Annotated in this window: 106 protein-coding genes, 3 tRNA genes and 2 pseudogenes (1 of these 111 only partly in view); 55 read left to right on the top strand and 56 right to left on the bottom strand. The window is 58.1% G+C overall.

From position 1 onward, the window contains the following. The 5 genes from zapE to sspB form a co-directional block, all read left to right on the top strand. Nucleotides 1–128, top strand: partial view of a cell division protein ZapE gene (zapE, locus tag EKL29_RS06055; RefSeq protein WP_120455327.1) — the 3' end only. It extends 1,000 nt beyond the left edge of the window; only the last 128 of its 1,128 coding nucleotides appear in the window; its start codon lies off the left edge, out of view; it ends in the stop codon at nt 126–128. Between the two features lie 228 nt (nt 129–356). Further along, a complete protein-coding gene (rplM, locus tag EKL29_RS06050; protein WP_033793286.1) occupies nt 357–785 on the top strand; it encodes a 50S ribosomal protein L13 in 429 nt (142 codons plus the stop codon). A 15-nt stretch (nt 786–800) separates the two neighbouring features. Beyond that, nucleotides 801–1,193, top strand: coding sequence for a 30S ribosomal protein S9 (rpsI, locus tag EKL29_RS06045; protein ID WP_031375459.1), 393 nt, complete (start codon nt 801–803; stop codon nt 1,191–1,193). Between the two features lie 327 nt (nt 1,194–1,520). Then, on the top strand, nt 1,521–2,162 hold the full coding sequence (gene sspA / locus EKL29_RS06040; protein ID WP_033749254.1) for a stringent starvation protein SspA: 642 nt from the start codon (nt 1,521–1,523) through the stop codon (nt 2,160–2,162). Nucleotides 2,163–2,165: 3 nt separating this feature from the next. After that, the gene (gene sspB, locus EKL29_RS06035; RefSeq protein ID WP_120455330.1) at nt 2,166–2,651 is read left to right on the top strand and encodes a ClpXP protease specificity-enhancing factor; all 486 of its coding nucleotides are present in this window, start codon (nt 2,166–2,168) and stop codon (nt 2,649–2,651) included. Nucleotides 2,652–2,702: 51 nt separating this feature from the next. Here sspB and EKL29_RS06030 read toward each other — a convergent pair whose 3' ends face one another. Beyond that, nucleotides 2,703–4,121: a glutamate synthase small subunit gene (locus tag EKL29_RS06030; RefSeq protein WP_120455332.1), complete on the bottom strand. Its 1,419-nt coding sequence runs from the start codon at nt 4,119–4,121 to the stop codon at nt 2,703–2,705. A 54-nt stretch (nt 4,122–4,175) separates the two neighbouring features. Next, nucleotides 4,176–8,645 (bottom strand): glutamate synthase large subunit, encoded by a 4,470-nt coding sequence (gltB, locus tag EKL29_RS06025; RefSeq protein ID WP_126689121.1) that lies wholly within the window; start codon nt 8,643–8,645, stop codon nt 4,176–4,178. A gap of 852 nt (nt 8,646–9,497) precedes the next feature. On the opposite strand from gltB, the gene arcB reads away from it, so the two are divergent. Both arcB and mtgA read left to right on the top strand, forming a co-directional pair. Further along, nucleotides 9,498–11,840, top strand: a complete 2,343-nt coding sequence (arcB, locus tag EKL29_RS06020; protein WP_120455336.1) for an aerobic respiration two-component sensor histidine kinase ArcB — start codon at nt 9,498–9,500, stop codon at nt 11,838–11,840. Between the two features lie 883 nt (nt 11,841–12,723). Then, the gene (mtgA, locus tag EKL29_RS06015) at nt 12,724–13,443 is read left to right on the top strand and encodes a monofunctional biosynthetic peptidoglycan transglycosylase (protein ID WP_126689120.1); all 720 of its coding nucleotides are present in this window, start codon (nt 12,724–12,726) and stop codon (nt 13,441–13,443) included. A 3-nt stretch (nt 13,444–13,446) separates the two neighbouring features. On the opposite strand, the gene npr is transcribed toward mtgA, so the two are convergent. The 11 genes from npr to EKL29_RS05960 form a co-directional block, all read right to left on the bottom strand. After that, nucleotides 13,447–13,719 carry a PTS phosphocarrier protein NPr gene (gene npr, locus EKL29_RS06010; protein WP_126689119.1) on the bottom strand — a complete coding sequence of 91 codons (273 nt, stop codon included), beginning with the start codon at nt 13,717–13,719 and terminating at the stop codon, nt 13,447–13,449. Further along, nucleotides 13,716–14,570, bottom strand: coding sequence for an RNase adapter RapZ (rapZ, locus tag EKL29_RS06005; protein ID WP_120455342.1), 855 nt, complete (start codon nt 14,568–14,570; stop codon nt 13,716–13,718). The genes npr and rapZ overlap by 4 nt, the downstream gene beginning before the upstream one ends. A 54-nt stretch (nt 14,571–14,624) precedes the next feature. Next, on the bottom strand, nt 14,625–15,104 hold the full coding sequence (gene ptsN / locus EKL29_RS06000) for a PTS IIA-like nitrogen regulatory protein PtsN (RefSeq protein WP_120455344.1): 480 nt from the start codon (nt 15,102–15,104) through the stop codon (nt 14,625–14,627). Between the two features lie 156 nt (nt 15,105–15,260). Further along, nucleotides 15,261–15,548 carry a ribosome hibernation promoting factor gene (gene hpf / locus EKL29_RS05995; RefSeq protein WP_120455346.1) on the bottom strand — a complete coding sequence of 96 codons (288 nt, stop codon included), beginning with the start codon at nt 15,546–15,548 and terminating at the stop codon, nt 15,261–15,263. A gap of 21 nt (nt 15,549–15,569) precedes the next feature. Beyond that, on the bottom strand, nt 15,570–17,003 hold the full coding sequence (rpoN, locus tag EKL29_RS05990) for an RNA polymerase factor sigma-54 (protein ID WP_126689118.1): 1,434 nt from the start codon (nt 17,001–17,003) through the stop codon (nt 15,570–15,572). A gap of 47 nt (nt 17,004–17,050) precedes the next feature. Further along, nucleotides 17,051–17,776 carry an LPS export ABC transporter ATP-binding protein gene (lptB, locus tag EKL29_RS05985; RefSeq protein ID WP_120455349.1) on the bottom strand — a complete coding sequence of 242 codons (726 nt, stop codon included), beginning with the start codon at nt 17,774–17,776 and terminating at the stop codon, nt 17,051–17,053. A 5-nt stretch (nt 17,777–17,781) separates the two neighbouring features. Continuing rightward, nucleotides 17,782–18,330 (bottom strand): lipopolysaccharide ABC transporter substrate-binding protein LptA, encoded by a 549-nt coding sequence (gene lptA / locus EKL29_RS05980; RefSeq protein WP_120455351.1) that lies wholly within the window; start codon nt 18,328–18,330, stop codon nt 17,782–17,784. Beyond that, nucleotides 18,299–18,877, bottom strand: a complete 579-nt coding sequence (gene lptC / locus EKL29_RS05975; protein WP_126689117.1) for an LPS export ABC transporter periplasmic protein LptC — start codon at nt 18,875–18,877, stop codon at nt 18,299–18,301. Before lptC ends, lptA begins: the two co-directional genes overlap by 32 nt. Then, a complete protein-coding gene (gene kdsC, locus EKL29_RS05970) occupies nt 18,874–19,440 on the bottom strand; it encodes a 3-deoxy-manno-octulosonate-8-phosphatase KdsC (RefSeq protein ID WP_126689116.1) in 567 nt (188 codons plus the stop codon). Before kdsC ends, lptC begins: the two co-directional genes overlap by 4 nt. Nucleotides 19,441–19,453: 13 nt before the next feature. Beyond that, nucleotides 19,454–20,440, bottom strand: a complete 987-nt coding sequence (gene kdsD, locus EKL29_RS05965) for an arabinose-5-phosphate isomerase KdsD (protein WP_120455356.1) — start codon at nt 20,438–20,440, stop codon at nt 19,454–19,456. 17 nt (nt 20,441–20,457) lie between these two features. Then, entirely contained in the window at nt 20,458–21,438 is a 981-nt protein-coding gene (locus EKL29_RS05960) for a calcium/sodium antiporter (RefSeq protein WP_120455358.1), read from the bottom strand. Between the two features lie 225 nt (nt 21,439–21,663). Between EKL29_RS05960 and mlaF the strand changes: the two genes are divergently transcribed. From mlaF to murA, 7 genes are all read left to right on the top strand, one after another. Next, on the top strand, nt 21,664–22,479 hold the full coding sequence (mlaF, locus tag EKL29_RS05955) for a phospholipid ABC transporter ATP-binding protein MlaF (protein ID WP_120455360.1): 816 nt from the start codon (nt 21,664–21,666) through the stop codon (nt 22,477–22,479). Nucleotides 22,480–22,483: 4 nt separating this feature from the next. Next, on the top strand, nt 22,484–23,266 hold the full coding sequence (gene mlaE / locus EKL29_RS05950; RefSeq protein ID WP_120455362.1) for a lipid asymmetry maintenance ABC transporter permease subunit MlaE: 783 nt from the start codon (nt 22,484–22,486) through the stop codon (nt 23,264–23,266). A 4-nt stretch (nt 23,267–23,270) separates the two neighbouring features. Further along, nucleotides 23,271–23,816: an outer membrane lipid asymmetry maintenance protein MlaD gene (gene mlaD / locus EKL29_RS05945; RefSeq protein WP_120455364.1), complete on the top strand. Its 546-nt coding sequence runs from the start codon at nt 23,271–23,273 to the stop codon at nt 23,814–23,816. 13 nt (nt 23,817–23,829) lie between these two features. Beyond that, a complete protein-coding gene (gene mlaC / locus EKL29_RS05940) occupies nt 23,830–24,462 on the top strand; it encodes a phospholipid-binding protein MlaC (RefSeq protein WP_120455366.1) in 633 nt (210 codons plus the stop codon). 2 nt (nt 24,463–24,464) lie between these two features. Beyond that, complete coding sequence (mlaB, locus tag EKL29_RS05935; protein ID WP_126689115.1) at nt 24,465–24,770, top strand: lipid asymmetry maintenance protein MlaB; 306 nt, start codon at nt 24,465–24,467, stop codon at nt 24,768–24,770. A 114-nt stretch (nt 24,771–24,884) separates the two neighbouring features. After that, complete coding sequence (gene ibaG / locus EKL29_RS05930; RefSeq protein WP_120455370.1) at nt 24,885–25,142, top strand: BolA family iron metabolism protein IbaG; 258 nt, start codon at nt 24,885–24,887, stop codon at nt 25,140–25,142. A 66-nt stretch (nt 25,143–25,208) separates the two neighbouring features. Then, nucleotides 25,209–26,468 (top strand): UDP-N-acetylglucosamine 1-carboxyvinyltransferase, encoded by a 1,260-nt coding sequence (gene murA, locus EKL29_RS05925; RefSeq protein WP_126689114.1) that lies wholly within the window; start codon nt 25,209–25,211, stop codon nt 26,466–26,468. A gap of 68 nt (nt 26,469–26,536) precedes the next feature. On the opposite strand, the gene EKL29_RS05920 is transcribed toward murA, so the two are convergent. Together EKL29_RS05920 and ispB are read right to left on the bottom strand one after the other, a co-directional pair. Next, a complete protein-coding gene (locus tag EKL29_RS05920) occupies nt 26,537–26,839 on the bottom strand; it encodes a helix-turn-helix transcriptional regulator (protein ID WP_126689113.1) in 303 nt (100 codons plus the stop codon). Nucleotides 26,840–27,089: 250 nt separating this feature from the next. Then, nucleotides 27,090–28,061, bottom strand: a complete 972-nt coding sequence (gene ispB / locus EKL29_RS05915) for an octaprenyl diphosphate synthase (RefSeq protein WP_120455376.1) — start codon at nt 28,059–28,061, stop codon at nt 27,090–27,092. 256 nt (nt 28,062–28,317) lie between these two features. Here ispB and rplU point away from each other — a divergent pair, with 256 nt between their 5' ends. From rplU to cgtA, 3 genes are all read left to right on the top strand, one after another. Then, the gene (gene rplU / locus EKL29_RS05910; protein ID WP_033749281.1) at nt 28,318–28,629 is read left to right on the top strand and encodes a 50S ribosomal protein L21; all 312 of its coding nucleotides are present in this window, start codon (nt 28,318–28,320) and stop codon (nt 28,627–28,629) included. Nucleotides 28,630–28,644: 15 nt separating this feature from the next. Continuing rightward, the gene (rpmA, locus tag EKL29_RS05905) at nt 28,645–28,902 is read left to right on the top strand and encodes a 50S ribosomal protein L27 (RefSeq protein WP_006121751.1); all 258 of its coding nucleotides are present in this window, start codon (nt 28,645–28,647) and stop codon (nt 28,900–28,902) included. A 229-nt stretch (nt 28,903–29,131) separates the two neighbouring features. Next, entirely contained in the window at nt 29,132–30,304 is a 1,173-nt protein-coding gene (cgtA, locus tag EKL29_RS05900; protein ID WP_126689112.1) for an Obg family GTPase CgtA, read from the top strand. Nucleotides 30,305–30,344: 40 nt separating this feature from the next. Here the strand turns inward: cgtA and EKL29_RS05895 are convergent, their stop codons facing one another. The 5 genes from EKL29_RS05895 to EKL29_RS05875 are packed head-to-tail and all read right to left on the bottom strand — an operon-like array spanning nt 30,345 to nt 35,197. Next, nucleotides 30,345–30,761, bottom strand: coding sequence for a hotdog fold thioesterase (locus EKL29_RS05895; RefSeq protein WP_126689111.1), 417 nt, complete (start codon nt 30,759–30,761; stop codon nt 30,345–30,347). Nucleotides 30,762–30,764: 3 nt separating this feature from the next. Next, the gene (gene dhbA, locus EKL29_RS05890; protein ID WP_126689110.1) at nt 30,765–31,523 is read right to left on the bottom strand and encodes a 2,3-dihydro-2,3-dihydroxybenzoate dehydrogenase; all 759 of its coding nucleotides are present in this window, start codon (nt 31,521–31,523) and stop codon (nt 30,765–30,767) included. Next, nucleotides 31,520–32,374, bottom strand: a complete 855-nt coding sequence (locus tag EKL29_RS05885) for an isochorismatase (RefSeq protein ID WP_126689109.1) — start codon at nt 32,372–32,374, stop codon at nt 31,520–31,522. Before EKL29_RS05885 ends, dhbA begins: the two co-directional genes overlap by 4 nt. A 17-nt stretch (nt 32,375–32,391) precedes the next feature. Next, a complete protein-coding gene (locus tag EKL29_RS05880; RefSeq protein ID WP_126689108.1) occupies nt 32,392–34,008 on the bottom strand; it encodes a (2,3-dihydroxybenzoyl)adenylate synthase in 1,617 nt (538 codons plus the stop codon). A 10-nt stretch (nt 34,009–34,018) separates the two neighbouring features. Beyond that, nucleotides 34,019–35,197, bottom strand: a complete 1,179-nt coding sequence (locus EKL29_RS05875; protein WP_126689107.1) for an isochorismate synthase — start codon at nt 35,195–35,197, stop codon at nt 34,019–34,021. 195 nt (nt 35,198–35,392) lie between these two features. Here EKL29_RS05875 and fepB point away from each other — a divergent pair, with 195 nt between their 5' ends. Continuing rightward, nucleotides 35,393–36,340: a Fe2+-enterobactin ABC transporter substrate-binding protein gene (gene fepB / locus EKL29_RS05870; RefSeq protein WP_376749700.1), complete on the top strand. Its 948-nt coding sequence runs from the start codon at nt 35,393–35,395 to the stop codon at nt 36,338–36,340. Here the strand turns inward: fepB and entS are convergent. Next, nucleotides 36,335–37,585, bottom strand: a complete 1,251-nt coding sequence (entS, locus tag EKL29_RS05865) for an enterobactin transporter EntS (RefSeq protein ID WP_126689105.1) — start codon at nt 37,583–37,585, stop codon at nt 36,335–36,337. The genes fepB and entS overlap by 6 nt on opposite strands. Nucleotides 37,586–37,728: 143 nt before the next feature. Between entS and fepD the strand changes: the two genes are divergently transcribed. The 3 genes from fepD to EKL29_RS05850 are packed head-to-tail and all read left to right on the top strand — an operon-like array spanning nt 37,729 to nt 40,516. After that, nucleotides 37,729–38,718: a Fe(3+)-siderophore ABC transporter permease gene (gene fepD / locus EKL29_RS05860; RefSeq protein WP_126689104.1), complete on the top strand. Its 990-nt coding sequence runs from the start codon at nt 37,729–37,731 to the stop codon at nt 38,716–38,718. A gap of 8 nt (nt 38,719–38,726) precedes the next feature. Then, nucleotides 38,727–39,695, top strand: a complete 969-nt coding sequence (fepG, locus tag EKL29_RS05855; protein WP_376749699.1) for an iron-enterobactin ABC transporter permease — start codon at nt 38,727–38,729, stop codon at nt 39,693–39,695. Further along, nucleotides 39,692–40,516: an ATP-binding cassette domain-containing protein gene (locus EKL29_RS05850; protein WP_126689102.1), complete on the top strand. Its 825-nt coding sequence runs from the start codon at nt 39,692–39,694 to the stop codon at nt 40,514–40,516. The genes fepG and EKL29_RS05850 overlap by 4 nt, the downstream gene beginning before the upstream one ends. Before the next feature lie 135 nt (nt 40,517–40,651). On the opposite strand, the gene EKL29_RS05845 is transcribed toward EKL29_RS05850, so the two are convergent. Genes EKL29_RS05845 through fes form a run of 3 tightly spaced genes read right to left on the bottom strand, consistent with a single transcriptional unit; the run spans nt 40,652 to nt 46,035 of the window. After that, nucleotides 40,652–44,572 (bottom strand): enterobactin synthase subunit F, encoded by a 3,921-nt coding sequence (locus tag EKL29_RS05845; protein ID WP_126689101.1) that lies wholly within the window; start codon nt 44,570–44,572, stop codon nt 40,652–40,654. Continuing rightward, nucleotides 44,565–44,783, bottom strand: a complete 219-nt coding sequence (locus EKL29_RS05840; RefSeq protein ID WP_120455397.1) for an MbtH family protein — start codon at nt 44,781–44,783, stop codon at nt 44,565–44,567. Before EKL29_RS05840 ends, EKL29_RS05845 begins: the two co-directional genes overlap by 8 nt. 40 nt (nt 44,784–44,823) lie before the next feature. Then, nucleotides 44,824–46,035, bottom strand: coding sequence for an enterochelin esterase (gene fes, locus EKL29_RS05835; RefSeq protein WP_126689100.1), 1,212 nt, complete (start codon nt 46,033–46,035; stop codon nt 44,824–44,826). Between the two features lie 274 nt (nt 46,036–46,309). Between fes and EKL29_RS05830 the strand changes: the two genes are divergently transcribed. Further along, nucleotides 46,310–48,544, top strand: coding sequence for a TonB-dependent siderophore receptor (locus EKL29_RS05830; protein WP_126689099.1), 2,235 nt, complete (start codon nt 46,310–46,312; stop codon nt 48,542–48,544). On the opposite strand, the gene pmrB is transcribed toward EKL29_RS05830, so the two are convergent. Genes pmrB through dacB form a run of 3 tightly spaced genes read right to left on the bottom strand, consistent with a single transcriptional unit; the run spans nt 48,545 to nt 51,699 of the window. Further along, nucleotides 48,545–49,603, bottom strand: coding sequence for a two-component system sensor histidine kinase PmrB (pmrB, locus tag EKL29_RS05825; RefSeq protein ID WP_120455403.1), 1,059 nt, complete (start codon nt 49,601–49,603; stop codon nt 48,545–48,547). Further along, nucleotides 49,600–50,262, bottom strand: a complete 663-nt coding sequence (gene pmrA / locus EKL29_RS05820) for a two-component system response regulator PmrA (RefSeq protein ID WP_120455405.1) — start codon at nt 50,260–50,262, stop codon at nt 49,600–49,602. The genes pmrB and pmrA overlap by 4 nt, the downstream gene beginning before the upstream one ends. A 3-nt stretch (nt 50,263–50,265) precedes the next feature. Further along, nucleotides 50,266–51,699 carry a serine-type D-Ala-D-Ala carboxypeptidase gene (dacB, locus tag EKL29_RS05815; RefSeq protein ID WP_126689098.1) on the bottom strand — a complete coding sequence of 478 codons (1,434 nt, stop codon included), beginning with the start codon at nt 51,697–51,699 and terminating at the stop codon, nt 50,266–50,268. Between the two features lie 250 nt (nt 51,700–51,949). Here dacB and greA point away from each other — a divergent pair, with 250 nt between their 5' ends. Further along, a complete protein-coding gene (greA, locus tag EKL29_RS05810) occupies nt 51,950–52,426 on the top strand; it encodes a transcription elongation factor GreA (RefSeq protein WP_120455408.1) in 477 nt (158 codons plus the stop codon). Between the two features lie 121 nt (nt 52,427–52,547). On the opposite strand, the gene yhbY is transcribed toward greA, so the two are convergent. Next, on the bottom strand, nt 52,548–52,841 hold the full coding sequence (gene yhbY, locus EKL29_RS05805; protein ID WP_120455410.1) for a ribosome assembly RNA-binding protein YhbY: 294 nt from the start codon (nt 52,839–52,841) through the stop codon (nt 52,548–52,550). Nucleotides 52,842–52,967: 126 nt separating this feature from the next. On the opposite strand from yhbY, the gene rlmE reads away from it, so the two are divergent. The 17 genes from rlmE (at nt 52,968) to EKL29_RS05720 (ending at nt 70,954) form a co-directional block, all read left to right on the top strand. After that, on the top strand, nt 52,968–53,597 hold the full coding sequence (gene rlmE, locus EKL29_RS05800; RefSeq protein WP_120455888.1) for a 23S rRNA (uridine(2552)-2'-O)-methyltransferase RlmE: 630 nt from the start codon (nt 52,968–52,970) through the stop codon (nt 53,595–53,597). A gap of 112 nt (nt 53,598–53,709) precedes the next feature. Beyond that, nucleotides 53,710–55,635: an ATP-dependent zinc metalloprotease FtsH gene (gene ftsH, locus EKL29_RS05795; RefSeq protein WP_126689097.1), complete on the top strand. Its 1,926-nt coding sequence runs from the start codon at nt 53,710–53,712 to the stop codon at nt 55,633–55,635. Nucleotides 55,636–55,720: 85 nt separating this feature from the next. After that, nucleotides 55,721–56,554: a dihydropteroate synthase gene (gene folP, locus EKL29_RS05790; protein ID WP_120455412.1), complete on the top strand. Its 834-nt coding sequence runs from the start codon at nt 55,721–55,723 to the stop codon at nt 56,552–56,554. 7 nt (nt 56,555–56,561) lie between these two features. Then, the gene (glmM, locus tag EKL29_RS05785; RefSeq protein ID WP_126689096.1) at nt 56,562–57,896 is read left to right on the top strand and encodes a phosphoglucosamine mutase; all 1,335 of its coding nucleotides are present in this window, start codon (nt 56,562–56,564) and stop codon (nt 57,894–57,896) included. Nucleotides 57,897–58,112: 216 nt separating this feature from the next. After that, entirely contained in the window at nt 58,113–58,448 is a 336-nt protein-coding gene (secG, locus tag EKL29_RS05780; protein ID WP_103794032.1) for a preprotein translocase subunit SecG, read from the top strand. Between the two features lie 48 nt (nt 58,449–58,496). After that, nucleotides 58,497–58,583: transfer RNA gene (locus EKL29_RS05775), tRNA-Leu, on the top strand. Between the two features lie 59 nt (nt 58,584–58,642). After that, nucleotides 58,643–58,719 (top strand) — tRNA-Met (locus tag EKL29_RS05770). A 209-nt stretch (nt 58,720–58,928) separates the two neighbouring features. Continuing rightward, nucleotides 58,929–59,381 carry a ribosome maturation factor RimP gene (gene rimP, locus EKL29_RS05765; RefSeq protein WP_147402108.1) on the top strand — a complete coding sequence of 151 codons (453 nt, stop codon included), beginning with the start codon at nt 58,929–58,931 and terminating at the stop codon, nt 59,379–59,381. A gap of 24 nt (nt 59,382–59,405) precedes the next feature. Then, nucleotides 59,406–60,893 carry a transcription termination factor NusA gene (nusA, locus tag EKL29_RS05760; protein ID WP_081136885.1) on the top strand — a complete coding sequence of 496 codons (1,488 nt, stop codon included), beginning with the start codon at nt 59,406–59,408 and terminating at the stop codon, nt 60,891–60,893. 17 nt (nt 60,894–60,910) lie between these two features. Then, a complete protein-coding gene (gene infB, locus EKL29_RS05755; protein ID WP_120455416.1) occupies nt 60,911–63,598 on the top strand; it encodes a translation initiation factor IF-2 in 2,688 nt (895 codons plus the stop codon). 65 nt (nt 63,599–63,663) lie between these two features. After that, the gene (gene rbfA / locus EKL29_RS05750; protein WP_120455418.1) at nt 63,664–64,071 is read left to right on the top strand and encodes a 30S ribosome-binding factor RbfA; all 408 of its coding nucleotides are present in this window, start codon (nt 63,664–63,666) and stop codon (nt 64,069–64,071) included. Next, nucleotides 64,071–65,015: a tRNA pseudouridine(55) synthase TruB gene (gene truB, locus EKL29_RS05745; RefSeq protein ID WP_126689095.1), complete on the top strand. Its 945-nt coding sequence runs from the start codon at nt 64,071–64,073 to the stop codon at nt 65,013–65,015. Before rbfA ends, truB begins: the two co-directional genes overlap by 1 nt. Nucleotides 65,016–65,134: 119 nt before the next feature. Beyond that, nucleotides 65,135–65,404: a 30S ribosomal protein S15 gene (rpsO, locus tag EKL29_RS05740; protein ID WP_010615981.1), complete on the top strand. Its 270-nt coding sequence runs from the start codon at nt 65,135–65,137 to the stop codon at nt 65,402–65,404. Nucleotides 65,405–65,710: 306 nt separating this feature from the next. Next, the gene (gene pnp, locus EKL29_RS05735) at nt 65,711–67,846 is read left to right on the top strand and encodes a polyribonucleotide nucleotidyltransferase (protein ID WP_120455422.1); all 2,136 of its coding nucleotides are present in this window, start codon (nt 65,711–65,713) and stop codon (nt 67,844–67,846) included. Between the two features lie 131 nt (nt 67,847–67,977). Beyond that, a complete protein-coding gene (gene nlpI / locus EKL29_RS05730) occupies nt 67,978–68,862 on the top strand; it encodes a lipoprotein NlpI (protein WP_033749316.1) in 885 nt (294 codons plus the stop codon). Nucleotides 68,863–68,967: 105 nt separating this feature from the next. Beyond that, entirely contained in the window at nt 68,968–69,024 is a 57-nt protein-coding gene (yrbN, locus tag EKL29_RS23550) for a protein YrbN (RefSeq protein WP_100229640.1), read from the top strand. A gap of 16 nt (nt 69,025–69,040) precedes the next feature. Then, nucleotides 69,041–70,954, top strand: coding sequence for a DEAD/DEAH family ATP-dependent RNA helicase (locus EKL29_RS05720; RefSeq protein ID WP_120455424.1), 1,914 nt, complete (start codon nt 69,041–69,043; stop codon nt 70,952–70,954). 87 nt (nt 70,955–71,041) lie between these two features. On the opposite strand, the gene EKL29_RS05715 is transcribed toward EKL29_RS05720, so the two are convergent. Continuing rightward, nucleotides 71,042–71,788: an SDR family NAD(P)-dependent oxidoreductase gene (locus tag EKL29_RS05715; RefSeq protein ID WP_126689094.1), complete on the bottom strand. Its 747-nt coding sequence runs from the start codon at nt 71,786–71,788 to the stop codon at nt 71,042–71,044. Between the two features lie 180 nt (nt 71,789–71,968). Between EKL29_RS05715 and EKL29_RS05710 the strand changes: the two genes are divergently transcribed. After that, nucleotides 71,969–72,871: an AraC family transcriptional regulator gene (locus EKL29_RS05710; protein ID WP_120455427.1), complete on the top strand. Its 903-nt coding sequence runs from the start codon at nt 71,969–71,971 to the stop codon at nt 72,869–72,871. Between the two features lie 17 nt (nt 72,872–72,888). Here the strand turns inward: EKL29_RS05710 and EKL29_RS05705 are convergent, their stop codons facing one another. The 3 genes from EKL29_RS05705 to EKL29_RS05695 form a co-directional block, all read right to left on the bottom strand. Continuing rightward, on the bottom strand, nt 72,889–73,899 hold the full coding sequence (locus tag EKL29_RS05705) for a luciferase-like monooxygenase (RefSeq protein WP_126689093.1): 1,011 nt from the start codon (nt 73,897–73,899) through the stop codon (nt 72,889–72,891). Between the two features lie 116 nt (nt 73,900–74,015). Beyond that, the gene (locus EKL29_RS05700; RefSeq protein ID WP_126689092.1) at nt 74,016–74,897 is read right to left on the bottom strand and encodes a U32 family peptidase; all 882 of its coding nucleotides are present in this window, start codon (nt 74,895–74,897) and stop codon (nt 74,016–74,018) included. Between the two features lie 10 nt (nt 74,898–74,907). After that, entirely contained in the window at nt 74,908–75,903 is a 996-nt protein-coding gene (locus tag EKL29_RS05695; RefSeq protein WP_126689091.1) for a peptidase U32 family protein, read from the bottom strand. 203 nt (nt 75,904–76,106) lie between these two features. Between EKL29_RS05695 and EKL29_RS05690 the strand changes: the two genes are divergently transcribed. Together EKL29_RS05690 and EKL29_RS05685 are read left to right on the top strand one after the other, a co-directional pair. Further along, nucleotides 76,107–76,631: an SCP2 domain-containing protein gene (locus EKL29_RS05690; protein ID WP_126689090.1), complete on the top strand. Its 525-nt coding sequence runs from the start codon at nt 76,107–76,109 to the stop codon at nt 76,629–76,631. Continuing rightward, nucleotides 76,625–77,131, top strand: coding sequence for a GNAT family N-acetyltransferase (locus EKL29_RS05685; protein WP_126689089.1), 507 nt, complete (start codon nt 76,625–76,627; stop codon nt 77,129–77,131). Before EKL29_RS05690 ends, EKL29_RS05685 begins: the two co-directional genes overlap by 7 nt. On the opposite strand, the gene EKL29_RS05680 is transcribed toward EKL29_RS05685, so the two are convergent. Then, the gene (locus EKL29_RS05680) at nt 77,115–77,402 is read right to left on the bottom strand and encodes a GIY-YIG nuclease family protein (protein ID WP_120455437.1); all 288 of its coding nucleotides are present in this window, start codon (nt 77,400–77,402) and stop codon (nt 77,115–77,117) included. The two genes, EKL29_RS05685 and EKL29_RS05680, sit on opposite strands and share 17 nt — an antisense overlap. A 90-nt stretch (nt 77,403–77,492) precedes the next feature. On the opposite strand from EKL29_RS05680, the gene EKL29_RS05675 reads away from it, so the two are divergent. Further along, nucleotides 77,493–77,939, top strand: a complete 447-nt coding sequence (locus EKL29_RS05675) for a YhbP family protein (RefSeq protein ID WP_126689088.1) — start codon at nt 77,493–77,495, stop codon at nt 77,937–77,939. A gap of 18 nt (nt 77,940–77,957) precedes the next feature. Here EKL29_RS05675 and EKL29_RS05670 read toward each other — a convergent pair whose 3' ends face one another. Further along, entirely contained in the window at nt 77,958–78,479 is a 522-nt protein-coding gene (locus EKL29_RS05670) for a type 1 glutamine amidotransferase domain-containing protein (protein ID WP_120455440.1), read from the bottom strand. Nucleotides 78,480–78,621: 142 nt separating this feature from the next. Here EKL29_RS05670 and EKL29_RS05665 point away from each other — a divergent pair, with 142 nt between their 5' ends. Further along, entirely contained in the window at nt 78,622–79,248 is a 627-nt protein-coding gene (locus tag EKL29_RS05665) for an NAD(P)H-binding protein (protein WP_126689087.1), read from the top strand. On the opposite strand, the gene nrdG is transcribed toward EKL29_RS05665, so the two are convergent. From nrdG to argF, 6 genes are all read right to left on the bottom strand, one after another. Beyond that, nucleotides 79,245–79,721, bottom strand: coding sequence for an anaerobic ribonucleoside-triphosphate reductase-activating protein (gene nrdG, locus EKL29_RS05660; protein ID WP_311778979.1), 477 nt, complete (start codon nt 79,719–79,721; stop codon nt 79,245–79,247). The two genes, EKL29_RS05665 and nrdG, sit on opposite strands and share 4 nt — an antisense overlap. Beyond that, nucleotides 79,721–81,859, bottom strand: coding sequence for an anaerobic ribonucleoside-triphosphate reductase (gene nrdD, locus EKL29_RS05655; RefSeq protein WP_126689085.1), 2,139 nt, complete (start codon nt 81,857–81,859; stop codon nt 79,721–79,723). The genes nrdG and nrdD overlap by 1 nt, the downstream gene beginning before the upstream one ends. A 209-nt stretch (nt 81,860–82,068) precedes the next feature. Beyond that, nucleotides 82,069–82,455 carry a 2-iminobutanoate/2-iminopropanoate deaminase gene (ridA, locus tag EKL29_RS05650; RefSeq protein WP_120455447.1) on the bottom strand — a complete coding sequence of 129 codons (387 nt, stop codon included), beginning with the start codon at nt 82,453–82,455 and terminating at the stop codon, nt 82,069–82,071. An 82-nt stretch (nt 82,456–82,537) separates the two neighbouring features. Next, nucleotides 82,538–83,002, bottom strand: coding sequence for an aspartate carbamoyltransferase regulatory subunit (pyrI, locus tag EKL29_RS05645; RefSeq protein ID WP_120455449.1), 465 nt, complete (start codon nt 83,000–83,002; stop codon nt 82,538–82,540). 12 nt (nt 83,003–83,014) lie between these two features. Next, on the bottom strand, nt 83,015–83,950 hold the full coding sequence (pyrB, locus tag EKL29_RS05640) for an aspartate carbamoyltransferase (protein ID WP_120455450.1): 936 nt from the start codon (nt 83,948–83,950) through the stop codon (nt 83,015–83,017). A gap of 231 nt (nt 83,951–84,181) precedes the next feature. Next, the gene (gene argF / locus EKL29_RS05635) at nt 84,182–85,189 is read right to left on the bottom strand and encodes an ornithine carbamoyltransferase (RefSeq protein ID WP_126689084.1); all 1,008 of its coding nucleotides are present in this window, start codon (nt 85,187–85,189) and stop codon (nt 84,182–84,184) included. A gap of 163 nt (nt 85,190–85,352) precedes the next feature. Between argF and rraB the strand changes: the two genes are divergently transcribed. After that, nucleotides 85,353–85,781, top strand: coding sequence for a ribonuclease E inhibitor RraB (gene rraB, locus EKL29_RS05630; RefSeq protein WP_120455454.1), 429 nt, complete (start codon nt 85,353–85,355; stop codon nt 85,779–85,781). Between the two features lie 62 nt (nt 85,782–85,843). Beyond that, nucleotides 85,844–86,605, top strand: coding sequence for a tRNA isopentenyl-2-thiomethyl-A-37 hydroxylase MiaE (miaE, locus tag EKL29_RS05625; protein WP_120455456.1), 762 nt, complete (start codon nt 85,844–85,846; stop codon nt 86,603–86,605). A gap of 14 nt (nt 86,606–86,619) precedes the next feature. Here miaE and EKL29_RS05620 read toward each other — a convergent pair whose 3' ends face one another. Next, nucleotides 86,620–87,123, bottom strand: coding sequence for a GNAT family N-acetyltransferase (locus EKL29_RS05620; RefSeq protein WP_126689083.1), 504 nt, complete (start codon nt 87,121–87,123; stop codon nt 86,620–86,622). Between the two features lie 96 nt (nt 87,124–87,219). Between EKL29_RS05620 and EKL29_RS05615 the strand changes: the two genes are divergently transcribed. Next, nucleotides 87,220–88,413, top strand: coding sequence for a hypothetical protein (locus EKL29_RS05615; RefSeq protein ID WP_126689082.1), 1,194 nt, complete (start codon nt 87,220–87,222; stop codon nt 88,411–88,413). A gap of 77 nt (nt 88,414–88,490) precedes the next feature. Here the strand turns inward: EKL29_RS05615 and EKL29_RS05610 are convergent, their stop codons facing one another. The 3 genes from EKL29_RS05610 to pepA form a co-directional block, all read right to left on the bottom strand. Continuing rightward, nucleotides 88,491–91,346 carry a valine--tRNA ligase gene (locus EKL29_RS05610; RefSeq protein ID WP_126689081.1) on the bottom strand — a complete coding sequence of 952 codons (2,856 nt, stop codon included), beginning with the start codon at nt 91,344–91,346 and terminating at the stop codon, nt 88,491–88,493. A gap of 5 nt (nt 91,347–91,351) precedes the next feature. Continuing rightward, the gene (locus tag EKL29_RS05605; RefSeq protein WP_120455463.1) at nt 91,352–91,810 is read right to left on the bottom strand and encodes a DNA polymerase III subunit chi; all 459 of its coding nucleotides are present in this window, start codon (nt 91,808–91,810) and stop codon (nt 91,352–91,354) included. A 145-nt stretch (nt 91,811–91,955) separates the two neighbouring features. Beyond that, the gene (gene pepA, locus EKL29_RS05600) at nt 91,956–93,467 is read right to left on the bottom strand and encodes a leucyl aminopeptidase (RefSeq protein WP_126689080.1); all 1,512 of its coding nucleotides are present in this window, start codon (nt 93,465–93,467) and stop codon (nt 91,956–91,958) included. A 257-nt stretch (nt 93,468–93,724) separates the two neighbouring features. On the opposite strand from pepA, the gene lptF reads away from it, so the two are divergent. Next, on the top strand, nt 93,725–94,825 hold the full coding sequence (gene lptF, locus EKL29_RS05595) for an LPS export ABC transporter permease LptF (protein ID WP_120455465.1): 1,101 nt from the start codon (nt 93,725–93,727) through the stop codon (nt 94,823–94,825). Continuing rightward, nucleotides 94,825–95,901 (top strand): LPS export ABC transporter permease LptG, encoded by a 1,077-nt coding sequence (gene lptG / locus EKL29_RS05590; RefSeq protein ID WP_120455467.1) that lies wholly within the window; start codon nt 94,825–94,827, stop codon nt 95,899–95,901. Before lptF ends, lptG begins: the two co-directional genes overlap by 1 nt. A gap of 129 nt (nt 95,902–96,030) precedes the next feature. Here lptG and EKL29_RS05585 read toward each other — a convergent pair whose 3' ends face one another. From EKL29_RS05585 to EKL29_RS05575, 3 genes are all read right to left on the bottom strand, one after another. Further along, the gene (locus EKL29_RS05585) at nt 96,031–97,311 is read right to left on the bottom strand and encodes a DUF445 domain-containing protein (RefSeq protein ID WP_126689079.1); all 1,281 of its coding nucleotides are present in this window, start codon (nt 97,309–97,311) and stop codon (nt 96,031–96,033) included. Nucleotides 97,312–97,352: 41 nt separating this feature from the next. Beyond that, the gene (locus tag EKL29_RS05580) at nt 97,353–98,855 is read right to left on the bottom strand and encodes a helicase HerA-like C-terminal domain-containing protein (protein ID WP_120455471.1); all 1,503 of its coding nucleotides are present in this window, start codon (nt 98,853–98,855) and stop codon (nt 97,353–97,355) included. A gap of 139 nt (nt 98,856–98,994) precedes the next feature. Then, nucleotides 98,995–100,566, bottom strand: a complete 1,572-nt coding sequence (locus EKL29_RS05575) for an ABC transporter substrate-binding protein (RefSeq protein WP_126689078.1) — start codon at nt 100,564–100,566, stop codon at nt 98,995–98,997. Between the two features lie 583 nt (nt 100,567–101,149). Here EKL29_RS05575 and EKL29_RS05570 point away from each other — a divergent pair. The 3 genes from EKL29_RS05570 to EKL29_RS05560 are packed head-to-tail and all read left to right on the top strand — an operon-like array spanning nt 101,150 to nt 104,943. Further along, nucleotides 101,150–101,878 carry a gluconate 2-dehydrogenase subunit 3 family protein gene (locus EKL29_RS05570; protein WP_120455475.1) on the top strand — a complete coding sequence of 243 codons (729 nt, stop codon included), beginning with the start codon at nt 101,150–101,152 and terminating at the stop codon, nt 101,876–101,878. A gap of 34 nt (nt 101,879–101,912) precedes the next feature. Further along, nucleotides 101,913–103,682, top strand: coding sequence for a GMC family oxidoreductase (locus tag EKL29_RS05565; RefSeq protein WP_120455477.1), 1,770 nt, complete (start codon nt 101,913–101,915; stop codon nt 103,680–103,682). 4 nt (nt 103,683–103,686) lie between these two features. Next, nucleotides 103,687–104,943 carry a cytochrome c gene (locus EKL29_RS05560; RefSeq protein WP_120455479.1) on the top strand — a complete coding sequence of 419 codons (1,257 nt, stop codon included), beginning with the start codon at nt 103,687–103,689 and terminating at the stop codon, nt 104,941–104,943. 104 nt (nt 104,944–105,047) lie between these two features. Here EKL29_RS05560 and EKL29_RS05555 read toward each other — a convergent pair whose 3' ends face one another. From EKL29_RS05555 to EKL29_RS05535, 5 genes are all read right to left on the bottom strand, one after another. Continuing rightward, nucleotides 105,048–105,725 carry a MarC family NAAT transporter gene (locus EKL29_RS05555; RefSeq protein ID WP_120455481.1) on the bottom strand — a complete coding sequence of 226 codons (678 nt, stop codon included), beginning with the start codon at nt 105,723–105,725 and terminating at the stop codon, nt 105,048–105,050. 33 nt (nt 105,726–105,758) lie between these two features. Next, a complete protein-coding gene (locus EKL29_RS05550; protein WP_120455483.1) occupies nt 105,759–106,394 on the bottom strand; it encodes a hypothetical protein in 636 nt (211 codons plus the stop codon). A gap of 95 nt (nt 106,395–106,489) precedes the next feature. Continuing rightward, nucleotides 106,490–106,969, bottom strand: a complete 480-nt coding sequence (locus EKL29_RS05545; protein ID WP_126689077.1) for a carboxymuconolactone decarboxylase family protein — start codon at nt 106,967–106,969, stop codon at nt 106,490–106,492. Nucleotides 106,970–106,983: 14 nt separating this feature from the next. Then, nucleotides 106,984–107,589, bottom strand: coding sequence for an FMN-dependent NADH-azoreductase (locus EKL29_RS05540; RefSeq protein WP_126689076.1), 606 nt, complete (start codon nt 107,587–107,589; stop codon nt 106,984–106,986). 11 nt (nt 107,590–107,600) lie between these two features. Further along, complete coding sequence (locus tag EKL29_RS05535) at nt 107,601–108,026, bottom strand: GNAT family N-acetyltransferase (protein WP_120455489.1); 426 nt, start codon at nt 108,024–108,026, stop codon at nt 107,601–107,603. 95 nt (nt 108,027–108,121) lie between these two features. Between EKL29_RS05535 and EKL29_RS05530 the strand changes: the two genes are divergently transcribed. Beyond that, a complete protein-coding gene (locus EKL29_RS05530; RefSeq protein WP_311778977.1) occupies nt 108,122–109,522 on the top strand; it encodes a PLP-dependent aminotransferase family protein in 1,401 nt (466 codons plus the stop codon). 60 nt (nt 109,523–109,582) lie between these two features. Here the strand turns inward: EKL29_RS05530 and EKL29_RS05525 are convergent, their stop codons facing one another. The 3 genes and pseudogenes from EKL29_RS05525 to EKL29_RS05515 form a co-directional block, all read right to left on the bottom strand. Next, the gene (locus EKL29_RS05525) at nt 109,583–110,104 is read right to left on the bottom strand and encodes a DUF2501 domain-containing protein (RefSeq protein ID WP_126689074.1); all 522 of its coding nucleotides are present in this window, start codon (nt 110,102–110,104) and stop codon (nt 109,583–109,585) included. Nucleotides 110,105–110,763: 659 nt separating this feature from the next. After that, nucleotides 110,764–110,850, bottom strand: a pseudogene (locus EKL29_RS23220) (type VI secretion system tube protein Hcp); the annotation flags it as partial. Between the two features lie 252 nt (nt 110,851–111,102). Beyond that, the gene (locus EKL29_RS05515) at nt 111,103–111,804 is read right to left on the bottom strand and encodes a hypothetical protein (protein WP_126689073.1); all 702 of its coding nucleotides are present in this window, start codon (nt 111,802–111,804) and stop codon (nt 111,103–111,105) included. Nucleotides 111,805–112,395: 591 nt separating this feature from the next. Between EKL29_RS05515 and EKL29_RS05510 the strand changes: the two genes are divergently transcribed. Continuing rightward, nucleotides 112,396–112,480: transfer RNA gene (locus EKL29_RS05510), tRNA-Leu, on the top strand. A gap of 124 nt (nt 112,481–112,604) precedes the next feature. Here the strand turns inward: EKL29_RS05510 and EKL29_RS23545 are convergent. Beyond that, nucleotides 112,605–113,064 (bottom strand): annotated as a pseudogene (locus EKL29_RS23545) (site-specific integrase); the annotation flags it as partial. Nucleotides 113,065–113,263 lie beyond the last annotated feature (199 nt).

The raw sequence follows: 113,263 nt of genomic DNA, 5'->3' as shown, positions 1-113,263 counted from the left end.
TCGCGGCGGAGACCTCGCTGTACGAAATCTATCAGGGCACGCGGCTGAAATTTGAGTATCAGCGCTGCCTGTCGCGCCTGCAGGAGATGCAGAGCGAAGAGTATCTGCGGCTGCCGCATCTGCCCTGATCGCGCCCAATAAAAAGATCAAATAGAGTTCGATTTTTGTAATCGACTTCTCTATAATCTTGCGACCCCACGTTACAGCAACTGGATTTATTTCCCGAATCCGTTGTGCTCCGGTAACTCTATCCGAAGGGGTGGGCTTGCTGGTCAAAATGGTCGTGTGAGCCTCAACCGTTTACTTAAGCGTTTGGGTTTTCACCAACGTGTAACTTAATTTGGGTAAGCTTTTCGATGAAAACTTTTACAGCTAAACCAGAAACCGTACAGCGTGACTGGTATGTTGTTGACGCAACTGGCAAAACCTTGGGTCGCCTGGCGACTGAACTGGCGCGCCGTCTGCGTGGTAAGCATAAAGCGGAGTACACTCCGCACGTTGATACTGGTGATTACATCATCGTTCTGAACGCTGACAAAGTCGCCGTTACCGGCAACAAGCGTACTGACAAGATTTACTATCACCACACCGGCCACATCGGTGGTATCAAACAGGCGACCTTTGAAGAGATGATTGCTCGCCGTCCTGAGCGTGTGATTGAAATCGCGGTTAAAGGCATGCTGCCGAAGGGCCCGCTGGGCCGTGCAATGTTCCGTAAGCTGAAAGTTTACGCGGGCAACGAGCACACCCATGCGGCACAGCAACCGCAAGTTCTTGACATTTAATCGGGATTACAGGCAATGGCTGAAACTCAAAACTACGGCACTGGTCGCCGCAAAAGCTCCACCGCTCGCGTATTCATTAAGCCGGGCAGTGGCAACATCGTTATCAACCAACGTTCTCTGGAACAGTATTTCGGTCGCGAAACTGCCCGCATGGTAGTTCGTCAGCCGCTTGAGCTGCTGGACCTGGTTGGTAAATTCGATCTGTACGTCACCGTTAAAGGTGGTGGTATTTCTGGTCAGGCAGGTGCGATCCGTCACGGCATCACCCGCGCTCTGATGGAGTACGACGAATCTCTGCGTGCTGAACTGCGTAAAGCGGGCTTCGTTACCCGTGACGCACGTCAGGTTGAACGTAAGAAAGTCGGTCTGCGTAAAGCACGCCGTCGTCCGCAGTTCTCCAAGCGTTAATTGTTTGCGGCTCCGGCTGCTACGATTGGCACAAAAAACCCGCTTCGGCGGGTTTTTTATTTTCTTCTCCGGCGCGTTTGAATAGCGATAAAATCTCTGCGCTGCTCGCAAATTCCCCGCAAATCTTGAATCCTCGCCCACAAGCTGCCCAAAATCTGGTAAACTCTGTGTCACTTTGCGCCCATAAGTCGGCGTGTTATGTCGGTCAACCGTCGGGATGTCGGAGAGACAAGGCTAGCGCAGGCTGTGAGCGAACGATTGAGCAGGTGAGTCGCCGTGTGGTTGGCTATTCGCAGTAACTTTTTGTGAACAAACTTGGAGGTTTTCATGGCTGTCGCTGCCAACAAACGTTCGGTAATGACGCTGTTTTCCGGTCCTACTGACATTTTCAGTCATCAGGTACGCATCGTACTGGCTGAAAAGGGCGTTAGTGTAGAGATCGAGCAGGTCGAAATGGATAACCTGCCGCAGGATCTGATTGACCTCAACCCGTATCGCACTGTGCCGACGCTGGTAGATCGCGAACTGACGCTGTATGAATCCCGCATCATTATGGAATACCTGGACGAGCGCTTCCCGCATCCGCCGCTGATGCCGGTCTATCCGGTTGCGCGCGGCGAAAGCCGTCTGATGATGCACCGCGTCGAGCAGGACTGGTACAGCCTGATGCACACTATTGAAAAAAGCAGCGGTCAGGAAGCTGAAGCCGCGCGTAAACAGCTGCGTGAAGAGCTGCTGGCGATTGCGCCGCTGTTCGCCCGCACCCCGTTCTTTATGAGCGAAGAGTTTAGCCTGGTGGATTGCTATCTGGCGCCGCTGCTGTGGCGTCTGCCGTCTATGGGCATCGATCTTGCCGGTGCCGGTTCGAAAGAACTGAAAGGCTATATGAATCGCGTATTCGAGCGTGACTCTTTCCTCGCTTCACTGACGGAAGCGGAACGTGAAATGCGCCTGCAAGCCCGGGGCTAATCTATGGAAATGTCGCAACTCTCAGCCCGTCGTCCTTACCTGTTGCGTGCGTTTTACGACTGGCTGCTCGACAACCAGCTAACGCCGCATCTGGTGGTCGACATCAATCTGCAAGGCGTTCAGGTGCCGCTCGAGTACGCGCGTGATGGCCAGATTGTGCTGAACATTGCGCCGCGCGCGGTCGGCAATCTGGAACTCGGCAACGACGAAGTGCGTTTCAATGCGCGTTTCGGCGGCGTGCCGCGTCAGGTTTCCGTACCCATGGCCGCCATTCTGGCGATCTACGCGCGTGAAAATGGCGCGGGCACTATGTTCGAGCCGGAACCGGCCTATGAGCTGGGTGGCCAGGACGCAGAAGAGACCTCGGCCGATCCTGTGATGTCAGTGATTGATGGCGATCGTCCGGACGACGCCACCGAAGAAGATAACTCGCCGGATGACGATCCGCCGCCGCGCGGCAATCGCCCGTCGCTGCGCGTGGTGAAATAAAAGATAAAAAAAGCCGGCTGCGATAGCCGGCTTTTTTGTCGCTGTTGAATCTTACACTTCCAGATAGTCCATAATGCCTTCTGCGGCTTTACGGCCTTCGGCAATCGCTGTCACCACCAGATCTGAACCGCGCACCGCATCGCCGCCGGCGAAGATTTTAGGATTGCTGGTCTGAAAGGCGCTCTCCGCGTGTTCCGGCGCGATAATGCGTCCCTGTCCATCCAGCTCTACGCTAAAGTCGGCAAGCCATTCCATTTTGTGCGGACGGAAACCGAACGCCATAACCACTGCATCTGCGGGCAGAACATGCTCGGAGCCGGGCACGATCTCAGCGCGACGACGTCCTGCCGCATCGGGCTGGCCCATCTCGGTACGCGCCACTTTCACGCCGCTGACGCGACCGCTGGCGTTGATTTCGACGCCCAGCGGCTGCACGTTGAACTGAAACTCTACACCCTCTTCACGTGCGTTTTTCACCTCACGTTTCGAGCCCGGCATATTCGCTTCATCACGACGATAGGCGCAGGTCACGTGCGTCGCGCCCTGACGGATAGAGGTACGTACGCAGTCCATCGCGGTATCGCCGCCACCCAGCACCACGACGCGCTTGCCTTCCATATTGACGTAAGGCTGGTCGTCCTGCTGTGCAAAGCCCATGGTATGTTTGGTGTTGGCGATCAGGAACGGCAGCGCGTCATAGACGCCTGGCGCATCCTCATTCTCCAGTCCGCCGCGCATCGACTGATAGGTGCCGACGCCAAGGAAAACCGCATCATAGGCGTTCACCAGGTCGCTCATCTGTACATCGCGGCCCACTTCGGTATTCAGCTGGAACTCAATGCCCATTTCGGTAAAGAGCTTACGGCGTTTGACCATCACCTCTTTTTCCAGCTTGAACGACGGAATGCCGAAGGTCAGCAGGCCGCCGATTTCCGGATGGCGATCGTAGACCACCGCTTTCACGCCGTTACGCGTCAGCACGTCGGCGCAGGCGAGGCCCGCCGGGCCAGCGCCGATGATCGCCACCCGCTTGCCGGTCGGTTTAACGTGCGACATATCCGGCTTCCAGCCCATCTCCATCGCTTTATCGTTGATGTAGCGCTCGATATTGCCGATAGTGACTGCGCCGAACTCGTCGTTCAGGGTGCAGGAGCCTTCGCACAGACGATCCTGTGGGCAAACGCGTCCGCACACTTCCGGCAGGCTGTTGGTCTGATGCGACAGATCCGCCGCTTCCATAATGCGGCCTTCGTTCGCCAGCTTCAGCCAGTTAGGAATGTAGTTGTGAACCGGACACTTCCACTCGCAGTAAGGGTTACCGCAGGAGAGACAGCGATCGGCCTGCGCCTTCGCCTGGCTCTCGGAAAAGGGCTCATAGATTTCCACAAACTCAATTTTACGAATTTTCAGCGGCTTCTTTGGCGGGTCAACGCGCTGCAAGTCGATAAATTGATAGACGTTTTGACTCATCGTAACCTCTTACGGCTATCCCGTCCGGCGCGGCGCGCCAGACGGGGCGAACTATTACTGTGCCTGCACACGCAGCTCGGCTGCGGAACGACTGCGGTGACCCAGCAACGCTTTAACATCACTGGACTTGGGTTTAACCAGGGCGAAGCGCGACGACCAGAGCGGCCAGTTGGCAAGGATCTCCTCGCCGCGGCTGGAGCCGGTGTGTTGCACATGCTCGGTGATTAAGCCGCGCAGGTGCTCCTCGTGGATCGCCAGCTCGTCGACGTTAAGCACTTCCACCAGCTCCGGGTTGACGCGCTTGCGGAACTCGCCATCTTCATCCAGCACGTAGGCGAAGCCGCCCGTCATGCCAGCGCCAAAGTTCACGCCGGTGCGGCCCAGTACGCAGACAATGCCCCCGGTCATATATTCACAACCGTTGTCGCCGATCCCTTCAACGACCGTAATCGCGCCAGAGTTACGCACTGCGAAACGCTCGCCTGCGCGGCCTGCGGCGAACAGCTTGCCGCCCGTCGCGCCATAGAGGCAGGTATTGCCCGCAATGGTCGCTTCGTGGCTGCGGAACGCGGAGCCGACCGGCGGACGGATCGCCAGCATACCGCCAGCCATCCCTTTGCCGACGTAGTCGTTGGCGTCGCCGGTCAGCGTCAGTTCGACGCCGCCTGCGTTCCACACGCCGAAGCTCTGACCGGCGGTGCCGGAGAAGTGCGCGCGGATCGGATCCGCCGCCAGCCCCTGGTCGCCGTGGATCGCCGCGATAGCGCCAGAAAGCGTCGCGCCTACGGAGCGGTCGGTGTTGCGGATGTCGAAGAAGAAGGTCTTACTCTGTCTTGCTTCCACAAACGGCATCGCCTGGTCATGCAGCGCCTTATTCAGCTCGCCTTTGTCGAACGGCGGGTTGCTGCCTTCGGTGCAGTGCAGCGCTTTGCCCGGCATCGGCGTTGCCGTTTTCAGCAGCGACGAGAGATCCAGGTTCTGCTGCTTGGCGGTGAAGCCATCCAGCTCTTTCAGCAGATCGGTGCGGCCAATCAGGTCGGTCAGGCGTTTTACGCCCAGGCTGGCCATCAGCTCGCGGGTTTCACGCGCGATGAACTCAAAGTAGTTAGTTACCTTGAAGGGCAGGCCGTGATAGTGGTTCTTACGCAGCTTGTCATCCTGGGTCGCTACGCCGGTCGCGCAGTTGTTAAGGTGACAGATACGCAGGTATTTACAGCCCAGCGCCACCATCGGGCCGGTGCCGAAGCCGAAGCTTTCTGCGCCCAGGATCGCCGCCTTGATAATGTCGCGGCCGGTCTTCAGGCCGCCATCTACCTGCAGACGGATCTTGTGGCGCAGACCGTTGGAGACCAGCGCCTGCTGCGTCTCCACCAGGCCAAGCTCCCACGGACAGCCCGCATATTTGACCGAACTTAACGGGCTGGCACCGGTGCCGCCGTCATAGCCTGCGATAGTGATCAGGTCGGCATAGGCTTTCGCCACGCCGGTAGCGATGGTGCCGACGCCCGGTTCAGAGACCAGCTTCACCGAAATCATCGCCTTCGGGTTCACCTGCTTCAGGTCGAAAATCAGCTGCGCCAGATCTTCAATCGAGTAGATGTCGTGATGCGGCGGCGGCGAAATCAGCGTAACGCCCGGTACGGAGTAGCGCAGCTTCGCGATGTAAGGCGTTACTTTATCGCCCGGCAGCTGACCGCCCTCGCCAGGCTTGGCGCCCTGCGCCACTTTAATCTGAATCACGTCGGCATTGGCCAGATAGGCTGGCGTAACGCCGAAGCGGCCCGATGCGACCTGTTTGATGCGCGATACTTTATTGGTGCCGTAGCGCGCCGGATCTTCGCCGCCTTCGCCGGAGTTAGAGTAGCCGCCGAGCGAGTTCATCGCTTCGGCCAGCGCCTCATGCGCCTCCGGGCTGAGCGCGCCGATTGACATCGCTGCGGTATCAAAGCGTTTAAACAGCTCGCTGGCCGGCTCGACATCGTCGATATGGATCGATTCGGTGCCCGGCTGCAGCTCCAGCAGATCGCGCAGCGTCGCTACCGGACGCTCGTTCACCAGCTTCGCGTACTCCTGATAGTCGCTGTATTCGCCGCTCTGTACGGCGCGCTGCAGCGTAGCGACCACATCCGGGTTGTAGGCATGGTATTCGCCGCCGTGCACGTACTTCAGCAGGCCGCCCTGGTCCAGCGGTTTACGCTGCAGCCAGGCGCGCTTCGCCAGATTGGTCAGATCCTGCTGGAAGTCGGCGAAGTTCGCGCCGCTGATGCGGCTGACGACGCCCTGAAAGCAGAGACTCGACACATCGGCATGCAGGCCCACCGCTTCGAACAGTTTCGAGCAGCGATAGGAGGCGATAGTCGAGATGCCCATTTTGGACATGATCTTGTAGAGACCTTTGTTGATGCCGTTACGGTAGTTCAGCATCACCGCGCGATAATCTTTCTCAATGACGTTGCTGTCGACCATCTTCGCCAGCGATTCATAGGCGAGGTAAGGATAGATAGCGGTCGCGCCGAAGCCGAGCAGCACGGCGAAGTGGTGCGGATCGCGCGCGCTGGCGGTCTCGACGATGATATTGGCGTCGCAGCGCAGGTTTTTCTCAACCAGGCGCGTCTGCACCGCGCCGACGATCATCGGCGCCGGAACCGGCAGACGGTTTTCGCTGATAGCGCGATCGGAGAGCACCAGCAGCACAGTGCCGTTGCGTACCATACGCTCTGCCTCGTCGCACAGAGCATGCATCGCCTGCTCCAGCGTCTGCGTCGCCGGGTCGAAGGTGCAATCCAGCGTATCGGCGCGATAATATTCGCCTTCCATCGTGGTCAGCTGATTGAAATCGGACCACAGCAGGATAGGGGACTTAAAGCTGACGCGATGCGCCTGGCCTTCCGCCTCGCAGAATACGTTCATCTCGCGGCCGATGCTGGTAGCCAGCGACATCACATGGTTTTCACGCAGCGGATCGATTGGCGGGTTAGTCACCTGCGCGAACTGCTGGCGGAAATAGTCATAAATGATGCGCGGACGGCTGGAGAGCACGGCGAACGGCGTATCGTCGCCCATTGAGCCGACCGCTTCCTGGCCGTTCTCGCCCAGCACGCGGATAATGGTGTCGAGCTCTTCGCTGCTGTAGCCGAACTGCTTCTGGTATGTCGCCAGCAGCGGGTCGTTAAGCTCGCGGCTGCCGACCTGGTTGTCGGGCAAATCTTCGAACGGCACCAGACGCTTAACGTTTTTCTCCATCCACTCTTTATAGGGGTGGCGGCTCTTGAGATCGTTATCGGTTTCCGCCGAATGCAGAATGCGTCCGATACGGGTGTCGATCACCATCAGTTCACCAGGCCCAACGCGGCCTTTCTCCACCACTTCGTCCGGCTGGTAATCCCAGATGCCAACTTCGGAGGCGCAGGTGATCAGTTTGTCTTTGGTGATCACGTAGCGCGCTGGGCGCAGGCCGTTACGGTCAAGGTTACAGGCGGCATAGCGGCCGTCGGACATTACGATGCCTGCCGGGCCGTCCCACGGCTCCATATGCATCGAGTTAAAGTCGAAGAAGGCGCGCAGCTCCGGATCCATATCCGGGTTGTTCTGCCAGGCGGGCGGCACCAGCAGGCGCATAGCGCGCACTAAATCCATGCCGCCGTTCAGGAACAGCTCCAGCATGTTATCCATTGAGCTGGAGTCGGAGCCGGTTTCGTTAACGAACGGTCCGGCGTTCTGCAGATCGGGGATCAGCGGCGTATTGAATTTGTAGGCGCGCGCGCGCGCCCATTGCCGATTGCCAGCGATGGTGTTGATTTCGCCGTTGTGCGCCATATAGCGGAACGGCTGCGCCAGCGGCCAGCGCGGCACGGTGTTGGTGGAGAAGCGCTGATGGAACAGGCAAATCGCCGACTCCAGACGCAGATCCGCCAGATCGAGATAAAAGCGCGGCAGGTCGGCCGGCATACACAGGCCTTTATAGATATTGACCTGGTTTGAGAAGCTACAGATGTAGAACGCTTTATCGTCGCTCTGCTCAATGCGCTTTTCCGCGCGGCGGCGAGCCATATAGAGACGACGCTCCATATCGCGCGGACGCCAGCCAGCCGGCGCATTGATAAAAAGTTGCTGAATGCGCGGCATAGAAGAGAGAGCAATCTCTCCCAGCACATCCTGATTGACGGGCACGTCGCGCCAGCCGACCACAGAGAGGGTTTCACGGACCACTTCCTCTTCCACGATGCGGCGGCTCGCCTGAGCCTCTTCCTCATCGTGGCTGAGGAAAAGCATGCCCACGGCGTAATTTTTCGCCAGGCGCCAGCCTTTCTCTTCCGCCACTACACGGAAAAAGCGGTCAGGTTTTTGTAATAACAGACCACAGCCGTCGCCGGTCTTGCCGTCGGCAAGGATCGCGCCGCGGTGTTGCATACGGGCCAGTGCATGAATGGCGGTACGCACTACCTTGTGGCTAGGTTCGCCTTCTATATGGGCGATGAGGCCGAAACCACAGTTATCCTTTTCAAGGGATTTGTCATACAACATTTCAGTGAACCTCCCCAGGCTCTGTGGATTCCCTTTGGTCGGGCTACGGGCGCAGAAAGAGCTAAGCGACAGGCTGATGCGCATCGTGCGCTGCACTCCTGTGTCGCCCCATCTGTCTGGCCGTTGGCGTCGTTGTCACAAGCGTCGTGGTCTTGTTACAGGGGGAATCTCTGTTACTGCATAAATATGACGAGTTGAGCACCCGTCCAGAAAGCTTCCAGCGGATTTCCAACTTATCGGGAAAGCGGAATTACGTCAAATAGCGTTCCTGGTCGTCTTTTTATCAAGGTTAAATGAATTAACTTATTGAATTTAATTGAATTTAACCCTAAAAAACTGTCGGTTGGCCATTTAGCAGGACCGGCGGAAATGTGAACTGTCTCACTGTCATGAAGCGGTCATATCCCATTCCCGTGCTGGCTGGAAGGGCTTTAACAGCAGAATCTGCTACATAGCAGATTACCCGCACATCATGTATCTGTTTTTCTTATAACGGCATATTTGAATCAAACGCGGGGTCGCCATAAGTAAAATTAATCAGAACAGGTTCGATTATCCACGCAGTTAAAATGAATTTCTATTCAAAAGAATAAAGAGGTGCCGGGACAACGGAACGCTGTCGGCAAATAGAGAAATGAAAGACTTAGATCACAATCGCCGGTAAACAGGCGGCCCTCCAGATTATTCGGTTGGCACAATTAGTCAAGTGATTTAGCGTCTGCGCGGACATCGTCGCCGATCGTGGCGTCAGATGCACCATAACAGGGCATAACGCGCGCTTTCCTGCGCGTCGTCGCGCCAACGGTAGGGTAATTACGCTATGATGAGCCTGTTCTTTTCCAGGGAGTTCGTATGAAACAGATTCGCCTGCTGGCGCAGTATTACGTTGATTTAATGGTTAAGCTGGGACTGGTGCGTTTTTCGCTGTTGCTGGCGTCGGCGCTGGTGGTGCTGGCGATGGTCGTGCAGATGGCGGTGACCATGGTGCTGCGCGGACATGTCGAGAGCATTGACGTCGTCCGCTCGGTTTTCTTCGGGCTGCTGATTACGCCCTGGGCGGTCTACTTTCTCTCCGTGGTGGTCGATCAGCTGGAAGAGTCACGCCAGCGTCTGTCGCGGCTGGTGGATAAGCTGGAGGAGATGCGCACCCGCGATTTAGAGCTAAACCAGCAGATGAAAGAGACCATTACACAGCTCAACCAGGAAATTAGCGATCGTATTAAAGCGGAGCAGGCGCGCGAGCAGGTGATGGATAAGCTGCGCGAAGAGATGGCCCGCCGTGAACAGGCGCAGATCGAGCTGGAACAGCAATCCTCATTTCTGCGCTCTTTCCTCGATGCTTCCCCCGATCTGGTGTTCTACCGCAACATCGACAAGCAATTCTCCGGCTGTAACCGCGCTATGGAGCTGCTGACCGGAAAAAGCGAAAAACAGCTGATTGGCCTGACGCCGCGCGATATTTACGACGAGGATGCCGCTACCAAAGTGCTGGAGACGGATGAGAAGGTCTTCCGTCATAACGTCTCGCTTACCTACGAACAGTGGCTGCAATACCCTGACGGGCGCAAAGCCTGTTTTGAAATCCGCAAAGTGCCTTACTACGACCGCGTAGGCAAACGCAGCGGACTGATGGGCTTCGGCCGCGATATAACCGAGCGTAAACGCTATCAGGACGCACTGGAGAACGCCAGCCGGGAGAAAACCACCTTTATCTCTACTATCAGCCATGAGCTGCGTACGCCGCTTAACGGCATTGTCGGCCTGAGCCGTATTCTGCTTGATACCGATCTCAATCAGGAGCAGTTGAAATACCTGAAAACTATCCACGTTTCCGCTATTACGCTGGGCAATATCTTTAACGACGTCATTGAGGTGGACAAGATCGAGCGCCGCAAGGTGCAGCTGGATAACCAGCCGCTCGACTTCACCGGCTTCCTCGCGGATCTGGAGAACCTCTCTGGACTGCTGGCGCAGCCGAAGGGACTGAAGTTCGTTATGGCACCGAACCTGCCGCTGCCGCATAAGATTTGCGCGGACGGCACGCGCCTGCGTCAGATTCTGTGGAACCTCATCGGCAACGCAGTGAAGTTTACCCAGCATGGGGAGATCGTAGTGCGCGTCGCCTATGAGCAGAACGAGACGCTGCGCTTTGAGGTTGAGGACTCCGGGCAGGGGATTCCGCAGGAGGAGCAGGACAAGATCTTCGCCATGTACTATCAGGTGAAAGATCAGCACGGCGGCAAACCGGCGACCGGCACCGGCATCGGACTGGCGGTATCGCGTCGACTGGCGCAGGCGATGGGCGGTGATATCAGCGTGCGCAGCGCGCCGGGACAAGGCTCCTGCTTTACCGTGCTGATCAAAGCGCCACGCGTGGCGGAAGAGGTGGAGGATGACGACAGAGACGACAGCATGCCGCTGCCGGCGCTGCACGTCTTGCTGGTAGAAGATATCGAGCTGAACGTGATCGTGGCGCGCTCGGTGCTGGAGAAGCTTGGCTGTAGCGTTGAAGTCGCCATGACCGGCCAGGCCGCGCTGGAGATGTTCGACCCGCTGGAGTTCGATCTCGCCCTGCTGGATATCCAGCTGCCGGATATGACCGGTCTCGACGTCTCGCGCGCTATTCATCAGCGCTACCCAGGCGCCAGCCTGCCGCCGCTGGTGGCGCTGACCGCCAACGTGCTCAAGGATAAGAAAGAGTATCTGGATGCCGGCATGGACGATGTGCTCAGCAAGCCGCTATCCGTGCCGGCGCTGACCGCCATGATTAAAAAGTTCTGGGATCATCAGAGCGAAGAGAGCGAGGCTGACCGTCCCGAAAGCGATGACAAGACGCGCACGCTGCTTGATGTGCCGATGCTGGAGCAATATATCGAGCTGGTGGGCCCCAGCCTGATTACGCAGAGCCTGACGATGTTTGAACAGATGATGCCTGGCTATCTTGAGGTGCTGGATTCAAATCTGATGGCGCGCGATCAGAAAGGCATTGCGGAAGAGGGGCACAAAATCAAAGGCGCGGCGGGATCGGTCGGGTTACAGCATCTACAGCAGGTGGCTAAGCAGATCCAGAGCCCGGAACTGCCGGCATGGTGGGACAACGTAGGCGAATGGATTGAAGAGCTAAAACAGGAGTGGCGTCATGACGTTCAGGTGCTGCGTGACTGGGTAGCGGAAAGAGAAAAGCCAGGGGCTTAAAAAAAATGACCCCAGTCGAAGACCGGGGTGCGCGAATACTGCGCCAACACCAGGGAAAAAGGCGCTGTTGCTATACTTAGAGGAGTTAAAGTGCAGCAGCGTGGTATTGGTTAACGTCTGTCATCACCTTAGCAAATTCATTAATGACCAGGGAAAGATTCATTAAAATGTGTGATGTTGAGCAGCGTTTAAATACAGAAAACATTAATTTGGCAACACAGTCAAGCAAGGAATTAATTTCTGCGTTGCATTGCGCTTATTTTGACCAATTGTTCTATTTTTTGTGCGGTTTTTGTTTGCCTGAACGATCGGAACATGGTCTCAAACACGGGAAAAAGGGTCTGACCCGCCAGGGCCGCTTTTTATCAATGTAACACAATGAAATTTATGGGATAACAGGGTATTAACCTCACTTTATCCAAAACGTTTTGGAAAGCATGACCCTAAAGTTCCAGATTTGATTTAAGTCCTGTTGATTTGCAGGGTTTCAGCCGGGCAACTGAGCGCCTGAGAGGTCACCAGAAAGATCAAATTAGCAGCCTGACGGTGTATATTGTGTAACCATCATGGTCAAATGGTGAAAAGCAGAACAGCGCGCCAAAAGGCACAGTTTAGAAAGGTGAATGATTCAAAACGATCCTTATCACAAATGGTTAAGTATATGGTGTGGAAAGGGATAAGCGATAAACAAGTATGGAACCGATTCCTTTTTGATGGAAGTGCTTGATGTCATTCGATCTGTCTTAATATTTAGAGGGTAGAATGTCGCTGCTGAGATTAAAAAAAACGCATCTTATTGCGCTTCTTCAGCGATTTTGACCAAGACGGGGCTTTCATCACGCTGGTAATTGATTAATGCAGGGAACAGGTAAGAGAACATTGCATGAGCAAGAATAAAGGGAGCCGCTGGCGTCGCATTAAACGAGCCGGTATCGGCGCTGTTGTCGTTATATTGGGTATCTGGGCGGCTGGAATTGCCCTGTTTGCCTTTCTTCCCGTGCCGTTTTCAGCGGTGATGGCGGAACGGCAGATTGGCGCCTGGCTGCGCGGCGATTTTCATTACGTAGCGCATTCCGACTGGGTGGGGCACGACGAGATCTCTCCCTGGATGGGGCTGGCGGTTATCGCCTCGGAAGACCAGAAATTCCCAGAGCACTGGGGCTTTGACGTCAATGCGATTGAAACGGCGCTGGGCAGCGAAAGCGAGCGCATGCGCGGCGCTTCGACGCTGTCGCAGCAAACGGCAAAGAATCTTTTTCTCTGGGATGGACGCAGCTGGGTGCGAAAGGGGCTGGAAGCGGGATTAACGGTCGGCATTGAAACCGTCTGGACCAAACGGCGCATTCTGACGGTCTACCTTAATATTGCCGAATTTGGTCAGGGAACCTTTGGCGTAGAAGCGGCGGCGCAGCGTTATTTTCATAAACCGGCCAGCCGCCTGACGATAGCAGAAGCCGCGCTGCTGGCGGCCGTGCTGCCTAATCCCATCCGGTTTCGCGCCGATGCGCCCTCAGGCTACATACGCCAGCGTCAGCAGTGGATTATGCGCCAGATGCGCCAGCTGGGCGGTGAAGGCTTCCTGCTGCGTAATCATCTTAACTAGCGATTAGTCTTCGTCGAAGCCAGCCTCGAAAAGCTCAATAACGGCAGCCAGCGCCTGCTGTTCTTCCGGGCCGCTGGCTTCGATTTCAATATGCCCGCCTTTTGCCGAATCGAGCATCAGCAGCGCGATAACGCTGCTGGCCTCCGCCTCGGTCCCGGCCTCATTACGCAGCAGAACCTCAGCGTTAAAGCTCTGCACCAGTTCAAACAGCTTCATGGCCGGACGCGCATGCATGCCCAGCTTATTTTTAATTTCTACAGTTTGTTTGACGGTCATGATTTGCGTTTTTCCAGCGTGCGATGGCGAGACTGTACGTTTTTGCCGCGTGAGCGGAAGTAGTCCGCCAGCTGCTCAGCGATATAAACCGAACGGTGTTTACCGCCCGTACAACCGATAGCGACGGTGAGATAGCTGCGGTTGTTGGTTTCCAGCATCGGCAGCCACAGCTCGAGGTAGCTGCGCGTCTGGTAGATAAAGTTGTGCACTTCGGTATGGCGATCGAGAAACGCCGCTACGGGGCGATCGAGGCCGGTCATTGGGCGCAGCTTGGGATCCCAGTGCGGGTTAGGCAGAAAGCGCACGTCGAAAACGTAGTCGGCATCGATAGGGATGCCATGCTTGAAGCCAAATGATTCAAACACCATCGTCAGCTCGCGTTCGCGCTTGCCCAGCAGCCGCGTGCGCAGCATCTCCGCCAGCTCGTGAACCGACATCTCAGACGTATCGATAATCAAATCGGCCCGTGAGCGCAGCGGCTCCAGCAGATCGTTCTCTTCGTCGATAGCGCTTTCCAGCGACAGGTTTTTACTGGAGAGCGGATGCAGGCGGCGCGTGTCGCTGTAGCGGCGGATCAGCGTATTGCGATCGGCGTCCAGAAACAGCAGCTGCGGTGAAAAGGCGTCCGGCAGATTGTTCAGCGCATTTTCAAAAATTTCCGGCGACTCCGGCATGTTGCGCACGTCGATGCTGACGGCAGCCGAAATATTACGCTCCACCAGCGAGTTCGCCAGCTCGGGCAACAGCACCACGGGCAGGTTATCGACGCAGTAGAAACCCATATCTTCAAGCGCGCGTAGCGCCACCGATTTTCCTGAGCCTGACCGACCGCTAACGATCATCAGCACCATGACCTTCTCTCCCGTTTTAAACCGGCACGCACGCCGGTAAAAGCGCAGCGCGCGTTACTGCTCCTCTGGAGCTTCTGTAATAATGGCGTAGAGTTCTTCATCGCTTTGTGCCGCGCGCAGGCGGCGACACACGGTCTTGTCCGCCAGACGTTTCGCGACCAGAGACAGGGTGTGCAGGTGGGTTTTGCACTGGTCCGCGGGCACCAGCAGCGCAAACAGCAGATCAACCGGCTGGTTGTCCACCGCGTCGAATGCGATAGGCTGGTCAAGGCTGATAAAGACGCCTACGGCGCGCAGCGTGTCCTCTTCCAGCTTGCCGTGCGGAATAGCGATACCGTTGCCGATACCGGTACTGCCCATGCGCTCACGGGTCAGGATCGCTTCAAACAGCGTTTGATGCGGCAGATTAAGCTGCTTCGCTGCCAGTTCGCTGATAATTTCCAGCGCGCGCTTTTTACTCTGGCAGTGTACGCCGTTGCGCGTACAGTCCGGCGTCAGCACGGTGCTCAGTTCCAGTGTCAGATCGTTGTTCATTGTCGTTTCACTTGCGAGTTCACAGAGCCGCGGGCCTGCCGCGCTTAACGACCGCGCGGTATCCCGTGGCGCTTGCACAGATGGCAAAACGGGGCGGTAAATCCGCCCCATCCAGACCGCCCTGAGCGCGCGGCGCGCGCTCTGCAAGCGTGAAGGTTAGTGTTTTTTCAGTTTGTCTTTATGCCGGGTTAGCTGACGGGCGAGTTTATCGACCAGCCCGTCAAGCGCCGCATACATATCTTCCGCTTCCGCCGTGGCGTGCAGCTCGCCGCCGTTGACATGCAAGGTCGCTTCCGCAACCTGGGTGACCTTTTCCACTTTCAGAACAATATAAACCTGATTGATACGATCGAAATAGTGTTCCAGTTTGGCAAATTTGTTGCTGATGAATTCACGCAGCGCTTCGGTGATTTCAACATTTTGCCCAGTGAGGTTTAGCTGCATAGGTCTTCCTTCTCATTTCTGTCAAACCAGCTGTTTACGCTGGTTGGAGGGCGGGATAGATAAAGACTCGCGATATTTAGCGACGGTTCGGCGCGCCACCATGATGCCTTGTTCAGATAACATGGAGGTAAGCTTACTGTCACTCAAGGGTTTAGCGGGATTCTCCGCCGAGATTAATTTTTTCACCAGCGCGCGGATAGCCGTTGAGGAGGCTTCGCCGCCGCCTTCGGTATTGACGTGGCTGGAGAAAAAATATTTAAGTTCAAAGATGCCGCGCGGGCTGTGCAGATATTTCTGCGTGGTCACGCGCGAAATGGTGGACTCATGCATATCGACGGCCTGCGCGATATCCGCCAGCACCATCGGACGCATAAATTCTTCGCCCTGCTCGAAAAAAGCCTGCTGCTGCTCAACGATGCAGCGCGTTACTTTCAGCAGCGTATCGTTGCGGCTTTCCAGGCTTTTAATCAGCCATCGCGCCTCCTGCAGGTTGCTGCGGATAAACTGGCTGTCGCTGTCGTTACGCGCGGCGCCGCCCATGGCGGCGTAGTGTTGATTGATCTTCAGACGCGGCACGCTGTCGGCATTCAGTTCAACCGTCCAGCGCGTGCCGATCTTGCGTACCAGCACGTCGGGAATGACATATTCCGGCTCGCCGGTCTGTACCGACTGGCCAGGACGCGGATCCAGCGACTGGATCAGCAGCATCGCCTCTTTCAGCACATCTTCTTTGAAACGGGTTACGCGCATCAGGCTGCGGAAATCGTGGTTAGCCAGCAGATCGAGGTGGTTGCTGACAATCAGGCGCGCTTCGGCCAGCATTGGCGTGGTCGGCGCAAACTGAGAAAGCTGCACCAGCAGGCAGTCGCGCAGATCGCGCGCGCCGACGCCGACGGGATCGAAGCGCTGAATGCGCTTCAGCACCGCCTCGACTTCATCCAGCCCCAGTTCGTCATTACCCATGCTGTCGAGGATCTCGTCAAGCGAAACGGTAAGGTATCCGGTATCGTCGATAGCATCGACGATCGAGGTGGCGATAGCGCGATCGGTATCGGTGAAAGGGGTCAGATCCACCTGCCACATCAGGTAATCCTGCAGCGACTGGGTCGTTTCGCCCTGATAGATCGGCAGCTCGTCATCCTGATAGTCAGTGCCGGTGCCGGAAGGCGTGCCTGCGGTGTACATTTCGTCCCAGGTGGCGTCGAGCGGCAGATCGTCCGGCATCTCTTTCTGTTCAAGCGCCTCGCGCGTGTCCAGCACCTCATCTTCCTGATAGTCGCGGCTGTCGATCTCTTCATGCACTTCAGCCTGCTCCAGCAGCGGATTGCTCTCCAGCGCCAGCTGCAGCTCTTGCTGCAGCTCAAGCGTAGAGAGCTGCAGCAGCCGGATTGCCTGCTGCAACTGCGGAGTCATTGCCAGCTGTTGGCTGAACCTGAGTTGCAAACCTTGCTTCATATTCAGGACGGAATTTCCTAAGCAAACATCGTATTAACGACACCTTATCAGAGTCTGAACTCTTCGCCCAAATAAACCCGTTTAACCTGCTCATCTGCAAGAATTTCGTTCGGCGTGCCGTGAGCGATAAGGCGCCCCTGGCTGACGATATAAGCGCGTTCGCAAACCGCCAGGGTTTCACGCACGTTGTGGTCGGTGATCAATACGCCGAGGCCGCTGTCGCGCAGGTGCTCGATGATCTTTTTGATGTCGATAACCGAGATGGGATCGACGCCGGCAAAAGGCTCATCAAGCAGGATAAATTTAGGGTTAGCGGCCAGCGCGCGGGCAATTTCTACGCGGCGGCGTTCGCCGCCCGACAGCGCCTGACCCATGCTGTCGCGCAGATGGGCGATATGAAACTCATCCATCAGCTCGTTGGCGCGATCCTGGCGCTGCTCTTCGGTAAGATCGTCGCGGATTTGCAGTACCGCCATCAGGTTGTCATAGACGCTCAGGCGGCGGAAAATCGACGCTTCCTGCGGCAGATAGCCGATACCGCGCCGCGCGCGCGCGTGCAGCGGCAGAATGCTGATATCTTCCTGGTCGATCACGATGCGGCCAGCGTCGCGCGGCACGATGCCGACGACCATATAGAAGGTGGTGGTCTTACCCGCGCCGTTGGGGCCGAGCAGGCCGACGATCTCGCCGGATTTCACCTGCAGGCTGACATCTTCCACCACGCGACGGCCTTTATAGGCCTTCGCCAGGTTTTCTGCGATTAATGTGGCCATAGCGATCAGTTACTCTTTTTCGGGCTGTTAGCGTTCTTGTCCTGCAGCTGCGACGGCACCAGCACGGTGGTGACGCGTTTGCTCTGGCCCTGGCTGTAGGCCTGCATTTTCTGCTCTTTGACCAGATAGGTGATGCGGTCGCCTTTAATATTGCTGTCCTGCTGCTCAATGTAGGCGTTGCCGGTCAGCTCAACGAAATCTTTCGCCAGCTCATAGTGCAGTTTGGCGGCGTGGCCCTGAACCGGCTTGCCGCTGTCCTGCATCTGATAGAAGGTGGCAGGATTGCCGTAGGCATCGACGATGGTTTTGTTGCTGTCGCCGCCGGGACGCGTCACCACCACTTTATCGGCGGTGATTTTGATCGTTCCCTGGGTCACGATGACGTTGCCGGTAAAGGTCGCCACATTGCCTTGCAGGTCAAGCGCCTGGTTCTCGGAATCGATGTTGACGGGTTTGTCCGAGTCGCCGGTCACCGCCAGCGCGGGCAAACTGGCCGCCAGCAGCGCGCCGACCAGGAAAAACTTAAGGCTGTTGTTGTGCATTTTGGATTTCATAATAAGTTTTGACCTTTTCAATCAACTCGGCGTTTTTCGTCCGTAAATTTCCGCGCATCTTCATGCCGGTAGAGTTAAAACCGCGCCCGAATAAGGTCACCTGATCGTCGGACGTCACATCCTGCGAGACGAGGTTGACCTGCGCGTTGTCAGTTTTGATGCGCTGAAGCTGCGAATCCTGCGTCAGGGTATTCACCTCGACATGGCCATACAGATACAGCATACGATCTTTCGTTAATTTGGCTTTATCGGCGCGCACGGACCAGGTCGGCACCTTATTTTCGTCGTAGGTGGTCATGACCGGTTTATCGAACCAGCTCACCTCATCCGCCGAGAAATAGGTCACTTTTTCCGACACCAGTTTGTAGGCCAGCGCCCCTTGCGGGTTGTAGACCACGGTATTCGAATTCGCGCTGGTATAGGTCGGCTCCTGATCGTTGGCGGCGACCGGCGCACTATTGTCATCCTGGCTGGTCAGGTTCCAGCCGATCAGCACCAGCGCAATCAAGGCCAGAATCAGCGTTATCCAACGCCTGCTTTTATTCATACTGATTGCCCTTTGGCATCCTCAAATTTGTTCTGCGCCATTAAAATCAGGTCGCACAGTTCGCGCACTGCGCCGCGTCCGCCTGCGATGCGCGTGACGTAATGGGCGCGCGGCAGCAATACCGGATGCGCATCCGCTACCGCCACGCTCAGCCCTACGCGGGCCATCACCGGCCAGTCGATAAGGTCATCGCCGATATAGGCGACCTGTTCGTCGGAAAGCGACAGTTTATCCAGAAGTTCGCGATAGGCCAAAAGCTTATCCGACTGTCCCTGGTAAAGATGACGAATGCCTAAAGTTTTGCAGCGATCCTCCATCAGGCGCGCATTGCGCCCGGTAATAATCGCCACCTCTATATCAGAGGTTAGCAAACAGCGGATGCCGTAGCCGTCGCGCACGTTAAAGGCTTTTAGCTCTTCGCCATTATTACCCATATAGATCACGCCGTCCGACATAACGCCGTCGACGTCGCAAATCAGCAGACGGATCTGGCTGGCACGCGCCATCACCTCCGCGCTGACCGGGCCGTAGCAGGTTTCCACCAGGGAAGTATTTACCGACATTCTCGTTTCCTGTTCAGACTACGCCGGCGCGCAGCATGTCATGCATATGTACCACACCGAGCAGACGATCGTCATCGGCCACCAGCAGCGCGGTAATGTTTTTGTTTTGCATCAGGTTCAGCGCTTCTACCGCCAGCATATTGGGACGAACCCGAATGCCACCGCGCGTCATCACTTCTGAAATAGTGGCTTTCTGGAAGTCGATGCCCATATCGAAGATGCGGCGCAGGTCGCCGTCGGTAAAGATGCCTTCGATCTTCATCAGATCGTCGACAATTACCGTCAGCCCTAAATTTTTACGCGTGATCTCCAGCAGCGCGTCGCGCAGCGAGGCGTCGCGCGTAACGTGCGGGATCTCGTCGCCGCTGTGCATAATGTCGCTGACGTGCAGCAGCAGCTTGCGTCCCAGCGCGCCGCCCGGATGCGACAGCGCGAAATCTTCTGCGGTAAAGCCGCGCGCTTCCAGCAGCGCGACCGCCAGCGCATCGCCCATCACCAGCGTCGCAGTAGTGCTGCTGGTGGGAGCGAGTCCGAGCGGGCAGGCCTCCTGCGGCACTTTCACGCACAGGTGCACGTCCGCGACGCGGCCCATCGCGCTGTCGGGGCGGCTGGTAAGGCAGATAAGCTTCACATGCTGTCGCTTCAGCACCGGGATCAGCGCCAGAATCTCATTGGACTCGCCGCTGTTGGAGATGGCGAGCACGATATCGCTGCGGCCGACCATGCCGAGATCGCCGTGGCTGGCTTCGCCGGGATGCACGAAAAAAGCGGGCGTGCCGGTACTGGCGAAGGTGGCGGCCATCTTTTTGCCGATATGGCCCGATTTGCCCATGCCCATGACGACGACTTTGCCCTGACAGCGATAGATCATCTCGCAGGCGCGCGTGAAGTCGTCGTTAATATACTGGTCCAGCTGCTCCAGACCTTCACGCTCTATGCGCAGTACCGCTTTTCCCGCCGTCTGAAAGTCGAAATTCGCAATTGAAAGCTGAGTTGACATGGCAAATCGGTCCTTTGTTATCCGTCGATGAAAGCGGGCTGAATCCACAAAAGCGCGCCCCAGACGATGAAACCACAGAGTAAGAATGCACCCGCAACGCGGCCGATACGGCGGCTGCGCTGCAGGCAGAGCAGGGCGAACAGCACGCTGACTCCCAGCATCACCCAGTAATCGCGCGCAAAAGCGTGTTCATCGACGCTGCCGGGATTTATCAGCGCCGGTAAGCCCAGCACGATGGCGATATTATAAATATTGGCGCCGATTAAATTACCGATAGCGATATCATCTTCGCCTTTCAGCGCGCCTGCCAGCACGGTCGCCAGCTCCGGCAGACTGGTGCCTACCGCGATCAGCGTCCCGCCCATCACCAGTTCGCTGACGCCGAAATAATCGGCAAAGGCGGTAGCGTTATCGATGACCATGCGCGTCGCCATCGGCAAAATAATCAGCGCGACCGCCAGCCAGAGAAAGGCTACTGTATTGCCGCTCTCTTCACGCGGCAGCTCCGCAAGCTGTTCGCGCGTCAGGGTGTCGCTATTGTCGCGTTCGGCGCGGCGGGCAAAGCGGATCGCCACCAGCAAATAGACGATGGCGATAGCGATCAGGCCAAGACCGTCAAGACGGCTCAGGTAGTTGTCGAACAGCATCAGGCCGCTGAGTAGCGAAACCAGCAGCATCAGCGGCAGCTCGCGTCGTACCAGGTTGGAGTATATGTTCAGAGGGTGCAGCAGCGCCGCGCCGCCGAGTATCAGTAAAATATTGGTAATGTTGGAGCCCAGCGCCGTGCCTACGGCGAGATCCATCTGGCCATGCTGCGCTGCTGAAAAAGAGAGGATCATCTCCGGCAGCGATGTGCCGATGCTGACGACCGTCATGCCGATAATCAGAGGCGGGATACCAAAGGATCGACACAGGATCGCGGCGCTAAACACCAGGCGATCGGCACCATAAGCCAGTAAAATCAAACCGATGATCAGCAGGGCAGAGGCTACGAACATGGAAAATCCTTGGATGAAATGCGTTGCCGGCACGTCTTGTGCGGCAGGTTTCAGGTTCTGTCATCATAAACAGGCGCTGATTTTGACCGTCTGAGCGGCAAAAGTAAATTTTATGCCCGCTTTAGCCAAATGAAGGCGGTAAGTTTCTGTAAAGCTATCGTGCACTGGCGTGTTACAGGCTACCATCGTACGCTTTATAACGCCCGCTCCACAGAAGAGGTAATAATGGACCAACAGGAAACGAACCTGGTTGAGGTTCGTGGCGTCAGTTTTTCACGCGGCGATCGTCCGATTTTCGACGATATTTCGTTGACGGTGCCAAAGGGAAAAGTCACGGCCATTATGGGACCGTCGGGCATAGGTAAAACTACGCTGCTGCGTCTGATTGGCGGCCAGCTGCAGCCCGATCGGGGCGAGATCTGGTTTCGCGGCGAAAACATTCCTCGGCTGTCCCGCGCGAAACTCTATGAAACCCGTAAAAAGATGAGCATGCTGTTCCAGTCCGGCGCGCTGTTCACCGATCTGACCGTCTATGAAAACGTGGCCTGGCCGCTGCGTGAGCATACTCAGCTTCCTGCGCCGCTGCTGCACAGCACGGTGATGATGAAGCTGGAAGCGGTGGGATTACGCGGCGCGGCGCAGCTAAAGCCGGCGGAGCTCTCCGGCGGTATGGCGCGGCGTGCGGCGCTGGCCCGCGCTATCGCGCTTGAGCCAGAGCTGATTATGTTTGACGAACCGTTCGTCGGCCAGGATCCCATTACCATGGGCGTGCTGGTAAAGCTGATCGACGAACTGAACCACTCGCTGGGTCTGACCTGCATTGTGGTATCGCACGATGTGCCTGAGGTACTCAGCATCGCCGACAGGGCCTATATCGTAGCCGGGCAGAAAATCATCGCTCAGGGCAGCACGCCGGAGCTGCGGGAAAACCCCGATCCGCGCGTGCGTCAGTTTCTGGATGGGATTGCGGACGGACCTGTCCCGTTCCGGTTTGCCGCCGGAGACTATCTTGCCGATTTAACCGGCTCAGGGAGAATGTAAGCCAATGTTGTTAAAGGCGCTGGCGTCATTGGGACGTCGGGGAATCAATACCTGTTCCACCTTTGGCCGGGCAGGCTTAATGCTGTTTCACGCACTGGTGGGCAAACCTGCCTTTCGTAAACACGCGCCGCTGCTTATCAGGCAGCTTTACAGCGTCGGCGTTTTGTCGCTGCTGATCATCGTGGTTTCCGGGCTGTTTATCGGCATGGTGCTGGGGCTGCAAGGCTATCTGGTGCTGACGACCTACAGTGCGGAAACCAGTCTCGGCATGCTGGTGGCGCTGTCGCTGCTGCGCGAGCTGGGACCGGTGGTCACGGCGCTGCTGTTTGCTGGCCGCGCCGGATCGGCGCTGACGGCGGAGATTGGCCTGATGAAGGCGACCGAGCAGCTCTCCAGCATGGAAATGATGGCGGTAGATCCGCTGCGTCGCGTTGTTTCGCCGCGCTTCTGGGCGGGTTTTATCAGCATGCCGCTGCTGGCGCTGATCTTCACCGCCGTCGGTATCGCAGGCGGCGCGCTGGTAGGCGTGAGCTGGAAGGGCATCGATCCTGGCTTTTTCTGGTCGGCGATGCAAAACGCGGTCGATTTCCGCACGGACGTAATCAACTGCATTATCAAAAGCGCCGTTTTTGCCGTGACGGTCACCTGGATCGCGCTGTTTAACGGTTACGACGCGATTCCGACCTCTGAAGGGATCAGCCGCGCGACGACGCGCACCGTGGTGCACGCCTCACTGGCGGTGCTCGGTCTGGATTTTGTGCTGACAGCACTGATGTTTGGGAACTAAAGCAATGCAAAGCAAAAAAAGCGAAATTTGGGTTGGCGTGTTTATGCTTCTGGCGCTGGTGGCGATGCTGTTTCTCTGCCTGCGCGTAGCGGATCTTAAGTCGCTCGGCACGCAGCCGACCTGGCAGCTCTATGCTACCTTCGATAACATCGGCGGGCTGAAAGTGAGCTCGCCGGTCAAAATTGGCGGCGTGGTCATTGGCCGCGTTACCGACATCTCTCTTGAACCTAAAACCCTGCTGCCGCGCGTTACTATGGCGATCAGCGATGAGTACGCCAATAAGATTTCCGACACCAGCTCGCTGGCGATCCGCACGCAAGGCTTACTCGGCGAGCAGTTTTTAGCGTTGAATTTAGGTTTCGACGATCCCGAGCTGGGTTCGGCGATGCTGAAAGACGGCGATACGCTCCGCGATACCAAGTCGGCTATCGTGCTTGAAGACCTGATTGGTCAGTTCCTGTATAAGAGCGGCGGCGACAATAAAAATGGCACGAATAACAAGGATCCGCAGAGCGCCGACAGCGCGCCTGCGGCCCCGGCCCAACCCTGAGAGGTAAAAATTGATGTTTAAGCGTTTACTAATGGTTGCCATGCTGGTCATCGCGCCGCTGGCTGCGGCGAATGCAGCCGATCAAACCAACCCCTATAAGCTGATGAACGAGGCGGCGGCGAAAACCTTCACCCGCCTGAAAAACGAGCAGCCGAAAATCAAGCAGAACCCCAACTACCTGCGCGACGTGGTGCGCCAGGAGCTGCTGCCTTACGTGCAGATCAAATATGCCGGCGCGTTAGTGCTGGGCCGCTACTACCGGGAAGCGACGCCGGCGCAGCGTGAAGCCTATTTCAGCGCGTTCGGCGATTATCTGGCGCAGGCTTACGGCCAGGCGCTGGCGCTCTATCACGGCCAGACTTATCAGATCCAGCCGGAGCAGCCGCTGGGCAACGCCAATATCATCGCGATTCGCGTGACCATTATCGATCCCAACGGTCGCCCGCCGGTACGTCTGGATTTCCAGTGGCGTAAGAACAGCCAGACCGGAAACTGGCAGGCTTACGATATGGTGGCGGAAGGGGTCAGCATGATCACCACCAAACAGAACGAATGGAGCGACCTGCTGCGCACCAAAGGCATCGACGGCCTGACCGCACAGCTTAAAACCTACGCGGCGCAGCCGATTACGCTGGATAAACAGTAACGATGCATGAGTCATTACGCTGGCAGCGTGACGCCAGCACGCTGTCGCTGTACGGCGAACTGAACCGCGATACGCTGCTGGCGCTGTGGCAGCAGCGCGACACGCTGATCGACAAAGCGGAGATTATTGATGTCTCTGGACTGGCGCGCGTCGATTCAGCCGGTCTGGCTTTGCTGGTGCATCTGCGGGAAATCGCGCGCGCGCAGGGCGTCACGCCGCGTTTTAGCGGCATCAGCGATAAATTGCAGTCGCTGATTACTCTCTACAATCTTCAGCAGATTATTGTTTCTGCGGAAAAAAGCAGCTGATCGCTTTCTGCTCTGTTAAGCCCCTGTTTTTCGCAGGGGCTTTTCCATGTTTAAGAGTCCGCCGCTTTCCTCTAAGATGTTACCCTTTATCATTTTCAACTTAAGTAATGAGCAATGGAAAACAGTGAAATTCAGGCCGTGCTGATGAAAGCGCTGCCGCTGGAAGAAGTGCATGTGATGAGCAACGACGGCAGCCACTTTCAGGTGATTGCCGTAGGTGAAATGTTTGGCGAGCTGAGCCGTGTGAAGAAACAGCAGGCCGTTTACGCGCCGCTGATGGAATACATTGCCGACAACCGCATTCATGCCGTCTCCATTAAAACCTATACCCCTGCTGAATGGGCGCGTGACCGTAAACTCAACGGTTTCTGAGCCTTCACCATGGGCGCTCGCCGCTGGCGAGCTCTACCCGTCTTTAGTTAATTGAGAGCCGTGTTAATGGACAAATTTCGTGTGCAAGGCCCCACCCGTCTGAGTGGTGAAGTGACCATTTCCGGGGCGAAAAATGCCGCGCTGCCGATTCTGTTTGCTGCGTTGCTGGCTGAAGAGCCGGTCGAGATCCAGAACGTGCCGAAGCTGCGCGATATCGATACCACTATGAAGCTGCTGAGCCAGCTGGGTGCGAAGGTTGAGCGCAACGGTTCCGTCCACGTTGATGCCAGCCAGGTCGATATCTACTGCGCGCCGTATGAGCTGGTGAAAACCATGCGCGCATCTATCTGGGCGCTGGGCCCGCTGGTGGCGCGCTTTGGCCAGGGACAGGTTTCTCTGCCGGGCGGCTGCGCGATTGGCGCGCGTCCGGTCGATCTGCATATTACGGGTCTGGAGCAGCTGGGCGCGGAGATCAAGCTGGAAGAGGGCTACGTTAAAGCCTCTGTCAACGGCCGTCTGAAAGGCGCGCATATCGTGATGGATAAAGTGAGCGTCGGCGCGACGGTCACTATCATGAGCGCGGCGACGCTGGCAACCGGCGTCACCATCATTGAGAACGCGGCGCGTGAGCCGGAAATTGTCGATACCGCCAACTTCCTGATTACGCTGGGCGCGAAGATCAGCGGTGCAGGCACCGATAAGATCACCATTGAAGGCGTAGAGCGTCTGGGCGGCGGCGTCTATCGCGTGCTGCCGGATCGTATCGAAACCGGCACCTTCCTGGTGGCGGCGGCGATCTCGGGCGGTAAAGTGCTGTGCCGCAACACCCAGCCGGACACGCTGGACGCCGTACTGGCGAAGCTGCGCGATGCGGGCGCCGACATTGAAACCGGCGACGACTGGATCAGCCTGGATATGCACGGCAAACGCCCTAAAGCGGTAAACGTGCGTACCGCACCGCACCCTGGCTTCCCGACGGATATGCAGGCGCAGTTCACCCTGCTTAACCTGGTCGCGGAAGGGACGGGCGTGATCACTGAAACGATTTTCGAAAACCGCTTTATGCATATCCCTGAGCTGATCCGCATGGGCGCGCACGCAGAGATCGAGAGCAACACCGCTATCTGTCACGGCGTGGAAAAACTCTCCGGCGCGCAGGTGATGGCGACCGACCTGCGCGCATCGGCGAGCCTGGTGCTGGCGGGCTGCATTGCTGAAGGCACGACGCTGGTGGATCGCATCTACCATATCGATCGCGGCTATGAGCACATCGAAGACAAGCTGAAGGCGATGGGCGCACAGATTGAGCGCGTAAGCGGCGAGTAAGCGCGTCTTTTATCGTTACTGAAACCAGCCACGTTCGCGCGGCTGGTTTTTTTGTGGCTGAACGATCTTCAGGTGCTGGTGGGATCCTGCTTGCACTTCTCACTCCCTGCGGGGGATCGAATACGCTTTTTACGATCCAGCAGCAGGTGCGTTTTCGGATCGTAGTAGCGGCTTGGCCAGATCTCTGCGGGATGGACGTTAATCGCGTCGGCAATCAGCCATTCACCTTTTGGCCAGGGACGCGACAGGGCATTCGCCAGCGTGGATGAACTCAACCCTGCCTGGCGTGATAATGCCGCCAGCGTCGTACCGCGTCTGCGCAGCGCGGCTATCACATCGGCGGGATGCCAGTCTTTATTCCTTTTTTGCATATCGCATTCTCCTTGTTCCTTGCATGTCTGTTCCCTGTAGAGCCAGGGGGCGTTATCGGTTTCTCTTATCTGGAAATTTATAGAAATTTTATAACAGAAACGTTCCATTTCTTTCCAGTAATTTTTGGATCAGTCCCGAGAAGTGCGCACCACTACGCAAAAGTACGGCAACAGGCAGAATGTATTGCTGAAAAAGTCGAGGCAGAGAGGAAAGAAGAGAGCGGAGCTGCGCAGGCAGCTCCGGGAGATATCAGAAATCGCGCTGTACAGACATATGCGCCAGCGCTTCAAGCGCGCTGCGCCAGGGGGATTCCGGCAGCGCGCTGAGCGCCTCAATCGCTTTGTCCGCTTCCTGTTCGGCGCGCTTGCGCGTCCACTCCAGCGAGCCGCACTGCTGCATCGCGGCCAGCACCGGTTCGAGAAGATGACGGCCATTGCCCTGTTCGATCGCTTCGCGGATCATTTTCGTCTGTTCCGGCGTGCCGTTATGCATCGCATGCAGCAGCGGCAGCGTCGGCTTGCCCTCGCTCAGATCGTCGCCGGTATTTTTGCCCAGCGTGGCGCCGTCGGCGCTGTAGTCGAGCAGATCGTCGATTAACTGGAAAGCCGTGCCGAGAAAGCGACCGTAATCCTGCATCGCTTTTTCCTGCGCCGGAGTCGCTTCGGCGAGAATGGCGGATGCCTGCGACGCCGCCTCGAACAAACGCGCGGTTTTGCTGTAAATCACGCGCATATAGCTCTCTTCGGTGATGTCAGGGTCATTGACGTTCATCAGCTGCAGCACTTCGCCTTCGGCAATCACGTTCACCGCTTCGGACATCAGCGCCAGGATACGCAGCGAACCCATGCTGGTCATCATCTGGAAAGCGCGGGTGTAGATAAAATCGCCGACCAGCACGCTGGCCGCATTGCCGAACGCTGCGTTCGCGGTGGCTTTGCCGCGACGCATATCGGATTCATCCACCACGTCGTCATGCAGCAGCGTCGCGGTGTGGATAAATTCGATCAGCGCCGCGTTAGTGACGTGCAGTTCGCCCTGATAGCCCAGCGCGCGTGCTGAGAGCACGGCGATCATCGGACGGATGCGCTTACCGCCGCCGCTGATGATGTAATAGCCCAGCTGATTAATCAGCGAGACCTCGGAATTCAGCTGGTCGAGGATGGTCTGGTTGACGGCCGCCATATCCTGCGCGGTTAATTCATTAATTTGTTCTAAGTTCATTCGTCTGTTCAGCTTTGACTCGTTTCAACGGCTCATGGTACGTGCTTTAACCAGCCTGAGTTCAGGTAATCTGTTACTGATTGTACTTGAATTTTCCGGATGAGAAACGTTTGCGATCGGCCTGTGTTTTTTTTCTGCAAGAGAGTGCAAAGTGCACTTGTCTTCTGCTGGAGTTTTGCGTAGAATTCGCGCCCTATTGTGAATATTTATCGCGCCGCCTGATGAACGAAAGGCATGCGCAGAAGCGGAGTTTTATATGTACGCGGTTTTCCAAAGTGGTGGTAAACAACACCGAGTAAGCGAAGGTCAGACCGTTCGCCTGGAAAAGCTGGACATCGCAACCGGTGAAACCATTGAGTTTGACCAGGTGCTGATGATCGCAAATGGCGAAGACGTGAAAATCGGCGCGCCACTGGTTTCAGGCGGCGTGATCAAGGCTGAAATCGTTGCTCACGGTCGTGGCGAGAAAGTTAAAATCGTTAAGTTTCGTCGTCGTAAGCACTACCGTAAGCAGGCTGGCCACCGTCAGTGGTTCACTGATGTGAAAATTACTGGCATCAGCGCTTAAGAGGAGATCTGACAAATGGCACATAAAAAGGCTGGTGGCTCGACTCGTAACGGTCGTGACTCCAATGCAAAACGTCTGGGTGTAAAACGTTTCGGTGGCGAATCTGTTCTGGCAGGTAGCATCATCGTTCGTCAGCGTGGCACTAAATTCCACGCCGGTAACAACGTAGGTTGTGGTCGTGACCACACTCTGTTCGCTACCGCAGACGGCAAAGTAAAATTCGAAGTGAAAGGTCCGAACAACCGTAAATACATCAGCATCGTTGCTGAGTAAGGTTGTCGTGACGCAGACAGCGACTGTCTGAACGCACGAATAAAAGCCCCGCAGCCATTGCGGGGCTTTTTACATTCTGCGACCTGTCGTTCTGTATTGCTGTACACTTTATGTACGCCTGATGCAAATCAGTCCTGATTTATCCGCCGCCGGTCAGCGCAGACAGACCCTGGCGGACCCGTCCGCTGCTCTCTCAGGAGCGTGGACGACTGTGTGACGGAGAAATAAAATGAAGTTTGTTGATGAAGCGACAATCCTGGTGGTTGCCGGCGATGGCGGCAATGGCTGCGTCAGCTTCCGCCGTGAGAAATATATTCCTAAAGGCGGTCCGGACGGCGGCGACGGCGGCGACGGCGGCGACGTTTATCTGGTTGCCGACGAAAACCTGAATACCCTGATTGACTACCGCTTTGAAAAATCTTTCCGCGCCGAACGCGGTCAGAACGGCCAGAGCCGGGACTGTACCGGCAAGCGCGGTCAGGACATCATCGTTAAGGTGCCGGTCGGCACGCGCGTGATCGATCAGGGTACCGGCGAAACGCTGGGAGACATGACGCGCCATGAGCAAAAGCTGATGGTCGCCAAAGGCGGCTGGCACGGGCTGGGCAACACCCGCTTTAAATCTTCAGTAAACCGTACGCCGCGTCAGAAAACCATGGGTACACCGGGCGAGAAGCGCGATTTACAGCTGGAGCTGATGCTGCTGGCTGACGTCGGCATGCTGGGCCTGCCGAACGCCGGCAAATCGACCTTTATCCGCGCCGTATCGGCAGCTAAACCAAAAGTGGCAGACTATCCGTTTACCACGCTGGTGCCGAGCCTGGGCGTGGTGCGCATGGATAGCGAGCAGAGCTTTGTGGTTGCCGATATCCCGGGCCTGATTGAAGGCGCCGCCGAAGGCGCAGGCCTCGGCATCCGCTTCCTGAAGCACCTGGAGCGCTGCCGCGTGCTGCTGCACCTGATCGATATCGCGCCGATTGATGAGTCCGATCCGGTGGAAAACGCGCGTATTATTCTCGGCGAGCTGGAGAAGTACAGCGACAAGCTTTTCAACAAGCCGCGCTGGCTGGTGTTCAACAAAGTTGACCTGATCAGCGAAGAGGAAGCGCAGGCGCGCGCCAAAACGATTGCTGATGCGCTGGGCTGGGAAGGGAAGTATTACCTGATCTCTGCGGCAAGCCGCCAGGGCGTTCAGGATCTCTGCTGGGACGTGATGAGTTTCATCAACGCCAACCCGAAAGAAGCGGAAGAAGAAGAGAAGAAACCCGAGAAAGTCGAATTCATGTGGGATGATTACCACCGTGAAGCGATGGAAAGCGTGGTTGAAGAAGAAGATGAAGAGTGGGATGACGACTGGGACGAAGATGACGACGAAGGCGTCGAAATCATCTACCAGCGTTAATGCCGGAAAAAAAGGGACAGCGAAAGCTGTCCCTTTTTGTTTATCCCAGCACCGCCACCGTCAGACGCGACGAGCAGCAGAGCTGGCCGCGCGCGTTGCGGATCTCTATCTGCCACACCTGATTGCGTGAGCCGATATGCAGCGGACGGCAGACGCCGCGCACGTCGCCGCTGGAGACCGAGCGGTGGTGGCTGGCGTTCACCTCAATGCCGACCACGCTCTTTCCCTCTTCGGTGCAGAGGTAGCCGGCGATCGATCCCATCGACTCCGCCAGCACCACCGACGCGCCGCCGTGCAGCAGGCCGAAAGGCTGATGAGTGCGCGCGTCAACCGGCATCACCGCTTCCAGATAATCGTCGCCAATCGCGGTAAAGCGGATGCCGATATGTGCCACCAGTGAGTTCTCGCCGATAGCGTTCAGCGCGTCGAGATCGGTTTCGCGTTTCCAGATCGCCATCGGTCAGGCTCCCAGCGTCGCGCCGCCGTCGACCACGATATCTTGCAGCACGACATGGCTGGCGAGGTCCGAGGCGAGGAACAGCACGTTATGGGCGATCTCCTGCGGTCTGGCGATCTTACGCAGCGGGATCCCGAGCTTATATTGATCCGGGAAGCCGTCGATCATCTCCTGTTCGGCGGTCGGCGTATGCCACAGGCTGCGCTGCATCTCGGTATCGGTCGAACCGGGCGAGACGATATTGCACCGGACACCATAAGGCGCCATCTCCAGGCCCACCGTCAGGGCGAGACTGCGCAGCGCGGCTTTCGACGCGCCGTAAGCTGACATACCGATACGCGGCGCGTGCGCCGAGTTAGAGGCGATAGTGACGATCGCACCCGCCCGCTGCTGGCGAAAGCGCGGCAGCGTCTGCTGAAACATATTAAAGGCGCCGCCGACATTGACCGCCAGACAGGCCTGGAAATCTTCAAATGAAATTTCGTCGGTCGCGCCGATGCGCAGGATGCCTGCGCCGTTCACCAGCACGTCGAGCCGCGGCTGCTGCGCCAGCAGAGGCTGGCACGTCGCTTTCACCTGCTCCGGGTCCGCAACGTCCAGCCTGTGGCAGGCGAAAGGGTATTCATGGTCATGAAAGCGCAGGTCGAAGCCCTGAACCTGCGCGCCCGCCGCATGGAAAGCGAGCGCGGTGTGATAGCCGATGCCCTGGCCTGCGCCGGTTACCCAGACGATTTTCCCGCTGAAGTCGAAGTGCTGGCTCATTGCGCAGGCTCCCGCGACAGCAGCGTCCACCAGCCGTCGATGGTGGGGTTCTTCGCCAGGCTGACGAAGTCGATATCGCCGTGCACCTGACGCCAGCGCGCCGCCAGCGCCATCATGCGTACGGAATCCAGACCGTAGTCGATCAGGTTCTCGCTATCTTCCGGCACGTCATCATCCTCCAGCAGCGGCAGGATCAACGCGCGCAGATCGTCTTTGCTGAGCGGCAGCGATATCAGATCGGCGGTCATCACCACTTTGCCGCTGCGTCCGGCGGTATAGGTCAGCGCCATCATATGCTCTTCGCGGCTAAAGTCAGCCAGCGCATCCGCCACCATAAAGGGCTGAATATTACGCATAAAGGCGTCGGTGGCAGTAGTGAGACAGCCGATGTGCGCATAAACGCCGGTGATGATCAGCTGGTCGCGACCCATCTCCTGCAGGATCGACTCCAGCGGCGAGCGTACAAAGGCGCTGTAACGCCACTTGGTCAGCACCTGATCGTCCGCATCGGGCGCCAGCGCATCCACGATCTTCTGCTGATCCGGATGTTTGTTCAGGCCCGGCCCCCACATATCGTTGAGCAGCGCGCGATCTTCATCGCTCTGCTGGTTGGGCTGCGCGGTATAGAACACCGGAATGCCCTGCGCCTTGCACCAGGCGCGCAGGCGGGCGATGTTCTCCACCACCTGATTAACCAGCGGGCTGTTTTCGCCCCAGAAGTTAAGGAAATAGGCCTGCATATCATGAATAAGCAGCGCGGCGCGCTGCGGCTCCAGCGTCCATGTCACCTTGTTGGCGGGCAGTTCAGCGGCAGTGGGCAGCGGATATGAGGTCAGTTTTGGAATAGCCATAAAATCTCCGGAACAGGTCAGGCTTGTGCTTGCTGAGCGGCAAGCTGTTGGCGCAGGCGTTTCTTGTCTACTTTGCCGACGGGCGTCAGCGGCAGTTCATCCACGCAGGTAATACGGTCGGGCAATTTATAGTCGGCGACGCCCAGTTCGCGCAGGTGGCGTCGCAGCACCACCGGTTTGATCGGCTGACGGGAAACGATAAAGGCGCAGCTCTTTTCGCCCATCAGCTCGTCCTGCATCGACACCAGCGCCGCATGGATCACATCGGCATGGCGCTGCAGGAGGTTTTCAATCTCCTCTGCGGCGATCTTTTCGCCGCCGCGGTTGATCTGATCTTTTTCACGGCCCTGTACGGTGATGTAGCCCTGCGGGTTAATCTCGATCAGATCGCCCGAGCAGTAAAAACCCTCGGCGTCGAAGCTGGCCGCGTTGTGCTCCGGGCTTTTGTAATAGCCGCGAAAGGTATAGGGGCCACGCGTCATCAGTCGGCCGATAGCGCCGGTTGGCAGCGGATTGCCGTTTTCGTCTGCCACCCAGACCTCATCGTCCGGTGAAATCGGACGGCCCTGCGTGGTGAGTATGGTTTTCTCGTCGTCATCGAAGCGGGTGTAGTTCACCAGGCCTTCAGCCATGCCGAACACCTGCTGCAGCCTGCAGCCGATCTCGCTCTGAATACGCGCCGCGATGGTTTCGCTCAGCTTCGCTCCGCCGACCTGCATACGCTGCAAAGATGCCAGCGCCTTATTGCTGCCCCACTCATTGATCGCCTGCAGCCAGAGGCTGACGGCGGGCGGCACCAGGCCGGTGTCGGTCACCTGATGCTTTTCGATCAGCAGGAAGCAGTTCGTCGCGCTGGGATCTTCGGCCAGAATCACCTGGCCGCCCGCATAGAAGACGCCCAGCGAGCCGGGCGAACTCATTGCAAAGTTATGCGGCGCGGGCAGGGCGATCAGGTAACGCGTTTCGGCCGTGACTGCGCAGATCTCGTCGCTGGCGCGAATGCTGTAGTAGTAGTCATTATGAGTACGCGGGATAAGCTTTGGCGTTCCGGTGCTGCCGCCGGAGAGCTGGAAAAGAGCCACGTCGTCGGCGGCGGTCGGCGTTGGCCGGTAGTCGCCCGCCGCTTCGGCCATCAGCGCTTCCAGGGTATTTTCCGGCTGGCTGTCATTGCGCAGGATCACCTGCCGCAGCGAGGGCTGGGCGGCGCACAGCGCGTCGATAAAGCTATCGTCGGCGAACAGCGCATGGCGACGATCGGCGATCAGCAGCGCGGGTTCGATCTGCGCGGCGTAGGCCTGCAGCTCGGTGCGCTGGTGGCTGAACAGCGCATAGACCGACACGACGCCCAGCTTAAACAGGGCGAAAACGGTGACGTAGAAGTCGGCGACATTGCCGAGCTGCACCAGCGCGGTATCGCCGTTTTTCAACCCGCGGCGCTGTAGCGCGGCAGCCAGGTTGTCGCTGCGCTGCGCCAGCTGACGGTAGCTCAGCTGCAGATCGCCCTCGATAATGGCGATGGCGTCGCTGTTTTTATGACGCTCCAGGATATCGGTCATCGGCACATCCAGCCAGTAACCTTTCTCGCGGTAGCGCGCCGCCAGATCGTCTGGCCAGCGGTGGTAGGGGATCGACATGGTATTTCCTTTATTGCAGTCCAAAAGCGCGCAGCATGGTGTCGAGCTTGACACCGGTCTCGCGCCATTCTGATTCCGGTTGCGAATCCGCCACGATGCCCGCGCCAGCGAACAGGCGCACCCGCGCGCCCTGTACGGTGCCGCAGCGGATGGTCACGACCCATTCGCCGTTGCCCTGATCGTCGCACCAGCCAACGATTCCGCCGAACAGCCGACGGTCAAACGGCTCCAGCGTCTGGATCAGCTGCTGCGCGCGCTGATGCGGGAAGCCGCTCAGGGCTGGTGTCGGATGCAGCAGACAGGCGAGCGACAGCGCGTTCTCCTGTTCGTCGAGCGCTTCGCCGTCGATCTGCGTCGCCAGATGCCACAGCGTGGCGGTCGTCAGCAGAGAAGGGGTGGCGGGAACCGAGAGCAGGCGGCTGCGCGGCTGCAGCACCTCACGCATCGCATCTGTCACCAGCTTATGCTCGTGGCGATCTTTCGCCGACTGCATCAGAGCGTCGCCGGCGGCCCGGTCGCGCGCTGCGACGGCGTCGCGACGCGCAGATCCGGCGAGCGGACAGGAGCTGAAATCGCGCCCCTCTTTGCGCAGCATCAGCTCCGGGCTGGCGCCGACCAGCGAGCCGCCCTGCGGCAGCGGCAGGTGAAAGTGATAGCTGTCAGGGTTTTGCGCCACGATGCGCTGCATCAGTGCGGCGATATCCACCGGCTGTTCCGTCACGATATCCATCAGGCGCGACAGCACCACTTTATCCAGCTCGCCGCGCTGCGTGGCCGTAACGGCCTGCGCCACCATCGCGGTAAAAGCATCGTGCTCCGGCACGGCGGCGCGGCGACGCACCTGCGGCAGCGGCGCCTGAACCGCCGTCAGCGCACCTTGTAAATCGGCGCGGTCAAAGGTCTGATGCGATTCAGGAATAAACAGCGCGGCGGGCTGCGTGACGTCGAAAGGGATAGCGCCGACCAGGATCGGATGGGCAATACCCTGTTTTTTTGCCGCGGCGAAGTGGCGGCGCAACTGCTGTTGAAAATCGCCGTTTAGCGCATCGCCATCGGTCACCGGGGTGGTGACGGTGGTGTAGCAGCCTTGCGTAGCGATACTGCGCCACGGAGATGTGAAGATAAAACCCCGACACAGCGCGGAGAAATCCTGAAGCTGGGGATTTCCAAACGTCAACGTTTCAACCATAATTTTCACCTATAAATGATAAGATAATTAATAATGATTATCATTTGTATTGTGGTTCTGTAACCTACGTTGATTGGGCCGGAGTGTCAATAAATTCGCGGCGTTCAGCGCGCGATCTCAGCGTGTTTCAGAAAGGTGGCAGGGCTTTGTCTTACAGTAAAAGGTGGACTGAATCTTATGTTTAAGCGGACTTTTATGACGGTGGCCGCGCTGCTTTTCGTCACGTTGCTGGCTAACCCGGACGCGCGGGCCGACGGCGGCTGGCCGCGCACGCTGCAAAGCGCCCACGGCAGCGTGACGCTGCCAAAAGCGCCGCAGCGTATCGTCTCGACCAGCATGACGCTGACCGGCTCGCTGCTGGCGATCGACGCGCCGGTAATCGCCAGCGGCGCAACCGCTCCAGGCAGCCGTCTGGCCGACGATCAGGGTTTTTTTCGTCAGTGGGGCGACGTAGCGAAGCGTAAAAACGTTAAGCGCCTCTATATCGGCGAACCCAGCGCCGAAGCAGTGGCCGCCGAAGCGCCGGACCTGATTATCGTCAGCGCCACCGGCAACGATTCCGCCATTAAGCTGGTGGATCAGTTCTCGGCCATTGCGCCGACGCTGGTGGTGAACTATGACGACAAAAGCTGGCAGCAGCTGGTGACGCTGCTTGGCGAAGCGACCGGCCACGAAGCTGATGCGGCGGCGCGCGTTAAGGCGTTTGATGAGCAGGAGGCGGCGCTGAAGCAGAAAATCACGCTGCCGCCGCAGCCCGTTTCCGCGATGGTATTTAACGGCGATGGCCGCGCGGTGAACCTCTGGACCAGCGAATCGGCGCAGGGCAAGCTGCTGGAGCAGCTCGGCTTTACGCTCGCCGTGCCGCCCGCCAACCTGCAGCAGATGCACAGCATGGGCCAGCGCAAAGATATTATTCAGCTCTCTGGCGAAAATGTCGCCAGCGGCCTGAACGGCAATAGCTTCCTGCTGTTCGCCGCAGAAGATCAGACCGCGCAGCAGCTGATGCAAAACCCTTTCCTGGCGCAGACCGCAGCGGTGAAACAGCGGCAGGTTTATGCGCTGGGCGCGGATACTTTCCGTCTTGACTACTACAGCGCCAGCCATCTGCTGGCGCGTCTGGAGCAGCTGTTCGTTAAGTCATAACGCCTCGTCCGCCAGCGTCGACGCTGGCGGCTGATAGCGTCGTAGCCTCGCCATCAGGATCCACATCGCTAACCCCAGCAGCGCCGCGCCGAAACCGAAAAGCGCGGCGGCCTGCTGCGGCAGCAGCCATGTCCCCATCGCGCCGATCAGCGCCGCGCCGACTGCATCGCCGGTAACATTCTGCGCCGTCCAGAGGCTATTGATGCGCCCCAGCAGCGCATCAGGCGTCAGCGACTGGATCAGCGTGTATTGCACCAGGCTGTTAATGGCGCTGAAGTAGCCGAACGCCGCCAGACACGCCAGGCTGAGCGCGAACAGCGGCATCAGGCTAAACAGCCCAAGCGCGAGAAAGGCGGCGATGGCGCTGCCCAGGATCAATCTCCCAGGCTGCGGCGACTGCGTCAGGCGTCCGCTGGTCAATGCGCCCAGCGCCGCGCCGAGCGGCACGGCGGCATACATCAGGCCCAGCTCATCGAGACTGACTTGCCAGTGCGGCGCCAGCGCCGGATAGAGCACGCGCACCGCGCTCGCCAGCGTTACCAGCGCGCCGATCAGCGCAGCCATACCGACCACCGGCGCGGCGAAAAGAAACTGCACGCCGCTGGCAAGCGCCCTGAGCGGATGCTCGCGCTGCTGGGGCGGCGGCGGCATCACGGGCAGCCTGAGCAGGGTTAACACGGTGAGCAGCGTACCGAAGGCGGCGAGCGCGTAGTTCCATGCCGCGCCGCCGTGCGCCAGCACCACGCCACCGATGGCGGGCGAGAGGATCGCGCCGAAGCGTACCGTCAGCATGGTAATGGCGCCCGCCTGCATCAGATTTTCGCGTCCCACCAGCGCCGGGGTCGCCGCCAGCAGCGCGGTGACGCCGAGCGCGCCGAAAAAACCGTCCCATAAACCCAGCAGGAAAACCGCGCTGACCGAAGGCGTCGGCAGCGAAGCGTTAATGGCCAGCGCCACGAAGCCGAGGCCGCAGGTGGAGCGCGCCATCAGGATCAGACGCTTGCGTTCATAGCGATCCGCCAGCACGCCGCCGGTCAACAGCCCGATAAACATGCCTGCGCCCGCCAGGGTGACCGCCAGCCCGACCAGCGCAGGAGAGCGGGTCAGCTGCTGAATTTGCACCGGAACGGCAATGGCCAGCATGCCGAGCGCGACAATAGAGATAAAGCGGGCGATAAAAACCGCGCGAAAAGCGGGGTGGGTCTTCAACAGGCTGAGGTCGATCAGATGGGAGGGTTTGGTCATTTCTGTGCCTTTTGCTGCGGTTTTCCTCGTTATGGTCGAGGAGAATCATGGTAACATACAAAATACGAGTAATAACGATAACAAGTATCATTATCAAATTGATGCGCCAGACGCGTCAGTGAACAGTGAAGGTTCGGAACGTTATGCGCCAACTCACCGCAATAGCCGCCTCAGGGATGCTGCTGTTGCTCTTGCTCGCGCTCAGCCTGATGCTCGGCGCCAAATCGATCGCCATCCATGATGTTTATCTTGCCCTGACCACCCGCTGCGACAGCGCCGACTGCATAATTGTGCGCGAAGCGCGCCTGCCGCGTACTCTCGCAGGTTTAATGGCGGGTTGCGCGCTGGGGCTGGCGGGCGCGCTGATGCAGAGCCTGACGCGTAACCCGCTCGCCGATCCCGGCATCCTGGGCGTTAATGCGGGCGCAGGTTTCGCCGTGGTGCTCGGCATCGCTCTGTTTGGCGCGGATTCGCCCGCCGACTGGCTCGGCTTCGCCTTTAGCGGCGCGCTGCTGGCGTCGCTGCTGGTGGCGCTGACCGGCGCGCTCGGCGGCGGTCGTGTCAATCCTGTGCGCCTGACCCTGGCGGGCGTGGCGCTGGGCGCGGTGCTGGAAGGGCTGACCTCCGGCCTTTCTCTCCTGAACCCCGATATTTATGATCATCTGCGCTTCTGGCACAGCGGCTCGCTGGATATTCGCAGCGTTGCCGTACTGCGCGTGACGTATCCGGCTGTGGCTGTGGGCGTGCTGATTGCGCTGCTGCTGTCGCGCTCGCTCAACAGCCTGAGCATGGGCGGCGATCTGGCGACGGCGCTCGGCACGCGCGTGGCGCGAACGCAGATTCTGGGACTGCTGGCTATCGCCCTGCTGAGCGGCGCCGCAACGGCCGCCGTTGGCCCCATCGCCTTTGTCGGGCTGATGACGCCGCATCTGGCCCGCTGGCTGTGGGGCAACGATCATCGCTGGATGCTGCCTGGCACGCTGCTGATTACGCCCTGTCTACTGCTGGCCGCCGATATTCTCGGGCGTCTGATGGTGCCCGGCGAGCTGCGCGTCGCCGTCGTTACCGCGCTGCTCGGCGCGCCGATGTTGATTGTGCTGGTGCGCCGCAAGCTGGGAAGAGGGCAGGTATGAGCCGGACGATGAGGCATACAATCTGGCTGCTGGCAGCCTGCGCGCTGCTGGCTTTTTTTGGCGTCACCCGCGGCGCGCTGCCGATTACGGGCGCGCAGCTCTGGCAGTTAATCACCGGTGAGGCGGCGCGCAACGTTCAGCTGATTGTGCTGGAGTGGCGCCTGCCGCGCGTGACAATGGCGTTGCTGATCGGCGCAGCGCTGGGCGTCAGCGGCGCGATTTTTCAGTCTTTGCTGCGTAACCCGCTCGGCAGCCCCGACATACTCGGCTTCAATACCGGCGCCTACAGCGGTGTGCTGGTGGCGCTGGTGCTGTTTCACCAGCACAGCGAAACGATAACGCTGGCGGCGCTGCTGGGCGGCGTACTTACTGCAGGCGTGGTCTATCTTTTCGCCTGGCGCAACGGCGTCGAGACCTTCCGGCTGATTATCGTCGGTATCAGCGTGCGTGCGCTGCTGATGGCGCTCAACGGCTGGCTGATTATCAGCGCCTCGCTGGAGGCGGCGCTCAGCGCAGGGCTATGGAACGCCGGATCGCTCAACGGCATCACCTGGGCGAAAACGACGCCGGTGATCGTCGTGCTGCTGGCGGCGCTGCTGATGACCGCGCTAATGGCGCGGCGTATGCGTCTGATGGAGATGGGCGACGATACCGCCTGCGCGCTGGGCGTGCCGGTGGAGCGCAGTCGGCTGTGGCTGATGCTGCTCGGCGTGGTGCTGACCGCCGCCTCGACCGCGCTGGCTGGCCCCATTTCGTTCGTCGCGCTGCTGGCACCGCAGATCGCCCGTCGCCTGTGCGGCGGCATCAAAGGCGCGCTGCCGCTGGCGGCGCTGTGCGGCGCGCTGCTGCTGCTGGCGGCGGACTACGCGGCGCAGCACCTTTTCCTGCCTTATCAGCTGCCGGTCGGCGTGATTACCGTCAGCCTCGGCGGGCTTTATCTGATTACACTACTGGTTCGGGAGGCACGACGCCAATGACAGAGAAGATTGCCCGCCTGCAGGGCGATGCGCTGACGCTGGGCTACGAGAAAAAAATTGTGGCGGAGGCGCTGTCGGTAACAATTCCGGATGGCGAACTGACGGTGATTATCGGCCCCAACGCCTGCGGCAAATCGACGCTGCTGCGGGCACTGAGTCGCCTGGCGCCGCCGCTCAAGGGGCAGGTGCTGCTCGACGGCGAGGCGATTTCGCGTTTCTCTACCAAAGAGGTGGCGCGGCGTCTCGGTCTGCTGCCGCAAAGCTCGCAGGCGCCGTCGGGCATCAGCGTCAGCGAACTGGTGGCGCGCGGCCGCTATCCGCATCAGCCTTTGTTTGGTCGCTGGCGCGATGAGGATGAAGCGGCGGTACAGCAGGCGATGCAGGCGACCGGCATGGCGGATATCGCTGCGCAGCCGGTGGATCAGCTCTCCGGCGGGCAGCGTCAGCGCGTCTGGATCGCTATGGTGCTGGCGCAGCAAACGCCGCTGCTGCTGCTGGACGAACCCACGACCTGGCTCGATATTACCCATCAAATTGAACTGCTGGAGCTGATGCAGGATCTTAATCAGCAGCATGGCCGCACGCTGGTGGTGGTGCTGCACGATCTCAATCAGGCGTGTCGCTACGCCACCCACCTGATTGCGATGCGCAGCGGCCAGATTGTCGCCGAGGGCAAGCCGTCTGAGATTATTACGCCGGAGCTGATTGAGGCGGTGTATGGGCTGCGCTGCATGATCGTGCAGGACCCGGTGGCACACACGCCGATGATTGTGCCGCTGGGGCGCGGCGGAAGCGGAAGGACGAATCAAAAACCGCACTAAACATGGCAGAGCGGGTAGTCTGGTCCGAAGAGCAAAGCGTCCCGCGCCATGGATGGCGCGGGCCGAGCGGGCATGGATGCCTTGAGCGACTTTGCGATCGGACCAGACTACCCGTGACCGCACCTTACTCTGGAATCAGGCAAACTTTGCCAGCAACTGCTGCAACTGCGGACCGATCTGCGCGAACATGCGCGGCGAGATAATCTCTACGTGGGCGCACGCCAGCGGCCACACCTCAAGCTCGCCTACATAGGGCGCCCAGGCGCGGCGCGCATCCTGACCCGGCTGCTGCGTCTGGGTGGCGAGGAACAGCGTGGCGCGGCCGTTGAAGCGCGCGCTGCGCGCCGTCGCCAGCAGGCGTACCGAACTGGCGTAGTTGGCCTCAATCGCATCGAACATCGCCTCCAGCCCTTCGCCCGCCTGCTGACGCTGCGCGGCGACAAACTGTTCGCGTTCGCGGTTAACCTCATCCAGCACCGCTGGATCCAGCTGGTTCTTGCCACGTTTCTCGTCCCAGTTTTGCGTCTCAGGCGGCCAGGTATCAAGCAGGCCGAGGAACGCCACCTCTTCGCCAAGCGCCTCCAGCCGCGCGGCGATGCCCTGCGCCAGGGTGCCGCCCAGCGAATAGCCGAGGAAGTAGTAAGGACCGTGCGGCTGCTGCTGGCGCAGCGTGGCGAGGTGCGCGTCGCAGACCGCGTCCAGATGCGCCGCCTGACTGAGCGGGCCGCTGGCGTCGGGCGACTGGATGCCGACGATTGACCAGCGTGCGTCAAGATAGCGCTGCAGAACACTGAACTGCCAGGCGAAGCCCGACGCCGGATGGAAGCAGAAGAGCGTCGGCCCGCTGCCCTGGCGCAGCGGCAGTACCGGCTCGAAGCCAGCGTTTTGCGCCGCCTGCGCGTCGCTCAGCAGGGCCGCCAGCTTCTCAACCGTAGCGGCGACCATAATCTGACCGACGGAAACCGGCAGTTGCAGTTCGCGCCGCAGCTGCGCTGCCAGGCGCATCGCCAGCAGTGAATGACCGCCCAGCGCAAAGAAGTCCTCCTGCGCGCCGACGCTGTCGCGCGCCAGCAGCGTGGCGAACGCCTCCGCCAGCTGCGTCTCCAGTCCCGGCAGCGGCGCGCGGCCCGCGTCGTTCGCGCGGCTTTGCGGCAGCGGCAGGGCTTTGCGGTCCAGCTTACCGTTGCTGCTGAGCGGCAGTGCCTCCAGCTCGACGATCGCGACTGGCACCATATGCGCGGGCAGCTGTTGCGCCAGCGCGGCGCGTATCGCCTCGGCATCAACCGGCCGATCTGCCACGACATAGCCTACCAGCTGGCGCGCATCGCCCTGCTGCGCGCCAGCGTTGCCCAGCACCACCGCATGCGTCACCGCCTGCAGAACGCCTGGCTGTGACGCCAGCGCATGGTCAATCTCATTCAGTTCAATTCGCTGGCCGCGGATCTTCAGCTGATCGTCGCTGCGGCCAAGGTATTCCACCGCACCGTTAGCGAGCCAGCGCGCTACGTCGCCGGTACGGTACATGCGCGTGCCGTTGCCAAAGGGATCGGCGACAAAGCGGCTGGCGGTCAGGTCGGGGCGGTCGAGGTAGCCGTGCGCCAGCTGCACGCCGGTGAGATAGAGATCGCCAGCGACACCCGGCGGAACCGGCTGCAGGCGCGCATCAAGAATGCGTAAGCCGGTATTCCAGACCGGGAAACCGATCGGCACGCTGGCGCCTTCTACCGCCGCCAGCTCGGGGCCGAAAGCGGGATAGTAACTGACGTCTACCGCCGCCTCGGTCGGGCCGTAGAGGTTGTGTAGCGGCACCCGGGTCAGGGCTTCCCACTGACGAGACAGCCCGGCAGGCAGCGCTTCGCCGCTGCAGAAGACGCGGCGCAGGCTGGCGCAGCGCGTAACGGCTTCGTCGTCCTGCAATGAGGCGACGAACGCCGCCAGCATCGAGGGAACAAAGTGCGTAGTGGTGACGCGCCAGCGCGCGAAGAGCTGCTGCAGCGCGTCGGGATCGCGGTGCGCGTCCGGCGGCGCCATTACCAGCTGCGCGCCCGTCAGCAGCGGCCAGAAAAACTCCCAGACGGAGACGTCGAAACTGCTGGGGGTCTTTTGCAAGACCACGTCGTCGGCGGAGAGCGGATAGCTCTGCTGCATCCACAGCAGCCGGTTGACGATCGCCTCATGGCTGACCAGCACCCCTTTCGGTCGTCCGGTCGAGCCGGAGGTATAGATAATGTAGGCGCCGTCCTGCGGACGCGGATGCTGAGCATGCTCGCTCGCGGCCGCCGCTGGCAGCAGCGCGTCATAAAAGAGCGGGGCGACAGACGAAAGCACGGCGAAACGCGCTGCCAGCTCGCGGCTGGTGATTAACCTCTTCGGCGCGGCGTCCTCCAGCATCATTCGCAGGCGATCGTCAGGATAGCCGGTATCAAGCGGCAGATATGCTGCGCCGACGCTAACGATCGCCTGCAGCGCCAGCGACAGAAAGATCGATCGCGGCAGCGCCACGGCGACGATATCGCCGCGTTGCACGCCGCTGGCGATCAGCTGCTGCGCCAGCGCCTCGACCTGCTGACGCATCTCGCGGTAGCTCAGCTGGTGACGGCTGTCCGCCAGCGCGGGCGCGTCCGGCGTGCGCAGCGCCTGCGCCTGCAGCAGGCTGCTGAGCGTCGCTTCCGGCAGCATTAGGGCGGTCTGGTTGATGCGATCCAATTGCTGATGCTCCGCCTCGGTGAGCAGATCCAGCTCGCCGCAGGGACGCTCGGGCTGCGCCGCCAGCTGGCGCAGCAGCAGATCGAAACGGCTGGCGTGCTGCGCCAGTACGCTCTCCTGATAACGTTCAGCGTTGGCCAGCAGCTCCAGCGTAAGCTCGCCCTGTTCGCTGATATAGATAGCGATCTCCAGATCGCGCACCGGCCCGGAAGCGAGCTGATGCGTTATGCCCTCAATGCCGTTGAAATCGAGCTGATAGTCAAACATCTTCAGGTTGATAACCGGACCGTAGAGCGGATCGCTATCGCCGAGGCGGCCTGCGTCGCGCTGAACCTGCTCGGCGTCGAAGCGCTGATGGCGGCGCATCTTTTTCACTTCGGCGGCCAGCTGGCGCGCCAGCGCGCTGAGCGGCTGAGCGGGATCGTAATGCACCGCCATCGGCAGCACGTTAATCACCGGGCCGGTGGCGCACAGCGCCGCTGAGCCGATGCGGCGCATAAAAATAAAGCCTGCGGCGAAATCATTCTGGCCACTCAGGCGCGCCAGCCAGAGCGCCACCAGTGCAAAGGCGGCATCGGCGGGGCTGACGGCCATCTGCTGCGCCAGCGTCTGGAAAAGCGCGCGGTCCGGCGAAATAGCATGGCGCAGCAGCGCGGTGCTGGCGCTCTGTCCAGCCAGCGGCAGCGGGGAGAGGGTGGCGGGCGGCGGCAGCTGCGCGCTCTTCTCGCGCCAGAAGTCGCGGTCCCGCTGCCAGGTCGGCGACGCCTGATAGCGCTGGTACTCCTCTACCACGTCGCTAAAGGGGACAAACGGGGTCGGCTCCGGCGTTTCGTTGCGCATCCATGCGCTGTAGAGGTTGGCGATGCGGCGCGTCAGGGCGGTAAAGCTAAAGCCGTCTACCACCAGGTGATGATAACGCTGATACCAGAACCAGTGCTGTTCGCCGAGGCGCATCAGCTGGTGATGCCACAGCGGCGCGCCGCTCAGCACGCGCAGGTCGCCGGACATATCGGCGTGCATCAGGGCGCGCGCGGCGGCTTCCGGATCCGCCTCCTGACGCAGATCGACAACCTCAGGCAGCGTAAAGGTCTGCGGCGACAGCCACTGCACCGCTTCGCCCTCACGTTCACCAAAGGCCATATTCAGCGTGTCGGCCTCCTGCATTCCGGCGACGATCGCCTTGCGCAGCAGCGCGCTGTCCAGCTCGCCGCGCAGCTCGACAAAATGCGCGACCGCATAGGCGTTAGCCTGTTGCGACAGCTGATCGGCCATCCAGATGCCGGGCTGCGCCGCAACCAGCGGCAGGATTTTCTGGTCGGTATGAAGGGAATTCATCAGGGTCTCAGACATGGTCGCTCCGGTTCGCAGTCGGGTGAGCGGGGCGAATATCGCGCCAGTTCGCATTGAGCCAGTTCAGACATTCCGCCTGCGGCCGGGGGCCGAATACGCTGCGCCAGCCGGCGGGCAGCGCGCGGAAAGCAGGCCAGAGGCTGTATTGCTGATAAGCGTTTATCAGCACGAGACAATCCTGCTGCGGATCGTCAAAGGGATTAGGTTGCATATCGGTCTCCTGCCCGCACCAGCCGGGCTAGCCAGGCGATTTAAAGAAGATGTTGCCACATTGCTTTCAGTCCGTTGAGCAGGCCGCCGCGCCAGCAGAGCGCGTCGTGGCCGCCGTCGACCGGGTGGAAAATGACCTGATGTCCCGCTGCGGAGAGGTCTTGTTTAAGCTGTTGGTTTGCTTTGAAGATCAGATGCTCGCGACGTCCGGCTTCCAGATAGAAGCGCGACGGCGAAAGACGGTAGTCGCCCTGCTGCAGCTGCTGGATCAGCCTGCCGTTGGCCTGGCCGCGCTCCGGCCACCAGAACGAGCCGGAAAGGCTGATGGCGCCGCCGAAATGGTGCGGCCAGTTAAGCGCCGCCCAGACGGAGGAGAGCCCGCCAAAACTCTGCCCGCTCACCAGCGTCTCGGCGGCGCTGGCGCGATGTGGCGCCCAACCCTGCAGCTGCGGCAGCAGCTCTTCCTGCAGGGCCAGCCAGAAATCGGGATTGCATGTCAGTTCGCGGCTGCGATGTTCGCGATCGATGATATCGACCATGACATAGACCGCCGGCGGCAGTTCGCCCGCGTCGGTAAGCTGTTGTAATGGCCAGGCGATCGGCATGCTGTTGGCCCAGAACTGACCGTCCAGCAGCAGCGCCAGCGGACGCGCGCTCGGCTGTGCGTCGCCGGTCGCGTAAACCCACACCGAACGACGATTGCCGAGGCGCGCGCTCTGCCAGATATGGTGCTGCAGCGGCAGCACCGGCGCGCAGCCGCTGTCGACCGCCTGCCAGACACGCTGATCGGGTGCCTCAGGGAGATGCAGCGGCGACACGCGCATGCCGCGTCCGCCCGCCCAGCCGCGCAGCGGGTTTAGCGGATCGTTCTGCGCGGTGGGAAATTTTTTGCTCCACCAGGCGCGCAGGGTCTGCATATCTGGTTCGCCCGCAAATGAGGCGGGATCGCTGTCGGGCATCAGGCAGTAGCTGCCGCGCCAGCTGGCAGGCAGCTGCGTGCGCCAGAACCAGACGTCGGTGCCTGCAATGCGGCTGAGCGAGCGGGGCGCGGCGCGCTGATGATGGTCAGTGACGCCGGTTATATTGATCCAGACACGGCGGATGGGAGAGGTGGCTTCGCTCCCCTGCGGATCGCGCCAGAAAAAGGTCACGCCGCATTCGCCGTTACCGACCAGCTCAATTAAGGGAAGCCCCTGCTGCTTTAAGGTATGCCACCAGGATTCACTGCCGGTTTCGTTGGTTAACCATGTCATAAATAGAGTATTTACTGGGCCAGATGCGCGCAAAGTTTCACAGATGTTATGAAGAATACTATTGATAATTATTTGCATTTGCAATAGGGTGTTTCCCGCTCCGATATCAGGAGCGCGCGCGTTCCGCCAGCCTCATCAGCCTGTGTTGTCAGACGGATGTTCCGCGATGGAAAGCTTGGGTGCGGCTGGAATGCTTGCTTGCAAGGAAAGACTCTTTCACCGGCGCGCCCGCAGGAGACGAACAGGTTTCCGCTGGCAATCCAGGAACATAAAAATGCTTAAATTATCCCGTTTGTCCTTAGCCATTTTGATTGAACTCGGCCTGACTGCCACCAGCGTACAGGCTGCAGACAGCAGCAGCACTTCTGCCTCCAGCAGCGGCGACACGCTGGTGGTCAGCGCGGCGCAGCAGAACCTGCAGGCACCGGGCGTTTCGACTATCACCGCCGACGAGATTAAAAAGCGCCCGCCTGCGCGCGACGTGTCGGAAATTATTCGCACCATGCCGGGCGTCAACCTGACCGGCAACTCCACCAGCGGCCAGCGCGGCAACAACCGCCAGATCGATATTCGCGGCATGGGGCCGGAAAATACCCTGATTCTGGTAGACGGCATGCCGATCTCCAGCCGCAACTCGGTGCGGCTGGGCTGGCGCGGCGAACGTGACACGCGCGGCGATACCAACTGGGTGCCGCCGGAGATGATCGAACGCATCGACGTCATCCGCGGCCCGGCGGCGGTGCGTTACGGTAACGGCGCGGCGGGCGGCGTGGTGAATATCATCACCAAAAAAAATGAGGACCAGCAGTGGCATGGTTCCTGGAACGCTTACTACAACGTGCCTGAGCATAAAGAAGAGGGCGCAACGCGGCGCACTAACTTCAGTCTGGAAGGGCCGCTGGGCGATGATGTCAGCTTCCGTCTCTACGGCAATCTGGCGAAAACCCAGGCGGACGCTTACAACATCAACGAAGGACATGCAGCGGAACGTACCGGAACCTATGCCGGAAGCTACCCGGCAGGCCGCGAAGGGGTGATCAATAAAGACATTAACGCCATGCTGCGCTGGGCGTTTGCGCCGATGCAGGCGCTGGAGTTTCAGGCGGGCTACAGCCGCCAGGGCAATCTCTACTCCGGCGACACCCAGAACACCAATACCAGCGATCTGGTGAAGAGCCTCTATGGCAAAGAGACCAACCGGCTCTACCGCCAGAACTTTGCGGTGAAATGGACCGGCGCCTGGGATAACGGCATCAGCACCAACAGCTACGCGCGCTATGAAAACACGCGCAACTCACGCATTAACGAAGGGCTGGCCGGCGGCACCGAAGGCATCTTCTCTAACAGCGGCTTCAATACGATTGAGCTGAACGATGTGCTGCTGCATAGCGAAATCAGCGTGCCGTTCGAACTGCTGGTGAATCAGACCGCCACCCTCGGCGTCGAGTGGAACCAGCAGCGTATGAAAGATCCCTCATCTACCACCCAGGCCGCCTCTGACGGCGCGGTGCCGGGCATCTCCAGCAGCGGGCGCAGCCCCTATTCGCAGGCGGAGATCTTCTCGATGTTCGCCGAAGACAATCTGGAGCTGACCGACAGCACCATGCTGACGCCCAGCCTGCGCTTCGATCACCACTCTATCGTCGGCGATAACTGGAGCCCGTCGCTTAACCTGTCCCAGGGCCTGGGAGATGACTTTACGCTGAAGATGGGCATCGGCCGCGCCTATAAAGCGCCGAGTCTCTACCAGACCAACCCGAATTATCTGCTCTACAGCAAAGGCCAGGGCTGCGCCGCCAGCACCGGCTCCTGCTATTTACAGGGCAACAGCGACCTGAAAGCGGAAAACAGCATCAACAAAGAGATTGGGCTGGAGTGGAAGCATGAAGGTTATCAGGCGGGGCTGACCTGGTTCCGCAACGACTACCGCAACAAGATCGAGGCGGGCTATGCGCCGTCCGGCAAAGCCTCTAACGGCACCACTGACATCTATAAGTGGGAGAACGTGCCGAAAGCGGTGGTAGAGGGGCTGGAGGGAACGGTGAACGTTCCTGTGACTGACAGTATCGCGTGGAATAACAACTTCACGTACATGCTGCAGAGCAAGAATAAAGAGACCGGCGATCGCCTGTCGATTATTCCTGAATACACGCTGAATTCTACGCTGAGCTGGCAGGCGACGCAGGATCTGTCGCTGCAAACCACCTTCACCTGGTACGGCAAACAGGTGCCGAAAAAGTATGACTACAAAGGTAATGCCGTGACCGGCAGTGCGACGAAGCAGGTAAGTCCTTACTCCATCATCGGGCTAAGCGGCACCTATGACGTAAATAAATACGCCAGCGTAACGGTCGGCGTCGACAACCTGTTTGACAAGCGTCACTACCGCCAGGGCAACGCGCAGACCACCGGCAATGCCACGACGGGCGCTTATCTCTATGGCGCGGGCGCGAATACCTACAATGAATCAGGCCGTACTTATTATGTCAGCCTGAATACCCATTTCTGATCAGTTAAGACGCAGCGGCAGTACGCAGCGGGCAATCAGCCCGCTGCGATCGCTGCGATTGATTAACTTCAACTCGCCGTAGTGCATCTGCAAGATGCGCAGGACAATATTCAGCCCCAGACCGCTGCCGCCGTAGCGCTGATCGCGACGGCGAAACGCTTTAGTCAACTCTTCCGCCGCCTCGGGATCGATGCCCGGCCCCTCATCAATAACGCTGAGAATAATGTGGCTGTCGCTCTCTTCCAGGGTTATTGCAATCTGGCTGCCCGCCGGGCTGTAGCGCGACGCGTTTTCCAGCAGGTTGCGCAGCAGCAGACGCAGCAGTACCGGCTCGCCCTGGCTTTGCGCTACCGCTTTTTCCGGCCAGGTAAGCTGCTGCTGGCGCTGTTCCACCAGCTCCCGCATCTCCGGCTGCAGCGGATGCAGTATCTCGGTCAGCCAGTGAACAGGCTGCGCGAGTCCGCTGGCCAGCGCCTGGCTGGCGCGCGCCAGCATCAGCAGCTGTTCAACGGTATGCATCAGTTGATCGATGCGCGCCACCAGCATCTCGCTGTGCGGCACGCCCTGCTGCTGCAACAGCTCAAGGTGCAGGCGCAGCCCGGCGAGCGGCGTGCGCAGCTCATGGGCTGCGTCTGCCGTAAACAGACGTTCCTGCTGTAGCGTATGGTCAAGGCGCGCCAGCAGCTGATTAATCGCGCCGGTAACCGAGACGATCTCTTCCATATCGGACTGAATGTCGAGCGGCGTGAGATTATCGGCGGAGCGCTGCGCCAGGCTGGTCTGCAGCGCGCGTAGCGGACGCACGATCCAGCTAATCGCCCAGAATGAGAGCACCAGCGTCAGGCCCACCATCACCACAGAGGGCAGCAGCAGCGAGGCGATCGCTTCGCGGATCTCATTTTCGACGCGATCGTTGCGCGCCTTGGCGGAGAGGGTTTCGTTAACAAGAAAGCCGATCTGTTCTCGGCTCTCATGCCACAGCCAGAACGCGCTCATGATCTGGCAGGTCAGCAGAATCAGCGCCAGCATAATCAGTAAGCGCTGACGCATACTGTTCATTCGCGGTTCTCCAGACGATAGCCGACACCGCGTACGGTTTTAATCCGGTCCTTGCCCAGCTTGCGGCGCAGATTATGAATATGCACTTCCAGGGTATTAGAGCCGGTATCATCCTGCCAGCTGTAGAGATCCTGCTGCAGCGTTTCGCGGTGCACATTTTGTCCGATGCGCATCAGCAGACGCGTCAGCAGCGCAAACTCCTTGGGCGTGACGTCAAGCGGCTGGTTCTCCAGCAATACCTGCTGCGAAGAGAGGTTGAGCGTCAGATCGCCCTGGCGCAGCATGTTATCGCTGTGGCCCTGATAGCGACGGATCAGCGCGCGCACGCGCGCCTGCAGCTCCGCCAGCGCCAGCGGCTTAATCAGATAGTCGTCGGCACCGGCGTCGAGTCCTTCCACGCGATCCTGGAGCGCATCGCGCGCGGTCAGGATCAATACCGGTAGATCGACGCCGGATCGCCGCCACTGACGCAGCAGATCGCCGCCGTCGCGATCCGGCAGGCCGAGATCCAGCACGATCAGGCTGTACTGCGCGCTGTGCAGCAACGCATCCGCCTCGGCGGCGCTGGCGGCGCAGTCAACGGCGTAACCCTGGCTGCTCAGGGCCTGAGTCAGGCCCGCCTGCAGCAGTACATCGTCTTCAACGATCAATATTTTCATGCGCTAATTGTTCTGATAGATATCCCGATAGAGTCGGCTCTCAAAGCGTACCAGCGGAACGCGCCGCGTGCGTTGCTCCTGCGGCGGTACGGCATAGCCTGACAGGTATTGCACAAAGGCGACGCGCGCGCCGCTGGCGGTGGTAATAAAGCCCGCCAGATTATAGACGCCCTGCAGCGAGCCGGTTTTAGCTGAAACTTTGCCGTCGACGCCCGCCTCGTGCAGACCGCCGCGATATTGCAGCGTGCCGTCATGGCCCGCCAGCGGCAGCATGGAGATGTAATCCAGCGTCGCGTCGTTTTTCGCAATGTACTGCAGCACCTGCATCATGGTATCCGGCGCGATAAGATCGTGGCGCGACAGCCCCGATCCATCAACCTGGATACTGTTGCCTAAATCAATGTTGGCTTTCTCGCGCAGGATGCGGCGAACAGCGTCCGAACCCGCGCGGAAGGTGCCAGGCACGTTGAAATAGTGATGGCCGATGGTGCGGAATACCGTATCGGCAATCATGTTGTCCGATTTTTTCAGCATAGTATGCAACAGCGAATGCAGCGGCGCCGACTGGGTCGAGGCCAGCACGGTGCCCGGCGAAGTGACCTGCGTCTGGCGCACCAGATGGCCGCTGTAATCGATATCGGCCTGACGCAGCTCCTGCTTCAGGATCTCGCCGGCCCAGGCGGCGTCGTCCTGTACGGCGAACGCCAGCGGCAGCGGCTCCGCGCGCTGGCGCATACAGCCGGTCAGCGTATAGCGGTTAAGTTCGCCCGGCACTACGTCGAGTTCGCAATATTGCCCTTCGCCACTGTTGCGGCCAATCGTACGCACCTGACTGAACATATGAGCGGGATAGTAAGAGGCGATGCGCACAAAGGCGGTTTCACCCGGGGCACTGGCGCTATAGAGCGAGACGGAGAAACAGTTTTTATCCACAATCGCCGCGCCCGGCGGCGCGCTGAAGCACTGCGTCAGATCGTTCCACGGCCAGCCCGGCGCCATGTCATGACTGGCGAACACCGAGGTGTCGATCACCAGGTTGCCTTTGATATGGGTCACGCCCTGCTTCTTTAGCGCGGCGACCATATTGCGCAGATCCTGACGGCCCAGCGTAGGATCGCCGGCAAAGCGCGCGACCAGATCGCCGTTTAGCGTGCCGTCGCTGATGGCACCTTTGGTTTCCAGCGTGGTCTGAAAGCGGTAGTCGCCGCCCAGCTCCAGCAGCGCCGCCAGCGCGGTAATCACCTTCATGGTACTGGCGGGCAACGCCATCTGTTTGCCGTGATAATCGATTATCGGGGCGCTGGCGCCCACTTTCTGCACCATCAGCGCCAGATTGGTGCCATCAGGCAAATACTGCATGTATTCATCTACGGGCGCTGCTTGTGCCTGCAGCATAAACGCACAGGTTAGTCCGGTAACAAGTCGTGAAAATCGCATAATCTCGCGGTAACTGGCAGGTGAAGCCGTCAATACTACGTCCCGCAGTGGTGCAAAGTAAACGATGACCAGCAGGGAACTCTGGGTTAAAATACGTATCAAAATGCAAAACCACTTTCTGGCCTGGAACCTTTTCCGGGTCAGGATTCTTTTATTTGCAAAACGAGGGTCAGGCCCTGCAGAACCGGTTTTTCTGTGGACACTGGTCAGGATGACGCCGTTAAAACAGGAAAGAGAGCGAGGAGCTTAAATGAATCAGATTCCGATGACGTTAAGGGGCGCCGAAAAGCTGCGCGAAGAGCTGAACGAACTGAAAACCGTCAAACGCCCGCGTATCATCGCCTCAATCGCTGAAGCGCGCGAGCACGGCGATCTGAAAGAGAACGCCGAGTACCATGCCGCTCGCGAAGAGCAGGGGTTTTGCGAAGGCCGTATTCAGGAGATCGAAGCCAAGCTCTCTAACGCGCAGGTTATCGACGTAACCGCCATTCCGAACAATGGCCGCGTGATCTTCGGCGCGACCGTGACCGTGCTCAATACCGATACCGACGAAGAGTCGACCTATCGCATCGTGGGCGATGACGAAGCGGATTTTAAGCAAAATTTGATTTCGGTTAACTCGCCGATGGCGCGCGGTCTGGTAGGAAAAGAGGTGGACGATGTGACCATCATCAAAACCCCGGGCGGCGATGTTGAGTATGAAATCCTTAAAGTGGAATACCTTTAAGGGACAGCTACGCTTTGAAAAGCGTGGAAGCATTATGTAAAGAATGGAAAAGGCCGCGATGCGGCCTTTTAACCCATGCGGGAGCATGGCACTTTCTCTGGCCGCTTTTACGGCGTGCGCATTAGCGCGGCAGAGAGATCTTGCTCTCTTTAGAAGGGCGATACAGCACCAGCGTTTTACCGATTACCTGCACGTTGCTGGCTTTGGTTTCACGCACGATAGCCTCAACGATCAGCTGTTTGGTTTCACGATCTTCCGAGGCGATTTTCACCTTAATCAGTTCGTGATGTTCCAGCGCGGATTCGATTTCGGCCAGCACGCCTTCGGTCAGGCCGTTGCCGCCCAGCATCACCACCGGTTTCAGTGGATGGGCGAGGCCTTTAAGGTGCTGTTTTTGTTTGGTACTTAGATTCATCGTATTTTTTGCTTACTCAGGGATTGAAAACGGTTCATTCTACCGCCATCTCGGGGTTATCACCAAATCAACGCAACCCATTGCGTGCAGGTTTATCGCTGCGATGACGATTTAGTTGAGAAAATTATGACGGGTAAAAAGCGTTCGGCCAGCTCCAGCCGCTGGTTACAGGAACACTTTAGCGATAAATATGTGCTACAGGCACAGAAAAAAGGGTTGCGTTCGCGCGCCTGGTTTAAACTTGATGAAATACAACAGGGTGACAAGCTTTTCAAACCCGGTATGACCGTGGTAGATCTGGGGGCGGCCCCCGGCGGCTGGTCACAGTATGTGGTGCAGCAAATTGGCTCTTCGGGACGCATTATCGCCTGCGATATTCTGCCGATGGATCCTATCGTCGGCGTCGATTTCCTTCAGGGCGATTTTCGTGAAGAATCGGTGATTAAGGCGCTGCTTGATCGCGTAGGCGATCAAAAAGTGCAGGTGGTCATGTCGGATATGGCGCCCAACATGAGCGGGACGCCGGCCGTAGATATTCCCCGGTCGATGTATTTGGTTGAACTGGCGCTCGAAATGTGTCGGGATATCCTGGCGCCGGGCGGCAGTTTTGTAGTGAAAGTGTTTCAGGGAGATGGCTTCGATGAATACCTGCGGGAAATTCGCTCCCTGTTTACGAAAGTGAAAATTCGTAAGCCGGACGCTTCGCGATCACGTTCGCGCGAAGTGTACATTGTGGCGACAGGGCGCAAACTATAGCCCAATTGATGAAGTTGCAGCCCACCAGCCGCGATTCCATGTATGAAGGATATATAGTACCCTACGCTGTCTGTTAACACCGTTGTAATATGAGGTTAATCCCTTGAGTGACATGGCGAAAAACCTGATTCTCTGGTTAGTCATCGCGGTCGTGCTGATGTCAGTATTCCAGAGCTTTGGGCCCAGCGAGTCGAATGGCCGTAGGGTTGATTATTCAACCTTCCTGTCGGAAGTGAACCAGGAGCAGGTCCGCGAGGCACGTATTAACGGGCGTGAGATTAACGTAATCAAGAAAGACAGTAATAAATACACGACCTACATTCCTGTCAATGATCCCAAGTTACTCGATAACCTGTTGACCAAAAACGTCAAAGTAGTTGGCGAACCGCCGGAAGAGCCGAGCCTGCTGGCTTCGATCTTTATCTCCTGGTTCCCGATGCTGCTGCTGATTGGCGTGTGGATCTTCTTTATGCGTCAAATGCAGGGCGGCGGCGGCAAAGGCGCGATGTCCTTTGGCAAGAGCAAAGCCCGTATGCTGACGGAAGATCAGATCAAAACCACTTTCGCTGACGTGGCAGGCTGCGACGAAGCGAAAGAGGAAGTCGGTGAGCTGGTCGAGTATCTGCGCGAACCGAGCCGCTTCCAGAAGCTGGGCGGTAAAATTCCCAAAGGCGTGCTGATGGTGGGCCCGCCGGGTACCGGTAAAACCCTGCTGGCGAAGGCTATCGCAGGCGAAGCGAAAGTGCCGTTCTTCACCATTTCCGGTTCTGACTTCGTGGAAATGTTCGTGGGCGTCGGCGCATCTCGCGTGCGTGACATGTTCGAACAGGCGAAGAAAGCCGCTCCCTGCATCATCTTTATCGATGAGATCGACGCCGTCGGTCGTCAGCGCGGCGCAGGTCTTGGTGGCGGTCACGATGAACGTGAGCAGACCCTGAACCAGATGCTGGTTGAGATGGATGGTTTTGAAGGCAATGAAGGCATTATCGTCATCGCTGCGACTAACCGTCCAGACGTTCTCGACCCGGCGCTGCTGCGTCCCGGTCGCTTTGACCGTCAGGTCGTCGTCGGTCTGCCGGACGTGCGTGGCCGCGAGCAGATTCTGAAAGTGCATATGCGCCGCGTACCGCTGGCGACCGATATCGACGCAGGCATCATCGCGCGCGGTACGCCGGGCTTCTCCGGTGCGGATCTGGCTAACCTGGTGAACGAAGCGGCGCTGTTTGCTGCACGCGGCAACAAGCGCGTGGTATCGATGGTTGAATTCGAGAAAGCGAAAGACAAAATCATGATGGGTGCGGAACGCCGCTCCATGGTGATGACGGAAGCGCAGAAGGAATCCACCGCGTATCACGAAGCGGGCCACGCGATTATCGGTCGTCTGGTGCCGGAACACGATCCGGTGCACAAGGTGACGATTATTCCGCGCGGACGTGCGCTGGGCGTAACCTTCTTCCTGCCTGAAGGCGATGCGATTAGCGCCAGCCGTCAGAAGCTGGAGAGCCAGATTTCGACCCTGTACGGCGGCCGTCTGGCTGAAGAGATTATCTACGGTGCGGAACACGTTTCCACCGGTGCCTCTAACGACATCAAAGTGGCCACTAACCTGGCGCGCAACATGGTGACGCAGTGGGGCTTCTCAGAAAAACTGGGTCCGTTGCTGTATGCGGAAGAAGAGGGCGAAGTATTCCTGGGCCGCTCTGTGGCGAAAGCGAAACACATGTCCGACGAAACCGCGCGTATTATCGATCAGGAAGTTAAGCATCTGATCGACAGCAACTACCAGCGTGCTCGCCGTATCCTGAGCGAAAACATGGACATCCTTCACGCGATGAAAGACGCGCTGATGAAGTATGAAACCATTGACGCTCCGCAGATCGACGACCTGATGGCGCGCCGCGAAGTGCGTCCGCCAGCGGGTTGGGAAGATCCAGGCAGCAACTCCGACAGCAACGGTACGCCGAAGGCGCCGCGTCCGGTTGATGAACCGCGCACGCCGAATCCTGGCAACACCATGTCAGAGCAGTTCGATAAATAACAGGGTTCTGTTCACCCTTGCAAAAACCCCGGCTGGTCCGGGGTTTTTTACATCCGTTATCAGGTAATCAGAGGAGATTTCCCCTATGAAGTTGTACGCCCGTGATGCCCATCTCGATTTATCGTTTCCCCATGTGATGGGTATTTTGAATGTCACGCCGGACTCCTTCTCCGATGGTGGAAAACATAACTCTCTGGTAGAGGCGCTGACGCACACCAATGAGATGGTTAACGCAGGCGCGACGATTATCGACGTTGGCGGCGAATCGACCCGACCCGGCGCAGATGAAGTCAGCGTCGAAGAGGAGCTGGCGCGCGTGATCCCGGTCGTGGAGGCGATTGCGCAGCGCTTTGAAGTGTGGATTTCGGTCGATACCTCAAAAGCTGAGGTCATCCGTGAAGCGGCGCGAGCAGGCGCTCACATCATCAATGATATTCGTTCGCTGTCTGAGCCTGGCGCGCTGGAGGCAGCCGCGGCGGCTAACCTGCCGGTTTGCCTGATGCATATGCAGGGCGAGCCGCGTACCATGCAGCAGGCGCCTGAGTATCACGATGTCGTCAGCGAAGTGGACGCTTACTTCGAGGCTCAAATTGCGCGTTGCCAGGCCGCGGGCATTAAAAAAGAGCATCTGCTGCTCGACCCTGGCTTCGGTTTCGGTAAGAATCTCAGCCACAACTATGCGCTACTGGCCCACCTCAGCCATTTTCACCGTTTTGAGCTGCCGTTGCTGGTGGGTATGTCGCGTAAATCCATGATTGGTCAGCTGCTGAACGTCGGGCCGTCGCAGCGCCTGACAGGCAGCCTGACCTGCGCCGTGATCGCCGCCATGCAGGGCGCGCAGATCATTCGCGTACATGATGTTAAAGAGACAGTCGAGGCGATGCGCGTTGTCGAAGCGACACGGAGAGCAAAAGGATAATTAAGGCATGAGTAATCGTAAATATTTCGGTACAGATGGCATTCGCGGCAAAGTTGGCGAAGCGCCGATTACCCCTGATTTTGTCCTGAAGCTGGGCTGGGCGGCAGGCAAAGTGCTGGCGCGCCATGGCTCAAGAAAGGTGCTGATCGGCAAAGACACGCGTATTTCCGGCTATATGCTGGAGTCGGCGCTGGAAGCGGGTCTGGCGGCGGCAGGCCTCTCCGCCGCGTTTACCGGCCCGATGCCGACGCCTGCTATCGCCTATCTGACGCGTACCTTCCGCGCCGAAGCGGGCATTGTTATTTCCGCCTCGCACAACCCGTTTGACGACAACGGCATTAAATTCTTCTCTGCTGAGGGCACTAAGCTGCCGGATGAAGTCGAAGAGGCGATTGAGCTGGAGATGGAGAAGCCGCTGACCTGCGTGGAGTCCGCCGAACTGGGCCGCGCCAGCCGTATCGTGGACGCCGCCGGTCGTTACATTGAGTTCTGCAAGGGCACTTTTCCCAGCGAGCTGAGCCTCAACGGCCTGAAAATCGTGGTCGACTGCGCCAACGGCGCGACGTATCACATTGCGCCGAACGTGCTGCGCGAGCTGGGCGCGACCGTTATCGCTATCGCCACGCAGCCCGACGGCATGAATATCAACAAAGAGTGCGGCGCGACCGATCTGCGTATGCTGCAACAGCGCGTGCTGGCGGAGAAGGCCGATCTCGGCCTGGCTTACGACGGCGACGGCGACCGCATCATGATGGTCGACCACCTGGGCGAAAAAGTCGATGGCGACCAGATCCTTTATATTATCGCGCGCGAGGGGCTGCGTCAGGGCCAGCTGCGCGGGGGCGTGGTTGGCACGCTGATGAGCAATATGGGCCTGGAGCTGGCGCTGAAGCAGCTCGGCATTCCTTTTGCGCGTGCGAAAGTGGGTGACCGCTACGTGCTGGAGAAGATGCAGGAGAAAAACTGGCGTCTCGGCGCGGAGAACTCCGGGCACGTTATTCTGCTGGATAAAACCACCACCGGCGACGGCATTGTGGCAAGTTTGCAAGTACTCACTGCAATCGTGCGCAACCATATGAGCCTGCACGACCTGTGCAGCGGCATGAAAATGCTGCCGCAGGTGCTGGTCAACGTGCGCTTCAGCGGCTCCAGCGACCCGCTGGAGAATGAAACGGTGAAAAGCGTAACGGCGGAGGTCGAGAAGACGCTGGGCGGACGCGGACGCGTGCTGCTGCGTAAATCGGGCACCGAGCCGCTGATTCGCGTTATGGTCGAAGGGGAAAATGAAGCGCAGGTCACCGAGCTGGCGCATCGGATCGCCGAGCAGGTAAAAGCGGTTTAAGCGGCTAACGGCGGCGGTTTTTACGCCGATCCGCCGTTAAAATCATCATGATGGCGCTTTTTTCCGCAGTCAGTCGCGTTAAAGAAAATTGCACTTGCAGAGGTATGCGCCTTTGGTTAGTATTCACACCCGCTTCTGATGGGTGATGACGACACGGCCCATCTATACTGGCTGAAGCTTAACTGTGCGGTTATCGCGCAAGGAAACAGGTTGATTATGTACGAAGCTCTTTTAGTTATTTTCCTTATTGTGGCCATCGCCCTTGTGGGTCTGATTATGCTGCAGCAAGGTAAAGGCGCTGATATGGGAGCCTCATTCGGTGCAGGCGCATCCGCAACGCTGTTCGGTTCTACGGGTTCAGGTAACTTTATGACTCGCACTACCGGCATCCTGGCGGCGCTGTTCTTCATCATCAGCCTTGTTCTGGGTAACCTGAACACCAATAAGACTTCAAAAGGAAGCGAGTGGGAAAATCTGTCAGCGCCGGCTCAGTCAACGCAATCGACTCAGCCTGCACAACCGGCAACGCCGGGTAACGATATCCCGAAATAAGTTCGTCATGCTTGCGACGCGACAGATTCAAGTCGCGGTCTGAAAAGTGCCGAGGTGGTGGAATTGGTAGACACGCTACCTTGAGGTGGTAGTGCCCGATTGGGCTTACGGGTTCAAGTCCCGTCCTCGGTACCAAATCTGAGTTTTACTTGCAAAAATCGCAAGATCGGCGTAACATTCGTCACGTTTTCGGACGCGGGGTGGAGCAGCCTGGTAGCTCGTCGGGCTCATAACCCGAAGGTCGTCGGTTCAAATCCGGCCCCCGCAACCACTTTCCCTTAGAGTTCTTTTTCAAATATACTGTGTGCATCGACGGGCGCATCGCAGCGAGTTTTGAAAAAAATTCTTCTGGACGGTGCCGAGCCGCTTAGCGGCGTACAGGGTCCAGTCACAAAAAGCCCCGAATTTTCGGGGTTTTTTGTTATCAGGAAATCGCAACACTGGGCTATTAAGCCCTTTTTTTATGTCTTGGGGGTGGGCTTGTCCACATTAGAGCAAAAATTGACAGAGTTGGTATCGGCTCCAGTAGAAGCGCTCGGCTATGAACTGGTCGGTATTGAATTCGTTCGTGGTCGCACATCAACCCTGCGCATCTATATTGATAGTGAAGATGGCATCAATGTCGATGATTGCGCGGATGTCAGCCACCAGGTAAGCGCAGTGCTGGATGTGGAAGATCCCATCACCGTGGCTTACAACCTTGAAGTCTCCTCACCGGGACTGGATCGCCCCATGTTTACCGCGGAACACTATGTACGGTTTACAGGCGAAGAAGTCAGTCTGGTCCTGCGCATGGCGGTACAGAACCGTCGCAAATGGCAGGGCATCATCAAGTCGGTTGAAGGCGAGATGGTGACGGTGACCGTTGAGGGTAAAGATGAGGTGTTCGCGCTGAGTAATATTCAGAAAGCGAACCTGGTCCCCCACTTTTAAAAGTCCGGATTGAGGCTAACCAGGATGAACAAAGAGATCTTAGCTGTTGTAGAAGCCGTTTCTAACGAAAAAGCCCTGCCGCGTGAGAAAATCTTCGAAGCGCTGGAGAGCGCGCTGGCAACTGCGACCAAGAAGAAGTATGAGCAAGAGATTGACGTTCGCGTCAGCATCGATCGCAAAAGCGGCGACTTTGACACCTTCCGCCGTTGGGAAATCGTAGAAGAAGTCACACAGCCGACGCGCGAGATCACGCTGGAAGCAGCCCGCTTCGAGGATGAAGCGTTCAATCTGGGCGATTATGTTGAAGATCAGATCGAATCGGTCACCTTTGACCGCATCACCACCCAGACCGCGAAGCAGGTTATCGTGCAGAAAGTGCGCGAAGCTGAGCGTGCGATGGTGGTCGATCAGTTCCGCCAGCACGAAGGCGAAATCATCACCGGCGTGGTGAAAAAAGTGAATCGCGACAATATCACTCTCGATCTCGGCAGCAACGCCGAAGCGGTGATTTTGCGCGAAGATATGCTGCCGCGTGAGAACTTCCGTCCGGGCGACCGTATTCGCGGCGTACTCTACGCCGTACGTCCGGAAGCGCGCGGTGCGCAGCTGTTCGTGACCCGTTCTAAACCCGAAATGCTGATCGAACTGTTCCGCATCGAGGTGCCAGAGATCGGCGAAGAAGTCATCGAAATTAAAGCGGCGGCTCGCGATCCGGGCTCACGCGCTAAAATTGCGGTGAAAACGAATGACAAACGTATCGATCCGGTCGGCGCCTGCGTCGGTATGCGCGGCGCGCGCGTACAGGCCGTATCGAGCGAGCTGGGCGGTGAACGTATCGATATCGTGCTGTGGGACGATAACCCGGCGCAGTTTGTTATTAACGCCATGGCGCCGGCCGACGTGGCGTCAATCGTGGTTGATGAAGATAACCACACCATGGATATCGCTGTTGAAGCCGGCAATCTGGCTCAGGCGATCGGCCGTAACGGCCAAAACGTGCGTCTGGCTTCCCAGCTGAGCGGCTGGGAGCTGAACGTGATGACCGTCGATGATCTGCAGGCGAAACACCAGGCCGAAGCGCATGCTGCTATTGATATGTTTACTAAACATCTCGACATCGACGAAGAGTTCGCCACCGTACTGGTGGAAGAGGGCTTCTCTTCGCTGGAAGAGCTGGCATACGTGCCGATCAACGAGCTGCTGGACGTTGATGGTCTGGACGAAGAGACCGTAGAAGCCCTGCGTGAACGAGCCAAAAATGCGTTAACCACCCTGGCGCTGGCGAAAGAAGAGAGCCGTGGTAATCAGGAGCCCGCTGAGGATCTTCTGAATCTCGACGGCCTGGATCGTACGCTGGCGTACCGCCTGGCGGCGAAAGGCGTTTGCACGCTGGAAGATCTCGCCGAGCAAGGTGTCGACGATCTGACGGATATTGAAGGGCTGAATGATGAGCAAGCCGGCGCGCTGATTATGGCCGCGCGAAATATCTGCTGGTTCGGCGATGACGCGTAATAACAGGAAGGAACAGCATGACAGATGTAACCGTAAAATCGCTGGCCGCAGAGATTCAGACCCCGGTCGATCGCCTGGTTCAGCAATTCGCTGACGCAGGGATCCGCAAGTCGGAGAACGACGCGGTCACGCAGCAAGAGAAAGAAACTTTATTGTCTCACCTCAATCGCGAGCATGGTCAGACCGGCTCAAGCAAGTTAACATTGCAGCGTAAGACACGCAGTACCTTGAATATCCCAGGCACCGGGGGTAAAAGTAAATCGGTGCAAATCGAAGTCCGCAAAAAGCGCACCTACGTAAAAGGTGATGCGGAAGCTGAACAGGCAGAAGCAGAAGCCCAGGCTCAGCGTGAAGCGGAAGAAAAGGCGCAACGCGAGGCTGAAGAACAAGCCCGTCGCGAAGCTGAAGAAAAAGCGCAACGTGAAGCCGAAGAGAAAGCCAAGCGCGAAGCCGCTGAAAAGGCGAAGCGTGAAGCAGCGGAAAAAGAAAAAGTGACGAATCATCAAACCGACGATATGACCAAGGCTGCGCAGTCCGACAAAGCCCGTCGCGAAGCGGAAGCGGCTGAACTGAAGCGTAAAGCGGAAGAAGAAGCGCGCCGTAAGCTGGAAGAGGACGCACGCCGCGTTGCTGAAGAAGCGCGCCGCCTGGCTGAAGAGAAATCGGCTGAATGGGAAAAACCTGAGGAAGAGGATAAAGGCGACTATCACGTCACTACCTCGACTCATGCCCGTCAGGCTGAAGACGAAAACGACCGTCAGGTTGAAGCGGGCCGCGCACGTGCGCGTACCACCGCTAAAGCGGCGCGTCCGGCGAAAAAAGGCAACAAGCATTCCGAAGCTAAAACCGATCGCGAAGAAGCGCGCGCGGCGATTCGCGGCGGCAAAGGCGGCAAACACCGCAAGCCAAGCATGCTGCAGCAAGGCTTCAACAAACCTGCTCAGGTTGTTAACCGTGACGTCATCATCGGCGAAACCATCACCGTAGCCGAACTGGCTAACAAAATGGCGGTGAAAGGTTCGCAGGTCATCAAAGCGATGATGAAGATGGGCGCGATGGCGACCATCAACCAGGTTATCGATCAGGAAACAGCTCAGCTGGTAGCGGAAGAGATGGGTCATAAAGTGATCCTGCGCCGCGAGAACGAGCTGGAAGAAGCGGTAATGAGCGATCGCGATACCGATGCTGCGCAAGAATCGCGCGCGCCGGTCGTCACCATCATGGGTCACGTCGACCACGGTAAAACCTCACTGCTGGACTACATTCGTTCGACCAAAGTCGCCTCTGGCGAAGCGGGCGGCATTACCCAGCACATCGGTGCTTACCACGTCGAAACCGACAACGGCATGATCACCTTCCTGGACACCCCGGGCCACGCCGCGTTTACCGCGATGCGTGCACGTGGTGCGCAGGCGACCGATATCGTTATCCTTGTGGTAGCGGCTGACGACGGCGTGATGCCACAGACCATCGAAGCGATCCAGCACGCGAAAGCGGCGGGTGTGCCGGTGGTGGTTGCCGTCAACAAAATCGATAAGCCAGAAGCCGATCCGGATCGCGTGAAGAACGAGCTGACGCAGTACGGCATCATCCCGGAAGAGTGGGGCGGCGAAAACATGTTCGTCAACGTCTCTGCGAAAGCCGGTACCGGTATTGACGACCTGCTGAACGCGATTCTGCTGCAGGCGGAAGTGCTGGAGCTGACCGCTATCCGTGAAGGTATGGCGAGCGGCGTCGTGATCGAGTCCTTCCTGGATAAAGGTCGCGGTCCGGTAGCGACCGTTCTGGTGCGCGAAGGTACCCTGAACAAAGGCGACATCGTGCTGTGCGGCTTCGAGTATGGCCGTGTACGTGCGATGCGTGACGAACTGGGTCGCGAAGTGCTGGAAGCGGGTCCGTCCATTCCGGTGGAAATCCTCGGTCTCTCCGGCGTGCCGGCAGCGGGCGATGAAGCAACCGTCGTACGTGACGAGAAGAAAGCGCGTGAAGTGGCGCTGTATCGTCAGGGCAAGTTCCGCGAAGTCAAACTGGCGCGTCAGCAGAAGGCGAAGCTGGAAAACATGTTCGCCAACATGACCGAAGGCGAAGTTTCCGAGCTGAACATCGTGCTGAAGTCCGACGTCCAGGGTTCTGTGGAAGCGATCTCCGACTCGCTGCTGAAACTCTCCACCGACGAAGTGAAGGTGAAGATTATCGGTTCTGGCGTGGGCGGTATCACCGAAACCGACGCAACCCTGGCTGCGGCATCCAATGCGATCATCCTCGGCTTCAACGTGCGTGCCGATGCCTCTGCGCGTCGCGTCATTGATGCTGAAAACGTCGACCTGCGTTACTACTCCGTCATCTATAATCTGATCGACGAAGTAAAAGCAGCGATGAGCGGTATGCTGGCACCGGAGTTCAAACAGCAGATTATCGGTCTGGCTGAAGTTCGTGACGTGTTCAAGTCACCGAAGTTCGGCGCGATCGCTGGCTGTATGGTCACCGAAGGCAACATCAAGCGTCACAATCCGATCCGCGTACTGCGCGACAACGTGGTTATCTATGAAGGCGAGCTGGAATCTCTGCGTCGCTTCAAAGATGACGTCAACGAAGTGCGTAACGGCATGGAGTGTGGTATCGGCGTGAAGAACTACAACGACGTTCGCGTTGGCGACATGATCGAAGTGTTCGAAGTGATTGAAGTTAAGCGCACCATCGACTAAGCACTGGACGATGTGTTGCAATTTGGGAGGCCGCTGGCCTCCCGAATTATTTTGGAGAGTTGATTATGGCGAAAGAATTTGGCCGCCCACAGCGCGTGTCGCAGGAGCTGCAAAAAGAGATCGCAATCATTCTGCAGCGCGAGATTAAAGATCCGCGTCTCGGCATGATGGTGACGGTATCCGGCGTGGAAGTCTCGCGCGATCTCGCTTATGCCAAAGTATTTGTCACCTTCCTCAACGATAAAGATGAGGATGCGGTGAAAAACGGCCTGAAGGCGCTGAAAGAGGCGTCTGGCTATATCCGTATTCTGCTCGGCAAAGCGATGCGTCTGCGCATCGTGCCGGAGCTGACCTTCTTCTACGACAATTCGCTGATTGAAGGTATGCGCATGTCGAACCTGGTCTCTAACGTTATCAGGAACGATGTCGAGCGTCGCGGTGAGAACCCGACGGAAGATGACAAGGAGGACTGATGAGTCGTCCTCGTCGTCGCGGCCGCGACGTCCACGGCGTGTTTCTGCTCGATAAGCAGCAGGGCGCGTCGTCCAACGATGTGCTGCAAAAAGTTAAGCGTCTGTTTAACGCCAACAAAGCGGGCCATACTGGCGCGCTCGATCCGCTGGCGACCGGCATGCTGCCGATTTGCCTCGGCGAAGCCACCAAATTCTCACAGTATCTGCTCGACTCGGATAAGCGTTATCGCGTGATCGCGCGCCTCGGCGAACGTACCGATACCTCCGACGCTGACGGCAATATCGTCGAAACCCGTCCGGTGACCTTTAGCCAGAGCGAACTCGATGCGGCGCTGGAGAGTTTCCGCGGCGAGACAATGCAGGTGCCGACCATGTTTTCGGCGCTGAAGTATCAGGGCCGGAAACTGTATGAGTACGCGCGCGAAGGCGTCACCGTGCCGCGCGAAGCGCGTCCGATTACCGTATTCGAACTGCAGTTTATCCGCTGGGAAGGCGATGAACTGGAGCTGGAGATTCACGTTTCCAAAGGCACCTATATCCGCACCATTATCGACGATCTGGGCGAGAAGCTCGGCTGCGGCGCGCATGTCATTATGCTGCGTCGTTTGCAGGTGGCGCGCTACCCGATCGAAAAGATGATGACGCTGGAGCAGCTGCAGGCTATAGCGGCGACGGTAAACGCGGCGGAAACGCCCGATTACGCGCCGCTCGACGCGCTTTTGCTGCCAATGGATAGCCCGGCGGAAGCCTTCCCTCTGGTGAATTTGCCCTCCGCCGTTGCCGCCTTTTTCAAACAGGGCATGCCGGTTCAGGCGGCGGATGCGCCGCAGCAGGGACTGGTGCGCGTTACCGAAGGGGATGCGCGTAAGTTTATCGGGATGGCGGAAATCGCCGATGACGGGCGCGTGGCGCCGCGTCGGCTGGTGGTGGAGTACCCCGCGTAATCATTGCTCAACGCCGCATTTGCGTTGCTATCGGGCGAAGAGTAGAATAGCGCGGCTTTAAAGCGGGTAGCTGAATTAGAGATCGGCACCCATACATTCATTTATTACTGGAGTTTATTATGTCTCTAAGCGTAGAAGCTAAAGCAGAGATCGTTGCCAAATACGGTCGTGGCGCTAACGACAGCGGCTCAACTGAAGTTCAGGTTGCACTGCTGACTGCTCAGATTAACCACCTGCAGGGTCACTTCTCTGAGCACAAAAAAGACCACCACAGCCGTCGCGGTCTGCTGCGCATGGTATCTCAGCGTCGTAAGCTGCTGGACTACCTGAAGCGTAAAGACGTTGCTCGCTACACCAGCCTGATCGAAAGCCTGGGTCTGCGTCGCTAAGTCTGAAGAATCTGATCAAAGATGTAGTGCAGAGACTTTGCAAAAAACGCGTCTTGCGATCAGATTCGTGCGAGTTTCGCGAAAAGGGGGCCTTTACGGCCCCTTTTTTCGAGCAATGCGCAGCAATCCGGACCAAACTCATGTATTGTTGCAGTGAGTGATCTTCGTTTGCAGAGGTTCGCGCGGCTAATGAGAGGCTTTACCGCAGATTCGGTTAAAGGTTGTCATTAGTCGCGAGGATGCAGCTGAAGATCGGTAATCCATGGCTCGCCAGAGAGGCGTTGCCCCGAAGTTAAGGAATTCATTTTGCTGAACCCGATCGTACGTAAATTCCAATATGGTCAGCATACCGTCACGCTGGAAACCGGCATGATGGCGCGCCAGGCCACCGCAGCCGTTATGGCCAGCATGGACGACACCGCCGTATTCGTTACTGTTGTCGGCCAGAAAAAAGCAAAAGCAGGTCAGGACTTCTTCCCGCTGACCGTGAACTACCAGGAGCGTACCTACGCCGCTGGCCGTATCCCGGGCAGCTTCTTCCGTCGTGAAGGCCGTCCAAGCGAAGGCGAAACCCTGATTGCGCGTCTGATTGACCGCCCGGTTCGTCCGCTGTTTCCGGAAGGCTTCGTGAACGAAGTTCAGGTTATCGCAACCGTAGTATCCGTTAACCCGCAGGTTAACCCGGATATCGTCGCGATGATCGGCGCCTCTGCCGCGCTGTCGCTGTCAGGCATTCCGTTCAACGGTCCGATCGGCGCCGCGCGCGTCGGTTATATCAACGACCAGTATGTGCTGAACCCGACCGCTGACGAAATCAAACAGTCTCGTCTGGATCTGGTTGTTGCCGGTACGCAGAACGCGGTACTGATGGTTGAGTCCGAAGCGGACATCCTGACCGAAGATCAGATGCTGGGCGCAGTGGTCTTCGGCCACGAGCAGCAGCAGGTAGTGATCGAAAACATCAATTCTCTGGTTGCAGAAGCGGGCAAACCGCGCTGGGACTGGCAGCCTGAGCCGGCTAACAACGCGCTGATCGCACGCGTTGCCGCGCTGGCTGAAGCGCGCATCAGCGACGCTTACCGCATCACCGACAAGCAAGAGCGTTACGCTCAGGTTGGCGTCATTAAAGACGAAACCATCGCTGCGCTGCTGGCCGAAGATGAAACGCTGGACGACGCTGAAATCGGCGACATCGTTCACAGCCTGGAAAAGAACGTGGTGCGTACCCGTATCCTGAACGGCGAACCGCGTATCGACGGCCGTGAAAAAGATATGATCCGTGGTCTGGACGTGCGCACCGGCGTGCTGCCGCGTACTCACGGCTCGGCGCTGTTCACCCGTGGCGAAACGCAGGCGCTGGTTGCCGCGACGCTGGGTACCGCGCGTGACGCGCAGAACCTGGATGAGCTGATGGGCGAACGTACCGACAGCTTCCTGTTCCACTACAACTTCCCTCCTTACTCGGTAGGCGAAACCGGTATGGTCGGCTCGCCGAAGCGTCGTGAAATCGGTCACGGCCGTCTGGCGAAGCGTGGCGTGCTGGCAGTGATGCCGAAGCAGGAAGAGTTCCCGTACACCGTTCGCGTGGTTTCTGAAATCACCGAATCAAACGGTTCTTCTTCAATGGCTTCCGTGTGCGGCGCTTCTCTGGCGCTGATGGATGCCGGCGTGCCGATCAAAGCGGCCGTTGCGGGCATCGCGATGGGCCTGGTGAAAGAAGATGAGAAGTTCGTGGTCCTCTCCGATATCCTCGGCGACGAAGATCACCTCGGCGACATGGACTTCAAAGTAGCCGGTAGCCGTGAAGGCATCACCGCGCTGCAGATGGACATTAAAATCGAAGGCATCACCCGCGAAATCATGCAGGTTGCCCTGAATCAGGCCAAAGGTGCGCGTCTGCACATCCTGGGCGTGATGGAGCAGGCGATCAGCACGCCGCGTCAGGAAATCTCTGAGTTCGCGCCGCGCATTTACACCATCAAGATCAATTCAGACAAGATCAAAGATGTGATTGGTAAAGGCGGTTCCGTTATCCGCGCGCTGACTGAAGAGACAGGCACCACCATCGAAATCGAAGACGACGGCACCGTGAAAATCGCGGCAACCGACGGTCTGAAGGCGAAAGAGGCGATTCGTCGCATCGAAGAGATCACCGCCGAGATCGAAGTGGGCCGTATCTACAGCGGTAAAGTCACCCGTATCGTTGACTTCGGTGCCTTCGTCGCTATCGGCGGCGGCAAGGAAGGTCTGGTACACATTTCTCAGATCGCGGACAAGCGCGTAGAGAAAGTGACTGACTACCTGCAGATGGGCCAGGAAGTACCGGTTAAGGTACTGGAAGTGGACCGTCAGGGCCGCGTTCGTCTGAGCATCAAAGAAGCGACAGAGTCTAAGCCTCAGGGCGAAGAAGCTGCCGTGACCAGCATGCCAGACGCAGAGTAATTCCCTGTTTGCCTCTCCTTATCCCATTGTGGATGGGAGAGGCGTTTGTGTCATCGCGAGGGCGGGAATCCTTGTGCACAGCAGGCGGATGACAGGAGCGTTATCCTAATGTTTGTATTCGGGAGTGGGAAATGAAGCCTTTTTTGCGCTGGTGTTTTGTTGCGACAGCTATCACGCTGGCAGGATGCAGCAACTCCAATTGGCGTAAGAACGAAGTTCTTGCAGTACCTCTACAACCCACACTGCAGCAGGAAGTGATTCTGGCGCGCATGGAACAAATTCTTGCCAGTCGCGCCCTTACCGATGATGAACGCGCACAGCTGTTATATGAGCGCGGAGTGTTGTATGATAGTCTCGGTCTGAGAGCACTGGCGCGGAACGATTTCTCGCAAGCGCTGTCTATAAGACCAGATATGCCAGAAGTGTTTAACTATCTCGGCATATATTTAACGCAGGCAGGCAATTTTGATGCTGCCTATGAAGCGTTTGATTCTGTACTTGAGCTTGATCCAACTTACAATTATGCGCATTTAAACCGTGGTATCGCCCTCTATTACGGCGGTCGATACAAGTTAGCGCAAGATGATCTGCTGGCGTTTTATCAAGACGATCCCAACGATCCTTTCCGCAGCCTGTGGCTCTATCTCGACGAACGTGAGATGGACGCTGACAAGGCGAAAGTTGCGCTGCAGCAGCGTTACGACAAAGCGGCCCGTGATCAATGGGGATGGAACATTGTCGAATTCTACCTTGGCGACATCAGTGAAAGCACGCTGATGGAACGTCTCAAGGCAGACGCAACGGATAACACCTCGCTCGCTGAACATCTCAGTGAAACCAACTTCTATTTAGGTAAGCACTACCTAAGTCTGGGGGAGAAGGACAACGCGAAAGCGCTGTTCAAACTGGCGGTGGCCAACAACGTCAATAACTTTGTTGAACACCGATACGCATTGTTGGAACTGGCGCAACTCGGCCAGACACAAGACGATTTATCAGAATCTGACCAGCAATAGCTGACGAACTTTTATTGCCTGAATTACCCGTTAAGTCATCATCTTCCGGGATGAAGGCTTTTCTGTTCGTCGAAACTTCTAATTTGAGCCGGTTCACACTTTTTGATGAAAATGACTGAAAATTTTCACGACGAGTTATGTAGACTGGCCGCCGCAATCTAAGAGGCACGTGTACTACATGACTGATATTCAAACCACTTTTGCTGACCTGGGCCTGAACGCCGACATCCTCGAATCACTGAACGGCATGGGCTATGTTAAGCCTTCTCCGATCCAGGCTGAGTGTATTCCTCACCTGCTGGCGGGCCGTGATGTACTGGGCATGGCGCAGACCGGCAGTGGTAAAACTGCAGCGTTCTCGCTGCCGCTGTTAAACAACATTGATCCTTCTCTTCGCGCACCGCAGATCCTGGTGCTGGCGCCGACTCGCGAGCTGGCGGTGCAGGTTGCAGAAGCGATGACCGAATTCTCTAAACATATGCGTGGCGTCAACGTCGTGGCCCTTTACGGCGGCCAGCGTTATGACGTGCAGCTGCGCGCGCTGCGTCAGGGCCCGCAAATCGTGGTGGGCACCCCGGGTCGTCTGCTCGACCACCTGAAACGCGGCACGCTGGATCTCTCCAGCCTGCGTGGCCTGGTGCTGGACGAAGCTGATGAAATGTTGCGTATGGGCTTCATCGAAGACGTTGAAACCATTATGGCGCAGATCCCGGAAGGTCATCAGACCGCGCTGTTCTCAGCGACCATGCCGGAAGCGATCCGTCGCATCACCAAGCGTTTCATGAAAGATCCGCAGGAAGTACGCATTCAGTCCAGCGTTACGACGCGTCCGGACATCAGCCAGTCTTACTGGACGGCCTACGGTCGTAAAACCGACGCGCTGGTGCGTTTCCTGGAAGCGGAAGATTTCGATGCCGCTATTATCTTCGTGCGTACTAAAAACGCGACGCTGGAAGTGGCCGAAGCGCTGGAGCGCAACGGTTACAACAGCGCGGCGCTGAACGGCGACATGAACCAGGCGCTGCGCGAGCAGACGCTGGAACGTCTGAAAGATGGCCGTCTTGATATCCTGATCGCAACCGACGTTGCGGCGCGTGGACTGGACGTTGAGCGTATCAGCCTGGTCGTTAACTACGATATCCCGCTGGATGCCGAGTCTTACGTGCACCGTATCGGTCGTACAGGCCGCGCGGGCCGCGCTGGCCGTGCCATTCTGTTCGTCGAGAACCGTGAGCGTCGTCTGCTGCGCAACATTGAGCGCACCATGAAGCTGACTATTCCGGAAGTGGAACTGCCGAACGCCGAACTGCTGAGCACCCGTCGCCTGGAGAAATTCGCCGGACGCGTACAGCAGCAACTGGAAAGCAGCGATCTGGACCAGTATCGTGCGCTGCTGGAGAAACTTTCTCCGCAGGACGAGCTGGATATGGAAACGCTGGCCGCTGCGCTGCTGAAAATGGCGCAGGGCGAACGTCCGCTGATCGTGCAGCCGGATGCGCCGCGTCCGCAGCGCCGTGAGTTCCGCGATCGTGACGATCGTCGTGACGACCGCCGCAGCCCGCGTGAAGCGCGTGACAACCGCGAAGGCGGCGAACGTCCGCGTCGCGAACGTCGCGACGTTGGCGAAATGGAGCTGTACCGCATTGAAGTTGGCCGTGATGACGGCGTTGAAGTTCGTCACATCGTTGGCGCTATCGCTAATGAAGGCGATATCAGCAGCCGCTACATCGGCAACATCAAGCTGTTCGGCACCCACTCGACTATCGAGCTGCCGAAAGGCATGCCGGGCGATATCCTGCAGCACTTCACCCGCACGCGTATTCTCAATAAGCCGATGAATATGCAGCTGCTGGGCGATGCGCAGCCGCAGAGCGATGCGCGCGGCGGCGAACGTCGCAGCGGTGGTCGTGACTTCGGCGGCGAGCGTCGTGGCGGCAACCGTGAGGCTGGTCGTGAAGGCGGACGTCGTTTCTCTTCCGAGCGTCGCGAAGGCGGTCGTGAAGGCGGACGTAGCAGCTTCAGCCGTGAAGGCGGTCGCGGTCCGCGTCGCGAAGAAGGCGCTGCAGCAGCACCGCGTCGTCGCGAGTTCTGATAATCAGCCTCGCTGATGAATAAAAAGGGAAGCCTTCGGGCTTCCCTTTTTTACTGGCGCGTTATGGTGACGCGCCTTTTTTTTGCCTTACGCGCCGCCAGCGATCAATACGCGCTCGCCGCTAATGTAGGCCTCTTCCTCAGAGGCGAGAAACAGCGCCACCTGCGCCACATCTTCCGGCAGCCCGAAACGACCCAGCGGCGTCGCCGCCAGCAGCTGCGCTTTCAGCTGCGGATTGAGCTTCTTCGCCGCCAGCAATCCTTCCGTCAAAATGATGCCCGGCGCCAGCGCGTTAACGCGAATATTGCGCGGGCCGAGCTCGCGCGCCAGCCCCTGCGTCAGCGTATCGATCGCGCCTTTCGTCGTTGCCCAGAGCACCGAACCCGGCGTGCTCTGCTGGCTGTTTAGCGCACTCAGATTGATGATACAGCCGCCCTGCGCCGAAAAACGCCGCGCCGCCTGCTGACAGACCAGCAGCGTACCCAGCAGATTTACGTTGAGCTGCTGCTGCATTTCCAGCAGGCTCAGGGCGCTAAACTCGCCGTGATGAAACTGGCCAGCGTTATTGACCACAATATCGGGCGCGCCGAAGTGCGCCTCTGCGGTATCAAACAGACGCCCGACATCTGCCTCGCGGGAAATATCCGCCTGTACCGCCAGCCCCTCGCTGCCCAGCGTGCGGATGTCACTAACCACATCGGCCGCGCCCACCTCATCCTGACGATAGTTCACGACAACACGCGCGCCAGCCGCAGCGAAAGCCATAGCGATTGCTGCGCCGATGCCTTTCGAGGCGCCCGTCACCAGCGCAATTTTTCCATCAAGTGCTTTCATCTTGTCTCTCCACCTGAATATCGCGTTTGCAAAATATGCGCTTTTGCTCCAGTCGGGCGGTAGCGCAATCCTGCAAGTCTCTTGCACGATCCTGCAAATCTGGCGGCAAGGCGGCTGCGTCTGAGAATGGTTCAGGTAACATATTCTGGACAACTCACGCGTGAAGAACGAGGAGAGGATATGGCGGAACCGGCGCAGCTACAGCATCTGGCGCAGCTTATTGCCCGTCATGCGGCCGAAGATGGCCGTCACGACAGCGCGATTGATTTTCTCTTTTTTGGCCGCAGCTCAAGACCGACCGAACCCGCTTCCCATGCCCAGTGGGCCAGCTTTGCGCTGGTGGCGCAGGGGGGAAAAGCGCTGCGTATGGGTGAAGAGGTGATTCACTACGGACCTGGCGATCTGCTGCTGGTGACGATGGATATGCCGGTGCGCTCCTGCGTAACCGTCGCGACGCCGGATAAGCCGAATCTCGGCATCGGCATCGCTATCAACGAGCCGCGCCTGATGCGCTATCTTGACAGTTTTCCGCTGGCTTCATCGCTGGCGGAAGCGCGCACCGAACGCGGCATCGCCGCGCACAAAGTCTCGCCGCTGCTGGTCGATGCGGTGATCCGTCTGATTCGCCTGCTGGATCAGCCGCAGGATATCGCCGCGCTGGCGCCGCTTATTGAACAGGAGATCTTTTATCGTCTGCTGACCGGGCCGGAAGGTGGCCGCATCCTCAATATGGCGCTGGCGGAGCGGCCCGGCAACAAGGTGGCGCGCGCGGCGCGCTGGCTGCGTGAGAATTTTCATCAGCCGCTGAAAATCGAACGACTCGCCAGCAGCGTCGGCATGAGCCCCTCTTCGCTGCATCATCATTTCAAAGCGGTAACCGCGATGACGCCGATGCAGTATCAGAAGCAGCTTCGGCTTAATGAAGCGCGCCGCCTGATGATGATGGATAAACTGGATGCGGGAACGGCGGGGTATCGCGTGGGGTATCAGAGCGCGTCGCAGTTCAGCCGCGAGTACAGCCGCTTTTACGGCCAGTCTCCCGCGCGCGACGTTCGCCAGCTGGCGGTGGGGCCAGAATCGTAGCGCCCACCGCACGCACGCTAGAGCGAGCGGGCCGCTTCCATCGCAATGGCGAAGGAGCGCAGGCGCGCCTCGGTATCAAAGATCTGACCGTTGACCATGATCTCGTCAGCCTGGGTTTCGCGCATCAGCGCGGCAAGGCCATGGCGCACCTTATCGGTATCGCCGACCAGCGACATGCTCAGCGCCTGCTGCACACCATACTGTTCCGACGGCGACCACAGGTTGTCCATGTTCTCTACCGGCGCAGGCAGCGGGCCCGGCTTGCCGCGGCGCAGGTTGATAAACTGCTGCTGCTGCGAGGTAAACAGGAAGCGTGCGTCGCGCTCGCTGTCGGCGGCGACAACGTTAATGCAGACCATCGCGTAAGGCTTGTCCAGACGCGCCGAGGGCTGGAATTTTTCACGATACAGGTGCAGCGCCTGGAACAGCAGATCGGGCGCAAAATGCGACGCAAAGGCGAACGGCAGGCCGAGCTGCGCCGCCAGCTGGGCGCTGTAGAGGCTGGAGCCGAGCAGCCAGACCGGAATTTTCATGCCCAGTCCGGGCACCGGCTGAACGGGCGGCTGCGCATCTTCGTCGGCGTCGAACCAGCTAATCAGCTCCTGCACATCGTCCGGGAAGGTATCCGCATGGATGCTGGAGAGGTGACGGCGCAGCGCCATCATGGTGCGCTGATCGGAACCCGGCGCACGGCCCAGGCCTAAATCGATACGGCCGGGATAGAGAGACGCCAGGGTGCCGAACTGCTCGGCGATCACCAGCGGTGCATGGTTAGGCAGCATAATACCGCCCGATCCCAGATGCAGGGTAGTAGTGTTGGCCGCCAGATAGCCGATCAATACCGATGTCGCCGCGCTGGCGATGCCGGTCATATTATGGTGCTCGGCCAGCCAGTAACGCTCGTAGCCCAACGCTTCCGCCTGACGCGCCAGCGCCAGCGATGTATGAAACGCATCGCGCGGGGTTGAGCCCTGAGGAATCGGTGCCAAATCCAGCACGGAAAGACGAAGGGGTTTTTTCTCAGACATGGGCACTCCAGTTGGGTATGGCGCAGGTGATGATTAACCTGCACCAACCAGTATTACGTAATAATGCCCATATTAAAACTGCTAACAACGACAGGCGACTAGCCTGTATGTGCCTTTCAGGAGGGCAACAGCGTCATACCGGCGACTTTACGCCAGTAGCCGTTGCAATCATTAGCCTGCGCCATCATCAGCGGCGACTGTCCCTCCTCGTTGGCGCGGAAGCGGGCGATCTCGTTCAGGGTCGCGCTGTTTTGCGGCGACAGCCGCAGAATATCGACCCAGCCGCGCATGCCGGTTAAGTCATTGCCGAGGTTGTAACAGTAGCCGCTCATGGTCTGAATGCCGTTCAGCACAAACACCTGCTGGCCTTCCTGCGAGTGAACGCGCCGCCCGTTAGGGTAGTTGATGCAGCAGGTCTGGCAGTCATCTTTGGCGCGATGTTCAGCGCGGGCGGTAAAGCAGCGCGCCGACAGCGCCAGCGGCAGATAGCCATAGCCCAGCACCTCTACTTCAAACTGGCCGCGAATGCCGCGCTCCTCGCTCTGCTGCAGCAGCTGCAGCAGCCAGTCGCGTGACATCTCCACCGGCATACACCAGCGGGTCATGCCCTCTTTTACCAGCAGATGCAGGGTCTCGACGTTATAAACGTTGAGCGTAGGCCCGGCGACAAATGGCAGCTTGCGTTCGGCCGCCATATTCACCGTGCCGATGTCGTTCGCCTCAATCAGAAATTCGCCGTTGTCGACGTAGCGCTTCAGCTCTTTCAGCTCTGAAGGCGACTGCAGCAGCGCCAGCGTGCTCAGCACCACCTGTTTGCCGCTGGCCGCCAGCTCGCGCGCCAGCTCCATCCAGCGCTGATAAGAGGTCGCGCGCCGTTTGCTGCACACCGCTTCGCCGAGATAGACGATATCCGCGCTGCTGTTCGCCGCCTGCTGATAAAAGCTCGCCAGCTGCTCTGTCGGCCAGTACCACAACACCGGACCGATTGCGTATTGCATCCTGTTCTCCTTATTGCCATTCACGGTGGTAAGCGCCAAGCGTGGTCTGCGAGCCTTCGGAAAGCTCATCCAGCGCCGCCGTCCAGGCGTCGCTGACCGCAAAGTTCTCCGGCGCGCTCTTGCAGCGATCGATCGCCTGACGCCATACGCGCGCCACCTGCGCCACATAGGCGGGACTGCGCTGACGTCCCTCAATCTTCACCGAGGCGACGCCAGCGCGCAGCAGATCCGGCAGCAGCGTCAGGGTATTAAGGCTGGTGGGCTCCTCCAGCACGTGATATCGCTGGCCGTCCACCTGATAGCGTCCTTTGCACAGCGTGGGATAGCCTGCGCTCTCATCCGGCGCATAGCGGTCGATCAGCACGTCGTTCAGGCGAGACTCCATACCGCTGGAGGTTTGCTGCCAGCGCACAAACTTCGCGGGCGAACAGGCGCCCGCGCTGTTAGGCGACTCGCCGGTTAGCCAGGAGGAGAGATAGCAGCGGCCTTCCGCCATAATGCAGAGGCTGCCAAAGGCGAACACCTCGAGCGGCACCGGCGTCTCGCGCGCCAGCTGTCTGACCTGATGCAGCGAGAGCACGCGCGGCAGCACCACGCGGCTGAGCGCGAAGTGGCGGTGGTAAAAACGCACCGCTTCCAGATTGGTGGCGGAAGCCTGCACCGACAGATGACGCTCAATCCCGGGGTAGCGCTGCGTGGCGTACTCCAGCGTGGCGATATCGGCAAGGATCAGCGCGTCCGCGCCGTTCTGCGCCGCCACGTCAATGGCGCGTCGCCAGCGGCCCATACCGTCAGGGTGGGCGAAGGTGTTGATGGCGACATGTAACTTACGGCGATGCTGGTGCAGATAGCGGGCCGCTTCCGCCAGCTTCTTATCGGTAAAGTTCAGCCCGGCGAAGTGGCGTGCGTTGGTGTCGTCTTTCAGTCCGACATACACCGCATCGGCGCCATTCTCCACCGCTGAACGTACGGCGGGCAAATTACCGGCCGGACACAGCAGTTCCATAGTGATCCCTCGTCGACAGGATAAGGCGTCGAGTCTAGGCAAACGGCCAGCGCTAAATGTTGATTTGGTACAGTGAATCGCCAGTTGATAAGGCGGATAGCGGAAAATTCGCTCAAAAGAGCGGCGAAATTATTGATCTCGGCTGCGGCGTGCGGCGGCGAATGTGGCAATATACCTGAAATTTTCTAAAGGGAGAGACGCCCGTGTTCGAGCAGTTACGTGCTGAGTTAGTGAAAAAAGGCCCAAAATTCCTTGCCTTACCGATTTTTCTGACGCCGTTCCCGTTAAAAAAGGCCTTTCTGCAACAACTCTTAAACTGGCAATTTCGCCATGCTTTAGCGGAAGGTGAGTTAGACTTTCTGCAGGCGCGTCATCTGGGTATCGAGATCGCGGATGTGGGTTTACGCTGGATTACCACCATTGAAGAGGGCCAGCTAAAGGTCGTACAGCATGCGGAAGCGGACGTCTGGTTTCGCGGCAATGCTAACGATCTGCTGCTGGTCGCCGCTCGTAAAGCGGATCCGGATATGTTGTTTTTCCAGCGTCGTCTGGTGATCGAAGGCGACACGGAGCTGGGACTGGAGGTGAAAAACCTGATGGATGCTCTGGAACTTGAGGCCATGCCCACGGCGTTGCGCACGGGACTGCAGCAGCTGGCTGCGTTTGTTGAGGCGGGAATGAAACAGGACGCGAAGGCCGCACAGGCGCGCGCGGAGAGTGTATGTTAATTCGCACAGAAATAGGGCTGGATGCGGCAAGCATCGACAGCTTGTTACGGCGCAGCTTCAAGACCGAAGCGGAAGCGGAACTGGTTCAACAGCTGCGGGAAGACGGGTTATTGACGCTGGGCGTGGTGGCGACAGACGATGAAGGCCAGGTGCTGGGCTACGCTGCGTTCAGTCCGGTGACTTTGCAGGGCGAAGACCGTAACTGGGTCGGCCTGGCGCCGCTGGCAGTTGATGAGAGCATGCGCGGGCAGAAAATCGGCGAACAGCTGATCTACGCCGGGCTGGATACGCTGAATGAGTTCGGCTACAGCGCGGTGGTGGCGGTAGGCGATCCCGCCTACTACAACCGCTTCGGCTTCGAACCTGCGGCGCGTCACGGGCTGCAGTGCCGCTGGCCGGGCGCCGAAGCGGCGTTCCAGGTCTACCGACTGGCGGATGACGCTTTTGTCGGCGCCGAGGGTCAGATCGATTTTGCCGAGCCGTTTAACCGGCTTGCGTAAGCCAGCTGGCGAGGCAGCCCGGCTGTTGCGCCACCAGCCGCAGCTTCTGCTGGCGGCTGAGCTGCTTGACCCGGTACTCCAGCCGCGACGCCGCGGCGCGGTCGCCGGCGTCGCAGTGATAGACCAGCGCCAGCGGGCCTTTGCCGCGCAGGGCGCGCGCGCCGCGTCCGCTCTCATGCTGCTCTACGCGCCGCGCCACGTCGGTGGTGATGCCGGTATAGAGCACGCCCGCGGCGGTCTGGACGATATAGAGCTGCCACGCCTTATTCATAAACTGAATCCCTGAATCTTTACTGCCGGGCAGTGTAGCGCGCCCGCGACGCGGCGGCTATCCGGCGATTTTTGCACGGAGCAATAGAACGTGTCTGACCATTCTCATCTGGTGCGTTACCTGAAAAAACAGCATGTGCTTTCTCTCTGCTGTCAGGCTGGCGGCGACCTCTGGTGCGCCAACTGTTTTTACGTCTTTGACGAAGCCAGCATGGCATTCTGGCTGATGACCGAACCCGATACGCGTCATGGCGCGCTGCTGCAGGCGAATCCGCAGGTAGCGGGCACGGTAAACGGCCAGCCGAAAACCGTGCTGTTGATTAAAGGCGTGCAGTATCGCGGGAAAATCGCGCGGCTTGACGACGCAGCGGCAGCGCAGGCGCGCACGGTCTATCAGAAACGTTTTCCGGTGGCGCGCAAAGTCTCTGCGCCGCTGTGGGAGATCCGGCTGGATGAGGTCAAGATGACCGATAATGCGCTGGGCTTTGGTAAAAAAATCGTCTGGCGGCGGGAAGAGAGTGAAATCCCTTTCCCGTAAGGGAAAGGGAACAGCGCGTTACGACGCCTGCAGAATACGCAGAGACTCGCGATTAAAGGCGGGCAGATCGTCCGGCGTACGGCTGGTAACGAGACGATCGTCATCCACGATCACCTCTTCATCATAGAAGTCTGCGCCGGCGTTGCGCAGGTCGATAGCGATCGCCTTCACGCAGGTCATTTTACGGCCGCGCACGCCGTTCGCGCTGATCAGCAGCTGCGGGCCGTGGCAGATAGCAAAAATCGGCTTGCCGCTGGCAACAAACTCTTTGGTAAAGGCGACAAAACGGTCGTCGCCGCGCAGCGAATCGGGCGAATGACCACCGGGCAGCAGCAGCGCGTCAAATTCGGCCGGGCTTACTTCGTCAATGGCGCGGTCAATTTTCACCTGCGCTTCGCCCTGCTTGCCGGTAACGGTTTTACCCGCCTCTTTCTCGATGGTGACCACCTCAAAGCCCGCCTGCTTGTAAGCGTCAGCCGGTGAGGTAAATTCTGAGTCTTCAAATTCATCGGTAATCAGTACCGCAATCTTCTTGCTCATTTTCCCCTCCTCATGATGATTTGCGCACGATGCGCTCTCCTGGTGAACAGGTTAAGCCTGGTTGTTTGTGCTGAAAATGCAAGCCGGGCGGCCAAAGCTGACTATATTTCAGAGTAATGGCAACAGGTTAGCGGGAGGCGAGATGCATCGTGTATTACTGACCGGCGCGACGGGCCTGGTGGGCGCGCATCTGCTGCGTTTGCTGGTGGCGGATACGCGCGTTGACGAAATTATCGCGCCGACGCGCCGCCCGCTGCCGCCGGTGAATAAGGTGGTGAATCCGGTCGAGGCGGATCTGACCGACGTGCTGCGGCCGCTTAACGTCGCCATCGACAGCGTGTTTTGCTGTCTCGGCACCACGCGGAAAGAGGCGGGCAGTAAAGAGGCGTTTCTGCACGTTGACTATACGCTGGTGGTAGATACCGGCCTGAACGGCCTGCGGCTGGGCGCAAAACAGATGGTGGCCGTCAGCGCCCACGGCGCGAATCGCCATTCGCCTTTTTTCTATAACCGGGTAAAAGGCGAGATGGAGACGGCGCTGCGCCATCAGGGCTGGCCTCGCCTGACGCTGGTTCGTCCCTCTCTGCTGGTGGGCGAACGCACGCGCCAGCGTACCGGCGAAAGCCTGATGGCGCCGCTCTTTGGGATATTGCCCGGCAACTGGCGCTCGGTCTCCGCACAGGCGGTGGCAGAGTGCATGCTCGCGCGCGCCTTTCAGCCTGGCGGCGACAGCGTGGAGATCATCGAATCGGGTCAAATCCCGCGCTAGCCGCGCTCTTTACGCAGATCCCAGATAACCTGATTGCGGCTGCCGCGCCACAGCAGCATGGCATCTTTTTCCTCTTCTACAAAGCGCCCGTCGATCAGCACATCGATATAGTTCAGCACCTCACGCTGGGGGCAGCTCAACTCGGCGCGCTTATAGCCGGTCCAGAGCCAGATATCCTTACCTGGACACTCTGTACGCACGCGCTTCACCAGCTGACGGATATAGGGCACGTTATGCGGATGCAGCGGATCGCCGCCGCTCAGGGAGAGTCCCTGACGCGGAATGCGGGTATCCTGCAGATCGGCGATCAGGCGCTCCTCCATCTCCAGCGTAAAAGGGGCTCCGGAGTCGAGTCGCCAGGTGCTCTGGTTGTAGCAGCCGCGACACTGATGTTCGCATCCGGCCACGAAAAGCGTACAGCGCGTGCCGGGGCCGTTAACGATATCGACCTCATAATAGCGATGAAAGCGCATCATCCCAGCGGTCCGCTCTCCAGATGTTTGACCCGGCGCTGCACCTCTTCCTGCTTGCCCGCGTTAAACGGACGCGCGTCGGGGCTGCCGAGATAGCCGCAGACGCGGCGCGTTACCGATACGCGCGCCGGGTCGTGATTGCCGCAGTTCGGGCAGGTAAAGCCGCGGCTGGTGCAGCTGAACTCGCCGGTAAAGCCGCACTCGTAGCATTCGTCTATCGGCGTATTGGTGCCGTAATAGGGCACGCGATCGTAGCTGTAGTCCCACACATCCTCCAGTGCCTTAAGGTTGTGCTGCACGTTGGGGTACTCGCCGTAGCAGATGAAGCCGCCGTTCGTCAGCGACGGATAGGGCGCTTCAAAGTCGATCTTCTCATAGGGGTTAACTTTCTTCTCGACGTCGAGATGGAAGCTGTTGGTGTAGTAGCCTTTATCGGTTACGCCAGGCACCACGCCGAACTGTGCGGCGTCGAGGCGGCAGAAGCGGTCGCAAAGATTTTCGCTCGGCGTACTGTAGAGGCTAAAGCCGTAGCCGGTTTCCGCTTTCCAGGCGTCGGCCGCGGCGCGCAGACGAGAGATAATCGCGATCCCTTTGGCGCGCAGCGCAGGATCGTCATAGGGATGGCGCGCGCCGCCGCTCAGGGCGTTAAGGGTTTCATGCAGGCCGATATAGCCCAGCGAAAGGGTAGCGCGGCCGTTGCGGAAAATCGGCCCTACTTCGTCATCGGCATTGAGACGTATGCCGCAGGCGCCCTCCATATAGAGAATGGGCGCCACGCGCGCTTTGGTTTTCTCCAGCCTGGCGATACGCGTCATCAGCGCGCGCTTCGCCAGCGCCAGCCGCGCGTCGAGCAGTGCCCAGAATCGCGCCTCGTCGCCCTGCGCCTCCAGCGCGATGCGCGGCAGGTTGAGGCTGATTACGCCCAGATTGTTGCGGCCGTCATGGATTTCGACGCCGTTCTCCTCATAGACGCCAAGAAAGCTGCGGCAGCCCATCGGCGTTTTAAAGGAGCCAGTGACCTTTACCACCTGGTCGTAGTTAAGGATATCGGGATACATGCGCTTGCTGGCGCACTCCAGCGCCAGCTGCTTGATATCGTAATTGATATCGCCCGGACGGCGATTCAGCCCTTCGCGAATAGCGAACACCAGTTTGGGAAAGACCGCGGTTTTATGATTTTTGCCCAGTCCGGCGATGCGGTTGCGCAGGATCGACTGCTGGATAAGCCGCGCCGCCCAGCTGGTGCCGAGCCCGAAGCCGAAGGTGACGAATGGCGTCTGGCCGTTGGCGGTGTGCAGCGTGTTGACCTCATACTCCAGCGACTGGAAGGCGTCGTAGCACTCTTTCTCGGTGCGCGCCTGCGCGTAGGCGTCCACATCGGCAATCTGCCATTCGGCGGCGATGGCGCGATGCTTCTCCATGCTGAGCAGCACAAAGGGTTCCAGCACCTCGTCGATGCGATTGATGGTGGTGCCACCGTAAATATGACTGGCGACCTGCGCGATGATCTGCGCGGTTACCGCGGTGGCGGTGGCGATCGATTTCGGCGGCTCGATCTCGGCGTTGCCCATTTTAAAGCCGTTGGTCAGCATCCCTTTCAAATCGATCAGCATGCAGTTGAACATCGGAAAGAAGGGGGAGTAGTCGAGATCGTGGTAGTGAATTTCGCCGCGCTCGTGCGCCTGCACCACGTCGCGCGGCAGAAGCTGCTGCTGCGCATAGTGCTTCGCCACGATCCCCGCCAGCAGATCGCGCTGCGTCGGGATCACTTTGCTGTCTTTGTTGGCGTTCTCGTTAAGCAGCGCCGCGTTGGTCTGATCGACCAGGCCGCGAATAGCGTGATGCAGCTTGCCGCGCTGCTCGCGCGCCACGTCGCGATCGTGACGGTATTCGATATAGGCGCGCGCCAGCTGAGGGTAAGGGCCGCCCATCAGCGTCTCTTCAACCGCGAACTGAATATCCCGAATATCGACTTCGACGCGGTCGGCCAGTTTCTCGCTGACGCATCGGGCGACCGTGGCGCACCACTGCGCATCTCCGACCTGCGCCGCACGCGCCGCCGCCAAAACCGCCGCCTCAATTCTCGCGGCGTCAAACGCCGAGCGACAGCCGTCGCGCTTCACCACTACCTTTGCCATGCTCTCTCCATTCCCTACATGTTGTGCTTATCTGGATTTTAACCACTATATATGGATATATGGGTAATTTAATCGCAGCTGTTTTGACCTGAAACAAAGAAGAGGAGGTCGCGACGCAAAGCCAGGCGAAGAGGAAAATGTGACTGAAAATGGCGAAAAGGAGAGGGGCAAATAAACTGCGCGCTGCGGTCGCCGCGCGCAGCCGATCGTTAGCGGCGCAGGGCGATCGCTTCGATCTCAATCTTCACGTCTTTCGGCAGACGCGCGACTTCTACGCAGGAACGCGCCGGAAAGCTGGCGTTATGCTCGGTGAAGAAGGCTTCATAGGTAGCGTTAACGGTAGCGAAGTCGTTGAGGTCTTTAACGAACACCGTGGTTTTCACGATGTCGCCGACCTGCAGGCCAGCCGCTTCGACGATCGCTTTCACATTTTCCAGCGACTGACGCGCCTGCGCGTCGATCGCTTCCGGCACCGTGCCGGTCGCTGGATCGACCGGGATCTGGCCGGAGGTGATGATCATATTGCCCAGATCGACGCCCTGCACATAGGGCCCGATCGCCGCTGGCGCTTTTTCCGTACTGATTTCGCGAGACATACTTGCTCCTTAAGAGTGACGCAGCGGCGGCGTGCCGCCGCTGGCGGGAAATATCGCCCCATTATAGGGGCGGGCAGGGCGATTACCAGTGACCGAGCACCACGTGGTGGGCAAAGGCTTTCTCGCAATATTTGCAGGTAAGCTGCACCTCTTCGTCGCGCTTTTTCACCGCGAAGCTGGAGAAAACCGGCTCGCTGCGGCTGATGCAGTTGCCGTTTGGGCAGGTCAGCACGCGCTCGATGCGCTCCGGCAGCGTCGGCGCGATTTTCGCGACCACTTCATAGTCGTCGATACGGTTGACCGTCGCGTGCGGCGCATAGACCGCCAGCTGGTTGATCTGATCCTCGGTAAGAAAGGTGTTTTCAATCTTAATCAGATCTTTGCGCCCCATCTCGCCGGAAGGGAGGTTAAGGCCGATAGTGATGCGCTGGTCGGTTTCGGTGAGGCGAAACAGCGACAGCAATTTAAACCCGACCTGCGCCGGAATATGGTCAATGACCGTACCGCGCTTGATCGCTTCTACCTGCAGTTTGTTGTCGTGAGTCATGGCGATTGCTCCTTACAGATCCTGTTCGCTGTTGAGTACCAGCGCCAGCAGAGCCTGACGCGCGAAGATGCCGTTGCCCGCCTGCTGGAAATACCAGGCGTAGGGCGTTTTATCCACGTCGGTGGCGATCTCGTCAACGCGCGGCAGCGGATGCAGCACTTTCATATTGTCGCGGGCGCCAGCCAGATCCGCCGCGCGCAGGATAAACTGCGCCTTAACGTTGGCGTATTCGGACGGGTCGAGACGCTCTTTCTGCACGCGGGTCATATAGAGAATATCGGCGTGCGGGATCACCGCTTCGATGCTGTCGTGGCGTGACCAGACGATGCCGCGTTCGTCCAGCATATCGGTGATATAGGCGGGCATCGCCAGCGCGTCAGGCGCGATAAAGTAGAAGCGATTGCCGTCAAACTTCGCCAGCGCCTGCGTCAGTGAGTGCACCGTGCGGCCATATTTCAGGTCGCCGACCATGGCGATGCTCAGGTTATCCAGACGGCTCTGCGTTTCGCGAATGGTGAAGAGATCCAGCAGCGTCTGCGTCGGATGCTGGTTGGCGCCGTCCCCGGCGTTGAGGATCGGTACGCCGCCGGAAAATTCAGTGGCGAGGCGCGCCGCGCCCTCCTGCGGATGACGCATTACGATGGCGTCAACGTAGGTGCCGATAACGGAAATCGTATCCGCCAGCGTTTCGCCCTTCTTGCCGAGCGAGGTATTACTGCCGTCGGCAAAGCCCACCACCGACGCGCCCAGACGGTGAATAGCCGTTTCAAACGACAGGCGCGTGCGCGTCGAGGCTTCAAAGAAGCAGCTGGCGATAACCTTATGCTTTAGCAGCTCCGGCTGCGGACTGGCTTTCAGCCGCGCGGCGGTGTGCAGCACCAGCTCCAGTTCGTCGCGGCTGAGATCGTTAATGGAAATAATGTGCTTGCGATATAACGGGTTAGCCATAGCTCGCTCCTCTGCGCTACCGAATTGCGGACAAAAAAAAGCCCCTGCTTAAGGGGCTTTTTTTACGATCGGGTTGATGACGGAAAAAACAGGGGCACCGCCTGCGTTCAGGCGTGATGTCGCGTGAATGTTTGCGCTGCGCTGTTGCATGCTTCCTCCGGCAAATTGGGGCGCATTATACCCGTCCGGCATTTTGCATCAAGCGAAAACGTTTGCGGGGCGCCTGCTGACTTATGCCTGGCTAAGCGTCGCCACCATGACCGCTTTGATGGTGTGCATACGGTTTTCCGCCTGGTCGAACACGATGCTGTGCTCTGATTCAAAGACCGCGTTGCTGACTTCCATACCGTCGTGCAGGCCATACTGTTCGGCCATCTGGCGGCCCAGCGTGGTCTGATCGTCATGAAACGCAGGCAGACAGTGCAGGAATTTTACCTGCGGATTGCCGGTCAGCTGCAGCATCGCCTGATTCACCTGATAGCCGCGCAGCAGCGCGATGCGCTCTTCCCATACCGCTTTCGCCTCACCCATAGAGACCCAGACATCGGTATAGATAAAGTCCGCACCCTTGACGCCTTCGGCGATATCTTCGGTCAGCGTGATTTTACCGCCGGTTTTCTGCGCCGCCTGGCGGCAGGCCTCGACCAGCTCCTGCTCCGGCCAGCAGCCCTTTGGCGCGACCAGACGCAGATCCAGCCCGGTTACCGCCGCGGCCTCCAGCATGCTGTTGCCCATGTTGTTGCGCGCGTCGCCGACGTAGACCAGCGTCATCTCATGCAGCGCTTTGCCCGGCAGGTGCTCCCGCATCGTGAGAAGGTCGGCCAGCAGCTGAGTAGGATGAAATTCGGTGGTCAGGCCGTTCCATACCGGCACCCCGGCAAATTCCGCCAGCGTCTCCACCAGCGCCTGGCCGTAGCCGCGATACTGGATGCCGTCATACATGCGCCCCAGCACGCGCGCGGTATCCTTCATCGACTCTTTATGGCCGATCTGGCTGCCGCTCGGGCCGAGGTAAGTAACGTTAGCGCCCTGATCGTATGCGGCAACTTCGAAAGAGCATCGGGTACGGGTCGAGTCTTTTTCGAAGATGAGCGCGATGTTTTTACCTTTCAGGCGCGGCGTTTCGTTACCGTTTTTTTTAGCGTGTTTTAATTCAGCGGCGAGGTCGAGCAGGGAAGTGATATCGGCCGGGGTGAAATCCAGCAGCCGAAGGAAGTGGCGTTGAAAAAGCTGACTCATAACGGGCTCCAGTGCATCCATTCTGATTGAATGAAAATTCAATTTAAACGTATGAATATTCATTTTCAACCCCAGCGTAAAGAAACTTTCCGTTTTGAGTAGTGGCGCGCCGGGCAGTGTGGGAAAATACTTGTTTATTGCCGAACACTGAGGGGAATTCGCCATGGCATATGAAGCATTGCTGGAAGAGCAGCGTGAAGAGACACGCCTGATCATTGATGAGCTGCTGGAAGATGGCAGCGATCCGGATGCGCTCTATACCATTGAACATCATCTCTCCTGCAACAACTTCGACTCGCTGGAGAAAGCGGCAGTCGACGCGTTCAAGCTGGGTTATGAAGTGACCGAGCCGGAAGAGCTGGAGCTGGAGGACGGCACCACGGTAATGTGCGTCGATATCCTCAGTGAATCGGCGCTGAAACCTGAGCTGATCGATGCGCAGGTAGAGCAACTGGTTAATCTGGTGGGCAAATATAATGTCGACTACGACGGCTGGGGCACCTACTTTGAAGATCCCGACGCCGAAGACGAAGATGACGACGAAGAGGGCGACATTATCGACGGCGACGAAGATACCGGCGTACGTCACTGATTTTCCTGGCGGAGCCTCGCGCTCCGCCTTTCTGTTTTCTGCTTTCTGCCTTTTAAACTGCCATGAACTACGCACCGCTGCTTGAGCCTGTCTATCAGTTTTTACTCTGCCGCACGCCACAAGCCTGGATTGACGAGGCGCGCAAACCGGAAAACCTGACGCTGCTGCTGACCGACCATCTGGTTTGCGAGCTGAAAGCGGCGCAGACCGCCACCTGGCTGATCCGTAAATATGTCGCCGACAAGCCGAGCGGCGAGGCGATCCTCGCCTGGCTTAAGCCCTATGAAGATTTTATTTTCCGCGAGCACCCCGACAGCCAGTTTATTCAGGCCCATAAGAATCTGTCTAAAAGCATTATCGTGCGCAACGAGCTGCCCTGGGCGGACGATCTGGTAGAGAAAATGGTGCTGCTGATTAAAGAGGAGCTGCACCACTTTTATCAGGTGTGGGAGATTATGCAGGCGCGCGGGTTGCCCTATAAAAAGATTACCTCCAGCCGCTACGCCAAAGGACTGCTGCGCGAGATCACTACCCACGAGCCCGATACGCTGGTGGACAAGCTTATCTGCGGTGCCTATATCGAAGCGCGCTCCTGCGAACGCTTTGCCAGCCTGGCGCCCTGGCTGGATGCGGAGCTGGAGAAGTTCTATATCTCGCTGCTGCGTTCGGAAGCACGCCACTATCAGGACTATTTAGCCCTGGCGGCGCAGATCTCGCCGAAAGATATCACGCCGCGCGTGCGCGCCATTGGCGAAGCGGAGGCGAAGCTGATTAGCGAACCGGACCCGGAGTTGCGTTTTCACAGCGGCGTGCCGGCATTCTGACAGGCAAAGCGCGGCTACAGCGCTTTCAACATTCTGTATTCGCAGTCGCCATGGCCGGTACAGCCGAGCGCACTGTCGATGCGCTCAAATCCCAGCGATTCATACAGCTTAATGGCGCGCGTTAAGCTGCCGGTGGTTTCCAGATAGCAGCGGCGGAAGCCGCGCTGACGCGCATGCTCCATGGCGCGCAGCGCCAGCTCGCGTGCTACGCCAAAGCCGCGCACCTCCGGCAGGAAATACATCTTTTGCAGCTCGCAGATATCGGGCGCGCTACAGGCGAGCGGGGCGATACCGCCGCCGCCCATGACCTTTCCCTGCTGCTCCACAATCCAGTAGGCGCTGTGTTCAGCGCTGTAAAGTTCGTACAGGCTGTCGAGCTGCGGATCGGCCACGGTATAGCCTTTGTCGGCGGTCAGGCCGAACTCCGCAGAGACGGTGCGGATCACCCGGGCGATATGGGGATTGTCGGCAGCGCTAATGGCGCGCAGCGTCAGTAAAGGCTGAGTTGCAGGGATCATAGCGAAATAACGTGGTTAACATCGGTTAGACATTCACCAGAAATAGCATTATCGTTGGACAAAAGCAATATTCATTATGGCGCATGGAGGCATTCAATGATTTTTCCCCGTATTTTTAAAATTATCAAAGAGCTTTTCCCGCTTTTTATTATTGCAGGTTTTATTAACGTATGGGGTTATTTAAAATGGATTGGTAGGCTGGATGTTTTTCCGCTTATCATTAATAACGCTTCTGGCGTAATTGCTGTACTCATTACCTCACTGCTTTTCTTTAGCGTTTTTTCCATGACGCTGCTTTTGCCTTCTGGATTTTGCACCCTGTCAGGAACGCAGAGTAAGAAAAAAACTAAATTAAAAATCAGATACAATGAGGGATGTTGCGCCATTACCGCACTGACTGCAGTGTTAGTGGCTTTTACACTTCTTTTTCTGGATAAGTTGCCAATTGGCTGGATAGTGGGGATTGCAGCTGCTGTCGCGTTGCTGGTGCATATTTATGTTAATAATAAACTCAACCGACAAAGACAGCAGCATCGTCGTTACCTGATAGCGTGCCGCGAAAGAATAAGAAGTCGCTCTGCGCCGCTAAAGCCAAACGTCAGACGGCGATTTGTGCTGGAAAAGTTCAAAGCGAGTGCGGTGTTTATTAATGTTTCTTACACCCTGTATGCGTTAATGGTCGCCCTGTTTTCCATTGTGCCTCTGGCCTTTCTGATGCAAGGTAATATCTATTTCTCACATGAGAAGCCGTGGGTGCAATATCTTATTATAGTCGCGATTTATATTTTGCTTTTCATGCCCGCTTTATTTTCACTTTTGACGAACAGAATCAAAGCTCAGCATGGCTTCAAAGCCGTCATGGCTTTTTTTCCGGCGCTGGTGATTGCCGTTTTCTCGCTATTTTCCGTTCAGCTTATCCAGATTAATCAGCGCTCCATCGAGATAGTCGGTATGGCGTTATGGCAAGAAAAAGTCTTCGCGTTTAAACATGAGAGCTTTCCCGACTACTATTTTCCGAACCAGATCTGGGGGGGCAGCAAAGTTATCGGCACGGAGCGTCTGACTGAAGGCATTGAGGCATTTTCAAACGGAGAAGTGCATCTTGTTTGTCCAAAACGCCTCAGAGCGCTGCGGGAAACGGCGTTGAAAAACAACGCGTTCACCTGGCAGACGGATGAAAACGCGAAAGCTGCGCTCACTGTCATGAGCCAGTACTGTTTGCTGGCGAAAAGCGATCAGGTCCGAACGGGCGCCGCGCTCACGACTCTTTTTAGATCGTCTGCACGTTGACGGCCTTATTCCTCCTGCGTCAGACAATAAAAAACCCCGCGCCGGGGCGCAGGGTTTTTTTACGGGCATGACGTAAATCAGAGCGCCGCGATCACTGCCTGCTGTTCAATCAGCTTCGCTTTTGACTGCTCCAGCTCGGCCACGCGCTCGCGCTCCTTCGCCACTACCGCTTCCGGCGCGCGCGAAACAAAGCCGTCGTTCGCCAGCTTGACCTGAATCTTCTCAATCTCGACGTCGAGCTTGCCCAGCTCTTTCGCCAGACGATCCAGCTCCGCCGCCTTGTCCACCAGGCCCGCCATCGGGATCAGCAGCTCGGCGCCTTCAACGATTTTGGTCACAGAAACCGGACCTTTTTCGCCAGCCGGCAGGACGGTCAGGCTCTCCAGACGCGCCAGGCGCGACAGGAAGGTGCGGTTCGCTTCCACGCGGCGCAGCGCAGCCGGAGAGCAGTCACGCAGCAGCACGTCGAGCGGTTTGCTCAGGGCGATATTCATCTCGGCGCGGATATTACGCACCGCGACGATCGCCTGCTTCATCCACTCGATATCCGCCATCGCTTCCGCATCCTCTTTCGCCGCGTCGTACTGCGGGAAAGGCTGCAGCATAATGGTGTCGTCGCTGATATTTTTCAGCACCTTCACACGCTGCCAGATGGTTTCGGTGATAAACGGAATAATCGGGTGGGCGAGGCGCAGCAACGCTTCCAGCACCGTTACCAGCGTGTTGCGCGTGCCGCGCAGCTCCGCTTCGCTGCCGTTGTTCATCACTGGCTTGGTCAGCTCCAGGTACCAGTCGCAGAACTGGTTCCAGGTGAAGTCGTAGAGCAGGTTGGCGGCGATATCGAAACGATAGCTGTCCAGCGCTTCGCGGTACGCTTTCACCGTGCTGTTGAATTCGGCGAGGATCCAGCGATCCGCCAGCGACAGCGTCATTTCGCCGCCGTTCTGACCGCAATCCTGATCTTCGGTGTTCATCAGCACAAAGCGGCTGGCGTTCCACAGCTTGTTGCAGAAGTTGCGATAGCCTTCAAGACGCTTCATATCCCAGTTGATATCGCGGCCGGTCGACGCCAGCGCTGCCAGGGTAAAGCGCAGCGCATCGGTGCCTGACGGCTCGATGCCCGCCGGGAACTGCTTCTCGGTGCGCTTGCGGATCTTCTCCGCCAGCTGCGGCTGCATCATGTTGCCGGTGCGCTTCTCCAGCAAATCTTCCAGCGAGATGCCGTCGACCATATCCAGCGGGTCGATAACGTTGCCTTTGGATTTCGACATCTTCTGGCCTTCTTCGTCGCGGATCAGACCGGTCATATAGACAGTCTTGAACGGCACCTGCGGCTTGCCGTTTTCATCTTTGATGAAGTGCATGGTCAGCATGATCATGCGGGCGATCCAGAAGAAGATAATGTCGAAGCCGCTGACCAGCACGCTGGTCGGGTGGAACTGACGCAGCGCTTCGGTGTTCTCCGGCCAGCCGAGCGTAGAGAAGGTCCACAGGCCAGAGGAGAACCAGGTGTCGAGCACATCTTCATCCTGACGCAGCGCCACGTCCGCGCCCAGGTTGTTCTCGCTGCGCACTTCTTCTTCACTGCGGCCGACATAGACGTTGCCGTCGTTGTCGTACCAGGCCGGAATGCGGTGACCCCACCAGAGCTGGCGCGAGATACACCAGTCCTGAATGTCGCGCATCCATGAGAAGTACATATTTTCATACTGCTTCGGCACGAACTGGATATCGCCGTTCTCTACCGCCTCGACCGCGACTTTCGCCAGCGGCGCGGTACGCACGTACCACTGATCGGTCAGCATCGGCTCAATCACCACGCCGCCGCGATCGCCGTAAGGCACGGTCAGGTCGTGCGGTTTGATCTCGTCCAGCAGGCCCAGCTCGTCCACGGCGGCGACAATCGCCTTACGCGCGGCGAAACGCTCCATCTTCTGGAACTGCGCCGGGATCTCGTCTGAGCAGGCGTCGCTGACTTCGCCGTTGGTGTCATAAACCTGAGCGCGCTCGCGGATATCGCCGTCAAAGGTCAGAATATTGATCATCGGCAGCTTATGGCGGCGGCCGACTTCATAGTCGTTGAAGTCGTGCGCCGGCGTGATTTTCACGCAGCCGGTGCCTTTCTCCATATCGGCGTGCTCGTCGCCCACGATGGGAATGCGACGGTTCACCAGCGGCAGGATTACCTCTTTGCCGATCAGATCTTTGTAGCGCGGGTCTTCCGGGTTAACCGCCACGCCGGTATCGCCCAGCAGGGTTTCCGGACGGGTGGTGGCGACCACCAGATAATCTTTGCCTTCGGCGGTTTTCACACCGTCCGCCAGCGGATAGCGGATGTGCCACATCGAGCCTTTGCTCTCGCGGTTTTCCACTTCGAGATCGGAAATCGCGGTGCGCAGTTTCGGATCCCAGTTCACCAGGCGCTTGCCGCGATAGATGAGGTTCTCTTTATGGAGGCGAACAAACACCTCTTTCACCGCGTTGGAGAGGCCGTCATCCATGGTGAAGCGCTCGCGCTCCCAGTCCACGGAGTTGCCGAGGCGACGCATCTGGCGCGTAATCGTGCCGCCTGATTCCGCCTTCCACTGCCAGATTTTGTCGATAAAGGCGTCGCGACCGTAATCCTGGCGCGTTTTGCCCTCTTCAGCGGCGATCTTGCGCTCCACCACCATCTGGGTGGCGATACCCGCATGGTCGGTGCCCACCTGCCACAGCGTGTTTTTGCCCTGCATGCGCTGGTAGCGGATCATGGTGTCCATGATGGTCTGCTGGAAGGCGTGACCCATGTGCAGGCTGCCGGTGACGTTCGGCGGCGGGATCATAATGCAGAAGCTTTCCTGGCTGGTATCGCCGTTAGGCTTGAAATAGCCTTGCTCTTCCCAGTGCTCGTAAAGCGGCTGCTCGATATCTTGCGGGTTATATGTTTTTTCCATTTCTGCTATGTCGTTTGCGGCTGTGGCGGCGTGGCCGTATTCAATTGGAAACCAACGCTGCGGTACGCTTTATAGCGGTCGCGCGCCAGCTGTTTCTGAGACTCTTCGTAGGGTACGAAGTCTATCACTTCATGGAAAGCAGTAGCAAAATCTGCAAACTGCGGCAGCAGGCTGATCAGCAGATCGCGCGGCGAACTGCCGCGACGCTGCGGCCAGGCCAGTTCGACCGGCGCGCCGTAGCGCGGACCTTCGCCCGCCAGATTGTGCGGTACGAAGGCGCTGGCCGGACGCTGCCAGAGCGCCTCGTCGAGACGAATGGCCTGCTGCTCGTTTTCACAGGCGATCAAAATGCGTTTGCCCGCCCGCCAGCGCGTTTCCGCCAGATCGCACACCAGCGCCTCAATGGCGCTCAGCTCCTCGCTGTGCGAGTCCGATTCCATTACGTAGAAGGTTGCGTTTTTCATGGAAAGGCCTTGTGGGTGAGAGGTGTCGATGTTACCAGCTAAGGCGCGCGGTAGCACTTCCCGATAAGGTGGATATAGGGGCGGCGGCGTGTTAAATCAATTTGCGGCGTACGCGCCGCTCCTGAGAGCGGCGCGCGTCGAGCCGTCAGTCGTCGCCGTTCAGACCGGCGCGGTTCAGCAGGAACTGCGACAGCATCGGCACCGGACGACCGGTTGCGCCTTTGGCTTTGCCGGAGCGCCAGGCGGTGCCGGCAATATCCAGGTGCGCCCAGTTATATTTACGCGCAAAGCGCGCCAGGAAGCAGGCCGCGGTGATCGCGCCGCCAGGACGGCCGCCGATATTCGCCATGTCGGCGAAGTTCGATTCCAGCTGCTCCTGATATTCGTCCGCCATCGGCAGACGCCAGGCGCGGTCGCCGGACTGCTCGGAGGCGCCGATCAGCTCGTGCGCCAGCGGATTATGGTTCGACAGCAGACCGCTGACGTGGTGGCCCAGCGCGATGACGCAGGCGCCGGTCAGGGTCGCCACGTCGATCACCACTTCCGGATCGAAGCGCTCGACGTAGGTCAGCGCGTCACACAGCACCAGGCGGCCTTCCGCATCGGTATTCAGCACTTCCACCGTCTGGCCCGACATCGTAGTCAGAACGTCGCCCGGACGCATGGCGCGACCGTCCGGCATATTTTCGCAGCCCGCCAGCACGCCGACCACGTTAAGCGGCAGGTTCAGCTCGGCCACCATACGCATCACGCCGTAGACCGACGCCGCACCGCACATGTCGTACTTCATCTCATCCATCGATTCGGCGGGTTTGATGGAGATGCCGCCGGAGTCGAAGGTCAGCCCTTTGCCCACCAGCACAATCGGGCGTGCTTCCGTATCGGGATTGCCTTTGTACTCGATGACCGACATCAACGACTCGTTCTGCGAGCCCGCGCCTACCGCGAGATAGGCGTTCATGCCCAGCTCTTTCATCTGCTGCTCGCCGATGACGCGGGTCGTGACGTTTTTGCTGTAGGCGTCCGCCAGCTGGCGCGCCTGCGAGGCGAGATAGGCCGCGTTGCAGATGTTCGGCGGCATATTGCCGAGATCTTTCGCCGCCTTCACGCCAGCCGCGACCGCCAGGCCGTGCTGGATGGCGCGTTCGCCGCTGGTGAGTTCGCGGCGCGTCGGCACGTTGAACACCAGCTTACGCAGCGGACGGCGCGGCTCGGTTTTGTTGCTTTTCAGCTGGTCGAAGTTATAAAGCGCTTCTTTGGAAGTTTCGACCGCCTGACGCACTTTCCAGTAGGTATTGCGGCTTTTTACATGCAGCTCGGTCAGAAAGCAGACTGCTTCCATCGAGCCGGTGTCGTTCAGCGTATTAATGGTTTTCTGGATCACCTGCTTGTACTGGCGCTCATCCAGCTCGCGCTCTTTGCCGCAGCCAATCAGCAGAATGCGCTCGGAAAGAATATTGGGTACATGATGCAGCAGCAGGGTCTGGCCTACTTTGCCTTCCAGCTCGCCGCGGCGCAGCAGGGCGCTGATGTAGCCATCGCTGATTTTGTCTAGCTGCTCGGCGATCGGCGACAGACGACGCGGCTCGAAAACACCGACAACAATGCAGGCACTGCGCTGTTTCTCCGGGCTTCCGCTTTTTACACTGAACTCCATGCACTCTCCTGAATCTTAAAGACAACGGCCGCGGCTGTCGCTAGAATGGTCCGCTTGATACCACAGAGGTAAAAAGTTTGGTGGTAATCAACGTTCGAACTACGTTTAGTGTGGCAACGCGTTAATTTTCACCACCCTGACGCATTTGTCATACCATTTTAGCTGCGACGTGGGCCATTGATGAAGAAAAATGGCTGATAAGCGTTGAAACTAGCGATTTTCCTGCAAAAAGACAAGTTATCACAGGCGTACTAAGCGTGATCATCATTAGATATCTGGTTCGGGAAACGCTCAAAAGCCAGCTGGCTATCCTTTTCATCCTGCTGCTTATCTTCTTTTGTCAGAAGTTAGTGCGGATTTTAGGGGCTGCGGTGGACGGCGAAATCCCAACAAATCTCGTTCTGACTCTGTTAGGGCTTGGCGTGCCTGAAATGGCACAACTTATTCTGCCGTTAAGCCTGTTTCTGGCGATCCTTATGACGCTGGGCAAGCTCTATACCGACAGCGAAATCACCGTGATGCACGCCTGCGGGTTAGGCAAAAGCGTGCTGGTGAAGGCGGCGATGGTGCTGATGCTGCTCACCTCTGCCGTGGCGGCGGTCAATGTTATCTGGCTCGGCCCCTGGTCCTCGCGCTATCAGGATGAGGTGACACAAAACGCCAAAGCCAACCCTGGCGCGGCGGCGCTGGCGGCCGGGCAGTTCCAGAGCTCCAGCGACGGCAATTCGGTACTCTTTATCGAAAACGTAAAGGGCAACCAGTTCGGCAACGTCTTCCTGGCGCAGCTGCGCGCCAAAGGCAACGCGCGTCCCTCCGTGGTGCTGGCAGACAGCGGCCATATGGAGCAGCATAAAGATGGCTCGCAGGTCGTGACGCTGGATAAAGGCACGCGTTTCGAAGGCACGGCGATGCTGCGCGACTTCCGTATTACTGACTTCACTAATTACCAGGCACGAGTCGGCTACAAAGAGGCGACGCTCGATCCGAACGACGCCGAACAGTCCGATCTCACCACGCTGTTAAGCAATGATACGCCAGCGTTCCGTTCGGAGCTGCACTGGCGCTTTACGCTGATCTTCGCCGTGCTGGTGATGGCGCTGATGGTGGTGCCGCTTAGCGTGGTCAACCCGCGCCAGGGTCGCGTGCTGTCGATGCTGCCCGCGATGCTGCTCTATCTGATCTTCTTCCTGCTGCAGAGTTCGCTGAGGTCGAATGCGGCGAAAGGGCGGCTCGATCCCGCTATCTGGATGTGGACAGTGAATGTCGGCTATCTGCTGCTGGCGGTAGTGCTTAACCTGTGGGATACGGTGCCGATGCGTCGCGTGCGCGCCCGCTTCAGCCGCGGAGGTTCCGTCTGATGTTTCGCGTTCTCGACCGTTATATCGGTAAAACCATTTTCAATACCATCATGCTGACGCTGTTCATGCTGGTGTCGCTCTCCGGCATCATCAAGTTCGTCGATCAGCTGCGTAAGACCGGCCAGGGTGCTTATACCGCGCTCGCCGCCGGTTACTACACGCTGCTCAGCGTGCCGAAGGATGTTGAGATCTTCTTCCCGATGGCGGCGCTGCTCGGCGCGCTGCTCGGCCTGGGCACGCTGGCGCAGCGCAGCGAGCTGGTCGTTATGCAGGCGGCGGGCTTTACCCGCATGCAGGTCGCGCTGTCGGTGATGAAAACCGCTATTCCGCTGGTGCTGCTCACCATGGCGATCGGCGAGTTTCTTGCACCAGCGGGCGAGCAGATGGCGCGTAACTATCGTGCGACGCAGCTCTACGGCGGCGCGCTGGTGTCGACGCAGAACGGCCTGTGGGCGAAAGACGGCAATAACTTTATCTATATCGAACGGGTGCGCGGCGATAACCAGCTCGATGGCGTCAGCATCTACAGCTTTAGCGACGACCGCCGTTTGAAGAGCGTGCGCTACGCCGCCAGCGCGACCTGGGATCAGAACAACAAGCGCTGGAATCTGGCGCAGGTGGATGAGTCGGACCTGAACGATCCGAAGCAGATTAGCGGCTCGCAGAGCCTGAGCGGCGAATGGAAAACCAACCTGACGCCGGACAAGCTCGGCGTGGTGGCGCTCGATCCCGACGCGCTGTCGATTCGCGGGCTCTATAACTACAGCAAATACCTGAAGCAGAGTGGCCAGGAGTCGGGTCGTTACCGGCTCAATATGTGGAGCAAAATCTTCCAGCCGCTGTCGGTGGCGGTGATGATGCTGATGGCGCTGTCGTTTATCTTTGGCCCGCTACGCAGCGTGTCGATGGGGGTGCGCGTGGTGACCGGCATTAGCTTCGGCTTCCTGTTCTACGTGCTGGATCAGATTTTTGGTCCGCTGAGCCTGGTTTACGGCCTGCCGCCGGTGCTGGGCGCTATTCTTCCCAGCGCCGCGTTCTTCGCGATTAGTCTGTTCTTGCTGATTAAGCGACGTTAACCGTCTCAGCATAAAAAGGCCGCATAAGCGGCCTTTTTTATTGGTGGTGTCGTACCCGTTGAAACCGGCAGCATATAAGCTGCTGAGACGCGCCCACCGATTCTGCCTTGCTCCTCTTTACCTTGCGCCTTAGCGCATCACCAGCGGCCAGAGCGCCGGAAGTTGCGACAGCAGATAAAGAATCAGCCCGATGGTGCCGCCCACCAGCGTGCCGTTGATGCGGATAAACTGCAGATCCCTGCCGATATTCAGCTCAATCTGCTGCGACATCTCGTGCGCGTCCCAGCTCTTCACCGTATCGCTGATATGACGCGTCAGAAAAGCGGCGAACTCCGGCGCAACGCTGCGCGCGGCGTCCTCCAGGTGACGGTTCATCGAGGCGCGCAGCGCGTCGTCGCGCGCCAGGTTCTCGCCCAGCCACAGCGCCGCCTGACGCACCTTCTCCTGCACGCGTGAGTCGTCGCTGTTGAGATCGCTCTTCAGCCAGGTACGCAGGTCATTCCACAGCTCGCCGATATAGCGGTTCAGCGAGGCGTCCTCTTTTATCCAGTGTTTAATCTCTTCAGCGCGCGCCGCCATCTCCGGGTCGTGCTTCAGCTTCTCAATCAGCCGATCCACCGCGCGGTTAAAGCCGAGGCGCAGCTCGTGTCCCTGATCGGCCGCTACGTCATCGAGCACGGAATCCACCGCGTTGGCGACCAGCTCCGCGCTGTGCTCACCCAGCCACTCGGTCGGCAACATTTTGGCCTTAATGGGATGTTCGCGCTTCAGCCAGCGAACGATCTGCATAGCGATAAAATCGCGCGTGGCGGGCTTATGCAGCAGACGCAGCAGCTGCTCTATCGCCGCGTCGAGCAGCTCCTGATGACGGTTGTTTTTGGTAAGGCTCTCCAGCAGCACCGCGCTGGTCTGCGACAGGTCCACCTTGTCGATGGCGCGATGCACCGCGCGGCGCATAAAGGCCTGGATGCGCGCGTCGTCGGTAAGATCGAGGAAGCCGCGCATCACCTGCAGCAGATGACGGCCGATGCGATCGGCATTGCCCGGCGCGTTGAGCCACTGCGCCAGCATCTGCGCCGGATCGTGACGGCGGATCAGCGCCAGCAGCGAGTCGGTATCGAGAAACTTCTCCTGCACGAAGCGGCCAAGATTGTCGCCGATACGCTCTTTATTACGGGGAATAATCGCCGTATGGCGCGAAATAAAAGGCACCGGCACGCGGCGAAACAGCGCCACTACGGCGAACCAGTCCGCCAGCGCGCCGACCATCGCCGCTTCAGCGATCGCCTTGATGCCGCTCACCCAGAAGTTGGGCGGCAGAAAAAGCGTGGTGATAAAGATGGCGGCGGCCAGTAGCAGCAGACCGAGCGCCAGACGTTTTGTCCGTTTGAGTTCGCGTAATTTATCCATGCTCACAGCTTAGCAGAGGCCAAACCGCTGCGGAAACCGTCTCAGCGGCGACGACCACCCAGCAGGTTGCCGAGCACGCCGCGAATAATCTGGTTGGCGATCTGCCGCGTAGCACTCTTCGCCACGCTCTGCACGATGCCGTCCCGCTTGCCGCCGCGCGGGCCGGTCGAACCGAACAGCACCTCTTTTAGCCCGCCCAGAACACCTTCATCAACCGCGACCTTATTGCCCTTCGCCTGCGGCGCACTGGCCCGCTCGCTGGCGCTTGCAACGTCCTGATGCAGCTTCTCAAACGCGGACTCGCGGTCGACAGCCTCATCATATTTGCCCGCCAGCGGCGAGTGGTTAATCAGGCCGTTGCGCTCGTCGAGGCTGACCGGACCCATGCGCGAACCGGGCGCAATCACCATGGCGCGCTCGACGACCGACGGGCTGCCTTTTTCATCCAGAAAAGAGATCAGCGCTTCGCCGGTGCCCAGCGACTGAATCGCCTCGACGGTATTTATCGCAGGGTTGGCGCGCAGGGTATCGGCGGCGCTCTTCACCGCCTTCTGATCCTTCGGCGTGAAGGCGCGCAGCGCGTGCTGTACGCGGTTGCCGAGCTGGCCGAGCACGCTGTCGGGCACATCGGCGGGATTCTGGGTGACGAACCAGACGCCGACCCCTTTCGAGCGGATCAGGCGCATGACCTGTTCCACTTTCTCCAGCAATACCGGCGGCGCATCGTTGAACAGCAGATGCGCCTCGTCAAAGAAGAAGACCATCTTCGGCTTTTCCTGGTCGCCCGCTTCCGGCAGATTCTCATAAAGCTCCGACAGCAGCCACAGCAGGCTGGTGGCATAGAGCTTCGGCTGCTGACAGAGCTTGTCCGCCGCCAGAATATTGATAAAGCCTTTGCCGTCGGCGTCGACGCGCATCCAGTCGCGGATATCGAGCATCGGCTCACCAAAGAAGTGCTCCGCGCCTTGCTGCTCCAGCGCCAGCAGCCCGCGCTGAATGGCGCCCACTGATGCGCTGTTGATATTGCCGTACTGCGTCTGGAAGCTTTTGGCGTTGTCGCCGATATACTGCGTCATGGCGCGCAGATCTTTAAAGTCGAGCAGCAACAATCCCTGATCGTCGGCGACGCGGAAGATAATCTGCAGCACGCCGCTCTGGACCTCGTTGAGGTTAAGCAGGCGCGCCAGCAGCAGCGGACCGAGGTCGGAAACGGTAGCGCGCACCGGATGGCCCTGTTCGCCGAAGATATCCCACAGCATCACTGGATTGCGCTGCGGCTGCCAGTCGGTGACGCCGATTGCCGCCAGCCGCGCCAGCAGTTTCTCGCTCGCTGCGCCTTCCGCTGCGATGCCGGTCAGATCGCCTTTCACGTCCGCCATAAAAACCGGCACACCGATAGCGGAGAAGGATTCAGCCAGCTTCTGCAGCGTGACGGTTTTGCCGGTGCCGGTCGCGCCGGTGATCAAACCGTGGCGATTGGCCATGGCGGGCAGAAGATGCAGTTTCACATCGGGCGTCTGGGCAATAAGCAGCGGGGCAGCCATAGTTTTATTCTCTTGCAAGGGACAGTGTCTGAAGGATAGCAAGCGGGGCGGGGGAAAGAGAGAAGATTGCACTGAAACGGCTGGACGCTCTGCATGCCGCTTAAAGCGCGCGCGGCAGGCTGGCCGCGCGCGGCGTTGATTATTTCCGCACCGCATCCATCCGCAGCATGCTGACGCCGATGCCCTGTTTGACGTTGCTGAGGTTCTTCCGCACCGCCACCTGCTGCGCGCCCTGCAGAATAGTGACGAACGGCGAGTTCTGCTGCACCTCGGTCTGCAAATGGGTGTAGAGCGCGCGCCGCTGCTTCGCATCGCTTTCGCCCGCCGCCTTACGCGTCTCGGCGCTCAGTTCAGGGATCTCCCAGCCTACGCGCCAGGCCAGCGTTTTAGCACCGCCCGGCACGTTATAAGCGAAGGTGCTGGCGTTGGTGTTCGGATCGATATAGTCCGCGCCCCAGTAGATAAAGATTGACTGGAAATCGCGCGCGCGCATCTTGCTCCACAGCTCCGACTCCGCCACCGGCTGAATATCCAGGTTGACGTCCGCCTTCGCGAAGCTCGCCTGCAGGGCCTGCGCCACGTCGATATAGGGCGGCTGATTAACCACCGTCAGGGCGATATGCGCGCCTGGCGCGATGCCGCCGCGCGTTAAAATCTCTTTGGCTTTGTCGACGTCGTAGTGGAAGGGCGTGCTGTTCAGCGCGCCGTCAAAGCCGTCCGGCAGAAAGCTCTGGTGGATGCGGTACTGACCTTTCAGCAGCTGGCTGGCGATGCTGTCGTAGTCCACCAGCCAGCGCGCCGCCTGCCACAATGCCGGATTGCCGAGTGCAGGCTGCTTCGCGTTTTTAGTATTAAAGCCGAGATAGTAAATCAGGCCCGACGGGAAGGCGTCGATACGCACATTCGCGTCGCTCTTCAGCGCCGCAATCTGGTCGGGGCCGAGCTGGTAGGCGACATCCGCATCGCCCTGCTGCACCAGCAGGCGACGCGTACTGGCATCAGCGACGCCCTTCAGCAGCACGCGCTTCAGGTGCGGCTGCGGTGCGGCGTAGGGGCTGGCCTCCAGCACCAGCGCCTGCAAAGGGACAAACTGCTTAATGGAAAAGGCGCCGCTGCCCGCCGAGTGGGTTTTCAGCCAGCCGTTGCCGGTGTCGTTATTGCTGGCGTGCTGCAGCGCGGTTTTGCTGTCGACCACCGAACTGACCGGCGCGGTCAGCAGGCGCAGCGCCAGATCCTGGCCGATCTGCGCGGGCCAGCGGATTGTCAGCTGGTGGTCGTTGGCTACCGTAAACTGGCTGTCGATATTGTCAGGCGTCCAGCCGAACTCGCCGAGAATAAACGAGGGCGCTTTGTTCAGCTTTACCGCGCGCGTCAGGGAGAAGACCACATCCTGCGCGGTCACCGGATTACCGCTGACAAAGCGGGCGTCGGGATTAAGGTTGAAGACCAGGCTGTGCGGCGTCGCGCCCTGTTGCCAGCTGCGCGCCAGCAGCGGCGAGAGCTTCTGCGGGTCATCCTGATCCGGCTCCGCCAGCGTCTGGTAAACATTACGCAGGCTGCTGTTGCTGACCGTTTCAAAGCTCTCTGCCGGATCGAAACTGATAATGCCGTCGAGCGGCACGGCGATAATCAGCGTATCTTTCGGCGTGCTGGCCTGTACCTGAAGCGCCAGCAACAGCGCGCCTGAGATTAAAAGCAATATGCGTCGCATAGAGGTCTATCCTGAGTGGTTGATAAACCTACTTTATCCGTCGCAGGGCAGAGTCAAAATGCCGCTTTGTTATGAGCTTTGCAGAAAAAAATCGTCTGCGGTTGCCGCATTATTCGCCAACGGCCTGCTGCTGTTTTCGAAATAAATCGGAGAAATAGTGTGCGGGTGTGAAACAGGGATGAGATTCAATAGCGATCACATTTTCAGCTATATTTCATTGCTGCTGTAAACAGGTGAATATATTGTTGCTAATAAGAATGACTCTCTTGTATGGAAGTATGATTTTTTTTGATTGATTATTTTCGGCAACTGTCACTTACCGTAAATAAAACTGGTGCTGCGCACAAAATATCTGGCTAAATAACCAACGATTGTGCGGTTTTAAACAAAATTTCCGCCTGTAAAGCCTGTTACCCGCCCGTAACCCTCCAGTAACACAATGATAATTTTTCACTAAAAAACATTTCAAATTGCATTTTTACATTTAGAAATATCTATATCCCTAATATTGCCGCGTAATTAACCGATAAGATTTGTGTTTAACAAATATATTACTTTTACAGCAAGTGAGAGTCGTGCCGCTATGCTTCTTGAAAAACCCACCACCAGACGAAAGTTTTTGCTCGGGTCTTTACTGGCGTTGCCGCTAAGTGACCTGGTATTAAAAGGACTGACTGCGGCGCAGGCTGCAGAAATGGCCGCGCCGGAGCTGGCTGATTATAAACCGGGCTTTTTTAGCGCGGACGAATGGCAGTTTATTCTGGCGGCGACCGATCGCCTGATCCCGGCAGGCGGCAAAGGCAAAGCGCCAGGCGCGCTGGAAACCAACGTGCCGATCTTTATCGACCAGCAGCTGCAAACCAGCGAGTTCGGCGACGAGATCTATCTGCAGGGCCCGTTCAACGTCCATGCCGACCCAACCTTCGGCTACCAGATCCCGTTTACCCCGCAGCAGATGTACCACACCGCTATCAAGCTGGTGACGCAGTGGGTGCAGACCACCTACAACAAGCCGTTCCAGCAGCTCACGCTGGAAGAGAAAGATGACGTGTTGACCAAACTCAACAAGAACGGCATCGACTTCGCCGCGCTGGGCGAACCCAATATGAAAGCGTCGCAGTTCTTCAGCCAGCTGCTCTCTGATACCAAACATGGCTATCTCGCGGATCCGATGTACGGCGGCAACAAAGGCATGAAAGCCTGGATCGCCATCGGCTTCCCCGGCGCGCGCGCCAGCTTTACCGAATGGGTGAAGCAGCACAACGTGCCTTATCCGCTGGGACCGGTCAGCCTTTTGGGTGAACGCGCTTAACGGCGTTGAATCAGGTATTTGAGACAGGATTATCATGGCACAGATTACTAAAAAAGAAGTCGACGTCGTTGTTTGCGGCCTCGGCTGGGCCGGCTCGCTGATGAGTATCGAACTGGCGCTGGCGGGCCTCGAAGTGCGCGCCTTAGAGCGCGGCGGCGAGCGCGACTACCCCGATTTCGCCTACCCGAAACCGGCTGACGAATACGCCTATAACGTACGCAACAAAGTGTTCGCCACGCCGAAAGAAGTGGCGGTCACCGTACGTTACGACACCACCCAGACCGCATTGCCGACCCGTAAATGGGGCGCGTTCGCGCCGGGCACCGGCGTGGGCGGCGCAGGCATGCACTGGACGGCGGTACTGATCCGTCCGACGCCGACCGACATCAAGCTGAAAACCTACGTGGACGAGGCCTACAAGCCGGGCATCCTGCAGGAAGATATGCGCGTGATGGACTTCCCGTTCACCTGGGATGAGATCGAACCCTATTACTACAAGTTCGAGCTGATCTGCGGCCAGTCGGGCAACACCGGCAACCTGCGCGGTCAGATTCTGGAAGGCGGCGACCCGTTCGAAGGCCCACGCTCCGAGCCTTATCCGCTGCCGGCGCTGGAAGACACGCTGAACAACGTGATGTTTAAAGAAGCGGCGACGAAGCTGGGCTACCATCCGTTCCCGAACCCGTCGGCGTGCGTCTCCCGCGCGTGGAAAAACCCGTACGGCAACCAGATTGCGCCCTGCAACTACTGCGGCTATTGCTCCAAATATCCGTGCCTGAACTACTCCAAAGCGTCGCCGCAGACTGCGGTGATGGATGCGCTGAAGCGCATGCCGAACTTCTCCTACGAAGTGCACGCGGAAGTGGTGAAAGTGGTGCTGCACGACGACAAGAAGACCGCCAAAGGCGTGATCTACTACGACGTGGACGGCAACGAAGTGTTCCAGCCGGCGAAGATCGTCGTGCTCTCCAGCTTCCAGCTCTATAACGTGCGCCTGATGCTGCTCTCCGGCATCGGCAAGCCTTATAACCCGATTACCGAAGAGGGTGTGGTAGGGCGTAACTACGCCTTCCTGTCGAACGGCGGCGCGACCCTGTTCTTCAAAGACAAAAACTTCAACCCGTACGCCACCGCAGGCGCCACCGGCCAGATGTTCAACGACATCTCTCCGGGCAACTTCGACGGTCCGGGACTCGGCTTCCTTGGCGGTGCGAAGATCCACAGCTCGCAGGCCACCGGTACGCCAATCGCCACCTCGCTGCCAAAAGGCACGCCGAGCTGGGGCATGGGCTACAAAGAGGGGCTGGAAGAGTGGTATGGCCACTCCATGAAGATCAGCATCACCACGACCTGCCAGTCGTACCGCGATGTTTATCTGGATCTCGATCCGAACTACACCGACCACCGCGGCCAGCCGCTGCTGCGCATGACCTTTAACTGGAAACAGAACGAGCTCAAGCTGCAGCAGTACCTGAAAGGCATCGTCGGCAATATCGGCAAAGAGCTGAACCCGGACAGCATGAGCATGAGCTTCCTGCCGATGGACGCCAACTTCGACCTGACCAAGTACGTCTCTACCCACAACGTGGGCGGCGCGGTAATGGGCGACAACCCGAAAACCTCTGCGCTGAACAAGTATCTGCAGAGCTGGGACGTGCATAACGTGTTTGTACCGGGCGGCAACGCTTTCCCGCAGAACTTCCAGGCAAACCCGACCGATACCATCGGCGCGATTACCCTGATGGCGGCGCAGGCGATCAAGGAACAGTATCTGAAAAACCCCGGTCCACTGGTACAGGCATAAGCATATGAAACTGAAATCATTGTTACTCGCCAACGCCGTGCTGCTGGGATGCATGGCTGCTCCTGCGCACGCGGAAGATGAGGCCCAGCTGATTAAGAAAGGCGAATACCTGTCGCGCCTCGGCGACTGTATGGCCTGTCACTCGCTCGCGGGCAAGCCGGACTATTCCGGCGGCCTGGCGATTGATTCGAACCTCGGCACCATCTATTCGACCAATATTACGCCGGACAAAGCGCACGGCATCGGCAACTACAGCGAACAGCAGTTCTCTGACGCGGTGCGCAAAGGGGTGCTGCCGGACGGCTCGCGCCTCTATCCGGCGATGCCTTACCCGGACTACGCCAAAATCAGCGACGAAGATATGCACGCGCTGTATGTCTACTTTATGAAGGGCGTGAAGCCGAGCGCCGAGCAGCCGCCGGAAACCCGCCTCAGCTTCCCGTTCAGCCAGCGCTGGGGCATGCGCTTCTGGAACTGGGCCTTTACCAGCGACAAGCCGTTCCAGCCGATCGGCGGCGCCTCTGAAGAGATCAACCGCGGCGCCTATATCGTCGAGAGCCTGGGCCACTGTGGCAGTTGCCACACGCCGCGCGGTATCGGCATGAACGAGAAGGCGCTGGACAGCGGCGATGCGAAGTTCCTCGCGGGCGGTAGCCTGAACGACTGGGACGTGCCGTCGCTGCGCGGTCTGCCGCGCTGGAGCGAGCAAGAGATCGTCGATTACCTGCAGACTGGCCGCAACGATAAAGCGGCGGTAGGCGGCGAGATGAAGTCGGTGATCGAGCACAGCAGCTCGCACATGACCGACGCCGATCTCAAGGCGGTCGCGGCGTACCTGAAGTTCCTCGGCGGTAACCCGCCGCTGCAGGCTTACAACGTCCAGGCGCAGCAGAAGACTGAAGCGAAGCTGACGGCGGCGAAGAACCTGACCGAGGGCGAGCGTCTTTATATCGACAACTGCGGTGCCTGCCACTTTGTGACCGGCAAGGGCGCACCAGGCGTCTTCCCGGAGCTGGATCAGGCGACGATTGTTAATGCCAAAGATCCGACCGGGCTGATCCATACCATCCTGGAAGGCGCGCAGCAGCCGTCGACGGAGAAAGCGCCGTCAACGCTGGCGATGCCGGGCTTCGGCAAACGCCTGAGCGACGACGAAGTAGCGCAGCTCGCGACCTTTATCCGTCAGGGCTGGAGCAACAACGCGCCAGCGGTGAGCAAGGATCAGGTTGCGGACGTGCGGAAGTCGCTGAAGCACGACTAAAGGGCACTGCGTCTTCTTTCAGACGGCTGAATAGTCTGCAAGCGGGCCTTCTCGCCCGCGTTAGCACCTTACCTGCCATTTTAAGGGCGCCTCGGCGCCCTTTTTTAATGAAAGTTATGCACCACTTCCAGCACGCCGTTAATCACGAACTGCACGCCCATACAGACCAGTAAAAAGCCCATCAGGCGCGAGATCGCCTCGATCCCGCCTTTCCCCACCAGCTTCATAATGCTTCCCGAACTGCGCAGCGCGATCCACAGGATCAGGCCGACCAGCAGAAAGGTGATCGGCGGCGCGGTGGCGATCACCCACGCGGGAAAATTGACGCCGCTTTTCACCGTCGAGGCGGAGCTGATGATCATCGCGATAGTGCCGGGACCGGCGGTGCTCGGCATCGCGAGCGGCACAAAGGCGATATTGACCGGCTCCTGATGCGCGTCGCTTTTCTCCAGCTCATCCTGCTTGTGCTGCGCCTCGACCGAGTGGCCAACCGGCTGCGCCGGAAACAGCATGCGAAAGCCGATAAAGGCGACAATCAGGCCGCCCGCAATACGCAGGCCGGGAATGGAGATGCCGAAGGTATTGAGCACTGCGTTGCCCGCGTACCAGGCGACCATCATAATGGCGAAAACATAGATGGAAGCCTGCAACGCCTGACGGTTGCGCTCGCTGAAGTTCATCTCGCCCGCCAGCCCGAGGAACAGCGCGACGGTAGTAAGCGGGTTGGCGAGCGGCAGCAGCACGATCAGCCCTAATCCCACAGCTTCTAATAACGCCTGCATATGCGTCCTCTTGGGTGGCGCGGTCGGGAAGGGTTAATGTTTCTGGCGCTCCATCGCTTCCAGCAGCTCCGGGAAAAAATCTTCCAGCAGCTCTGGCGTCATCAGCTCAGGATAGCGCATCAGATGTTCGCGGATGCGTTCGTTCAGCTCCGGGATCAGGCTTTGCGCGGCGGCGAGAGCGGTGATCTTTTTCTTCTTCACCAGGCGCAGCACGTCATCTGGCAGGCTGTCCTCGTCATCCTCTTCTTCCACCTCTTCCAGCGCATCCAGGTCGTCGAACATATCGAGCAGCGCCTCGATCTGCGGCGTGCGCGACACATACTCGTCTGGCTTCTCTTCCTCCAGATAGCGCAGCAGCGCGCGCACCGGCGTACCATCCGGCGTGGCGGGGGGCGAAGAGGTGAACCACTCCAGCAGCAGATGAGTGCTGACGCGATGGACGTGATAGCCGTTATCCACCAGTTCGTCGGCAAGGATATCGGCGGTGTCATGCTCAAGCAGGCAGATATGGGTGCGATTCGGCGTGAACTGTTCCAGCCACTGATAGATCTCTTCAATCACCGCATCGTCGTACTGAAAATTTTTGCTCAGATAACTGCCGTCCGGCTGATGCACGGTGGCGAAAATGAGATCGGGATCGAAGTAAATCGCAATGTTGATGCCTTTCATGCGTGCTGTCCTTTGTAGTGCAAAATCTCACTATAGCCTCAGGGCGCGCAGAAAAACATGGGGAGGCCAGCAGCCTGTGCTGCTGGCGATAAAAATTAATGCAATTCAGCGCGATCCAGCCCGTACGCGCTGTCGAGCGCGCCGGGCGCCATCTGCGACAGGATCTGCACGCGGTTCCAGCTGTTGATGACCGCGATGGCGAAGGTCAGCTCGCTGATCTCAACCTCTGAGAAGTGCTCACGCAGCTCGCCGTACAGCGCCTCGCTTATGCCGTGCTCGTCGATACGCGTCAGCGCCTCGGTCAGCGCCAGCGCGGCTTTTTCACGGGCGGTAAACAGCGGTGACTCGCGCCAGATAGCGACATGATAGAGACGCAGTTCGCGCTCGCCGTGCAGCTTCGCCTCCTTCACGTGCATATCCAGACAGAAGGCGCAGTGGTTGAGCTGTGAGGCGCGGATATCCATCAGATGCTTCAGCGTGGTATCCAGCGACGTTTTGCGTAACGCCATTGAGATATCGCTCAGGCTTTTGGCCAGCGTCGGGACGGTTTTAAAATGATTAACGCGTGACGTCATGATCTTTTCCTTATTCACAATAAATGGTTGATGGTGTTTAACGCATTGGGCAGAGCGGTTGCGCGGCTGACGGGGTCGTGCGTGCCGTCAACGCGGATAAATTCCACATCCTCAATGCCGATGTAGGCGAGCGCGACGCGCACATAGGGCGTGAACTGGTCATCCTGCATAAAGGGGCCCTGGGCGAAGCGGCTGCCGCTGGCGACCACGCTGTAGACCTTCTTGCCCTGCACCAGCCCGACTTTGCTGCCGTCGGCGGTAAAGGCGAAGGTGCGGCCAGCGCGGGTAATATGATCGAACCAGGCTTTCAGCACCGAAGGCAGGCCGAGGTTCCACATGGGTGATGAGATAACCAGCGTGTCGCAGGCGAACAGCTGATCGACCAGCTCTTCTGAGGTTACGATGGCGCTGCGCTGGGCGCTGGTACGCGCTTCCGGCGGTGTAAAAAAGGCGTTGATGGTAAAAGCGTCCAGATGCGGCAGCGGATGTTGCGCCAGATCCAGTACGCTCTCCTCCAGCTGCGGATGGTGGTCGCGCAGCCGCGCTACCAGATGTGCAGAGGCAGCGCGCGAGGCGGAGCCGCTGATATCGGGGCTGACTTTTATATGCAATAGCTTCATTGATAGCTCCTTCAGACAAGCTGGCGGTAGTAGTGCAGGCCCAGAGCGAGATAGCCGACGCGGCTGTAGAACTTTTGCGCCTGGCGGTTGCTGACGGCGGTATCCAGCACCATCCGCACGCAGCCCTGTTCGCGCGCCAGCGTCGCCAGCTCGTTCAGCAGGCGTTCGCCCAGTCCCTGACTGCGCAGCGCTTCGGCGGTGACCAGGTCATCCACGTAGCAAAAACGGCCGTGGATAAAGTTCTCCTGCAGGCGGTAGCCCGCCAGCGCCAGCGGCCTGCCTTCGCGGGCCAGGCCCGCCAGACGGTACCCTTGCGCCTGCTGGCGCTCTGCCTGCGCAATAAACTGCGCTTCATCTTCAAGCCTGTGGCGCAGTTCGCGCATCAGCGGAAAGCAGCGCAGCAGCTCTTCAGGCGAGGTGTAGTGTTCAATCTTCATGGCGTGTTCACGGTTGCCGGGTCGATGAAGTCATCATAGAGTGCTATGTCAGAGTAAAAAGGGTCATAAAACGTGAAAAAAGGTAGGACATAGCGGTGGGATACAGAGAGATTTACGCGCGCTATCGTCAGCAGATCCTGGCTGGCGTGCTGAAGCCAGGCGATCGCGTTCCGGCGATCCGCGTACTTGCCAGCGAGCTGCGCGTCGCCCGCAAAACGGTCGAGGCCGCTTACGAGATCCTGACTGGCGAAGGCTACTTCGTCAGCCAGGGCGCGAAGGGCACGCGCGTTAATCCTGCGCTTACGCCTGCCGCGATCGTTAAGCAAGAGCCATTATGGCAGCCTGAGGAGAGCGATTTGCCGCAGCGCATCGCCCAGCGGGAGAGCAAAGGGGAGATGCGGCTCGGCATTCCGTCGCTGGACGCCTTCCCGCTGAAGAAGTGGCTGCTGATAGCCGGTAAAGCGGCGCGCAGCCTGCGCCCGGACGAGATGCTAATCCCGCCGGTGATGGGCTATCTGCCACTGCGCGAGGCCATTGCCAGCTATCTCAACATCTCACGCGGGCTCGACTGCCAGCCGGAGCAGATTTTTATTACCAGCGGCTATCGCGCCAACCTGCGGCTGATCCTGGCGGTGCTGGCGCAGGCGGGCGACAAGGTGCTGTTTGAAGATCCCGGCTACTTCTTCGGGCAGAAGCTGCTGAAGCGGATCGCGCCGAACCTTCACTACGTGCCGGTCGATCGCGACGGGATCAACGTCGATCATCTGCTGCGCTATCACGCCGATGCGCGCTTTGCGGTGGTGACGCCGACCCATCAGAGCCCGCTGGCGGTCACGCTGTCGCTGCCGCGCAAGCATCAGCTGCTGGCGTGGGCGCAGGAGAACAACAGCTGGATCATTGAGGATGACTATGACGGGGAGTTTCACTACACGCGCAAGGTGATCCCGGCGTTAAAAAGCCTCGATACGCACGATCGGGTGATCTATACCGGCACCTTCAGTAAAACCATTATGCCTGCGATGCGCATCGGTTATCTGGTGATGCCGCAGGCGACGCTTGCACGTTTTCGCGAGCTGGGCGAGATTCTGGAGAACGGGCTGCCGCTGCTGCCGCAGAAAATCCTCGCGCAGTTTCTCAGCGAAGGGCACTTTTATCGCCATATTAAAAAGATGCGCATTCTCTACCAGCAGCGGCGACGCATGATGCTCGACGCATTGCAGGCCTGCTTTCCGGATCTGTTTGAGTATGAGCTGACCGACGGCGGCATGCATATCGTCGCCTTTCTGCGGCGCGGCACCCAGGATACGGCGCTGGCGGAGGTGTGGCAGCAACATCAGCTGCGCGTGCTGCCGCTCTCCGGCTGGTATATGCAGACGCAGAAGCGCTACGGCCTGGTGATTGGCTACACCAATATTCAGTCGTATGAGCAGGCGATGGCGCTGCTGCAAAGGGTGGAAGAGGAGACGAGGGCGCTTTGGGCGCGACCTGGGGCTTAGAAGGCCGTTGAGGCGGTGAAGAGAGGCGCGAGGGACAGCTCGCGCCTTAACAGCGGCGGATTACATGCCGATGTATTTTTTACCCTGCTTCAGCACGACGTCGCAGGCTTTGGTTTTCAGCTTCTCGCCCATCGGCGAGTTGCTCAGGCTTTGCAGGTTGAGCTGCTGGCCGTTGCCAGTATTGAGCAGGCCGGCGATGCCCTGCTGGTAGTCCGTGTTTTGCGTTTGCGCCGTCTGGCTGCTCAGGCCGAGCTTGTCCACCACCTGCTCTTTCACCGACTTCACGTTGTTATCCACGACGTTGTGCTGCACGCAGTACTGCATTACGCCTGCGGCGTTAGTCATGCTGTTGGCGCTGACTGCCTTGTCGCCGCCGTTCAGCAGGCCCGTCAGCGAGCCGAGCGACAGTCCGCCGTTCTGCGCGGTGCTGTTGGTCGCGCTGCTGTTGCTGTTGTTCTGCTGGCTCAGCTGCGACGCCGCGCTGCTCAGCTGATCCTGCCAGCTTGCCGCCGATGCGCTGCCTGCCAGCAGCAGCGCGCTGAACCCCATCCCCAAAATAGTGCGTTGTGTGGCTTTATTCATCTCAACCTCGTTTATGTTCGACCTGCGCGCAATGCGTTGCTGCGCCAGTTTTGCTAAGAGGAATCTGAGGTGGGAAAGTTCCGGGGAAGGGAAGAGAGTCGGGAGGAATAGGAGGATTCTGTAGGGGGAAGGGGAGCGCGCAGGTAAGACGGATTAAGGCGCCTGGGGCCAGCAAAGGCTCGATGCACGCCTGTAAGCGATGGTGCTTAGAGCGTTATACAGCCCCGAAGATGGATATCTGTTTACCGCAGATCCTATAGGCGGGGCTATCACAGAGGCTTTTCAGGCGTGAATGGAATGTTTTAAAATCTGTAAGGCGAAGCCAGGGCCATCGCTTTCCATGGTTTGTGATAAATAATAGTGGGCAAAACGCTTTCATCTGTTAATCATACACAAGCTGGATTAGTCATATAATCTTATTCAAAAAATCATTTATCGTATTTATCAAATCTCCCTGTGATTTTAGGTAATACAATAAAAACTACTATTATTGACACAACTGTTAAGACTAACCAGTAATCCGGGACGAATTCGAGGTAAAAGAAACCGAAAGCGACAAGGCAGGCCAGAATAATCCCTTCGTTGAAGATAAGTGACAGGAAAGTCTTAAACATAATATTGTTCTTCATGATGCCATAAAGTTTATTAAACCAGTGAGGCTAAGCGGTGGCCATATTGTTCCATGAGTCACGGTAAATGATATTTCCTTCGGTATATTTCCAGGTGATCGACTCGTAGCGCAATTCTTTCGAAACACTACTTATCATTTTTTATAAAACAGTTTGAAGCCATAGGTGAATGAATGGCTCACTTTTCGGGTGGCCACAGGAAGTAAGCTAAAAAGACCATGGCAATCCAAAAAAGCAACGTCAGCAAGATCATATAGTCAGGAAAGAAGCGGGCCGCAATAAAAAAGAATATGATTGTTGTGATGTTAGGAAACCATGTCCAGAATGTAAGCTGCGCTTCAAGTTTCAGCATTCGTTTTAAAAAAGTAATCACGATAGCCTCACTAGCTTATAGATAATATCTGCAACTTGATCATCGGCTAACCATCTATTTTGCAAGGCTCCGGCTCTTAAAAGCTTATCTTCAATCAGGAAAAACATCATTTCCAATTCAACGATATAGAGAGCCTGATAATAATCTGGATGTATTACTTTTAAGTGATTTGCACTGTCCGCTGCTTGCTGAACGATGCCGTAAACGCCTAAAATAGATGCAGCTGCCCCAATAGTGGTTCCAGTTAAGCTGCTGAATGGAAGACAGGCATTTAATGACATAGATACAGCCATTGCTACGCCGAGTGCGAAGGTCCTGCTGGTTAGTGTACTCGCTGCGATGTGAATATTTAACTGCATCAGCATTCGCTTGATATTTTGCAATTGCCGAATATCTCTGCCTTTAAATACAACTTCAAAATATACCTCAAGCATTTCTGTAAAAATGGCTTTGTTCTTAAGGAGGTGATAGATACCTGCAATAAATCGTTGGTCTTCGGATTTTTGTTCTGTGCATTTCTCGTAAAATTCAGTCGTGAAGCAAGAACCGTAGTTTATGAGTCGCGTTTTTCCCGCGTCGATTTTCTCAACCTGATCTCTTACAGAATCGCGTACACCAGCAACAGCCTGGTCTAATGCGTTAGCCGCCAGGATGTTGTTATCCTGTAGTTGCTTGATTATTTCTTCACTATGGTACATTACTTGTTCTCTTAAATAATGTGCAGTTGCTTCAGGTGAGTATGAGAGCGATTTCTGTCTGACATTAAGGTTACGCAAAATTTCTTTTAGTTAAATATAAGCGAAAAATAAAATCGTTGTAAAAATAGAAGCTTTGTGAAGTTTTGGTTATTATTTGATTGGGGGTTATCTTTTTTGCGGTCCGGTATAGGTATAGCTGTATAATTAAAAGGTTTAAGGAATGGCCTGAAATAAAAGTAAGAAGTACTTGTCCTGTCTTATTAGGCTTGTCGATATAAAAAGAAATAAGATTTTCTATTAAGCGTTAATCTATTAACGTAAAAATTTAATCTATATCATCAGATTTTTTTTGAACATGAGATGGTTATCGATTACCTCTTTGACCCGTCTTGTGAGTCCGCATTCTGCTTTTAGAAAAGGCTCTAAAAAGAACGATCCTAAACGTCCTTGAGCAGACGAGGCCGAAATCATTTGAGCATCGCTCTGGCCGATGGTGCTTTTTTCAGCGCTTAGCGTGAGGGAAGGGTGATTCCTGTTGCACCTCCGGCCTGTGCCGGTATAATCATCGACGTTTTCCGCATACCCTTCCGTGCCGGAGTGGCGAAATCGGTAGACGCAGTTGATTCAAAATCAACCGTAGAAATACGTGCCGGTTCGAGTCCGGCCTTCGGCACCAAAAACGATGACGGTAATCGGAAAAACTACAACAATCAGTGCATTGTACAATGAAGCGGGACGTTGACGGCAACAACAAAATGGTCGCATCTCCGGCCGGATTTTTTCACTCACTCCCTGTTTTGTCAATCTCTCTCCACGCAACTTCTGAGCATCTCGACATTGTGTTCAATATAGCTGTGGCCGAGCAGTTTCTGCGCGTCGTATAGATTTTGCTCTAGTTTCTGTAACAGTTCGGTGCCGACAGTGTGCCGATAGCGGTGCGAAGAAAAGCGGCTGTGGTAGGCATCACTGAGTTTGGCAAAGAAATAACTGACCTGATTTTCCGTCATTACTTTGCCCTGCCGTAGAGTCCGCCGACTGAATTGGTTGATATTAAACTACTGCTCGCCTGCCCGCATGCCATGCGTTTCAGCCTCGGCAATTAAATGTTCCTGATAAGGCGTAGCCGCGAGGCAATGAGAACAACAGTTCATCATGGCTTTTGCTGCCTTCACTCTGAATAAACAGAGTGTCATAAACTAGATCGACATCTTTGACACGCAGATGTATAAGCTAGTTTAGACAGATAGCGGTGTAGTTGAACGCTGGCTGAAGGAATATAACAGCCAGCGACCTCATTAAGCCCTAAAAAACTTGACACCGGAAGAGTACCGGCTGATGGTTGAAAACTTGAAACCTAAAAAAGTTCTGCAGCTAATAAAGGTGTGCTTATAATACTAATTTTATTATTAAAAGCACTGGATTACATGTTATTTGTTTAGCTATTAGTAATCTGGCGTAA

This window comes from Pantoea sp. YU22, from assembly GCF_003970755.1.
GTDB lineage: Bacteria > Pseudomonadota > Gammaproteobacteria > Enterobacterales > Enterobacteriaceae > Pantoea > Pantoea piersonii.
The sequence above is the reverse complement of the archived record's forward strand: the minus strand, read 5'-3'. Positions and strand labels throughout refer to the sequence as shown.

Coding starts and splice junctions, on each gene's coding strand:
- ibaG (WP_120455370.1), top strand. CDS start 24,885: ATGGAAAACAGTGAAATTCAGGCCGTGCTGATGAAAGCGCTGCCGCTG.
- EKL29_RS05560 (WP_120455479.1), top strand. CDS start 103,687: ATGAAACTGAAATCATTGTTACTCGCCAACGCCGTGCTGCTGGGATGC.
- ptsN (WP_120455344.1), bottom strand. CDS start 15,104: ATGAACAACGATCTGACACTGGAACTGAGCACCGTGCTGACGCCGGAC.
- EKL29_RS05850 (WP_126689102.1), top strand. CDS start 39,692: ATGACAGAGAAGATTGCCCGCCTGCAGGGCGATGCGCTGACGCTGGGC.
- EKL29_RS05920 (WP_126689113.1), bottom strand. CDS start 26,839: ATGCAAAAAAGGAATAAAGACTGGCATCCCGCCGATGTGATAGCCGCG.
- gltB (WP_126689121.1), bottom strand. CDS start 8,645: ATGTTGTATGACAAATCCCTTGAAAAGGATAACTGTGGTTTCGGCCTC.
- ftsH (WP_126689097.1), top strand. CDS start 53,710: ATGGCGAAAAACCTGATTCTCTGGTTAGTCATCGCGGTCGTGCTGATG.
- EKL29_RS05570 (WP_120455475.1), top strand. CDS start 101,150: ATGCTTCTTGAAAAACCCACCACCAGACGAAAGTTTTTGCTCGGGTCT.
- EKL29_RS05960 (WP_120455358.1), bottom strand. CDS start 21,438: ATGTTCGTAGCCTCTGCCCTGCTGATCATCGGTTTGATTTTACTGGCT.
- lptG (WP_120455467.1), top strand. CDS start 94,825: ATGTTTCGCGTTCTCGACCGTTATATCGGTAAAACCATTTTCAATACC.
- EKL29_RS05580 (WP_120455471.1), bottom strand. CDS start 98,855: ATGGCTGCCCCGCTGCTTATTGCCCAGACGCCCGATGTGAAACTGCAT.
- kdsD (WP_120455356.1), bottom strand. CDS start 20,440: ATGTCAACTCAGCTTTCAATTGCGAATTTCGACTTTCAGACGGCGGGA.
- rraB (WP_120455454.1), top strand. CDS start 85,353: ATGGCATATGAAGCATTGCTGGAAGAGCAGCGTGAAGAGACACGCCTG.
- secG (WP_103794032.1), top strand. CDS start 58,113: ATGTACGAAGCTCTTTTAGTTATTTTCCTTATTGTGGCCATCGCCCTT.
- EKL29_RS05830 (WP_126689099.1), top strand. CDS start 46,310: ATGCTTAAATTATCCCGTTTGTCCTTAGCCATTTTGATTGAACTCGGC.
- rapZ (WP_120455342.1), bottom strand. CDS start 14,570: ATGGTGCTGATGATCGTTAGCGGTCGGTCAGGCTCAGGAAAATCGGTG.
- EKL29_RS05685 (WP_126689089.1), top strand. CDS start 76,625: ATGTTAATTCGCACAGAAATAGGGCTGGATGCGGCAAGCATCGACAGC.
- nlpI (WP_033749316.1), top strand. CDS start 67,978: ATGAAGCCTTTTTTGCGCTGGTGTTTTGTTGCGACAGCTATCACGCTG.
- EKL29_RS05695 (WP_126689091.1), bottom strand. CDS start 75,903: ATGGAACTGCTGTGTCCGGCCGGTAATTTGCCCGCCGTACGTTCAGCG.
- mlaF (WP_120455360.1), top strand. CDS start 21,664: ATGGACCAACAGGAAACGAACCTGGTTGAGGTTCGTGGCGTCAGTTTT.
- folP (WP_120455412.1), top strand. CDS start 55,721: ATGAAGTTGTACGCCCGTGATGCCCATCTCGATTTATCGTTTCCCCAT.
- EKL29_RS05840 (WP_120455397.1), bottom strand. CDS start 44,783: ATGCAACCTAATCCCTTTGACGATCCGCAGCAGGATTGTCTCGTGCTG.
- nrdG (WP_311778979.1), bottom strand. CDS start 79,721: ATGCGCTTTCATCGCTATTATGAGGTCGATATCGTTAACGGCCCCGGC.
- sspB (WP_120455330.1), top strand. CDS start 2,166: ATGGAAATGTCGCAACTCTCAGCCCGTCGTCCTTACCTGTTGCGTGCG.
- EKL29_RS05550 (WP_120455483.1), bottom strand. CDS start 106,394: ATGAAAGGCATCAACATTGCGATTTACTTCGATCCCGATCTCATTTTC.
- fepB (WP_376749700.1), top strand. CDS start 35,393: ATGACGGTGGCCGCGCTGCTTTTCGTCACGTTGCTGGCTAACCCGGAC.
- pyrI (WP_120455449.1), bottom strand. CDS start 83,002: ATGACTCACGACAACAAACTGCAGGTAGAAGCGATCAAGCGCGGTACG.
- EKL29_RS05875 (WP_126689107.1), bottom strand. CDS start 35,197: ATGGTTGAAACGTTGACGTTTGGAAATCCCCAGCTTCAGGATTTCTCC.
- truB (WP_126689095.1), top strand. CDS start 64,071: ATGAGTCGTCCTCGTCGTCGCGGCCGCGACGTCCACGGCGTGTTTCTG.
- mlaD (WP_120455364.1), top strand. CDS start 23,271: ATGCAAAGCAAAAAAAGCGAAATTTGGGTTGGCGTGTTTATGCTTCTG.
- argF (WP_126689084.1), bottom strand. CDS start 85,189: ATGAGTCAGCTTTTTCAACGCCACTTCCTTCGGCTGCTGGATTTCACC.
- nrdD (WP_126689085.1), bottom strand. CDS start 81,859: ATGGCAAAGGTAGTGGTGAAGCGCGACGGCTGTCGCTCGGCGTTTGAC.
- EKL29_RS05720 (WP_120455424.1), top strand. CDS start 69,041: ATGACTGATATTCAAACCACTTTTGCTGACCTGGGCCTGAACGCCGAC.
- EKL29_RS05705 (WP_126689093.1), bottom strand. CDS start 73,899: ATGTCTGAGAAAAAACCCCTTCGTCTTTCCGTGCTGGATTTGGCACCG.
- EKL29_RS05880 (WP_126689108.1), bottom strand. CDS start 34,008: ATGTCGATCCCCTACCACCGCTGGCCAGACGATCTGGCGGCGCGCTAC.
- EKL29_RS05895 (WP_126689111.1), bottom strand. CDS start 30,761: ATGGCGATCTGGAAACGCGAAACCGATCTCGACGCGCTGAACGCTATC.
- mtgA (WP_126689120.1), top strand. CDS start 12,724: ATGAGCAAGAATAAAGGGAGCCGCTGGCGTCGCATTAAACGAGCCGGT.
- EKL29_RS05665 (WP_126689087.1), top strand. CDS start 78,622: ATGCATCGTGTATTACTGACCGGCGCGACGGGCCTGGTGGGCGCGCAT.
- cgtA (WP_126689112.1), top strand. CDS start 29,132: ATGAAGTTTGTTGATGAAGCGACAATCCTGGTGGTTGCCGGCGATGGC.
- EKL29_RS05885 (WP_126689109.1), bottom strand. CDS start 32,374: ATGGCTATTCCAAAACTGACCTCATATCCGCTGCCCACTGCCGCTGAA.
- rbfA (WP_120455418.1), top strand. CDS start 63,664: ATGGCGAAAGAATTTGGCCGCCCACAGCGCGTGTCGCAGGAGCTGCAA.
- entS (WP_126689105.1), bottom strand. CDS start 37,585: ATGACCAAACCCTCCCATCTGATCGACCTCAGCCTGTTGAAGACCCAC.
- fes (WP_126689100.1), bottom strand. CDS start 46,035: ATGACATGGTTAACCAACGAAACCGGCAGTGAATCCTGGTGGCATACC.
- rpsO (WP_010615981.1), top strand. CDS start 65,135: ATGTCTCTAAGCGTAGAAGCTAAAGCAGAGATCGTTGCCAAATACGGT.
- lptA (WP_120455351.1), bottom strand. CDS start 18,330: ATGAAATCCAAAATGCACAACAACAGCCTTAAGTTTTTCCTGGTCGGC.
- rplM (WP_033793286.1), top strand. CDS start 357: ATGAAAACTTTTACAGCTAAACCAGAAACCGTACAGCGTGACTGGTAT.
- hpf (WP_120455346.1), bottom strand. CDS start 15,548: ATGCAGCTAAACCTCACTGGGCAAAATGTTGAAATCACCGAAGCGCTG.
- EKL29_RS05515 (WP_126689073.1), bottom strand. CDS start 111,804: ATGTACCATAGTGAAGAAATAATCAAGCAACTACAGGATAACAACATC.
- mlaB (WP_126689115.1), top strand. CDS start 24,465: ATGCATGAGTCATTACGCTGGCAGCGTGACGCCAGCACGCTGTCGCTG.
- ridA (WP_120455447.1), bottom strand. CDS start 82,455: ATGTCTCGCGAAATCAGTACGGAAAAAGCGCCAGCGGCGATCGGGCCC.
- EKL29_RS05670 (WP_120455440.1), bottom strand. CDS start 78,479: ATGAGCAAGAAGATTGCGGTACTGATTACCGATGAATTTGAAGACTCA.
- EKL29_RS05525 (WP_126689074.1), bottom strand. CDS start 110,104: ATGAATAAAGCCACACAACGCACTATTTTGGGGATGGGGTTCAGCGCG.
- EKL29_RS05710 (WP_120455427.1), top strand. CDS start 71,969: ATGGCGGAACCGGCGCAGCTACAGCATCTGGCGCAGCTTATTGCCCGT.
- EKL29_RS05610 (WP_126689081.1), bottom strand. CDS start 91,346: ATGGAAAAAACATATAACCCGCAAGATATCGAGCAGCCGCTTTACGAG.
- glmM (WP_126689096.1), top strand. CDS start 56,562: ATGAGTAATCGTAAATATTTCGGTACAGATGGCATTCGCGGCAAAGTT.
- yhbY (WP_120455410.1), bottom strand. CDS start 52,841: ATGAATCTAAGTACCAAACAAAAACAGCACCTTAAAGGCCTCGCCCAT.
- EKL29_RS05555 (WP_120455481.1), bottom strand. CDS start 105,725: ATGCAGGCGTTATTAGAAGCTGTGGGATTAGGGCTGATCGTGCTGCTG.
- ispB (WP_120455376.1), bottom strand. CDS start 28,061: ATGAACTTAGAACAAATTAATGAATTAACCGCGCAGGATATGGCGGCC.
- EKL29_RS05565 (WP_120455477.1), top strand. CDS start 101,913: ATGGCACAGATTACTAAAAAAGAAGTCGACGTCGTTGTTTGCGGCCTC.
- EKL29_RS05680 (WP_120455437.1), bottom strand. CDS start 77,402: ATGAATAAGGCGTGGCAGCTCTATATCGTCCAGACCGCCGCGGGCGTG.
- EKL29_RS05540 (WP_126689076.1), bottom strand. CDS start 107,589: ATGAAGCTATTGCATATAAAAGTCAGCCCCGATATCAGCGGCTCCGCC.
- EKL29_RS05545 (WP_126689077.1), bottom strand. CDS start 106,969: ATGACGTCACGCGTTAATCATTTTAAAACCGTCCCGACGCTGGCCAAA.
- EKL29_RS06030 (WP_120455332.1), bottom strand. CDS start 4,121: ATGAGTCAAAACGTCTATCAATTTATCGACTTGCAGCGCGTTGACCCG.
- pyrB (WP_120455450.1), bottom strand. CDS start 83,950: ATGGCTAACCCGTTATATCGCAAGCACATTATTTCCATTAACGATCTC.
- EKL29_RS05575 (WP_126689078.1), bottom strand. CDS start 100,566: ATGCGACGCATATTGCTTTTAATCTCAGGCGCGCTGTTGCTGGCGCTT.
- lptC (WP_126689117.1), bottom strand. CDS start 18,877: ATGAATAAAAGCAGGCGTTGGATAACGCTGATTCTGGCCTTGATTGCG.
- EKL29_RS05615 (WP_126689082.1), top strand. CDS start 87,220: ATGATTTTTCCCCGTATTTTTAAAATTATCAAAGAGCTTTTCCCGCTT.
- EKL29_RS05585 (WP_126689079.1), bottom strand. CDS start 97,311: ATGGATAAATTACGCGAACTCAAACGGACAAAACGTCTGGCGCTCGGT.
- infB (WP_120455416.1), top strand. CDS start 60,911: ATGACAGATGTAACCGTAAAATCGCTGGCCGCAGAGATTCAGACCCCG.
- rpsI (WP_031375459.1), top strand. CDS start 801: ATGGCTGAAACTCAAAACTACGGCACTGGTCGCCGCAAAAGCTCCACC.
- rpoN (WP_126689118.1), bottom strand. CDS start 17,003: ATGAAGCAAGGTTTGCAACTCAGGTTCAGCCAACAGCTGGCAATGACT.
- EKL29_RS05535 (WP_120455489.1), bottom strand. CDS start 108,026: ATGAAGATTGAACACTACACCTCGCCTGAAGAGCTGCTGCGCTGCTTT.
- EKL29_RS05700 (WP_126689092.1), bottom strand. CDS start 74,897: ATGCAATACGCAATCGGTCCGGTGTTGTGGTACTGGCCGACAGAGCAG.
- nusA (WP_081136885.1), top strand. CDS start 59,406: ATGAACAAAGAGATCTTAGCTGTTGTAGAAGCCGTTTCTAACGAAAAA.
- rpmA (WP_006121751.1), top strand. CDS start 28,645: ATGGCACATAAAAAGGCTGGTGGCTCGACTCGTAACGGTCGTGACTCC.
- pmrB (WP_120455403.1), bottom strand. CDS start 49,603: ATGAACAGTATGCGTCAGCGCTTACTGATTATGCTGGCGCTGATTCTG.
- pmrA (WP_120455405.1), bottom strand. CDS start 50,262: ATGAAAATATTGATCGTTGAAGACGATGTACTGCTGCAGGCGGGCCTG.
- EKL29_RS05620 (WP_126689083.1), bottom strand. CDS start 87,123: ATGATCCCTGCAACTCAGCCTTTACTGACGCTGCGCGCCATTAGCGCT.
- miaE (WP_120455456.1), top strand. CDS start 85,844: ATGAACTACGCACCGCTGCTTGAGCCTGTCTATCAGTTTTTACTCTGC.
- dhbA (WP_126689110.1), bottom strand. CDS start 31,523: ATGAGCCAGCACTTCGACTTCAGCGGGAAAATCGTCTGGGTAACCGGC.
- murA (WP_126689114.1), top strand. CDS start 25,209: ATGGACAAATTTCGTGTGCAAGGCCCCACCCGTCTGAGTGGTGAAGTG.
- sspA (WP_033749254.1), top strand. CDS start 1,521: ATGGCTGTCGCTGCCAACAAACGTTCGGTAATGACGCTGTTTTCCGGT.
- fepD (WP_126689104.1), top strand. CDS start 37,729: ATGCGCCAACTCACCGCAATAGCCGCCTCAGGGATGCTGCTGTTGCTC.
- mlaE (WP_120455362.1), top strand. CDS start 22,484: ATGTTGTTAAAGGCGCTGGCGTCATTGGGACGTCGGGGAATCAATACC.
- EKL29_RS05845 (WP_126689101.1), bottom strand. CDS start 44,572: ATGTCTGAGACCCTGATGAATTCCCTTCATACCGACCAGAAAATCCTG.
- lptB (WP_120455349.1), bottom strand. CDS start 17,776: ATGGCCACATTAATCGCAGAAAACCTGGCGAAGGCCTATAAAGGCCGT.
- npr (WP_126689119.1), bottom strand. CDS start 13,719: ATGACCGTCAAACAAACTGTAGAAATTAAAAATAAGCTGGGCATGCAT.
- rplU (WP_033749281.1), top strand. CDS start 28,318: ATGTACGCGGTTTTCCAAAGTGGTGGTAAACAACACCGAGTAAGCGAA.
- dacB (WP_126689098.1), bottom strand. CDS start 51,699: ATGCGATTTTCACGACTTGTTACCGGACTAACCTGTGCGTTTATGCTG.
- greA (WP_120455408.1), top strand. CDS start 51,950: ATGAATCAGATTCCGATGACGTTAAGGGGCGCCGAAAAGCTGCGCGAA.
- arcB (WP_120455336.1), top strand. CDS start 9,498: ATGAAACAGATTCGCCTGCTGGCGCAGTATTACGTTGATTTAATGGTT.
- kdsC (WP_126689116.1), bottom strand. CDS start 19,440: ATGTCGGTAAATACTTCCCTGGTGGAAACCTGCTACGGCCCGGTCAGC.
- pepA (WP_126689080.1), bottom strand. CDS start 93,467: ATGGAGTTCAGTGTAAAAAGCGGAAGCCCGGAGAAACAGCGCAGTGCC.
- EKL29_RS05715 (WP_126689094.1), bottom strand. CDS start 71,788: ATGAAAGCACTTGATGGAAAAATTGCGCTGGTGACGGGCGCCTCGAAA.
- fepG (WP_376749699.1), top strand. CDS start 38,727: ATGAGGCATACAATCTGGCTGCTGGCAGCCTGCGCGCTGCTGGCTTTT.
- rlmE (WP_120455888.1), top strand. CDS start 52,968: ATGACGGGTAAAAAGCGTTCGGCCAGCTCCAGCCGCTGGTTACAGGAA.
- EKL29_RS05605 (WP_120455463.1), bottom strand. CDS start 91,810: ATGAAAAACGCAACCTTCTACGTAATGGAATCGGACTCGCACAGCGAG.
- mlaC (WP_120455366.1), top strand. CDS start 23,830: ATGTTTAAGCGTTTACTAATGGTTGCCATGCTGGTCATCGCGCCGCTG.